Raw genomic sequence first — 115,343 nt, 5'->3', positions numbered from 1 at the left:
TAAAGAATGAGAAGCTTTTCTATTGGCAAAATAATAGTTTCCAACGTTTAAAAAAGCTTTTTCTTTTTTACTACTGTAAGGGTGTTTCCGAACAAAATTTAAAACTTGTTCGTCTGCATCTGTCTGATTTAACTTAATTGCACACATTGCATCGTAAAAATCAGAATCTGTTTTAACATTTACTTTAGTTGTATTTTTAGAAACTTCCCTGAAAATTCGCTGAGCACCAGAGTATGCTTTATTATTATATAAAGTAACGGCTCTGTGGTATTGCGCATCAATATTAGTTTGAAATTCAGTTTTTTGAGCCCAAGTATTTGAAATACTTATAAAGGAAAAAAATATGATGAATATATATCTCATACGTTAAATTTATCTTTGTTCGTTGTTCCCAAGAGAAATAACGCTATTTTTTTTATTTTGTTTGATATTTCCGCTTCAAAAATAAAAAAAGTGGTTAAACTGAATAATAAATAATAGATTTGTAAAAATGACATTTTTATGAAGCAACCTATACTGCACCTAGAAAATGCAGATATTTATCAGAGAGACATGTTAGTACTATCGAAAATTAACTTCACTTTACGTAAAGGAGAGTTTTATTATTTGATAGGAAAAACAGGTAGTGGTAAAAGTAGTTTGCTAAAAACCTTATACGGAGATTTAAGATTACAACGAGGTTTAGGAAGTATTGTTGGTTTTGATTTAAAGAAAATGAAAGAGAAGGATATTCCTTTTCTTAGAAGAAAAATTGGAATCGTTTTTCAGGATTTTAAATTACTAAATGATAGAAATGTTTTTGACAATTTAGACTTTGTATTAAAGGCGACGGGTTGGAAAGATAAAGATGAGCGAAAGGATAAAATTTATGAAGTTCTAAATAAAGTAGGAATGAAAGAAAAGTACTACAAAAAGACTTTTGAACTTTCAGGAGGAGAGCAGCAGAGAGTTGCTATTGCTAGAGCTTTATTAAATGATCCAGAATTAATTCTAGCAGATGAGCCAACAGGGAATCTTGACCCAAGAACTTCACTTGAGGTTATGGAGTTGTTAAATGAGATTCATAAAAGTGGAAAAACTATTTTCATGGCGACTCACGATTATCAATTGATTGTTAAATTCAGACAGAAAACTGTAAAGTGTGAAGGAGGTAAATTGTTTGAAGTAGTTCAGCAGCAGCCTAAATCAAAAGTGGTTGAGAAAAAAGTTGAGCCCGAAAAACAAGAAGAAACAACGAAACCTAATGAACCTTCATCATCTGCGGAATCAAATTAAAATTTATAAAACTTGCCAAAAAAGAAACGAGTTTTTGTTGCAGTAACTAATGATATTTCTACTGATCAAAGAGTACATAAAGTTTGTGTCTATTTGGTAAATAAAGGTTTCGAAGTTTTTGTTTACGGTCGAGTTTTGCCGAATACAATTCAAGTAAGTAGAACATATACAATCTACAGAAAAAAGCATTGGTTTAACCATAATTTTATTTTTTATGCTGAGTATAATATTAGGTTATTCTTTCGATTGCTTTTTTATAAAACGGATTATATTTTATCAAACGATTTGGATACGTTGCCAGCTTGTTTTTTTGCTAATAGATTAAAACGAAAATCTGAATTAATTTATGATAGCCATGAATTATTTTCAGAAGGTCCAGAGTTACAAGGTAGAAAATTCGTTAAGACATTTTGGAGGAAATTAGAAGATTATTTTCTTCCAAGAATTAAGAAATCATACACAGTGAGCCAATCTATTGTTGATTATTATAATAAACGGTACAACAATAATATGGGGCTTATAAGAAATATTCCTTTGTTATATAGAACTGTTAAAAAAGAGAAAGTATGTTTTCCAACTAAAAATAAAGTTGTTTTATATCAGGGAGTTTTAAACCCTGGAAGAGGAATAAAGCTGATGATACAAGCCCTACATTTTTTAAAAGATGTTGACTTGGTAATTATAGGTTACGGTAAAGTAGAAGAGGAGTTAAGTAAATTTGTTTCAGAAGAATGTATGGAAAAAAGAGTTCATTTTTTAGGAAGAGTGGCTCATGATATTTTACCAAATTATACTCAAATTGCGGATATTGGAATGGTTTTAGAAGAACCGTTAGGTAAGAGTTTTGAGTTTTCTTTACCGAATAAATTATTCGATTATATACATGCTGAATTACCAATAATTTCTGGTAATTTGATTGAAATTAACAGGATTGTTAATACTTATAAAGTTGGTGTTGCTGTTAACAATTATAGTCCAAAAGAAATAGCAAAAACAATTGAATCTATTCTTTCCGATAAAGAATTGTACAGAAAGATTAAAGAAAATCAACGAAATACTAAGACTGAATTATGTTGGGAGAATGAAGAGAAAAAATTAGACGATTATTTCATAAAATAAAGTAATATAAAACCGAAAGTTACCATAATAGTACCATCATATAATAATCTGAATGCTTTGAAAAATTGTATTCAAAGTATACTATTACAAAGTTATCAGAGTTATGAGGTTGTGATTATAGATGGTGATTCCACTGATGGAACCAAAGAATTTCTTCAAAGCTTAAAACGACCATTTAATTACATCTCAGAAAAAGATTCTGGAATTTATGATGCAATGAATAAAGGGATTAGAAAAGCTAGAGGAGAATGGTTATATTTTTTGGGAACTGATGATGTATTTAGTAATGAATATGTTTTAGAGAAAGTTTTTCAAAAAAGTATTCAGGATGAGCAATTACTTTTCGGAGAGATACAATACCAAAACGGGTTGAAATTTAAATCTAGTTTCTCAAGAAAGTTGTGGTACAAAAACACATTACATCATCAATCAGCTTTTTATAGAAGAAGTTTATTTTCGAAAACTAGATTCGATACTAATTTGAAAATATTAGGAGATTACCAGTTAAATTTAAAGTTATTTAAATCAAAGGTTTCTTTTGAACAACTTTGTGTGGTTGTAGCAATCTGTGGAGAAGAGGGAGTTTCAAAGAATTATAATTGGAATTTATATAAAGAGGAAATTCAATTAAAAGTTGGGTTAGCTCCAATATTAACAAAGCCTTTTTTTTGTGTTTTAGGAATCTTCAAGTTTGTTTTTAGAAAACTTTATAACAATAAACCCGCTTCAAGTTGAAGCGGGAAATTGCTATGAAAAACTATGAAAAAGAAACTTTAAATACGTCTCTTTCCTTAAAGACGAGTAATTTCCAAAAGACTTACACATGTTATGATATTTTTAACATTTTCACAATGATTTTATGAAAGTTTATAAAATTGTAATGTCAAATATCAGGAGTGTTTTATTTAAACAGTTATAAATAGTGTGATTTTTATTCAAGTTTTTTAAGCATCCATACATTACAACTTGAATGACCTGAATCTCCTAATTGTTTATCGATAGTTATAAATCCTGATTCTTCATACATTGAAATAGCTTTTGAAAAATGGGGTAAACTTTCAAGATAAATATGAGTATATCCTAGTTCTTTTGCAGAATCAATACTCCTGAGCATTAATTCTTTTCCGATACCTTTTCCTCTGGCTTTATCTGAAATATAGAATTTTACCAGTTCGCAATAACCCTTATCAAGACCTTCTGTTGGAAAAATCCCACAACATCCAATAGCTTCATTGTTTGCCTCGGCAACCCATAAGACTGAATTTGATTCTTGAAATAGTTCAAAAAGAGTATCTGTTGAGCTATCTGAATATACTGTTCCAGTTCTCGGGGCGTCAAATTCTTCAATAACACCTCGTATCATTTTTGCTAAATAATGATTGTCTTGTTGTTCAACTTTTCTATATAAAATATTCATTATAGGTAAAATTTTAAACTAAGATAAAACCAAAAAAGCAATCTCTAATTTGAGATTGCTTTTTTATATATGTGAAATGAACTTAGGATTAAAACTCTAAGTTCGAATTATTGTTTTTAACTGCTTCTGCAGATGCAGCTAAGTGTTCTTTTTCAGAAGTACTTAAGTTAATTTCAACGATTTTTTCAATACCGTTTCTTCCTAGAACAACAGGAACTCCAATACATAAATCAGATAATCCATATTCACCATCTAATAGAGCAGAACATGGGTAGATTTTCTTTTGATCACAAGCAATTGCTTGAACTAATCCAGAAACAGCAGCTCCAGGAGCATACCAAGCAGAAGTTCCTAATAATCCAGTTAATGTAGCTCCACCAACTTTGGTATCTTGCTTTACTTGCTCTAATCTTTCTTCTGATAAGAATTCAGAAACAGGAACAGAGTTACGAGTAGCTAAACGAGTTAAAGGAACCATTCCTTTATCAGAGTGCCCTCCGATAACCATACCATCAACATCAGAAATTGGAGCTTCTAAAGCTTCAGCTAATCTATATTTGAAACGAGCAGAATCTAAAGCGCCACCCATTCCAATGATTCTATTTTTAGGTAAGCCAGTTGTTTTGTGAACTAAATAAGTCATTGTATCCATTGGGTTTGATACAACTATGATAATTGTGTTTGGAGAGTGCTCAATTAAACTCGCAGAAACTGATTTTACAATTCCAGCATTAATCCCTAATAACTCATCACGAGACATTCCAGGTTTACGAGCAATTCCAGAAGTAATTACACAGATATCAGAACCAGCAGTTTTGCTATAATCTCCAGTTGTTCCAACAATTTTAGTATCGAAACCATTTAAAGATGCAGTTTGCATTAAATCCATTGCCTTACCTTCAGCAAATCCTTCTTTAATGTCAACTAAAACTACTTCTGAAGCGAAATCTTTAATAGCGATGTACTCAGCGCAACTTGCACCTACAGCACCTGCTCCTACAACTGTTACTTTCATTTTATATATATTTTATTGAAAATTATTAATAAGATGCACAAAAGTAGCTATTTGCCTATTCATATAAAAGTAAAAGCACTTGGAAATTTCCAAGTACTTTGGTTTATAACAAGAAATTAAATTTTTATCTAAAACTAAACGCTATTCCGGCATTAAAGGAGCTAAATTCTTGGGCAGAGTAACTTCCAAAAAGTTTAAAGAATCCTAGACTTAAACGAACTCCAATTGTTGCATTAAAGCTCCCCGCATCACTTGAAATTGATAAAGGATTTGAAACTGTTTCTTGAATTCCAGGGCCATATGATAACGTGTAATCTCCTAACATGTTTAAATCTGAGTTTCCACTATTATATCCAACACCTCCATATACATTTATTATTGGAAAGTTCAAAGACGCTAAGGCTTGAAAAGTATACGCATTTAGTTTAAACTCAGCAGAAGCGTTTTGAGTTATTACTCCTACTCCATCGGAAGATGTGTTCCCAATTTCATAATCAGCGTTCATACTGGTGTAAGCAGCAAGAAGAGAAACATGAAGAGGTGTTTTGTCTAGTGGTCCGAACCAATTTGTGATTTCTTTCTTTAAACCAATTCCGAATAATCCTGCTTTAAAGTCATCATTACCAATCTTTGGAACAAATCTTGCTATGGCTTCTAGTTTAAAGGGTAAACCTAAACCAACCTGAACCATTGCAGAGGGAACCATCCCAATAGGTAAATCATCTTTTATTCCAGAAGGCATCTCAAACGTTACAGAAACATTTTGATCGGAAACTGTTCCATTATAAGTTATTTCGGCAGGTGTAATGTTGTTGTCGGCACCAAGGGTTGGTGTAGTAGGTTGGTTAAACGTTGTTACATTTGATAAACCTATATCCGCAAGATTAAAAAATTGTTCTTTTTCAGGGATAATAGAACCACTTGCGCTTATTGTGATATCAAAACCAAATTTCTTATGAACTTTAGCTGTATGGTACCATCCGTTGTTTATGTTGAAAATAAGAGCTTTAGTTCCAGGGTTGACGTATGCGTTAGTAAGTTTACCTGCATCATCTCCCGCTAGTAAAATTGTTTCAAGTTCTTGACTTGAAACATTCAAACTTGAGATTGCAATTATTAGAAGTATCAGTTTTTTCATATTATGTTTTTATTGATGAGTTCAATAAATGTATGAAAATATTAACGAAAAATGAATTTTACAAAGGAGGATTTTAACTAAAAAGCCTCTGTATTTTTACAGAGGCTTTAAGAACTTTATTTAAAAAATTGATTATGCATCGATGTTTGCATATTTCGCATTCTTCTCAATAAACTCTCTACGCGGAGGTACTTCGTCTCCCATTAACATAGAGAAAATTCGGTCTGCTTCAGTCATGTTATCGATGGTAACTTGACGTAATGTTCTAAACTCAGGATTCATAGTTGTATCCCATAATTGTTCAGCATTCATCTCTCCGAGACCTTTATAGCGTTGAATAGTAGCTCCACCGCCCATTTTTTGGTTAATCAAATCACGTTGGTTATCGTCCCAAGCGTATTCTCTTTTTTGTCCTTTTTTAACTAAATAAAGTGGAGGAGTAGCAATATAAATATAACCTTGTTCAACCATCTCTTTCATGTAACGGAAGAAGAATGTTAAGATTAATGTTGCAATATGAGATCCATCTACATCGGCATCACACATAATTACTACTTTGTGATAACGTAATTTAGTTAGGTTTAAAGCTCTTGGATCTTCTTCTGTTCCAATTGTAATTCCCAATGCGGTGAACATGTTTTTGATTTCCTCGTTCTCAAAAACTTTATGTTGCATTGCTTTTTCAACATTTAAGATTTTTCCTCTTAATGGTAAAATAGCTTGAAAATTACGATCTCTTCCTTGTTTTGCAGTTCCACCTGCCGAATCTCCCTCGACTAAGAAAATCTCACATTGTGCAGGATCTGTTTCAGAACAATCAGATAATTTACCAGGTAAACCACCAATACTCATTACAGTTTTACGTTGAACCATTTCTCTTGCTTTACGAGCAGCGTGACGTGCTTGTGCAGCTAAGATTACTTTTTGTACAATAGTTTTTGCATCGTTTGGATTTTCTTCAAGGTAATCCGTTAACATTTCAGAAACTGCTTGTGATACAGCTGAAGTTACTTCTCTGTTTCCTAATTTTGTTTTTGTTTGTCCTTCGAATTGAGGTTCTGCAACTTTTACAGAGACAATAGCCGTTAATCCTTCCCGGAAATCATCTCCAGATATTTCGAACTTTACATTCTTCAATAATCCAGAATTATCCGCGTATTTTTTTAATGTACCTGTTAATCCTCTTCTAAAACCTGATAAATGTGTACCTCCTTCGTGAGTGTTGATATTGTTTACGTATGAATGAAGATTTTCGGCATAAGAATCATTATAAATCATGGCAACTTCAACTGGAATTCCATTTTTTTCTCCTTCCATTGAAATTACATGTTGAATAACAGGCGTACGAGTATTGTCAAGATATCTTACAAATTCAGATAATCCTTCATTACTATGGAAAGTCTCAGAAATGTTATTTCCTTCGTCGTCTTGATTACGCTTGTCAGTTAAAGTAACGGTAATCCCTTTATTCAAATAAGCAAGTTCTCTCATACGAGCAGCTAAGGTGTCGTAATTGTACTCTGTAGTTTGCTGGAAAATAGATTTGTCTGGAGAAAATGTAACTTCAGTTCCAGTGATATCAGTTTCACCAACAGTTTTTACTGGGTATAATGTTTTACCTCTTTCGTATTCTTGTTGCCATATTTTTCCGTCTCTATGAACCGTAGCTTTTAAATGATCCGAAAGTGCATTAACACAAGATACACCAACTCCGTGCAGTCCACCAGATACTTTATAAGAATCTTTATCGAATTTACCTCCAGCTCCAATTTTAGTCATAACAACTTCTAGGGCGGAAACTCCTTCTTTCTTGTGAAGTCCTACGGGAATACCACGGCCATTATCTCTAACAGTTATAGAGTTGTCTTCATTAATGTCTACCGTGATAGTATCACAGTGTCCTGCTAATGCCTCATCAATGGAGTTGTCAACAACTTCATATACTAAGTGATGTAAACCTCTTACACCTACATCTCCAATATACATGGAAGGACGCATTCTTACATGCTCCATTCCTTCTAGCGCCTGAATACTATCGGCAGAATAATTGTGCTTTTTTTCTTCGCTCATGATTTGAGTTTTATGTCTTTTATGTTTTATATCTTTTTAACGGTTATCATTTACACTAGGGAAATGTGTTTAAAATGATAACGGTTCCCCCACAAAAAAATCGCCACTGGAGCGAATTAATAACGGACAAACTTACGATTTTTTATCGATGAAATATAATTTTTAAGCGTTTTTATATGTTATTTATCAACAATTATTTAAAACTTAAAAATGGCTTAAAACGCTTAAAAAGGGTTTTAAATTAAATTCTTTATTAAATTTATAGTGTTGGCTGTTTGTAAAAGTAAGATTTTCCTTTAAATCGTTTTAAAATGGATTTTGGTTAAGCGATAATAATAAATTAATGATTGGTGTTAAAAAGATATTTAACATGTTAAAAATAGATTTTCATTGTTGTTTTATCATTGTTTTTAATATTATTCTAATCTAAGAGTAAGTTTCTCCCGGAATTTTTAGTAGGTATTTTTACATCATCTGTATTACCGAGTTGTAGTAATTCACAAGAATGAAATAATTAATAAGAAAACAGTTTCTTAATATCTAAAAACAAGTAGATAAAATGGAAATTGCTTTCTAATAAAATTGATTTATTGAAAAACCAAGATTTTCAATGTAAAATTACTACATCTTTTAGAACATTGGAAGTCTAGTATGGTCTTATCAAAAGTCCTTAAGCTAATTTCTGATTTGTAGGAACATTGACTTCTTATCAAAATTTATCTCAGATAAAAAGAATGACTATTCAATTATTCTGTTTTCTTTCGCTCCAGAAGAAGACATTAAAACGTAATCCCATATTTAGATTTTAACAAATTTACTGAGATTTTTCTCTAGGTACGAAGTTCCAGAATAGCCAGTTATTATTAAGTGTATAAATGATTTTGAAAGGTTGAAAAGGTAGGTAAAGTTGATGAATTCTTTTTTAATCAAGTCTGCTGATAATTTTCAAGAAATTTAAATTATACTAACGTGTCATTTAGATAATGATGTTTGTGATTATTAATCTCAAGTTGAAATTATTCAAATACCTGAAAAAAAGGTGATAAAATCTGTAAAGATTTAATTTTAGTAATTATTAACGGAGTTTTTTTAAATAGTTGGTATACAAGTTACGATGATTACGTTGATTCTTTTTACAAAATTGAAAAGAATAAGAATTACAAAAATCATAATGAATCAGGCGGTAATTAGAAAGTAAATTTATCTTCATTTTTACGTTATGTCTAACTAGTAGGAAAAGTTGTCTTAAATAAGAGTCTTACATTTTTGTAAACTTTTTCTTAATCATAAAATCCTGCACGAGGCAGGATTTTAACACAACTAAAATTTAAAAATTCTGCATATTAGTATGCATCTTCATGAACCATTTTTATGGCTCTTCCACTAGGTTCATTCTGATTTTTAAAGCTCTCATCCCAAGCAAGTGCTGTTGGTGTGCTACAAGCAATTGATGGCACAGATGGTACAGTTAAAGCTGCCGTTTCACTCGGGAAATGCTCCTCAAATATTGAACGGTAATAATATTCTTCTTTAGCCCTTGGAGTTTGAATTGGGAATCTATGATGAGCACTACGCATCATTTCATCCGTAACTTCAGTTTCCACTAATTCTTTTAACGTATCAATCCAGTTGTAACCAACGCCATCAGAGAATTGCTCTTTTTGTCTCCAAGCAACACTTTCTGGCAGATAACTTTCAAAAGCTTTTCTTAGAACCCATTTTTCCATTCGTTCACCGTTAATCATTTTATCTTCTGGGTTTATGCGCATCGCTACATCCATAAATTCTTTGTCTAAGAAAGGGACTCTTCCTTCGATTCCCCAAGCCATTAAACTTTTGTTGGCTCTTAAACAATCATATTGATATAGTTTGTCTAGTTTACGTACAGTTTCTTTATGGAATTCCTCTGGATCTGGAGCTTTGTGGAAGTATAAATATCCTCCAAAAATTTCATCAGCTCCTTCTCCTGATAAAACCATTTTTATTCCCATTGATTTGATTACTCTTGCCATTAAATACATCGGAGTTGAGGCTCTAATCGTTGTAATGTCGTATGTTTCAAGGTTGTAAATAACATCTCTAATTGCATCTAATCCTTCTTGAATTGTAAATGTGATTTCATGATGAATTGTTCCAATATGGTCTGAAACTTTCTTAGCAGCTGCTAAATCTGGTGAACCTTCTAATCCGATGGAGAACGAGTGTAATTGCGGATACCACGCTTCTTCTTCATCTCCGCTTTCAATTCTTTTTGAGGCATACTTCTTGGCAATTGCAGAAGTGATTGAAGAATCTAACCCTCCCGATAACAAAACACCATAAGGTACATCACTCATTAGTTGTCTGTGAACCGCGGCTTCAAGAGCATCGCGCAATTCATCGATGCTAGTTTGGTTATCTCTTACCGCTTCATGATCCATCCAATCTCTAGAATACCACCGTTGTAATCCGTGTTCTCTAGTGTAATAATGTCCCGGAGGAAAAACTTCAATTTTATTGCAAACCCCTTCTAAAGCTTTTAATTCAGAAGCAACATAGAATGTTCCTTTTTTGTCCCAACCCATGTATAAAGGAATAATTCCCATGTGATCACGAGCAACTAAGTATTCATCAGTTTTAGCGTCATAAACTGCGAAACCAAAAATTCCGTTTAAATCATCTAAAAACTCTTCACCTTTTTCTTGATATAAAGCTAGAATTACTTCGCAGTCAGATTTAGTCTGGAAATCATATTTTCCTTCAAACTGTTCTCTTAATTCTTGATGATTATATATTTCTCCATTTGCAGCTAGTACAAATCTTCTGTCTTTACTAAATAAAGGTTGTTGTCCAGATGTTGGGTCAACTATGGCAAGTCTTTCATGAGCCATAATTGTTTTATCATCACTATAAACTCCACTCCAATCTGGACCTCTATGACGAATTTTTTTCGCCATTTCTAGTAGTTGAGGTCTTAACGACTCAGACTTTTCTTTTAAATCAAACGCACATATAATTCCACACATAATATATAGTAATTTTTAATTTATTTTTGTTTTAATTATGGTTCAAATTACCTGAATATACCTTTATATAAAAACTAAAAAGTTTATTTTAATTTCATATTTAAACTTTTATTGTCATTTTAGTTTTTTATTATAATTTTATAAGTCGATTTGTATGATTTGAATTAATATTTGATATTTTTTGATAATATTTTAGTCGTATTTCATAAGAATATTCTAAATACATTAGACTTAAATGAAACCTCTAAATAGATATATGCTACTTATATCTGTTGTGTTTATATCGTGTGCATCGGGTACTTAAAAAATTGAACTTTCTATTCGATATAATCAAATAGGATATGTTGAAAATAGACCAAAATTGATTTCGGTCGTTTCTAATAATGAGCTTGATAAACTTTCATATGTAACTAAATATGTCTCAGGAAAGGAAATTATGTCTGGAGAAACAGGTAAAGGTTTGTTATGGAAAGATTCTGGAAAGTATGTTCCAATACTTGATTTTAGTTCAATAAATAATGAAGGGAATATGAAATACTTGTAGGAGAGAATAAAATGAGATTTTGAGTACAAAGTAACTCTTATTAGGATTTTGCTGATGCTCTATTTAAATATTATAATTTAAATCGTTGTCCAATTGAATTAGAAGAGAGCACGCTGATCAATCTAATAGACCTGTTAGTTTAAATGATAATGTGGTTAAAATTCATAGTTACTCCGTTAGAAAAGATATAGCAGAAGGAACTGTTACTTCTGCGTTAAAGGTTGGTTTGATGCAGGTGATTAGATTAAGTTGGTCTCAAATAGCAGAATCAATACTCATACTTTAATACATGTTTTTGAGAATTATAATTAGTTTTAGAGCTCTAAATAATATTATATTGCCTGAACCAGGCAACAATTTTCCAGATGTTCTAGATGAAGTTATTTGCAATTTAGACTATAGGATATTGTCTTTACAAAACCTATTTAATCGTGCGGTTTATTTTAAACTTACAGGATTAAAATTTTTAGGAGTGATTATGCCTCATGAAATTAATTTGGAAAGATTCGTGTTCTAAAAAAGCATTTTTGCTGCTTTAAATTTGTCGTTAGCAGATTTAATTGTGTCAATAGTTTTTCTAAGCTTGAAGAAAAAAAAGTAAAAAGTGAAACTGTTGGAAGCACCTTAAAAAGCTTGTAATATTACTAATGATGTTGACCATTTTGATAATGTGTTTGTTGGATTAGATTATTTATTAAGGAAAAAGGGAATGAGAGCCTTTTATTTAACTGAACAGCAAAATAAGTATGAAAAATTTTAGTATAATGCTAGCAAAATCATATTCTGATACTGCGTGGTCCTATACTTCTAGTGAAGGAGCAATCAACTGGAATGCACCATTGGTGAATGTTGTAAATGCACTTCAATATTATCAAACAAAAAATTTTAAATAAATATTTGTTTAGATAAAAATGACTTTATAACTTTGTTGCAAATGAAAACAATACAATTAAATAACTGGTGGTGGAAATCTCATAACTTACGTTAGTGAGACCATCTTGTTATATATAAATAATAACGAAAAAGGCTTATCTCATGATAAGCCTTTTTTTATTGACCAAATTAAAATGAAGCCATTACAATTTAAAACAATTTGTAAACAAAAAATAGCAGATACGGTTACTCCGGTTGGTTTGTATTTGCGTTTGAGAGACAAATATCCGAGTACATTACTGCTAGAGAGTTCAGATTATCACAGTAAAGAAGAAAGTTTCTCTTTCATATGTGTTGAACCTATAGTTTCTTTCAAAGCTGATAAAAATGATTTTACGATTTCTTTGAAAAATAAAGAGGTTGAAAAACAACCAATTGATAGAAATTTCAATGAATTATTTAAAAATTTTACGAGTCGAATCGATTTAGATTGCGATGAGAGACTAAAATCTTTTAATGGATTATATGGTTATACAACATACGATAGTGTTCAGTATTTCGAAACTATTAAATTAACTAATCCAGATGCTCCTTCTGCAATTCCAATGATGCAGTATAGCTTTTACAGATTTATTATTGCAATTAATCATTTTAATGACGAAATGCAGTTGATAGAAAACCTTGAAGTAGGAGAAGAGTCAAGATTAGAAGAGATTGAAACGATAATCGAAGCACAAGCATTCAATACGCAAAAATTTGAAATTCAAGGAGAGGAAACATCTAATGTTACGAGCGAAGATTTTATTGAAAATGTAAAACGAGCAAAGGCGCATTGCAAAAGAGGAGATGTTTTCCAATTGGTATTATCGCGTCAATTTCAACAAAAATATAAAGGAGATGAATTTAATGTATACAGAGCATTGCGTTCTATAAATCCATCACCATATTTATTTTACTTTGACTACGGAAGTTTCAAATTAATGGGGTCTTCTCCAGAAGCTCAAATTAAAATCAACAACGGAAAAGCTATTATCAATCCAATTGCAGGAACTTTCAGAAGAACTGGAGATATGGCCGAAGATATTAAGTTGGGAAAGAAATTATCAGAAGATAAAAAAGAAACAGCAGAGCATGTAATGTTAGTTGATTTGGCTAGAAACGACTTAAGTAAACATGCAGAAAATGTAACTGTTGAAGTATTTAAGGAAGTACAATATTTCAGTCATGTCATTCACTTAGTTTCTACAGTTCAAGGACAATTAATGGGAGATCCAATTAAGATTGTTGGAGATACTTTTCCGGCAGGAACGTTAAGCGGAGCTCCAAAATATAAGGCAATGCAGTTAATTGATAAATATGAAAATCAATCTCGCGGATTTTATGGAGGAGCTGTTGGAATTATGGGATTGAACGGAGATGTTAACTTGGCAATTGGTATTCGATCTTTTGTAAGTAAAAATAATGTCCTTTACTATCAAGCAGGAGCGGGAATTGTAATTCATTCAGATGAAGAAAAAGAGTTGCAAGAAGTTAATAACAAACTAGCAGCATTAAAGAAGGCGTTAACCTTAGCTGAAAAAATTTAAAACAGTCTAGAGAAGTTAGTATTCAGTAATTAGAAGAAATGATTCGAACTTAATATTAATAGCTCAGTACTCAATACTAGAAAAAAACATGAAAATATTAATCTTAGATAATTACGATTCGTTTACCTATAATTTGGTTCACATGGTGGAGAAAATTACGGACAAGTATCCAGATGTATATAGAAATGACGAAATCACAGTTGAAGAAGTTGGAGATTATGATTTAATTATGTTGTCTCCTGGACCAGGAATTCCTGATGAAGCTGGAATCTTAAAAGAGGTCATCAAAACCTATGCAGGAAAGAAGCCAATTTTTGGTGTGTGTTTAGGATTACAAGCAATCACAGAAGTATTCGGTGGAACTATAATAAATATGAACGAAGTTTTTCATGGTGTGGCTACAGATATGAAGGTTACCAAACCAGAAGCGGTAATTTTCAAGGATATTCCTGAAGTTTTTCCAGCGGCACGTTATCATTCTTGGATTGCTTCTAATGAAGATTTACCTGCAGATTTGGAGGTGACGGCAATTGATGAAGATGGAGGAATTATGGCAATCCGTCATACAAAACATCAAATTAGCGCTGTGCAATTTCATCCAGAAAGTATTCTAACAGAAGTGGGAGAGCAATTAGTTCGCAATTTTATTAATTCAGTTTCTAAAAATTAAAATGTCATTACGAACGAAGTGAAGTAATCTTTTGAAAGAGATTGCCTCGTTTAAACTCGCAATGACCAGCTTATAGTATGAAAGATATTTTAAACGATTTGTATCAGCACAAACGATTAACAAAAAGTGAAGCAAAACAGATTTTAATTGATATTGCTAAAGAACAATATAATGATGCGCATTTAGCTTCTTTCTTAACTGTATTTATGATGCGTCCGATAACTGCTGAAGAATTAGCAGGATTTAGAGAGGCATTATTAGAATTGGCAATTAAAGTTGATTTATCTGAGTTCAATACCATTGATATAGTTGGAACAGGAGGAGATGGAAAAGACACGTTTAATATTTCTACTTTAACTTCATTTGTAGTTGCAGGAACTGGACAAAAAGTGGCTAAACATGGAAATTATTCTGTTTCATCAAAGTCGGGTTCTTCTGATATGTTAGAGAGTTTTGGGTATGAGTTCACAAATGATGAATCGGTGCTAAAAGGACAGCTAGAAAAAGCAAATATTTGTTTTTTACATGCTCCGAAATTTCATCCAGCAATGAAGGCAGTAGGTCCAATTCGTAAGGCTTTAAAATTAAAGACATTTTTCAATATGTTGGGGCCTTTGGTAAATCCAAGTTTCGCTCAAAATCAATTGTTGGGTACATTTAATTTAGAAGTAGCTAGATTATACAATTATATCTTACAAGAAGAAGGAACAAATTACGGAATTGTTCATGCTTTAGATGGATATGATGAAATCTCATTAACTGGAGGATTTAAATTATTTACAAAGCAAGGTGAGCAATTAATAACTCCAGAAGATTTAGGAATTCAACGTGTTGAACAATCAGATATTTACGGAGGAAATTCTGTAGAAGAAGCAGCAAAAATTTTCAAAACAATTTTAAATGGTGAAGGTACAGAAGCGCAAAATAGTGTTGTGCTTACAAATGCTGCCTTTGCATTAACAATAATAGACTCAAATAAAGACTTTTCAGCTGCTTTTGAAGAAGCAAAATCTTCATTATTCGGAGGGAAAGCAAAAGAGTGTTTACAAAAATTAGTGAGTTAAATAAACTATTGTCATTACGAGGAAGAATGACGAAGTAATCTCAATAAAAAGATTGCTTCACTTTATTCGCAATGACGTAATTATTAGATGAAATGACAATTTTAGAAAAAATTATAAATTTTAAAAAGCAGGAAATAGCTAAAATAAAGTCTGAAGTTCCTGTTAAAAAATTAGTAGAAAGTCCAAAGTTTAAAAGAACTCCAATTTCTTTAAAAGCTTCGTTAACAGAAGAAGGTTCTACAGGAATTATTGCAGAATTTAAAAGGCAATCTCCTTCGAAAGGAATTATCAACGATCAGGTCTCTGTTAATGAAGTAACAAACGGATATTTAGATGCAAATGTTGCAGCGCAGTCAATCTTAACGGATACTTCTTTCTTCGGAGGAACAATGGCAGATTTAATGGAGGCAAGAACTGTTAATAATATCAAGCCAATTTTGCGCAAAGATTTCGTTGTTGATGGTTTTCAAATTGTAGAAGCGAAGGCTATTGGAGCAGATGTGATTTTGTTAATTGCAGCTTGTTTAACTGCAGAAGAAATTAAGAATTATGGACAATTAGCTAACGATCTTGGGTTAGAGGTTTTATATGAAGTTCATAACCAACAAGATTTAGATAAAATTTCTGATTTAGATAATAAGATTATAGGAATCAATAATCGTGATTTAAAAACTTTTAAAGTTGATTTAGAACATTCTATCAATTTGGCGAACCAAATACCAAGTTCGGCGATCAAAGTTTCTGAAAGCGGAATTAGCAATCCAAGAATTGTTACAGGATTAAAAGAGTACGGTTTTCAAGGGTTTTTAATCGGAGAAAACTTTATGAAAGAAGAAAATCCGGGAGAAGCTTGTTTAGACTTTATAAATCAAATCAGATAATAATACAATAGTTTGAGAATAGAGAATTATAAAATAGCTGATTGGGAGGTTCTAGAAACAGGTGTTTTCTTAGATGAAAATGAAGGTTGGATCTTAATAAAATCTATTCCTAGTGACTATCAACTGGATGGGTTTAAATTACTGAATAAGAATCATATTGTAGAAATATCAAAAGTTGAAAACTCTAGCGTAATCCAAAAGGTGATAGAATTAAAAGAAATTAAAGTTCAAAATCCAAATGACTTTAAATTTGATAATACTATTGAAATTTTAAAAAGGTTAGAAGCAAAATACGGTTGTTTTGAGTTTCAAGATGAAGTTGAGGAAGAATTATTTTATGGGACATTAGGGGAATATGATGATAAAAGTTTTTCAATAGATTTTATAAAATCAGATGGGACTATAGATTTAGATTTCGATGAAGTTTTCGAAATGAAAGATATACGTACTATTTCTTTTGAATCTAACTATTTTAATTCAATAAGTCTATTGTATAATCACTGTAAAAAGAACAGGAAATGAAGCTAAAAGTTTGTGGTATGAAATACGTAGATAATATTCGGCAAGTTGCTGAATTAAAACCTGATTATTTAGGTTTTATTTTCTACGAAAGGTCCAAAAGAAACTTTGAAGGTATTATACCTGAAATTCCTAAAGGAATAAAAAAAACAGGTGTATTTGTAAATGAATATTTGGAAATTTTAGTTTCACTTGCTGAAGAGTATGAGTTAGAAGCTTTACAATTGCATGGGGATGAATCCGTAGCCTATATTCAAGAAATAAAAAAGCATTTACCAAAAGTTGAAATCATTAAAGTTTTTGGAATTAAAGACACTTTTGATTTTTCAATTCTTGAAGCATACGAATCAGTAGCTGATTATTTCTTGTTTGATACTAAAGGAAAAGAAAGAGGAGGAAATGGAGTGGTATTTGATTGGACAGTGTTGAAAAATTATCCTTCAACCAAGCCATTTTTTCTAAGTGGAGGAATTGGTTTAGAAGAAGTAACTGCTGTAAAAGAAATAAGTAAAACTAATTTGCCAATTTATGCCATTGACGTAAACAGTAAATTTGAAACAGAACCAGGTTTAAAATCTATAAAAAAACTTAAAAAGTTTAAAAATGAAATATAATCCAGACAAAAACGGTTATTACGGAGAGTTTGGGGGAGCGTTTATTCCAGAATTATTATATCCAAACGTAAAAGAACTAGAAGACAATTATATTAAAATTATAGAGTCTGAATCTTTCCAAAAGGAATACAAAGCTTTATTGAAAGATTATGTTGGACGTCCAAGTCCGTTGTATTATGCAAATCGCTTATCTGAAAAATATGGAGCTCATATTTACTTAAAGCGTGAAGATTTAAATCATACAGGTGCACACAAGGTAAACAATACAATTGGTCAAATCTTAATTGCAAAGCGTTTAGGAAAGACTCAAATTATTGCAGAAACAGGAGCAGGTCAACATGGTGTTGCTACAGCCACAGTTTGTGCTTTAATGGATGTAGAATGTATCGTTTTCATGGGAGAAAAAGACATCGAACGTCAGGCTCCAAATGTTGCTCGTATGAAAATGTTAGGTGCAAAAATTGTTCCTGCTACAAGTGGAAGTAAAACCTTAAAAGATGCAACAAACGAAGCAATTCGTTATTGGATTCAAAACCCAGAAACTTTTTATTTAATTGGTTCTGTTGTTGGTCCGCATCCACATCCAGATATGGTAGCTCGTTTACAAGCAATTATTTCAGAGGAAATAAAATGGCAACTAAAGGAGAAAACTGGAAAAGAAAATCCTGATACCATTATTGCTTGTGTTGGTGGTGGAAGTAATGCAGCCGGAGCTTTTTATCATTATTTAGAAGATGAAGAAGTAGAGTTAATTGCTGTTGAAGCTGCCGGTTTAGGTGTTGATTCTGGAGAAAGTGCTGCAACATCTCAATTAGGAGAAGTAGGTGTAATTCATGGAAGTAAAACTATTTTAATGCAAGATGAATATGGACAAATTGTTGAGCCATATTCAATTTCTGCTGGATTAGATTATCCTGGAGTTGGACCTTTACATGCATTTTTGTTTGATTCTAAAAGAGCAACGTTCATGAATGCTACAGATAAAGAAGCATTACAGTCGGCTTTCGAATTAACTAGATTAGAAGGGATTATTCCAGCTTTAGAAACTGCTCATGCCTTTGCAGTACTTCCAAAGTTGAAATTACAGTCAGATCAAGTTATAGTGATTAACTTATCAGGTAGAGGAGACAAAGATTTACAAACTTATGTAAAGCATTTAGAAGAATAACTATTATTTTATGTTATCATTTTTTAAACCAATACCAATCTATATTCTTTTCTATATAGACAAAATAAAAGTATATAGACTAGATAATGGATTGTTTATTGAAAGAAATGCAGTTATTCCATTTTCAAATTCGAAAATATTATTTGCAAATTTTACAGAAGGGGAACGTTTTTTAAGCTCATTAATTAGTGAATTAGTTCCAAGATTAGGAAGTTTTTTTTCACGTTCTTTAATTGTTTTAGCACATCAAATAGAAATGATAAATGAAGGATTGTCGCAAGTAGAAGAAAGAGCTTTAATTGATGCAATTCGACACAGCTCAGCAGTAGATGTTTTTGTCATAGAAGGAGGGAATGAATTAACGAAAGATCAAGCTTTACAAAAACTTAAAATGTATCAAGAAACAAAACAATGAATTCAATTCAACAAATATTTCAAAAGAAAGATAAAAACCTTTTATCTATATTTTTTACAGCTGGGTTTCCAGATTTAAATGGAACGGAAAGAATTATTTCGCAATTAGGTAGTAACGGAGTTGATTTTATCGAAGTTGGTTTACCTTATTCAGATCCTTTGGCGGATGGACCAACAATTCAGCATAGTAGTTCTGTAGCATTAAAAAATGGAATGAATTTAGATGTTGTTTTCGAACAACTTCAAGCTTTAAAAGATATTAATACAACACCATTAGTTTTAATGGGATATGTAAACCAAATTATCAAATACGGAGAAGATGCTTTTTGTCAAAAAGTAATTGATTGTGGCGTTGATACTGTGATTATTCCTGATTTACCAATGGTTGAATATGAAACACATTATAAAGCTTTATTCGCGAAGTACGGAATTACGAATGTGTTCTTAATCACACCAAAAACTCCAGATGAGAGAATTCGTAAAATAGATGAGTTAACAGAAGGTTTCATTTACATGGTAGCTTCTTCATCAATTACAGGAGCAAAAGGTGAAATTTCTCAACAGCAAATTGATTATTTCGAAAGAATTAAATCAATGAACTTAAAAAGTAAGTTAATTATTGGATTTGGTATTTCTGATAATGCAACTTTTACAAAAGCTTGTGAATATGGAAATGGAGCGATTATCGGATCTGCTTTTATTAAGAGTTTAGACAAAGATGGAGTGGAGGGAACAGCAGGCTTTATTAAAAGTATAAAAGGAGAATAATTTTAGGAATTTTATAAATAAAAGCCTCACTAAATTAATTTAATGAGGCTTTTGTATAATTTTCTTATTTTCATTTGACTTCTTCTGAATTGGTAAATTCTTTAAATAAATAGATACTCCCGTGGTTTACGTGCCCGTAAGTTATTTTTTTAAAAAAAGTTCTTGCAAATTTTACAATAGAACTCTTTGAATGTTACTCATTACTTTGAATTTAACAACGAGGAAAATCAGCTTGTACTTTTCAGTATAAATAATAATAGAATTACTTTTTTTTTCCCTTTTTGATAGGAACATGTTTTATAATCGTGAATTTAAATATTCATTTTTGTTTGTACAACTAATTTACGGTAAACTGTCATTTTTACACTTGAAATTATACAAAGTTTTAACTAGACTTTATAACATTTTAATGTCAGTTTTCACGAACTTAAAAGACAAAGAAGTAAGCATAAGTTTTGGAAATTTAATTGGAATTTACATTGAAAAAATATATCACATTATCTAATATAATTTTTGTTCTAGCTATAGCATTATTATTATATAAGCCAAGCAAGGTTTGGTTAATAAGGCAAGTGGCATTTAGTCCTTCAATAGAGAAGGTCGAAAAAAGTGCTCGTGTATTTAATTATAATTGGCAATTAAAAGGATTAAATACAAATGATATTAACTTTACAGAATTCAAGGGAAAGGTAGTATTCTTAAATTTCTGGGCTACTTGGTGTCCGCCATGTATAGCAGAATTACCTTCAGTTCAAAAGTTTTATAATGATTACCAAGATAAAGTTGCATTTATTTTTATTACATCTGAGGATTCAGAAGCTATCATAAAGTTTTTTAAAGAAAACGAGTACGAATTTCCTGTATATCAATCAAACAGTATATTAAATGAATTACCTCCTGTAAATTCGATACCAAGAACATTTGTATTAGATAAAGAAGGTAATATAAGAATTGATAAATCTGGTGCAGCAAATTGGAGGAGTAAAAGTTTTTTAGATTTTATAGATGAAGTGTTAGTTGATTGATTTTTTTGTTAAAAAATCCCTAAAAAAAATATTTCTCCTCAGTAAAGTTTTAAATTCGTCTTAAAATCAACCAAATAATGAAATTTAAAGGTATACTTCTTTTAGTAGTAGGTCTTATTTTAAATAAGTCTATTGCCCAAAATTTAATTCGTAACCCACAAATAAGTCCCGATGCAAGTACAATAGCTTTTAGTTATTATGGAGACATTTGGGTTTATAATGTCAACTCAAAATTATCCAAAAGACTAACAATAAATAAAGGTTACGACAGTAATCCAATTTGGAATTTAAATGGTACTAAACTTGCTTTTGCTTCGAATAGAAAAGGAAATACAAATGTTTTTACAACGACACTTCAAGGTGGAATTCCAAAACAATTAACGTATTATCCAACATCAAATACACCAACAGATTGGACAAAGGCAGGAGACGTTGTTTTTACAACAAAAAGAGTCTATGCAGGGCCAGAATGGGATCAACAAATTTATGAAGTAAACGAAAATGGAGGAACTCCTGAACGTTTCTTAACTGCTTATGGATCTGATGCAGTCATTGCACCAAACGGTCTAGTCGCTTATGTAAAAGGCGCATGTAGAGTTGCTAGAGAAGATTACAGTGGTTCTGCGCAAAGAGATATTTGGATTTTCAATCCAAAAACAAAAAATTACATTCAAATTACAACGAGTAATAAAAATGATCATAATCCAGCTTGGGATTCTAACAATAATTTATACTATTTAGGAGCTGAAAGTGGACGATATAATATCTACAAGCAAAAAGTTTCTGCGGATGGAAACACAAGTGGAAATCCAGAACAATTAACCAGTTTAAAAGTGGATGGTGTTCGTTCGTTTTCTGTAAGTAAAAGTGGTGCAATTGTGTACACTAGCGGAATTGAAACATTTTTATTAAAAGATGGAAAAACAACTAAACTATCTATTGATGTAATCTCTGATAATCTTTTTGCAGAAGAGAGTGTTTCTACTATGAGAAATGGAGCAAATGACTTTGCAATTTCTCCAAATGGTAAGAAAATAGCCTTGAACATCGCAGGAGAGATGTTTGTGAAACATAACGATAAAGAAAAGAAACATGCTAACAATGTAACTAAAGACTATCATAGAGATAATGGTGCAGGTTGGTTAGATGATAAAACAGCAATATACTTATCTGATAAAGATGGAAGTTTCCAGATTTATAGCGTTCGTTCAGCAGATGATAAAGTTGGATTAGAAAGATCATTAAAATTAGAGCACAATAAGTTAACAAAAGAAAAAGAAGATGTAGCTTATTTTGTTGTATCTCCTGATAGAAAGAAGATTGCTTACGGTGTTGGTAGAGGTAAATTAATTGTAGCTGATATCAAAGATGGTAAAATAGAAAATAGAGAAGTTTTTATTGATAGTTGGACAGATGCAAGTGGTTTATCTTGGAGTCCAGATAGTGAATACATCGCATACTCATTAGAAGATTTGAATTTTGATAGCGAAATATTTATTCATTCCGTAAAAGATAAATCGAAGCAGATGAATGTTAGTATGCATCCAAGAAGTGATACAAGTCCTGTATGGAGTCAAGATGGTAAAAAATTAGCTTTCTTATCTAATAGGAGTGGTTTAAATTACGATGTTTGGATGGTTTGGTTACAAAAAGAAGATTGGGAAAAAACAAAAACAGATAGAGATCAGGGTGATTATTATATAGCTGAAGAACCTAAAAAAGACAAAAAAGAAGGAAAGGATGCTAAGAAGAAGGATAAGAAGCCAGCAAAGAAAAAGATAACTGTTACTATAGATGAGGACAGATTATATGAAAGATTAGTTCAAGTAACATCATTATCAGATAATGAATACAGTATGGCGTTTAGTGCTGATAGCAAAAATATTTATTTCTCTGCAACAGATCCTTCTACAAAAAGAAGAAATTTATATAAAGTAAAGTGGGATGGAACTGCCCCAAAAATAGTGAAAGGAGCTTCAGGTTTCTTTAATTTATCTTTTCAAAACGGGAAATTATACTTTACCTCTAGAGGGGTTTTAAAAGAACTGAATACAAAATCTGATAAAATAACTTCATTACCTCATACTGCAATTGTAAAGAAAAATGTTCTGAAAGAAAGAGAACAAATATTTGATGAAGGAATTCGTGCGTTAACTGCAGGGTTTTATGATCCAAATTTCCATGGATACGATTGGAAATCACTAGTAAAAAAATACAAGCCTTGGGTTTTAGCTGCCACTACGCATGAAGATTATACTTACATGTTTAATTTGTTATTAGGTCAGCTAAATGCAAGTCACATGGGGTATAGAGGTTTTGCTCCAAGAAATGAAAGTGAGAAAATTGGTTTACTCGGTTTAGAGGTTAAAAATGTAAGTAATGGAGTTAAAGTTGAATACGTACTTTCTAATTCAGTTGCTGATAAAATTAAAAGTAAATTAAACGTTGGAGATGTAATTACTTCTGTTAACGGAACAAAAATTGATTCGAAAACAAATTTCTATAGCTTACTAAAGAATACAATTAATAATGAGATTTTATTGACTTTAGCCTCTGGGAAAGAAGTCGTGTTACGTCCGCAAAGAACTTTAAACACTTTACAGTATGAAGAGTGGATTGAATCAAGAAAAAAGCTTGTAGAAAAATATTCAAACGGACAATTAGGTTATATCCATATTAGAGGAATGAGTATGCCGAGTTTTGAGCGTTTTGAAAGAGAATTAAAAGCAAGCGGTTACGGTAAAAAAGGTATTGTAATTGACGTAAGATATAATGGTGGAGGTTGGACAACGGACAGATTAATGGCTGTGTTAAATGTAAAACAGCACGCCTATACAATTCCAAGAGGAGCTGCAAAATCTTTAAAAGATCATAAAAAGTTTACAGGAAATTACCCATTCAATGAAAGAGCAATTTTATCGGTAAACACAAAACCTGTAGTTGCGTTATGTAATGAGAATAGTTATTCAAATGCAGAAATATTTTCACATGCATTTAAAAATTTAGGTCTCGGTAAGTTAGTAGGACAACCAACTTTTGGTGCTGTAATTTCTACAGGAGGACAAAGTTTACAAAACGGATATATTCGCATGCCGTTCAGAGCTTGGTTTGTAAAAGCTTCAGGGAAAAATATGGAGAATGAGGCGCCAGCTGTTCCAGATTATTTAATCAAAAATGCTCCAGGATGGAAAGAAAGAGGAGAAGATGCTCAATTGAAAAAAGCAGTAGAAGTATTATTACAAGATATAAACTAATTCTGTTTCAATATATTTCTAGAGATATAAAGCTTCGGATTTTCCGAGGCTTTTTTATTTCCCAACAAGTAAATGTTAAATTAATTGCTTATCTTTTTTTGTCCAAAATGTTAATAATAATTTATTTAAGAATTTACTCCTAAATATAATAGAAGTTTTAAGCTCCCAATTTATTTAAAAGTTATTGTCATAAACTTTGTAGTTTTTACATAAAATAAACTTAAAACAATAGTGTATGAATTCATGTTTTCACGTGTCACTTCCTTGTAAAAACATCGAAGAGACAATTAATTATTACAAAAATCAATTAGAGTCAGTAATCGGAAGAAAAACTAAGAATTGGGTAGATATTAATTTATTCGGGCATCAATTAACTTTTGTTCTTACTGAAAATTTTGATTTTCAGTTTCCCTTTTATTCATTAGATGATGAAGAGTTACCATCTTTTCACTTTGGAGTAATATTAGAAAGTGATGAATGGGAAAACACTTATGATAGAATTAACAGTCAATGGATGTTTGATACCGTGGTGAAAAAAACATTTTTTGAAGACAAAAATGGAGAGCAAAATACCTTTATAGTTCAAGATCCAAACGGGTATTACATAGAGTTTAAAACTTTTAGAAGAAAAGACGAGATGTTCATATAAATTTTAAACAATTAGTGTAGTCATACCATTTATGCAACATTTTTTTTATGGTACTTTTGCTAAATGAATTTAATTAGCGAGAAGGAATTGTTGCAGAAGTTAAAATCGAATTTTGGTTACGACAGTTTTCGATTACAGCAGCAAAAGATTGTTGAGAATATTTTAACCAAAAAGGACACCTTGGTAATTATGCCAACTGGTGGAGGAAAGTCGATTTGTTTTCAACTTCCAGCGCTATGTTTTGATGGAATTACATTGGTTATTTCTCCATTAATTGCCTTAATGAAAGATCAGGTTGATAGCCTAAAAGCTAATGGAATTTCTGCGACCTATTTTAATAGTAGCCAGTCTAGTGAAGAACAACAAAGTGTTTTTGATGCCGTAGTAAATAAGAAAGTAAAACTACTTTATGTTGCTCCTGAAAGTCTTCCTTTCTTGCAAAATATCTTAAATCAGAATTATATAAGTTGTATTGCAATTGATGAGGCGCACTGTATTTCTTCTTGGGGTCATGATTTTAGACCTTCGTATAAACAATTAGCTTTCTTGAAAAAATCTTTACCAGAAGTTCCAGTTGTTGCTTTAACCGCAACTGCCGATAAAGCTACTCAGGAAGATATTTTAGAGCAATTGGCAATTCCACATGCTACACGTTTTGTAAGTTCTTTTAATAGAGAGAACATCGCCTTAGAAGTTCGTCCGGCAAATGATAGAGTTACTCAAATTGTGAAGTTCATTCATGGTAGAACTAATGAATCAGGAATTATATATTGTTTAAGTAGAAAAGCTACTGAACAATTAGCAAGTAAACTGAATCAAAGCGGAATTAAAGCAAAAGCATATCATGCGGGATTATCTTTTGAGGAAAGATCATCTATTCAAGAGGATTTTATTAAAGATGATGTTCCAATAATTTGTGCAACAATTGCCTTCGGAATGGGAATTGATAAATCAAATGTTCGTTGGGTAATTCACTATAACATGCCGAAGAATATTGAAGGATATTATCAAGAAATCGGTAGAGCAGGAAGAGATGGGTTGGCTTCGCATGCATTGTTATTTCATAGTTATGCCGATGTAATTCAATTACGACAATTTATTGCAAATACAGGAAATAAAGAGGTACAAGAGGCGAAATTAGAACGAATGAAACAGTTTTCAGAAGCAACTGTTTGTCGCAGAAGAATTTTACTAAGTTACTTTGGAGAATTAATTGAAGAGGATTGTGGAAATTGTGATGTGTGTAAAAATCCACCTCAATTTTTTGATGGAACTTTAATCGCTCAAAAGGCATTGTCGGCAATTTTTCGATTAAAAGGAAAAGAAGCTATGGGAACTGTAATAGATGTTTTACGTGGAGCTCAAAATGCGACTGTATTAGATAAAAAATACAATACACTAAAGACATATGGTGTAGGAAAAGATATTTCTTGGAGAGATTGGCAGCATTATATGATTCAATTGGTAAATCAAGGTTTGTGTCAAATAGCTTTTCATTTAAATAACACGATTCAATTAACTGAGTTTTCAGAAAAAGTATTATTTAAAGGAGAAAAAGTTAGATTAACTGTACCTACGGTTCCTAAAAAAGAAACTCCTGCTCAAAAGAAAGAACAAAAGAAAAAATCAACTGTAAAAGATACATTGTTTGAACGTTTACGAAAACTTCGTTATCAAATAGCACAAGAAGAAGATATTGCAGCTTACTTGGTATTTAGTGATGCAACTTTACGTGAATTAGAAACCCAAAGACCACAAACAGATGAAGAATTTTTAGCAATAAGTGGAGTAGGGCAGCGTAAATTAGAAGTGTACGGAGCTGAATTTATGGAAGAAATTAAATCCTTCATTAAAGAGAAAAAGAAAGGGAAAAAAGACACGACGTTGGAAACGTATAAGTTGTATTTAGAGGACTTTTCAATTGAGGAAATTGCAATTCGACGTGGATTAAAAGAACAAACTATATTTTCACATTTAGCAAAATTGTATTTAGAAGGTAAAGATGTAAATCTTGATAAATTCATTGATGTGAATACTTTAAAGCTAATTCAAAATGCTAAAAAAGTGTTGAATAACGAAACAGCTTTGAAGCCGTACTTTGAGTTTTTACGTGAGGAAGTTTCTTACAAACAGATAAGAATAGGTTTAACTATTCTACAGAAAAAGTCAATTTAAAAAAGAAGCGTCATTACGAACATAGTAAGTGAATCTTTTCGATCACAAATAATCATCTTTTAGATTACTTCAAAATGAAAATTTTTCGTAATGACGTTCTTTATATTACTCTTTTAAATTCTCCATTTCAATAATTAAATCATCAAGCTTTGAGAAAAGTGTTCCGTATAACATTCTTGTTGAAATTGTATAAACCACTGTACAAGTAATTGAAGTACAAACTGCTATTAAAGCTCCGATTCCTAAAACTTGTAAAACAGAAGTGTCTTTAGAAATATAACTTGCTAAAAAACGATCTTCTTTTAAGAAAAAAGTTAGTGCGAAAATTGACATGATAGCTAATGGTAAACCAAAAATGAACAGCTTTTTCGTTGATCGAGTAATAGAACTGATAATTCTTCTATAACTTTTTAAATAGTTTAAGTTATCCGATTTTATATCAATAGTTTCAAACTTTTTTAATAATCGAGTATTGAAAAGATAAAGAGCAAGAATAAGGAATGTTCCATATAATCCAATAATAGTTTCAGATAATAGAATTCCTCCAATTGTTACAATTCCAGCCATAGGTAACAACCCTTTGTTATCAAATTGATAGGTTCTTTTAATTTTGTTAATAATCGACTTCGATTTTTGATTGTATAAGTCGTTTATTTTAGGAGCAATTAATGATTCTTCACTAATAAAGGCTTCGTTCCATATTTTTTCAATTGATTTTTCCATCTAGTAATTCTTTTAATAGTTTTTTAATTCTGTTAATTCTAACTGCAATATTGTTAGCGCTAGTTCCAATAACAGCAGCAATTTCTTTGTAAGGATTTTCTTCTAAATGTAATAGAATAATGGCTCTGTCAACTTCTGATAGCTTTTTAATAGCATCATAAAGTAGATTTAAATGTTCGTTTTCAAAGGCTTTGTTGTTTTCGGAAAGTTCATGCGAAAATGATACTTTTCTATGTTGTCTTTGATGTTTCTTACTAAGAGTTAAACAAACATTTAGAGTGATTCTATAAATCCAAGTAGACCATTTCGATTTTTGTTGAAATGCATCTTTTGTTTTCCAAATTTGCAAGCAAGCTTCTTGATAAAAATCTTCAAAGTCCTCTTGTGAATCTGTATATGCGCGACAAATCTTTAATATTATCCCGGCATGTGGAAGTATAGAGGTTGTATAAAAATCGTTACTCAAAATTTAATATTTACTTAATTAGTAAACTGAGAATTTGAAATATTACAGGAAATATAAATTTTTTAAATTATTTTATTTTCAATAATTTTTGAAAGTTTAGAATTAAGTTTTATATTTGTGTCATGAAATTAGAAGACGCAAAAATAAAATACATTCATACTTGGGGTAGTTTAGCTACAAACTGGGGGATTAATAAAACAATGGCGCAAGTGCATGCTTTATTATTGGCTTCATCTAAACCTTTGTCTGCAGATGAAATTATGGAAGCGTTAAAAATTTCAAGAGGTAACGTGAACATGAATGTGCGTGCATTAATTGATTGGGGAATTGTTCGCAAAGAATTGGTTGCTGGGGAGCGAAAAGAATTCTTCGTTGCTGATAAAGATATTTGGGAACTTTTTAAGCAAGTAACCAAAGAACGCAAAAAAAGAGAGATTGAGCCAGTTTTGAAAATTCTAGATGAATTGAAGAGTGAAGTAGAGGAAGACTCAGAAGAAGCTAAAACTTTCAAAAAGTTAATGAATGATTTATCAACTGTTACGAATACAGTAAATGGTATTTTGGATAAAGCAATCAAGGCTGATGAGCATTGGCTGTTATCGAATTTTACTAGAATGATAAAAAAGTAAAAAAATTTACAACTAAACTTTCAATAATTTCTGAAACTATGAAAATTATAAACAGAATAATAGTAACCCCATTTATTTTAGTATTACTTATTGGAATATTTGAACGTGACTGGCTTGTCTTAGCTGCATTAATAGCGATTCCATTAGGGATTTTGCAAGTTTTATTTTGTTTGAGGATCTTAATAGGTTGGAAAATGATAAATGAAAAAACTAAGATTTTTGAAATAAGCTACTTCATCTTAGTGGTAGGATATTTTTTGTTTTTGAATTATTCAACAGCAACAAGTTGGAATGGTAAAAGCATCAATCAAAATATAGTTTACAGTTTACCAATTCTTCTAGCCTTAAGTGTAACATATATTTTAGAAAAAAACCTTAGCCATGAAAACATTGAATAATCACACAATATTATACGACGAGGATTGTCCTTTATGTAATGCGTACACAAGCACTTTTATCAACACTAAAATGCTTGATAACGAAGGAAGAAAACCTTACTGTAAAATTTCTAATCATGAACGAGAGTTTGTTGATATTGAACGAGCTGCGAATGAAATTGCTTTAGTTGATAATGAAAAGAATAGGGTAATTTATGGAATTGATAGTCTGCTCAGAATTATTGGATTTTCATTTCCTGTGATTGATAAGATAGGAAATTTTGCTCCTGTAAATTATCTTCTAAGAAAGTTATATTCTTTCATCTCTTATAATAGGAAAGTTATTATGCCTTCTGAGAAAAAAGATGATAATAATCTGCAATGTTCTCCAAGTTTCAACATCAAATATCGCTTGCTATTCATTGTCTTTGGTCTGTTAATTACGGTCGTAACACTTTTTCAATTTTCTGAATTGATTGAATTTTTACCAAGTTCAAATTATAAAAGAGAGATTGTATTGGCTGCAGGGATGGTAGTTTCTCAGTTGTTATTTCTTGGAAATAAAGATTATCAAACTCAAATAAATTATGTAGGTAATATAATCACTGTTTCATTATTTGGTTGCATTGGTTTATTCCAGTTAATGCTTTTAAATGAAGTCTTTCCACTATCACAAACTCTTATCATGCTTGGTTTTACAGGAACCCTAGCTTTAATGTTTTTCGAACATAAAAGAAGAATTCAACTTTTACAATTACCAAGCTATTTGAGTTGGACTTGGATTGGTTATCGAGTAGTGGTTTTGCCAATAATTCTAATAGTATAAATTATGTATTTAGCTACGTATATAACTTATGTTTTATTATCTGGATTTGTAATTATCTATGTTGGTAATGCCTGTTATCAAAATGGAAAGATTTATATAATAAACTTCTTCTCAAATGATATGAATTTTGCAACAGGAATTAATAAAATTCTTCGAACAGCATATTAGTTAATGAATCTAGGGATTGTCATTTTTACCTTAAATTCAATGAATAACATTGAAACAATCCTTCAATTAATAGAAGAGATAGCAAGCAGACTTAGTTTTATTTTACTATTAATAGGATTATTACATGGAATCAATTTATTCACGATTTATATATCACACACATATTTTAAAAACAAGTAATTATGGAAACTACTTTAGTACTTATAGCTTATGCAATTTATTTACCAATAAGTATTGGATTAACAACTTTTGTATCTCAGCATTTATTTAAAAATAGTAAAATTTTTATGCTCGATATTTTCAATCAAAAACAAGAAATAGCTTTTGCTACTAACAAACTATTTAAAATTGGATTTTATCTCTTAAATATTGGTTTTGCACTAAGAATAATTAAGATTTATAATCTAGCTAATTATAAGAGTTTGGTTGAGGTTTTAAGTGCAAAGGTGGGTGGTTTTTCTATTTATTTAGGAATTGTAATGATTTTATTCATCATTTTCTTTTTAAAAGGAAGAAAAGCTAGTAAAGAAGCTAATGTAAGAGTACAAAATTAATTAAGAGAAAATGAAAATAGTCATCGCTGGAGGAACTGGATATTTGGGAAAGTTGCTTACCGAATTTTATACACAAGAAAAAGAAAATCAAGTTTACATTTTAACACGAACTCAAAAGTTGAATTATAAAAATGTAAACTATATATACTGGAATGGAAAATCAAAAGGAAGTTGGACTCAATTCCTTGAAAAAGCAGATGTTTTAATCAACCTTACAGGGAAATCTGTGAATTGCCGATATAACAACAAAAACAAAGCTGCTATTTATAATAGTAGATTAGAAAGTACGGCTGTTTTATGTGAAGTAGTTCAGAGTTTGAATGTACCACCAACAGTATTTATCCAGTCTTCTTCAGCTACTATTTATAAGCATTCAGAAGAAAAATACATGACAGAGAAAGATGGTGAAATTGGAATTGATTTTTCTATGGATGTATGTAAAAAGTGGGAACAGTTGTTTAATAGTTATGAATTTAAGAATACACGAAAGATTATTACAAGAACTTCTATAGTTTTAGGAAGGAATGGTGGAGCGTTTCCCTTGATGAAAAGAATGACCAAGCTTGGATTAGGAGGTAAACAAGGTAACGGTAAGCAGTTTATTAGCTGGATTTCAGAACAAGACTATATAAATGCAATTAATTATTTAATTGATAAACCATCTGGTGTTTATAATATATGTGCGCCAAATCCGATTAGAAATTGCAGTTTTCAGAAAGAATTAAGAAAAAAGTTGCGAATAAAAGTAGGGATAAATGCTCCAAAGCTGTTATTAAATATAGGTGCGAAGATTATCGGAACGGAAACAGAATTGTTATTGAAAAGTAGAAAAGTTTATCCCCAAAATCTTTTAGATTTAGGTTTCGAGTTTGGTACTACAAAGTTTAATGATTTAAAAATTTAGCTTATGCCAATAATTATTTTATTTACAAAAATTAAAGCAAGAAAAGAATTAGTATTTAACTTATCACGAAGCATTGATTTGCATAAAATTTCTGCAGAAAAAACAGACGAAAAAGCTATTGCTGGAAAAAAAACAGGATTAATAGAATTGGATGAAACGGTTACATGGAGAGCGAAACATTTAGGTGTTTATCAAAATTTCACATCTAAAGTTACAGGTTGTCGTCCAAGTGAATATTTTGCAGATAAAATGGTTTCTGGAGCTTTTAAAAGTTTCAAACATGAACATTATTTCTCTCAAGAGAATAATACAACAACACTAGTTGATGTTATGGAGTTTGTAAGTCCGCTTGGTTTTTTAGGAAAACTTGCTGATTTCTTATTTTTAAAAAGATATATGAAACAATTTTTGTTAGAAAGAAACAATACCATCAAATTATATGCCGAGTCGGATAGATGGAAAGAAATTATATAAGTTCATAGTTAGATGCTACATGAGATAATATATGTAGTTTCTAAATAGTTAGTTTAGTTAAAGTGAAAAGGCTGTTTATTTCTAAAACAGCCTTTTAATTTTTAAATAGTATCCTTTTATATCATTAATATTAGAATGTTTTTATTTCAATAACACCATTCGCACCACGAGAACCATATTTCGAAGCATCTGGCCCTTTCAATACAACAACAGATTTAATAGTTGTAGGAACAATGTTTCCAAGTTCAACCTCGTCAACCGGGGTGTTATTTAAAACAAACAATGGTGTTGTACTTCCGTTTACAGAATTGTAACCTCTAATATTAATAGCATTATCCATTGTCACGTTTACACCAGGCACTTGTCCTCTCAAGTAATCATAAAAATCTCTGAATTGAATAGCTCCAATATTTTTTGAAGTCGGACTTCTATTGATCCCTAAGTCATTATTATCTGCTATAACAATTTCAACTTTAGAATTTCCATTATAAGCTATTTTACTTAATCCAACTTTAGGAGAAAATGCGCTTATTTCTTTCGGGGTATTTTTAAATTTTGCTTTGAAAACACCTTTAGAGTTTGTCCATCTTTTTAATCTCACATTATCAAATAAAATTACAGCACCAGGAACTGGTTTATTTTTTGCATCTTTTACAATAATCGTAACCTTTTTTTCAGATTGTGCAGTAACTTTAACATTAAAAGGAAATAAAAATAGACCTAATAAGAATAACAAAATGTAACTCTTCTTCATACTTACGGGTTTAAAATTTCACATTAAATATAAGGCTTTTGCAAATAATTCATATGGAATGTGACTCTTGATGAATGAAAACTAATATATTTTAACATTTATAAATGCAATTTTAACATTTTAATAAAAGTTTGTAAGATCTTGATAAGATAAAAACCTACACTTTTAAGCATAGGTTTTTTTAATATGTTTGAGTCGTAAGGTTAGTTATGTTTAACTTAAAATGACGCGTTAAGTTTATATTTTTTAATATATGCTTTTAGAGCAAAACCTACCATAAAACCTAATACAATACCTGCAACTATACCTGATACAATACCTACTGGAAGATTTCCAGTTAATGTTCCAAAATTCACTCCTAATGAAGCTCCTAAGCCTGTGGCAAAGATTAAACTAAAGATAAAATAATTGTTACTCATTTTTTTATGTGCTTTTATAAGTAAGAAGATAAACTACCTATTTTGTTACAATTGTTTAGGTGTTTTTTGTGTGTTTTTACTTACGAAAAATTAATGAAAGTTCAGGATTGATAGGCCTTTCAATTATCTTGAAAACTTAAAGTTAAAAAATGTTAAATAGTGTCTTTGAACAAAAATGATGCTCAAGAATGTGTGATTTTTAGAAGCTACTTTAATCTCCGAAATAAAAAAAGCCTCTCAAAAATGAGAGGCTTAAATCTATAAAGTTTTTCAAAGAAAATTACATATTTCTTCTATATTGTCCTCCAACTTCAAATAAAGCGGAAGTAATTTGTCCTAACGAACATACTTTTGAAGCTTCCATTAATTTTTCGAAAATATTCTCATTTTGAACGGCAGCAGTCTGAATCTTTGATAATTCTTCAGAAACTTTAGTGCTATTAGCTTCATTTAAGTTTTCTTTTGTTTTGATTTGGAATAGCTTTTCTTCTTCTGTTGCACGAATTACTTCTTGCGGAGTAACCGTTGGAGACCCTTTAGAACTTAAGAAAGTGTTTACACCAATAATTGGGAATTCACCTGTGTGTTTTAAAGTTTCATAATACAAGCTTTCTTCTTGTATTTTAGAACGCTGATACATAGTTTCCATTGCTCCTAAAACACCACCACGTTCAGTTATTCTATCGAATTCAGTTAATACTGCTTCTTCAACTAAATCAGTTAATTCCTCGATAATAAAAGAACCTTGAATTGGATTCTCATTTTTAGCTAATCCTAATTCCTTATTAATAATTAATTGAATTGCCATGGCTCTACGAACACTTTCTTCTGTTGGCGTTGTAATCGCTTCATCGTAAGCATTTGTATGTAAAGAATTACAGTTGTCATAAATCGCATATAATGCTTGTAATGTTGTTCTAATATCATTGAAATCAATTTCCTGTGCGTGTAAAGAACGTCCAGAGGTTTGAATGTGATATTTCAACATTTGTGCACGTGAATTTGCTCCGTATTTAAATTTCAAAGCTTTAGACCATATTTTACGAGCAACACGTCCAATTACTGCATATTCTGGATCAATACCATTAGAGAAAAAGAACGATAAGTTTGGTCCAAACTTATTAATATCCATTCCTCGTGATAAATAGTATTCTACATAGGTAAATCCATTAGCTAAAGTCAATGCTAACTGAGTAATAGGATTTGCCCCAGCTTCTGCAATATGATAACCAGAAATCGATACTGAGTAGAAGTTACGTACGTTCTTCTCAATAAAATATTCTTGAACATCTCCCATTAAACGTAAAGCAAATTCTGTAGAGAAAATACAAGTATTTTGAGCTTGATCTTCTTTCAAAATATCAGCTTGAACTGTACCTCTTACCTGAGATAATGTATTGGCTTTAATTTCAGCATACACATCAGTTGGTAAAACTTGATCTCCAGTAATACCTAATAGTAACAACCCTAATCCATCATTTCCCTCTGGTAAATCTCCATTGTATTTAGGTCTGTCAATTCCTTTATTATCGTATAATTCCTTAAGTTTGGATTCAACTTTTGTCTCTAAACTATGTTCTTTAATATATTTCTCACAGTTTTGATCAATAGCAGCATTCATAAAGAATCCTAAAAGCATTGGCGCTGGTCCATTGATTGTCATCGATACAGAAGTCATAGCATGACTTAAATCGAATCCAGAATATAATTTCTTCGCATCATCTAAACAACAAATAGAAACTCCAGCATTGCCAATTTTTCCATAAATATCTGGTCTGTGTCCTGGATCATTTCCATAAAGTGTAACAGAATCAAATGCAGTAGATAAACGTTTTGCAGGCATTCCTAAACTAACGTAATGGAATCGTCTGTTTGTACGTTCTGGTCCACCTTCACCGGCAAACATTCTAGTTGGATCTTCTCCAGTTCTTTTGAAAGGATATAATCCTGAAGTATATGGGAATTCTCCAGGAACATTTTCCTGTAAATTCCAGCGTAATAAATCTCCCCAAGCTTGATATTTTGGTAAAGCTACCTTTGGAATATCAGAGTGAGAAAGTGATTTCGTATGTGTTTCAATTTTAATTTCCTTATCTCTAACTTTAAACGAGTAGATAGGATCTTTATATTTTTGAACTTTAGTTGCCCAGTTTAAAATGATTTCCCAGTTGTATGGGTCCAGGTTCATTTTTACACGATCGAACTCAGCAATTAATAATTTTAAAAAGTCGCTATTATCTTCTGTTTTTTGAAGAGAAGTTTCTTCAATTCCAGATTTGTCTAAACCTACAGTACCTTCAGAAACACTTTCAATGGTTTTGAAGATTCCGTATAATTTTTGAGCTACTTTTTCCTGCTCAGTAGCTTTCTTGTCGTAAGCTCTGTTGTTCTCAGCAATCTCAGATAAATAGCGAGTTCTTGCAGGAGGAATTACAAATATCTTTTCAGACATTTCTTTTGTAATTTCAAAAGTAGATTTTAAATCAGCTCCTGTTTTCTCAACAACTTTATCCATAATCGCTTTATATAACGAGTTCATTCCTGGATCGTTGAATTGAGAAGCTATAGTTCCAAAAACTGGCATTTCATCCATTGGAATATCCCAAAGATTGTTATTACGCATGTATTGTTTCTTCACATCACGTAACGCATCTAAAGCACCTCTTTTATCAAATTTGTTGATAGCAACTAAATCAGCAAAATCAAGCATGTCGATTTTCTCTAACTGAGTTGCAGCTCCAAATTCCGGAGTCATCACATATAAAGAAGCATCTGAATGTTCGATGATTTCGGTATCAGATTGACCAATACCTGAAGTTTCTAAAATAATTAAATCAAATTCTGCGGCTTTTAAAACTTCAACGGCCTCATTTACATATTTAGATAAAGCTAAATTCGATTGGCGTGTCGCTAAAGATCGCATATATACGCGTTCATTATTAATAGCGTTCATACGAATTCTATCTCCTAATAAAGCTCCACCTGTTTTTCTTTTAGATGGATCAACAGAAATCAATCCAATTGTTTTATCTGGAAAATCAATTAAAAAACGACGAACTAATTCGTCTACTAAACTAGATTTTCCTGCTCCACCTGTTCCTGTAATTCCTAAAACTGGTGTTTTTGAAGTTTCATTTTTCTTGTGGATAAGATCCATTGTTTCCTTAGAAACTTCTGGAAAGTTTTCAGCAGATGAAATCACACGAGCAATGCTACCTATTTCTTTATCTGCCAAATGGTTTACTTCTCCGTTTAAAACATCTCCAATCGCAAAATCAGATCGTTGAACAAGGTCGTTAATCATTCCTTGTAATCCCATTTCACGTCCATCATCAGGAGAGTAAATTCGAGTAATTCCGTAATCCATTAATTCTTTAATTTCTTCTGGAAGAATTACTCCACCGCCACCACCAAAAATCTTGATATGACCTGCACCTTTTTCTTGCAGTAAATCATACATATATTTAAAGTACTCGTTGTGTCCACCTTGATAAGAAGTCATTGCAATTGCATTTGCATCTTCTTGAATAGCACAATTCACTACTTCTTCTACACTTCTATCATGACCTAAATGTATAACTTCAACTCCTGTAGACTGTATAATTCTACGCATAATATTTATCGCAGCATCATGTCCATCAAATAAAGACGCAGCAGTTACAATTCGTACCTTATGTTTAGGTTTGTAGGGTGCTATTTGTTCCATTCGTAAATTTAGTTGTTTAAATGAGCTGCAATTTACGGATTTCTTAAAAAATAGAACAAATTCTTAGGGATTATAAGTAGTTAAAGAAACGATATAATTTTCTCGATTTTAAATAGTTCAAATTCGACTCATTTTGATAAGCTTCTCTTTCAAAACTGAGGTTCATATACGCTAAATGACCATTTCGAAATTTTATAAGTTTTATAATCCACTCAAGTAGATAGATAAGATAGAAGAAAACTACGAAAAGCTCTCTCTGCTGTCTTAAATGAATTTTCTCATGATTAACCAAAATCTCATTTTCTTTTAATTCTTTGTTTTTCAAAAAAATAAAAGGATATAACGTGATTCCTTCATAACCTTTCGGAACAATATATTTCGATATAAAAATCAAATTGAGTTTATTGAGTTGAAGTCAAATATACAAAGTCTATTTTCAGTTTTCTTTAGGATTCTAACGTAAAGAAATCATCAAGTAAAAGTTAGTATTTATTGGGGTAAGAATATAAAAATGTTAAAAAAATTATCATTGAGTTAATTGTTATGCATGCATAATAAAATGAAGTTTTAACAATTAGATTCGCGAAAAAATATACCAAAAATCAACCCCGAAATCATGAAAAAAAACAAACTCAAAGTATTATGTTTTGTTGTCTTGTTAACTGGAGTATTCGCGCTTCAAGCTCAAAAACAAACTGTAGTTACCAAAATTGGAAGAAAAAATACTGCTGGTATAGAAAATTATTTCAATGCTGCTTTAGCTCCATTTTACCACGGAGTGGCTTCAGGTGATCCTTTAAAAGATGCAGTTATTATTTGGACACGCGTTACTACGAATCAAACGGATGTTAATGTTACTTGGAAAGTGGCAACAAATACATCGATGACAAATGTTGTTCAACAAGGAATGGTAGGTACTGACGAAAGAAAGGACTATACAGTAAAAGTAGATGTAAGAAGTTTGCAACCAAATACTACCTATTATTTTCAGTTCGAAGCTTTAGGAAAGAAATCTGAAATAGGAAAAACAAGAACTTCTCCAACTGGAAATGTAAGTAATGTTCGTTTTGGAGTTGTATCATGTTCTAACTACCAAAACGGATATTTTAATGCGTATGAAGAATTAGCAGATAGAACAGATATAGATGCTGTCATTCATTTAGGAGATTATATTTATGAATATGAAACTGGCGGATATGGATATAGCGATGAGGTTGGAAGAAGACACTTACCTAATAATGAGATTGTAACTTTAAGCGACTATCGAGTTCGTTATTCTTATTACAGATTGGATCCGATGCTAAGAAAATTACACCAACAACATCCGTTTATTTTAATTTGGGATGATCACGAATTTTCAAATGACGCAAATAAATTCGGAGCAGAAAATCATGATCCATCAACCGAGGGAAGTTGGGAAGTTCGAAAAAATAATGCCTACAAAGCTTATTTTGAATGGATGCCGGTTCGTGCAAATTCAATTCAGGAATATAGATTATATAGAGACTTTTCTTATGGAGATTTAGCTGACTTATTAATGTTAGATACACGAATTGAAGGAAGAGATGAAACGGTTTCGACTAGTCAAAAGTTGACCAAAAACGTTAAGAAAGACCTGCAGTTAAAAGTTAAAAGCTTAGTTGAAAGTAAATCGTTACAATCAATTGAAGATTTTGAGAAAGTTATCGAGGAAATTGCTCCATATTTTATTCAAGAAGGAAAGTTAACAGGAGAAGAATTAAGATATGTAATTCAAAAGTTTGCCCAAGTTGCATATAATTATAAAAATGTTGGAAGTAGGAATTTATCTTCTAAAATAGATCAATCAAAATTAAAAGATCTTCTAGTAAAAGCTACAACTGTTGAGAAGAAATTAGCAGGAAAAGTAACTTACGAGTCAATATTGGGTCAAGCACAATTCAATTGGTTGTTAAGTAAACTATCGACTTCATCAGCGACTTGGAAAATTATTGGAAATCAGGTTATGATGATGAATTATAGTGGAGTTCCAACAAGTGATGCTTGGGATGGATATGAAGAAGAGCGTGAACGTTTGTATAAACATATTTCTAATAACAACATTAATAATGTAGTTGTTTTAACAGGTGATATTCATAGTACGTTCGCCGGCGATTTAAAATACGGACGTGAGTGTATTGGTTCTGAATTTGTTGTACCAAGTGTTACTTCTCAAAATTTAGATGCTTTTGGAGTAATTGCAACCGGACTAGCTGAGTTTTACACCAAACTTTTAAATCGTCATATGAAAGAAGTAGATTTAGATGCGCACGGATATTTTGTGTTAGATGTAAAGGAAGAAAGGGTACAGGCGGATTGGTTTTATATTCGTGATGTAAAAGTTCCAAACTCAGGAGAGTTTTATCATAAAGGATACTATGTGAATAAAAACGGATGTGGAATTAGAGCAACAAATACACCTGCAAATGCGACTTCAAGATACGGAGAACAAGCAGAAACAATTAATAATTCTAAAGATCTTATAGATGAAAGAGTAATTATAATGGGAGTTTATCCAAACCCAATGCAAACTTCAGGAAATGTTCACTATTTATTACAAAATCCAACAGAATTATCTATTGTTATTTTTAACAGTAACGGAAAAAAAGTGAAAGATGTGCTAATTAATAAAAAGCAAGACACAGGAATCTACAATGTAAATTTTGATGTGGAATCATTAGCAGCGGGAAATTACTTTTTAAAGGTAAAGTCTGGAAATAAAACTATAACAAAACAATTTATTGTGAAGTAATATCAAAAAGTTTAACTAAAAAGAAAAAGCATCCCTATTTGTGATGCTTTTTTATTTTCAAGAGAAATTTTATTTAAAAACGATACTATTCCAAACACTTATAGATTCCTTTGGAATTATGTAAAAAGATTCATTTTCGAAACAATAAAAGAAATTACCATATCTGCTGGCTCTAATTTTAAATCTCTTTTTATCACCATTTGTTAGTATGATTTCATTAAACCCTTTCCATAAAAACTTCTCTTTAGTGATTTTGGAAAGTTTAATTATCTCTATTATTCTCTCTTTAGAGGCTTCTGAAACCTTTTCTTTTACATTAAGTTGAATTATTTCAATGGAATTAACATCCTTCCAGTCTATTTTTTTAGAGCAGGAAAGAATAAAGAGAAGTAATAGTAATACTATTTTTTTCATTGTTAAATATGATAGTTCTATATTTGTAAAGTAAACAAATTTGGATTTTTAATATTTTCTAGTGTACAGTACTTTTTCTTTTAAATAGTCAGTTTTGTTTTCATCATCAATTTGAAATTTAGGTTTCAAACTATTTTGTCAGCCTAAGAATTGTTTGTATAATCTAACATGTAAATGAGGACCTGAACTCCATCCAGTATTTACAGTTAAATCTATTACTTGCCCTTTAGTAACTTTGTCCCCAACTTTAACTGAAGCACCTTTTTCTTTTAGATGTATTTCCTTTAGATGTAGGTATCCTGCAAGAGTATCATCATCATGATAAACTAGAACGATATTATTGTACTTAAGACACTCTTTTTGATTACAGTTTTTAGTGTTATAATCTATGACTTTTACAACAACTCCCTCGCTTAATGCTGTAACTTTAGTGCCTACAGGCATAGAAAAATCTATTGAGTTCTCATTTATGCCATAATGAGTACTTTTATTGTTATATCCTTGTGAAACTTTGAAAGATACTCCATTTTCAAAGTGTAAGTGGTATGGGTAGTCAAAGTCATAAGATTTATTGTTATTGTTACCATAGTTAGTTCCATACCTAAAATTAAATTGATAAGGTTTACTATGAATTTTAACTTTGAGTGTAGTCAATAATTGTCTTTTTTTACTGGGCTCCAAGACATATACTTTGTTTTCTTTATTTAAATTACGCATGTTTAATAAATCAAATTCAATAAACACACTCATAGAGCAAAATTCATAATTATAAGCGTATATGTTAAAACCGTTGTTAATTCTTTCGGTATACAATTTTAATTTATCATTCGCATAACAATTATAAGATGATACAATAAGTAAGTGGAAAATCATTTTTTTCATTTTTTGAAAATATTAAAACCAGCCTTAAGCTGGTTTTCTTGAATTAATTATCTAATTCTTGACTAAATTCAATAGATAAAATATTATTTGACGTTTTATTATAGTTTATTAAAAGTCCCATATTAATAGGGGAGTCGATTTTATAATTGATGAAATACTCATTTTCATAATAACTTTTGGAGGAATCCGCTAAAATATCTATTGATTTATCAACAGATACGTTTTTTCCTTTAAATTGTATGTCAATCTCGCTACTGATAACTTTAATATAGTTTAAATAAAATATTGAATCCGTATCATTACTTTTAGCAAATACAAACTTCAATCCATCTGTTTGATAAATTAATATAAAACCTTCTAATGAACTTTCGATAGTTCTAATTAATCCGTTACCAAATAAAGAAATCATTTTGCTGTTATCACCAGAGGTAGCTTCAATATCTTCTATGGTTTTTCCTTGAATTAATAATTGGTTAGTTAAAATATTTTCTTCCAAATAATTAGTTTTAATTTGCCCAAATCCAATTTGAGTTATTAGTAAAAGTGTAAAAATTATTTTATTTTTCATTGTTAATTTAATTTAATTACAGTCAGCAGTAATTACTCCTGTTGTGGTATTTATATTTCCTTTAATGTATTGATCTGGATTTACTGTAATTCCATTTTCTTTAATTTTAATATGAACATGGCAAGGTACAGTCCCTTTCTTTATTTCATTTTTCAAATTACCAGAGTCACCTTGATAACCGATAATATCACCAGCTTTCACATCTCCAGAAACTCTATTTTCGTTTTTCATATGAAAGTAATAGCTAAGTATAGTCTTCCCGTTAATATTAGATTCTAATTTTACGTAAAATCCAGCAGCTTCATTATTACTTCCTGCCTTTGTTGCTTTTCCATCAAACATAGCATAAATAGGATCTCCTTTTTGAGTAACAATATCTATGCCTCGATGCCATTTAGGAAATAGTTTCCTTTTTCCCTTAGCATCTTTTATATACTTACCGTCTTCTCCCTTTTTCCATTTTTTTCTGTAAGAATTCCCATATAATCCGCCTCCTATACCAGAAACTGCTTGTTTAGCGACTTGCATATTTCCTTTCACAGGGTTTCCTTTAAAACAATCACTACATGGTTTATTTTGGTCAAAGTTACCATTTGTAGAGTTATTTCCTTTAGGACAGTCAATATATTCAATTCTGTAATAATTTAATTTAGTCCCGTTTGATAAAGTTCGGACTACAGGAGTTGTACTTAACACATTCACGTTGCTTCCTTTAGGTATTTTACCATTCCCGCAATCAGTTTCTTTGATTATGTTCCATGTATCATCTCTGAAGTTGTCAGATTTTAAAGTCACGTTATTACCTAAGATAGGTTTGTTTTTAGTAAAATTCGCGTCATGAAGTAAACCTTGTCTTGTAATGCAATTAGTTTGATTGTTGCAGTTTGGAGCGCAGTCCATGATGCAAAACCCTTCCTGATCTTCTATCATACCATCGGGGCATTCACAGTCTTTAGTTATGGCGTTATAGATTTTTCCGCCTTTACAGATAGATTCACATTCGCCTGTTACGGGATTTTTAATGTAACCTTCGCCACATTTTCCATCTTTATCCGGAGTAATAGGGCTAGTTACTAATGTTTCTCCGTCGTTACTTCCTCCATTTGATGTAGATCCAGAATCGTTTGAGGAACTTCCTCCGCCTCCTGTTGTTGGTCCTGGATCGGCTGGGTCTGTTGAACCATTACTAGGCCCGCTTGGAGGATCGTAAGTTCCAGTTTCACAATGAGAAAAATCAATAATATATCCAATAAAATCACTACCACTACAGTATGAACCGTCATGCTGAAGAGCAGGTCCATGTCCATCTGCATTACCCCAGGCATCACATTGTTTATATTCAGGAATCCAAACTCCCTCACATGGGTTAGAAGTATCAATTCCACCTCCTCCATCATCAGGTGATGCCCAATCAAAGACATCTCCTCGAGAAGCTAATGATAATTCATCTAAATCAAGTTTTTCTTCTGGTATTTCAAATGAGTACGAACGACTATTTTCTTGTTCTGCTTTATTTTTAGTGTTAAAATATGCAATTAAGTGATAAGTATACGTGTTGTTATATTTCTTTACTAATAAATTTTCGTAGTCGGTGTCTTTAAATAAATTTCTTTCTAATTCAAAAGTCCAAGTAATTGTGTTGTTACTTTCAATTCTTATAACTTCATTTTGAACAATGGAAAGTTTAATTTTCTTATTTGAGTTAGTTTCTCCCTTTGAGAATTGTTTTTTTAAAATTAATTTATTCGAATGTTTTTCTAGGAAAGAGAGCTTTTCAGAAAACTCGTTGTCATTAACAAGTTCATTATATTTTATTTTTTCAAAAGGTTTTTTGTATTCTTCATGACTTGCATGTGGGTTTGTTGTTGTTACTTCATAATCTTCCTTTTCACAATTCTATAGCGAAATGGATACCCCTAAGGCTAAGACAATTTTGAGTAGGTTCGTGGAACCTTTTAATTTAAATTTCATGCGCAATTTATTTTTATTTACCCTTCTGTTAGGAAAATTGAAAAACGTTACCCAACTTTTTGAAATAAATTTCGAATAAATTGGAAAGAACTTAATTAGAGAGAAAATAGAATAGTGTTAATCAACGATCGTAAAACAGGATTTCTATTATGTTCGTCCCAAACAACTGACAATGTTGTATGTTGATTGATGTTATCTAATTCAATAAAATGAACATTCATATCATATCCTAATTGTAAAGATTTCGGAACAATAGATAATCCAAAACCGTTTTCTACTAATTTATATATAGAAGCTGCATGTATTGTATTGTGGGAGACAATAGGAGCAAATCCACTTTCGGTAAAAATTTGTATCACTTTTTCATAGTAAGAAGGACTGTAAGAAGGATCAAAGAGAATGAAAGATTCATTTTTTAATTCTTGTAAACCTTTAAAATTTTTAGAATTGATTTTATGTTTTTTGGGTAAAACCAAACAAAAGTTTTCTTTTAGAATAGGTTGAATAGTCAATCCTCTCGGCACAGTATCGAGTCTCACAAAACCAATGTCTATTTTTTGATGTAATAAATTATCAATTTGTTTTTGGTTGTCCATTTCCGTTAAACCAAACTGAACATTAGGGTGTTTTTCTTTGAATTTTACCAAGACATTTGGAATGATTTCTTGCATAGCAGATCCTACATATCCAAATTCTAATTTTCCTTGTTTTCCATTATGAATAAGCTTTGCATGACTAATGATATTATCTAAATTTTTCAAATTCCGTGTAATTTCAGACTTTAAATACCTTCCGGAAGGAGTTAAAACAACCTTTCTGTTATGCCGTTCAAATAATTGAATACCTAAATCACCTTCCATTTGTTTAATCTGTCTACTTAATCCAGGTTGAGATATAAATAATCGATCAGCTGCTTTTCTGAAGTGTAATTCTTCAGCTACAGCCAAAAAGTATTTAAGATGTCTTAACTCTAATTGATAACTCATAATTATTAAATATTGACAAAAATGATATTATTAAGCATCAAAAATAAAAGTAATTTTGTATAAAACGAAGTAGATACATGTTTAAATACGGAATAGATCACCTAACAGTAGATAAAGTTTTAGCTATTGCAAATGGTAATTTGAAAGCAGAAATTACTGATGAAGCTAAAAAGAAAGTGAATGAGTGCAGAAAAAAGGTTGAAACCATGGCAAATTCTAACGCTGCGGTTTATGGAATAAATACAGGATTCGGACCCTTATGTGATGTACAAATTACACCAGAAGAAACAAGTAAACTTCAAGAGAATTTATTGATAACACATGCTGTAGGTGTGGGTGAGCCTATTGATAAGTTATTATCCAAAATCATGATGATTTGTAAAGTACATGCTTTGTGTCAAGGGTTTTCAGGTGTACGTTTAGAAATGATCAATCGTATTATTTATTTCATAGAAAATAACATGTTACCCGTAGTTCCAGAACAAGGATCTGTTGGTGCTTCTGGAGATTTAGCTCCGTTATCACATTTGTTTTTACCATTGTTAGGAGAAGGAGAATTTTGGGTTGAGGATGAGATTTTACCTGCAAAACAAGTTTTAACGAATCATAATTTAGAACCTTTAACCTTAATGGCTAAAGAAGGGTTAGGATTAATTAATGGAACTCAGTTCATTTTATCTCATGCAATTATTGGGTTAAAGAAGATGGAGTATCTTTTAGATTTAGCTGATGTTGCAGGAACAATGAGTTTAGAAGGCTTCCAAGGAAGTGCTTCACCGTTTAGAGCAGAGCTTCATACTATTCGTCCTTTTGAAGGAAATATAAAAGTAGCTGAACGAATTCGCATGTTATTAAAAGATTCTCAAAATGTTGAAAACCATTTAGAATGTGATCGTGTGCAAGATCCGTATTCGATTCGTTGTATGCCTCAGGTTCATGGTGCATCAAGAAATGCATTCAATCATTTGAATGATTTAGCTGAAATAGAAATGAATTCGGTTACAGATAATCCAATTGTACTAAGTGAAACAGAAGCAATTTCTGGAGGAAACTTTCATGGGCAGCCTTTAGCAATGGTTTTAGATTATGCTTCTATTGCTGCTGCTGAATTGGGGAATATTTCCGATAGAAGAAGTTATTTGTTACTGGAAGGAAAATACGGTTTACCAAGATTGTTAACTGAAGCGGGCGGTTTAAACTCTGGATTTATGATTCCTCAATATACCACGGCAGCTTTAGTAACAGAGAACAAATCTCTTTGTTTTCCACCTTCAGCAGATAGTGTTCCAACTTCATTAGGACAAGAAGATCATGTTTCAATGGGAAGTATTTCAGGAAGGAAGTTTAACCAAATTTTAGGTAATCTGGAGAAAATATTAGCTATAGAATTAATGTATGCTGCACAAGCAATGGAATTTAGAAGACCAAATATATTTTCAGAAATAATAGAAAATAATTTCAAATTAATTAGGAGTAAAGTTGCTAAGTTAGAGGAGGATCGAGTGTTAAAAGATGATATTAGCGCAATGATCAGTTTAGTACGAAAAAAAGAATTTATTGTAGCATAAAAAGTAAGTATATCATGACATTTAAAGAACAGATTAAACAAGGAATACCAAGTGTTTTACCATCAAAAAAAGAGTATGATATAACAATTAATCATGCTCCAAAAAGAAAAGAAATACTTACAAAAGAAGAAAAGCAATTAGCATTAAGAAATGCCTTACGCTATTTCGATAAAAAACATCACGAAGAATTATTACCAGAGTTTTCTGAAGAGCTAGAAAAATATGGTAGAATATATATGTATCGATTCCGTCCTGATTATAAAATGAAAGCAAGAGGAATTGAAGAGTATCCAGGAAAATCTACGCAAGCAAAATCTATTATGCTGATGATTCAGAATAACTTAGATTACGCAGTTGCACAACATCCTCATGAGTTAATTACTTACGGTGGTAATGGTGGAGTTTTCCAAAATTGGGCTCAGTATCTATTAACAATGCAATACTTATCAGAAATGACAGATGAGCAAACATTAGTTATGTATTCTGGTCACCCAATGGGATTATTTCCGTCGAATAAAAATGCTCCAAGAGTTGTAGTTACCAATGGAATGATGATTCCTAATTATTCTCAACCAGATGATTGGGAAAAGTTTAATGCATTAGGTGTTACTCAATACGGACAAATGACAGCGGGAAGTTACATGTACATTGGTCCGCAAGGAATTGTTCATGGAACAACAATTACAGTTTTAAACGGATTTAGAAAAATTGGTAAATCACCAAAAGGAAATGTATTTGTTACAGCTGGTTTAGGAGGAATGAGTGGAGCACAACCTAAAGCGGGAAATATAGCTGGGTGTATTACGGTTTGTGCAGAAGTAAATGAAAAAGCTGTTCATACTCGTCATTCTCAAGGATGGGTTGATGAAGTGATTTCTGATGCAGATATTTTAGTTGAAAGAGTTCTAAAAGCTAAAGAAAATAAAGAAGTAGTTTCCATCGCTTATTTAGGAAATGTTGTAGAGGTTTGGGAAAAGTTTGATGAGGCGAATGTTTATGTTGATTTAGGTTCAGATCAAACTTCTTTACATAATCCGTGGGCAGGTGGTTATTATCCAGTTGGATTATCATTAGAGCAAGCTAATGATTTGATGGCAAATAATCCAGAAGAGTTCAGAGTTAAAGTTCAAGAATCTCTCCGTAGACAAGCAGAAGCAATTAATAAACATACAGCAAAGGGAACTTATTTCTTTGATTACGGAAATGCCTTTTTATTAGAATCTAGTAGAGCAGGAGCTAAGGTTATGAATGAAAATCCAACATTAGGTAGAGAGTTTAAATATCCGAGTTATGTCCAAGATATTATGGGACCAATGTGTTTCGATTATGGATTTGGTCCATTCCGTTGGGTTTGTGCTTCAGGAAAACCCGAAGATTTAGCAAAAACGGATCAAATTGCATGTGAAGTTCTAGAGGAAATCATGAAAGATTCTCCAAGAGAAATTCAGCAGCAAATGGCTGATAATATTCAATGGATTAAAGGTGCACAAGAAAATAAATTGGTTGTAGGTTCTCAAGCGAGAATTCTATACGCTGATGCAGAGGGAAGAATTAAAATAGCTAAAGCATTTAATAAAGCAATCAAAAGAGGAAAAATTGGTCCAGTTGTGTTAGGAAGAGATCACCATGATGTTTCGGGAACAGATTCACCATATAGAGAAACTTCTAACATTTATGACGGTTCTAGGTTTACCGCTGATATGGCTATCCATAACGTAATTGGAGATAGTTTTAGAGGTGCGACTTGGGTCTCAATTCACAACGGTGGTGGAGTAGGCTGGGGAGAAGTGGTTAATGGTGGATTTGGCATGCTTCTTGATGGTTCTAAAGAGGCGTCAAAACGTTTAAAATCGATGCTTTTTTGGGATGTAAATAACGGAATCGCAAGAAGAAGTTGGGCTCGAAACGAAGAAGCTGTTTTTGCAATTAAACGTGCTATGCAGGCAGAAAAAAAACTTAAAGTTACTTTGCCTAACTTAGTTGACGATTTTTTGTTTAACAACATTTAAAACTCAATGATCATGAAGTATCTAAGAATTTTACCTTTTTTTTTATTATTAATTACTTCTTGTAGCTCTGTTAAGGTAGCAACAGATTATGATACAAAAGCTGATTTTTCCAGTTATAAAACATTTGCCTTTTATAAACCTGGTATTGATAAAGCTCCTATTTCAGATTTAGATAAAAAGAGAATTATGAGAGCAATCGAGGCAGAATTATTAGCTAAAGGAATGCAAAAATCATCTACTCCAGATGTGTTAGTGAGTCTTTTTACTAAATCTAGAGAAAGAATTAATGTAACTGATAACAGTGCGAGTTGGGGCTGGGGCTTTGGCTGGGGATGGAATCCTTGGATGTGGGGAGGAGCAGGTAGTTTGAATGTAAATCAGTATACCGAAGGAACCCTGTTTATTGATATTATTGATGCAGGTAAAAAAGAATTAATCTGGCAAGGAATTGGTTCTGGAGCTTTAGCTTTTAAAAACATGGAAAAGCGAGATGCGAGAATTAAGGAGTTTGTTAAAGAAATACTAGAGAAATATCCTCCAGGTTCGGATGAAAAATAAATATATTTAATGGAATATTTAAAATAATAAACGCAAGATGTAAATCTTGCGTTTATTATGAGATTAAATGTAAACTTTACTTACGTTTAATGCTGATATATTTTGATGACACTAACCGTATTTCCAATATAATTTGAAACGAATGCGTATTTCCCATCTGGACTTATTGAAATAGATCCAGGAGCTTGCCCTACATTAATTGTAATTGGATGTAGTTTGTTCGATTGAAGATCAATTATATTTACAGTTCCTTGTCCAGCAGTTAAGCCAGTTAAATTTGGAGTATTACTGCTGTATAAAGTGTTATAGTTAGAAACGAGTCCAAACCTTCCGTCTTTAGATAGAGCAAGTCCTGAAGGCTGAATTCCTCCTGTAGGAATTTCTGTTACACTATTATCTTCAAGATTTAGAACACTTACTGTAGTGCCATATGGTTCAAAATTATTACTTCCAAAGTTTGTGACATATGCGTTTTTTCCTTCAGTATCAATTTGAATTGAAAAAGGTCCAAAGAATCCTTTGACTTCATTTATAATCGTATGTGTACTGGTTGATATTTTTGTAACTGTTCCTGTACCTGGATTTCCTGTAACGTAATTAGCAACATAAACATTCTCACCATCGGGTGTAATGGCTATTGCCGCGGGAGCTGCGGGAGATTCACCATGAGGGTGTAGTTGTATTTCTTTAAAAATATTTTCTTGTTCTAAATTTACTACAGTCACCGTATTTCCTTTACCAGAAGGTCTCTTAGGAATAGCTCCATAATTAATGACATAACCGATTTTTTTGTGAGGATGAATCACCATTGCTGAAGGTCCATTAAAACCATCAATTATACTATTTACTTCATTTGTTTCAGTATCTATCACACTAATTGTTGTGCCATTTGAGTTTGCTACATAAAGCTTGCTCTCATCCTTAGATAATGTAAGTCCAAAAGGTTGATTAAAAGAACTATCTGTTATGGTTTTTAAGGGCATAAATGTATTTCCGTCAATTAGTGTTACAGAGTCACTACCTTTAATTGAATAATTATTACTATTTGCAACATATAAATGTTTAGATTTTGATTTCATAACCATAGCGGCTGGACTAACACCAACATTTGTTGTTGCTATTACACTTCCATCTAATTTAAGTTCAGTCTGAGTTATTTTATTTGTATTCATTTTATTAAGTTTAGTTGTCCTACTTCTTATAACTTTTAATTATTGTTCAAATTAGAATAAATAAAGCACTGATTTATAAAAAATAGAATGAGTGATTATATTTTTAGCACAAGTATTAAATTTTAAGGAATGAAATAGCATATTAATTGATGAAATGTAGTTTTATTAGGATGGTATGCCATAAGTTTTTACTTTTAGCACATTTTTTGATATTTGTATTATGAAGAAATTATTGATGCCTACACCAGATGAATATTATGTAAATGAACAAGGCTACAGAGTGTTTAAAGAAGAGTATCATTTGAGAAGAGGTTATTGCTGTAAAAGCGGATGTAAACATTGTCCGTATAGTTATGATAAAAAAACAGATAGTTTTAAAAAGGTGTGATTTATTTTAAAATACTGTATCTTCGATAAAAATATTTATATATGGGTAAAAGAATTATACTACTGATTGTTGCACTTCAATTTATTGCTTGTTCTGAATTGCAAAAGATTGCAAGTCAGCTACCTCAAAGTAGTGCATTAACTGATAGTCAAATTGGAGCTGGTTTGCGTGAAGCATTAGATAACGGAATTTCACATCAGGTTACTAAGTTAACTGCAAAAGATGGCTTTTATAAAAATGAACTAGTTAAAATTTTACTTCCTAGTGAATTACAAGTAGTTGATAAAGGTCTACGAAAAATTGGCTTAGGTAGTCTAGCCGATGAAGGAATTAAAGCTTTAAATAGAGCTGCAGAAGATGCTGTTAAAACTGCAACACCGATATTCGTGAATGCCGTAAAGGAAATTACATTTGACGATGCCAAGAATATACTATTAGGAAGTGATAATGCAGCAACTGGTTATTTGAAAGGGAAAACAAATTCGGCTCTATATTCAAAATTCAATCCTGTAATCAAAAACTCATTTAGTAAAGTTGGTGCTGATGATATTTGGAGTAATTTAATCACAAAATATAACAACATTCCTTTTGTGAAAAGAGTAAATCCAGATTTAACAGATTATGTCACAAAAGAAGCACTAGAGGGTGTGTTTACTATGATTGCCGTTGAAGAAAAAGGAATTAGAAACAAAATAGGCTTACGTAATAGTGATTTATTAAAAAAGGTTTTCGCTTTACAGGATAACAGGTAGTGTTAAATATTTGAATTACAGATTATTATTGTTATATTTAATCTTAAATTCTAATTAACAAATGTTACGTGTAAATCAATTAAACAGATATAAGAAGCACTTGGAAGAGCGTTATTACATACTTGTAGAGAGATCTCAGAATTACAAGTATGTTGATGAAGCAAAAAGTGACATGGCTTCGTACAAAGCGATGAAAATTCTTGAAAAAATTAACCGAGTAAATTACTTAGATAATTCTTTGGTGTAATTTTTTAAAATAGTCAAATGATTTAAGTATTCTGCTGCCGTGCCATGAGAATAATTCCCCGTCAACAAAAATAGTTTTTGCGTGATGTGTGCTCCTTCCGATCTCGAAAGCATGTTCATCTTTAAAAGGATACGGCTCTGATGATAAGAATACCAAGTCAGGATCACCTTCAAGTCGAATCTTTTTAAGTTCCACTACTGGATATCTTTCCTTGCTTTTATAAATGTTGATAAACTTATTAAGTTCTAGTATATGATCAATAAAAGTATTATTGGCTGCTACCATCCATGGTTCTCTCCAAATAAAGTAAGCTACTTTTTTCGGTTTTAAATTCTTGGTAAATTGTTTGAAGTCTGCTAATCTGAAATTTAGTTTTTGAACGATGTTTTTAGCTTCAGTTCTGCATCCTAAGAGAGCACCATATTCTTCAATTAATTTGATGAAATCAGTAAGATTATATATTTCCGAAACATGCACCTCCGCAATCTCTTGGCACATTTCTACAATTTCTTTTGTGTTTTCTTCTTTGTTACATAAAATGATGTCTGGCTTCAGCTCTTTAATTTTTGCAATTTTTATATTTTTGGTTCCACCAACAATAGTTTTAGTTTGTTTAAAATGGAAAGGATGTACACAGAACTTTGTAATTCCCAGAATTTTATCTTCTAACCCCAAATCGTATAATAATTCTGTTTGACTTGGAACTAATGATACAATTCTTTTGAAAGTTTTTCCTTTTGAAGCTATATTAGTTTCGATAATCTTAATTTTTAAATTTTACTACTTAACTTTCGTTGATTTTATTGGGATAACCTCTCCAGAAAAATCCAGTTTTGTTATTTTACCAAACAATTTCTTTACTCGATGTTACTTCCCAATACCCAAAATCACCTTCAGTGATAATCGTGTTTCCATTTTCAGTTCTCTGTGCACCAGAAACTTTAGATGATAATAATTCTCCGTTTGTATATGACCATACTATTGTTGGTGCAGTGTTAAAGTCAAAAGGAGATGGGAATTCTAATTCATACATGGTCGATTTTTCGTCTTTACTTCCGATATTGAATATCAACAAGTTTTCGGTTTCTGATAAACTGTCGTTAATAATGCAGCAATTGTGATTATTAAAGAATAATTGATTCTGTGAAAAAGGTTGTATTCGTTTGATCTATAATTTACAATAAATTTAAAATTTGCTCCATTTGTTTCTGAAGCTCTCTAGCTTTTTTAGCTGATTTATTAGCGAAATTCTTATTGTTTCCAGCGTAGATGATTCCTCTGGAAGAGTTTATCAATAATCCGATATTTGCTGTCATTCCGTATTTACAAACATCTTGTAAATTTCCTCCCTGAGCACCAACTCCAGGAACAAGTAAAAAGCTATCTGGGATTATTTGTCTTATATCTTCAAGATATTCAGCTTTTGTTGCACCAACTACATACATTAAATTAGAAGCGTTTTTCCATGTTTTAGAAACTTCTAGTACTTTTTTATAAACCTCTTGGTCGTTGATTTTTTGTATTTGAAAATCAAAGGCTCCTTGGTTAGATGTGAGTGCTAGTAAAATTGTGTGTTTATTTTCAAAAGCTAAAAAAGGTTCTACTGAATCTTTTCCCATGTAAGGGGCAACAGTTACTGAATCAAAAGACAAATCTTCAAAGAAAGCTTTGGCATACATCGTTGAAGTATTTCCTATATCTCCACGTTTCGCATCCGCAATGGTAAAGATTTCAGGATGTTTTATATTAATGTAGTTTATTGTTTTTTCTAATGCTTTCCATCCTTTAATTCCATAAGCTTCGTAAAAAGCGGTATTAGGTTTATATGCTACACAAAGATGATGAGTAGCATCAATTATTTCTTTGTTAAACGCAAAAATAGGATCTTCTTCCTCTAATAAATGCGTTGGAATTTTAGTTAAATCCACATCTAATCCAATACATAAAAAAGACTTTTTTCTTTTAATTTCCGCTACTAGTTGTTGTGTTGTCATTGTATACTGATGATAAGTTAGGCAAAAGTAAATATTTTAAACTTTCTAGTATATTTGTTTTAGATGTTTCGATATATATTCAGTAAAGTTTTATACGGTTTTTTAACCCTTTTTGGGGTTATTACTGTTATTTTCTTTTTATTTAACGTTTTGCCTGGTGATCCAGCACGAATGTTAATGGGACAAAGAGAGGATAGCAAGCAATTAGAGATTATAAGAAAGAAGTATGGATTTGATCAGTCAATATCCACTCAATATTTTTATTACCTAAATGATATTTCTCCGATTTCTTTTCATAGTAAAAGCAGTGAAAATTACACTTCATTTGATTCTGGAAAGTATTCAGGACTTTCTTTGTTTACTATCGGGAATACAGAAATCGCCTTAAAATATCCTTATTTAAGAGATTCTTTTCAGAAAAATGGAAAGAGCGTAAGTGATGTAATTAAAGAAACCTTACCTAATACGGCAGTTCTCGCAATTGTTTCAATAACAATAGCACTTATCATCGGAATTATCCTAGGAGTTTTTTCGGCTTTATTTAAAGATTCTTGGTTTGATAAAATTATAGCAATTATTAGTACTTTAGGAATGAGTGTTCCTTCATTTTTCTCAGCTATTTTATTTGCCTGGTTTTTTGGTTTTTTATTACATGAATTTACTGGATTGGAAATGACGGGAAGTTTATATGAAGTGGATGACTTCGGTGAAGGATCCTACATTAAATGGAAAAATTTGATTTTACCTGCTTTGGTGTTAGGAATTCGTCCTTTAGCAGTAGTGGTTCAATTAATGAGAAATTCGTTATTAGAAACTTTAAGTCAAGATTATATTAGGACAGCTAAAGCTAAAGGTTTAAATAACTATCAAGTGATTAAGAACCATGCTTTGAAAAATTCATTAAATCCAGTGGTAACAGCAATATCAGGTTGGTTTGCTTCTATGTTAGCAGGTGCTGTTTTTGTAGAATATATTTTTAATTGGAATGGATTGGGGAAGGAAATTGTAAATGCATTAAACACATTAGACTTACCAGTTATTATGGGAAGTGTTCTTGTTGTAGCAATACTTTTTATAACGATTAATATCTTAGTAGACGTTATATATAGTTGGTTAGACCCAAGAGTAAAGTTGAATTAAAATGAAAGGAATAATATTTTTTGTGGTAATTGTTTTAATGATCACGAGCTGTGCATCTTTAAAGAAACAACAATTTACAAATGAAGCGTTAACAGAAAAACTAGTAACACTCGATCGAGATTCTGTTTCATTACAAGGTATTCTCGATAAGAATAGAGGAAAGCAACTCTTTGTGCAAATTTTTGCAAGCTATTGTCCGGTAAGTCAAGATAGTTTCGATGATGTTTTAAAATTTCAAAAAGAAAATCCAGAAAAAGAATATATTTTTCTTTCTGTAGATCATTCTTATTATGATTGGAAAAGAGGATTAGAATATGTGAAACCAAAAGGTCAGTTTTATTATATTCCGGAAAAAGGAGACGGAGCTCTAGGAAGGTTTTTAAAATTAAAAAGTATTCCGCGATTTTTAAAAATTAATGAAGATGGTAAAATAGAGGTTTATAAAACTTCTAAGGTATCAGAGATACTTAAATAATCTATCGCTTTTAGTTTTAGAATTTATTGTTTTCATATCCGGTTGCCTAACGAGAAAAGAAATCAAATTTTCAGAAAAAGTGTTAAATGATAAAGTGCTTAGTTTAAATGGAGATAGATTTACGTTTCAAAAAGTTGGAGAAAAGCATAACGGAAAGATAATTATGATTGATGTTTGGGTAACTTTGTATGGACATTATTTTTTTAAAACTATTCCTAACTATAAAGAAATTACAAACTCAACATCAAGAGATGTTGTTATTATTTACATCTATTGAGGATAATATTGATGATTTAAAAGCAGGTATTCAAAAATATAATATTGAAGGAAAGTATTATTTATTATCTGAAAAATGGGATACAGATTTCATTTAATTTCTTCGACTATCTTAGATACAAGGAGATTGAATAGTTAAAGAAAGTGGGGAATTAAAGTTTTTAATGAAACGTAACCTAATAGCGTTGATGTTCTTTAAGCTTTGAAATAAATTATTAAAGAATAATATTACGTTTTCGTAAAAAAATAAGAGCATTTGTTTTTGTGTTCCGTATTATAAATTAGTTTTGTTAGGTAATAAATACAACTAATTATAATTCATCATAACTATATCAAAATGAGAAAAAAGATTGTAGCAGGTAACTGGAAAATGAATAATAACATTAATGAAACTAAGGAATTAATTCAAGGTTTAAAAAATGAAATGGAAGCAGTAACTTTAAATAATGCAAGAGTTATAATCGCTCCTTCTTTTATCAATTTACAACAAGCAGTTAGTGAAACTAATGATTCAGTAATTGAGGTTTCTGCTCAAAATTTACATCAGGCTAAAAGTGGTGCCTACACGGGAGAGGTTTCGGCAGATATGTTGTCTTCAGTAGGTGTTAAAACTGTTATTATAGGTCATTCAGAAAGGAGAGCATATTTTAATGAGACTGACGATATTTTATCGGAAAAAGTAAATGCAGCAATCGAAAATGATTTTGAAATTATTTTTTGTTTTGGTGAGCAATTAGAAGATAGAGAAACAAATAATCATTTTAAAGTTGTCGAATCACAATTAAAAAATGTACTTTTTAGCTTACCTTCGAGCGCGTTTAGCAAGGTGGTTTTAGCATATGAGCCAGTTTGGGCAATTGGAACAGGAAAAACAGCATCTGCTGATCAAGCACAAGAGATGCATCAATTTATTAGAGGGTTATTTGTGGAAGCTTACAGTCAAGAGTTAGCAGATAGTATTTCTATTTTATATGGAGGTAGTGTGAAACCAGGAAATGCTGAAGAAATCTTTTCAAAGCCTGATGTTGATGGTGGACTAATTGGAGGAGCATCATTAAAAGCGAAAGATTTTTCGGATATAGTAAAATCAATTTAATTGGATAATATTTATATAGAATACACTTTTAAGGTTGCTCCAAAAGAGCCTGCAACAGAAATTTTAATTGCAGAACTTGGTATTGTCGGTTTTGAGAGTTTTGTGGAAAATGATAATGGTTTTGTAGCTTTTATTCAGCAGCAAGATTGGAGAGAAAATTTATTAGATGATATTTTTATTCTTAAATCTGATGAGTTTAAAATCTCATTTACTCATAAAGAAATCGCACAAGAAAATTGGAATGAAGAATGGGAGAAAAACTTTACACCAATTCAAGTAGATGGTAAAGTAAGTATTCGTGCTCCTTTTCACGAGAATCCTAATTTACCATACGACATAGTAATAGAACCAAAAATGAGTTTTGGTACTGGTCATCATGAAACAACACATATGATGGTTCAACATTTGTTGGAGTTAAATGTTGAAAACAAAAAAGTACTAGATATGGGTTGTGGAACTGGAATTTTAGCAATTTTTGCTGAAATGAAAGGTGCAAAACCTATTGATGCTATTGATATTGATAACTGGTGTTATTTAAACTCTTTAGAAAATGTTGAGCGAAATAACTGTAAAAGTATAAGTGTTTATGAAGGGGATGCTTCTTTGTTAGTAAATAAAAAATATGATATTGTAATTGCTAACATTAATAGAAATATTCTTTTAACAGATTTAAAGACTTATGTAAATTGTTTAAATGAAAAAGGAATAGTACTTTTAAGTGGATTTTATGAGGAGGATATTCCAATCATAGATGCGGAAGCTAGAAAATATGATTTAACTTTAGATACCGTAATTAAGAGAAATAATTGGGTTGCAGTTAAATATTTAAAATAAATAATGAAGATGAGTACAATTGAGAAAATTCAAGAAGAGTTAGATGTTCTTGTACAGGAAACAAGAGAACATGAGATAATTTTGTACAACGATGATGTAAATACATTTGATTTTGTAATTGATAGTTTAGTAAATGTTTGTGATCATACTTTAGAACAAGCAGAGCAATGTACTATCCTTGTTCATTATAAAGGTAAATGTGCTGTAAAAACAGGAGAATATAAAGAGTTAGAACCTAGGTGTACTAAATTACTTGAACTAGGTCTATCGGCAGAAATTGTATAATAAATGGAAAATGTACTTAGGTATTATGAGTTTTCAGATTTTTTTCAAGATAAATCTGGTGCTTTTAAAGGTTGTGAAATCTCTTATACAGAATTGAATTCGGAGCATTTTCTAATTTTTACAAAAAAAAATGAAACTTATGATTTGTATGTTTCAAAGTATTCTTCAGAAAAAGAAATAGGTCTAAAGCTACCGGAAATATTGGAGTTGTTAATGGAAGACTACGATAAATCAATTCCAGAACATCGAGTTATTTTAAGGAAATACTTGTACTAAATTGAAAAAGATCAGAAATATGATCTTTTTTTTGATCTATATGTTATCTTTTAGATAATGCTGTTTCTTAAAGCGTAAGAACAAATCCAAGGTAATTCAAAAATGTTTATAGAGCATAGAAATAGGATGGAGGAATTATGAACTCCTGCTTAATAATTTATGAATTAGAGATCTTTAGTAAAAATAGTAGCAATTAGTTATCTACGATAAGTGTCGTTGGATCAGGAGATATGTCTAATAAATTGAGCTTTTTTTTATAATATCAAATATTCATTCTACCAGTCAGTATTTAAAAAATCCTAAAAATTTACTGTTTTAGTCACTATAATTTAATTGAAATAGTTTTTGGATAAGTATTTGATTTTAATATTAGGTTCGATAAAAAGACTCCAGAAAAAACCTGAGTTCTTTTAAATAAAACTACTTGTTAATTTTTGGCTGTAAAGTTTAAAATTAAGCCGATCTGTTTAGTTTTATTTAAATGTCTAGTTTTTTAGTAGGTTATTTACTTTAATGATTTAATTTTTAGTTTATTAAGTGTTAAAAAAAACAATTTAATGTGTAAAAGTTAACTTTTAAGATGATTTTGTGAAATTATAACGAAGTGTTAAAATGATGAATAAAATGTTATATTTTCGTTAAAAATTTTTTATAAACCATTAAAACTAAATTTAAAAATGAAAAAAATGAAATTCTCCAGAATTGCATTATTACTAGTTGGGGCTAGTTTTTTCGCATGTCAAACAGAAAACAATGAACAACCAACTGAAACGGTAGAGAGCGAAGTATCTCCCGAGATTGTAGCTAAACTAGCCAACTTTGATGTTAACGTTAATAACGTTAAAAAAGTAGATTTTTTATTACCTGATGGAAATACGATTCCAATGATTCAAATGGAGGAAGATATCCATATGTCTGAAGATCAAGTAATGGGGTTACCAAATCTTCAAGGTGTAACAGGAAGAAACTATCATACAAATAGCTTAGTTGCGCAAAACACTGTAATCAATATCATTGGTTACACTGGTGGTGGTGGTTTCGGTCTTTCAAATAAAGCACAAACTGCTTTACAATGGGCTGTAAACAACTATAATAGATTAAACTTATCTATTAGATTTAATTTAACGTACGGAACAAATTACCAACCACAAGACATGGTGGTTTACAACAATCCTAACCAAAATAGTTCAGGAGGTTCTGCAGGTTTCCCTTCAGGTGGGGCACCATTTAAATTTGTACAAATTTACGGTTTGGAAGGTTTTAATACCAACGTTAATGAGCATGTTATTACTCACGAGATCGGACACTCTGTAGGATTCCGTCACACTGATTATTTCTCTAGACAAAGTTGTGGACAAAACGTAAATGAAGGTTCAGCAGGAGTTGGAGCCAATCCAATCCCAGGTACTCCTTCAGGATACGATCCAACGTCTATAATGTTAGCTTGTTTTAGTGCGAGTACTAATGGAGAGTTCAACAATAATGATGTAACAGCATTAAATTATCTATACTAATAGTTTTTATAGTATAATTGAACCCGGGGAATTTTCCTCGGGTTTTTTAGTAGAACACAGTTTGAGAGTAATCAAGTATTCTCAAATTAGCATCATATAGTTTTATGTTAATCTGTGGATAATTAATATCGTTATACTCGTTTTTCAAAGCGAGATCGATATTCTCAGGATATACAGGCTTTTCCTTATCCTTATATGACAAGAAATATTTTCCTTTTCTCAAAATCAGTTGAGCCATGTCAGAAGCTAATTCATTTTTATTTTCATCAACTAATTGAATTTCGATATATTCAATTTTACCAACTTCGAAGATATCAATATTAATTTTGTATGTACTTTCTGTTTTCTCAACCGTAGAGTAAAACAAAGAACCTTCTCTGTTTTGCGATATTCCCATTAAACTAATAAATAGAAAAATCAGAATTAATATATTTTTTTTCATTTTAGAAGATTTAAGTTCTTGTTAAACTAAATGCAAGTTAATAAATACTCATTATATGACTGAGTCTATTCGTGTTAATTGATCATTTCGAAGCTGATAGAAAAAAGATAAATTAAAACAAAAAAACTCTACATATGAAATGTAGAGTTTCAGATTTAATTGGTTGACTTTTAATTAGTCTTCTAAAAAGGGATTATATATTATTGAACAGCTTTAAGTGCATCGATATTACCATAACCAAAGCTTGAATTTCTATTAGGATAAAATTCACCAGCTCTTTTCATTTTGTCTAATACTTGAGATCTTGACCAGTTCGGGTTTTTAGACCATACTAAAGCAGCGATTCCTGCAGTTGTTGCAGTTGCAACAGAAGATCCTCCGACGTAATTTGCCGCACCGTCATTAGAACTTAAAACTGGTACATTCTTTCCAGATCCACTGCGCTCCATCTCGATAGTAAAATCTATTTTTGAACCAGAATGACAATTTTCACATCGTTTGTACTGACCTTCAATTATACCTGTAACAGCTACTGTTTCATCCATGCTTGCTGGAAAAATAACGCCATACCAGTTGGTTATTGAAGTAGAAGTTCCTCCAGCTGCGAATATTAATTTTCCTCTGTTGTAAGCATATCTAATAGCATCTCTAACCCTTGAGCTACTAAAAGGAGAACCAATAGACATTGATACTATTTTGATGTCGCTTCTATTTCCAATAGCAGTTAATGCTTCCGCAACACCTCTTTTTTCGTGATAATCATCAATTAGTACATTTTGAACAGAACGATATGAAACTAAATTTGCATTATATGCTACACCGACTGGTAAGTTGTCATTGTTTCTAGGCGCTGTTGCAGCAGAAGCCATACTTGTTCCATGTCCACATTTATCGTTAACACCGTCATAATTGTTTGACCACGCCCACCAAGAGTCCACGAACGTTCCATATTTCTGTAAAGTTCTTCCAGAAGAATATCCATCATTAAAGTATTGGTTCATCCATCTCTGATTTGGAGATAGTCCAGTATCAATAACAGCTACTGTAATTCCGTTTCCAGTACTGTAGTCCCAAGCTGCTGGGATGTTGTGGATATCAAAGTTCCATGGCACTCTGGCTCCAGGAGCAACTGTACGATAATCGGCAGAATTTAAAGATTGTGAACTAAAGCCACAGCCAAATCCTTCACCTGATCTCGTGTTTTCATTTTCCAACTTATAGGTTGCAGGTTCTAAATATCGAACTCTTTCATCGTTTAAAAGAGCTTCAATAGTTTCTTTATTTTCAACTTTAATATCAAAAATATTTAAAGTAGCATCAACATATAACTCATCCTTTCCTTTGGTTGTAGTTGTTTTTTCTATACTTTTTACTAAGGAAATTAAATTGTCTTTAATAGCATCCGATTTAGGTCCTTTTTGAAATTCATTTTTAGAATCACCATACCCAATCGTAAGCATATTATCACCATGTTTAACTGCACTCCAAATAGTGAGGGCATCTGTTTCCATCCAGAAAAAATCTCCTTTTAAATCAATAGATTCTTGAATTTTCGCATTAATTTCTTCTTTTGTTAGTAATTCTGATTGTTCGTAGGTGTTCTCTTGTGGATTTTCCTCGTTTTTAGAACAAGAAACCATAGCCATAGCAATGGCTAAACTAAATACTAGTTTTTTCATTTTGAAGGGTTTTTTAAGTTTTGCGGTAGCGAATATATTAAAAAATTAACTTAAATTTAAATAAATAGTTAATTTTATATCTATTTAATTGATTATATTATAAAATTATTCTTAAAATCCCTTAAAATTATGCCTTTTGTGTGCTGATCTAGTAGGACTTTTAACGAATCTTACATTTTTAACAATTATAAATGATTTTCTTGTCAATATGTAATTTTTTTGATCTTTGAAATAGGAATATATGAATACGCTATGTAATTTGTCTACTTTATCCGTGTTGGAGTATCTTTACCATTTACAATTGAAGATATGCCAATTGCAACAGCTTTTATAGCTTCTGTTAATGCATTTATATTGCATGTTTCGGGCTCATCTGTTACTTTATGATAATCAGGATCAAGATCAATTGATGTTGTAGAAAAAGTATGCGCAGGAATTCCTAAGCGAGCGAATAAAGCATTATCTGATCTGAAAAATAAACTATAATTTTTATAGGGGTCTGGGTAAAGTTTATATCCTGATCCTTCGAGGTTTTGTTGAATAAGTTGTCCAAAGTTGGATTTTTCAAATCCTGTAAGCCAAGCTGTTCTAGGACCAAATTTAGCTTCCTTACCAATCATTTCTAAATTTATTCCTGCAACAAAGTTAGAAGCGTCAATGTCTTTTACAAAATATTTAGATCCAATTAAACCAATTTCTTCCGCAGTAAAGCAAATAAAAATTATACTTCTTTCATTATTATTTCTGGTTTTAAAAAACTCTGCGAGCGCGATAACACCAGTTACGCCAGAGGCATCATCATTTGCTCCGTTGTAAATTCTATCCTTACCTTCTTTTTTCATTTTCAAATGATCGTAGTGTGCAGAAATAATTACATATTCGTTTTTTTTACTTCTTCCTTCCAAAACTCCGATTATATTGAACATTTTAACTTTATCATATTCAAAATTTTGTCGGTAAGAAGTTAAGTTGTTGTAAAAGTTTAATCCTATTTTTCCAAATTCATTTTCGATGTACTGAGCCGCTTTTTCAATGCCAGGAGTCCCTGTAGCTCTTCCTTCCATCTCATCTGAAGCAAGAGTATACAAATGTTTTTTAATTTTTGTATGATCAAATGAAGTAATTAAAGTTTGTTCCTTTTCTTTTACTGTTTCTATCGAATCAGGTTTGTTATCTTTTTTACAAGATAAGGCAATAACCAAGAAAGCCAGTAGAATGCATATTTTTTTCATGTCTGAACTACTTTTAGTTTAGATTGAGATAATATTATTTTGTAATTTTACTGAAATTTTACTCATGAATTTAGCTAATATTCCTAATATAAAACATACAAATTCAAATAACTTTTTCTTGTTGGCTGGACCTTGCGCAATTGAAGGAGAAGAAATGGCATTACGCATAGCTGAAAAGGTTATTGAAATTACTGACAAATTGGAAATTCCTTATGTATTTAAAGGAAGTTTCAAAAAAGCTAATAGAAGTAGAATTGATAGCTTTACAGGAATAGGAAATGAAAAAGCCTTAAAAATTTTAAGAAAAGTGTCCGAAACTTTTAATGTACCTACTATTACGGATATTCATGAAGTAAATGATGCTACTTTGGCTGCTGAATATGTTGATGTTCTTCAAATACCAGCATTTTTAGTTCGTCAAACGGATTTGGTTGTAGCTGCTGCAAATACGGGTAAAGTTGTTAATTTAAAAAAAGGACAATTTATGAGTCCTGAAGCAATGCAGCATGCCGTAAAAAAGGTTAAGGATTCTGGAAATGATAATGTTTGGATAACTGAGAGAGGTACTATGTTCGGATATCAAGATATGTTAGTCGATTTTCGAGGGATCCCTACAATGAGAAGTTATGCGCCTACTGTTTTAGATGTAACACATTCTTTACAACAACCCAACCAAAGTTCAGGAGTAACAGGAGGAAGACCAGATATGATCGAAACAATAGCTCGAGCAGGTGTTGTAAATAATATAGATGGATTATTTATGGAAACTCACTTTGATCCAGCAAATGCAAAATCTGATGGTGCAAATATGTTACACCTGGATCATCTAGAAAAAGTTTTAACTAATTTGGTAGCTATTAGAAAAGTAGTGAATACTTTATAATGGATTTTGATTTTTCAATTACTTCTTTAAAACCCTTGTCGAAGTTGGTTAAAAACCATGGCTTGTCCACATGGAAAGAAGTTGTGGATTACACGAAGCATCTATCTTACGGAAGAAATACAAATAGAACAGACTTTTCTCTTGTAATAAAAGAAGGAAAAGGAAGTTGTAGTTCAAAACATGCTTTTTTGAAAGCTTTAGCTAAAGAAAACTCTATTGATGAGGTTGAGTTAATTTTGGCTATTTATAAAATGAATTCTACTAATACAAAAGTTGGAACTATCATAAATGATAATGGTTTAGCCTATATTCCTGAAGCGCATTGCTATCTGAAAGTAAAAGTTGAGAGACTTGATATTACCGCTTCAGATTCGAACTTTACGAAGTTACAAAAGGCAATTATAGAAGAACAAACTATAACTTCTGAACAAGTTGCTGATTTTAAAATCCAATATCATAAACAATTTATAAAAAACTGGATTTTAGAAACTGAAATTGGATTTTCTTTCGAAACTATTTGGCAAATTCGAGAGGCGTGTATTGCTTTTCTTTCTGTGTAAAGTTTAAAAATTTAAATAGTAATAGGGTGGTTTTGATACTTTTTTATAGATTCTTTTACTTCATCAAAATTTAGAACAGAATTACTTTTAATATGAAACGTAACTATTGTATTTTTCTTCGGCATCTCTAAATTATAAATTATAAATAACTGATTTTAAGGTGTTAATTATCTAGTTTGCTACTAGTGTTAATAATAAATCCGAGTTGATTTAGTTTTTTTTAACTAACCATGAAGAAAAATATAAACTTTTATTCATCTACACTTTTGTGCTTGTCATCGATAAAAAATTGATTGTCATCAATTAGTTGATATTTTGATGAACGATTAGTTGCCAATTACAGCTATGTTTCGGAGAAGTACCGTATTGGGGATATTTACAGGTGCTTCTCCTTTTTGATTTAATTATTTAAATCGTATAAATATTGGTTCGTCGAAATAATAACTAGGCGTATATATAGCTCTGTTTTCTGAAAACTGATACCAAGGTGAGTTGTTTGTATCTTCGAAATTTTTTAATAAACAAACATTTTGAGCAGGTGTATTTCCTTGAGCGAGCAAAAACATTTTTTCGTTTTTTTCATTGATAACTTCATCAACTATAATTTCAATATGACCAGGAAATCCAGGTTGTACCAACATATCACCAATTTGTAGATTTGCTGCCTTAATTTTTGGTAATTCATTATAAAGAGAAGCTGTACCTGCATAAGTATAAATTAAATTCAAGTATTTATAAAAGTTACTTTTCGAGTTATTTGGGTTAGCCGTTTTGTGAAACGTTACTTTATTTCCATTTATTTTAGGTCGATAACCAGCAGCATATTCTTTCCAAGAGCAATAGTGACCTGAGGTGAAATTGAAACCAATTTTATCTTTTTGTTTATTCTCCCATAAGTATTCTGCTCTTATTCGCATTAATGCATCGGCACATTGTTGTAAACCATTCTTTGGAACAGGTACTTCTAAAATTGCATCATGCCAATGCTGCGCAAAATATTCAGAGCCATCATAATTTATGATAGGAGATCCATGTTTTTTGAGTTTATAATTCCTTAAATATTCCTGAAATGATCCCTTTTTATAATTTACACGTTTAAATCCTTTTGGTACTCGAACTCTTGTACAAATAGAATCGCGAGAGATATTTATATGATCAGTTTTGGAAATAGTGTTTTGAACAATTCCTTTCAAGTGGTTAGTAATTTGTTTTCCTTTTGAATTGGTCCTCACTAAAACTATTGCTAGTACTAGAGTAAAAATTAAAATTATGATTCTTTTCATAGCTGTAAATTTTTGTAACTCCTTTTAATATATCGTTAAAAGGAACCTTCAGTATAAGTAAACGTTGTAATATGATTTATTATTATATGTATTGAACAATACCGACTTAGTAAAAAAAACACCTATCATTATAAGAATGATAGATGTTTTGTTAGGTTTTTTTCTCTCTATTATTCTGAACGTAAAGATTTTACTGGGTTTGATTTTGCTGCTTGAATTGTTTTGATACAAATAACCAATAAAGCGAAGACAATCATGATTAATCCACTTATTAAAAATGTAATAAATCCTATATCAGTTCGGTACGAAAAATTTTGTAGCCAGCTATGAATTCCATACCACGCAATAGGAGATGCCAAAACAAATGCAATACTTACTAAAAGTAAAAACTCTTTACACAATAATGTGTTTATTTGAATTATTGAAGCTCCCAAAACCTTTCGTATACCAATTTCCTTAACTCGTCTGTTTGTTGTGTAAATAACAAGTCCCCATAAACCTAGACAACTAATTAAAATTGATAAACCAGTAGACCAGCTTAGTAATCTAGAAATTTTATTTTCCTTATCATAAAATTTTGTCACCGTTTCATCCATAAATTCAATACGAAAATCTTCAATCTCTGTGTACACTTCGTTGTAAACTTCTTTTATTTTATCTATAGTTTTTTTAAATTCTCTTGAAGAATTGGGATAAAAAGAAGCATGGATAGCCATATATCTGCTGTGTTGAGGACGATACCAATCACCTGTCAAAGCCAAAGGATTAATATCTGATCGAAGAGATTGTTGATGAAAATCCTCCATTACACCAACAATTGGGGTTTTAGTGCCACTAAAATCTAAAAACTTTCCTATTGCCTCATCGGGAGTTTTAAAGCCAAAAGTTTTTCGAGCAGTTTCATTTATAACTAATTCTCGAAGAGTATCATTTTTATAAACTTTACCAGCTAGTAATTTTAATTCAAAAAGTTCCGCATAATTTGTATCACCAAAAATGAATTGAATATCAGATTGTATTTTTTTCTCTCCATCAGTGTAAGTTGATGTAGAGGTATTAAGGCTATTAGATGCAGGAGGAAAACCACCTAAACTTAGATGATTTATTTGTGGTATAGCCTTTAGTTTTTGCAAAAACAACTGCTTTTTCTCCAATTCACTTTCACTGCGAGGACTGTAAATAGAAGCAACAGCATCAGTTTTAAACCCCATATCTTTATTCAGTAAAAAGTTAATTTGCTTACCTACGAGTAAGGTTGCTATGATAAAGATTTGAGCAATCGTGAATTGAAATATAGTTAAGAACTTTCGTAGTAATGCTTTTTTCTCTCCTGATCCTAAATTATTCTTTAATACAGAGATGACATTAAATTTTGATATTACTAAAGCAGGATAAAACCCTGATAGAAATGTAACTATTATGAGTAATAAAACTACACCAAAAATAATTTTTGGATTTCCTAATAGAGAGAACGTTAGACCTTCTTGGACGAAATCTGAAAAAATATTGATTAACCATTTTGACAATACAATTGAAAGTAAACCAGAAATTAATACTAATAATAAAGTTTCTCCCATGAATTGAGTAATAAGTTGTTTTCGAGAGCTTCCTAAGGCTTTACGTATTCCGATTTCTTTTGCTCGCTGCGTTGCTTGTGCCGTATTTAAATTGATGAAATTTATACATCCTAATAATAATAGAAAAATGGCAACTAGTCCTAAGTTTCTTAATAATGGTTTGCTAGGTTGACTTATTTCCCAATTATAAATTCCGTAGTTTGAATTAAAATGGATATCGCTTAATGGCTGTAGCACAAATTTTCTTGTTTGTTTATGTTTACGTGAATCCTCATCCAAGTGAGTGTCTGCTAAATTGTCAAATTCTTTCTGAATTTTATTTATATTTTGGTTTGAGATTACCTTTATTATTAATTGAGAGTTAGAGCTTGTAGCATTCCAGTTTTTATTTAAAAAATCATCTCTTAATCTTGTGCTTAAAATCGTTGGTCTTGATATAAATTCTTGAAAATAGAAGTCTGTTCTCCCTTTAAGATTTTCAACAATTCCAATTACTTTTACATTTATAGAGTCGTTGTAAATTAGTGTTTTCCCAATCATATCATTTGGAGTTAATTTTGGGAAGTACTGCTGTGCTCTTTTATGAGTTAATATTACTTCATTTGGATTTTTAAGAATGTTATTTTTATTTCCAGCGAGAAAGTTATAGTCAAATATTTCAAAGTATTCTCCTGTTGAAAAAATAACTTTACTAGGCCATTTCTTAACTATATTTTCTTCTTTATTTTCTACTATTGAAGGACGTTCTATGGTAAATCCATTTATAATTTCCAAGTTGGAGTTTTCTTTAATAGCTTCTTCTAGAGCCAGAGTAATACCTGAGTTATAAAACTTTCCATTTGGACTATTAAAGTTAGTAACCACTCGGTAAATACGATCACTATCTCTATGAAAATTATCAAAAGTATAATCATAATATATCATTAAGCCGATAATAAAAGAGGCGCTCAAACCTATGGTAAGTCCGATAATATTTATTAAAGAAAATACCTTATGTTTTATTATATTTCTACATGCTATTTTTAAATAATTTTTCAGCATAATTCAAGGCTTTTTTTAAAGGGTTAATAGTTAAGCTAATATGTTTTCAGTAACTTTTTGCCCGTCTAACATTCTAATTATTCTGTGACTGTATTTGGCATCGTGTTCACTGTGAGTCACCATAATTACCGTCGTTCCAGATTCATTTAAATCAATCAATAAATCCATTACTTCGTTTCCGTTACTACTATCTAGGTTTCCAGTTGGTTCATCTGCTAAGATTAATTTTGGATTATTCACAACTGCTCTGGCAACAGCTACGCGTTGTTGCTGTCCTCCAGATAATTGTTGAGGAAGATGATTTCTTCTATGCATTATTTGCATTTTCTTTAAAACTTCTTCAACTCGCTTTTTCCGTTCTTTAGATTTAACACCAGTGTAAATTAAAGGAAGCTCTACGTTTTCAAAAACGGTTAGTTCATCAATTAAGTTAAAACTCTGAAAAACAAAACCAATATTGTGCTTTCTTAAATTTGCGCGTTTACGTTCGTTATAATTAGAAACCTCTGTTCCATTAAATAAAAAGCTTCCTCCATCAGGATCATCTAATAGGCCGAGTATATTGAGTAATGTTGATTTTCCGCATCCAGAAGGTCCCATTATCGCAACAAATTCTCCTTCTTTTACTTCAAATGAAAGTTTATTTAAAGCAATCGTTTGTACTTCTTCGGTTCTGTAAAATTTTTGTAATTCTTTAATCTGTATCATAATCTTTTTATTGTAATATCAATTCTTCTATATCTTTAAAATTATTGTATGTCGAAGTTATAACTTGATCTCCAGCGGATAAACCGTCTAAAACTTCGTAAAATTGTTTATTTTGGCTTCCTACTATGGTATTTACTTTATATGCATGTTTTCCATCTTTACTTATTTTAAAAATCCAGTTCCCATTTGTTTGCTGATAAAAACTGCCTTTAGGGATAAGTAAAGCTTGCTTTTGGGCACTTAAAGCTATTGTAATCTGTAAGTTTTGTCCTCTTCGTATTCCTGTTGGAACTTCTTCTTCAAACTTCATGTCCACTTGAAACTTTCCATTATTAACTTGTGTATATACTTTCTTAATGATTAAAGTATATGTTTTGTTTTGAAGAGATAATGTCCCGGTTTGTCCTAGATAGATTCTTGAAATATAATGTTCATCCATAGAAATTCTAACTTTATAATCTGTAGTTACATCTACTTGACCTAATCTTGTTCCTTTGTTTATAGATTGACCGATTTCTGTGTCAAAAGAGGTCAATTGTCCATCAATAGGGGCTCGAACAACTAAATCTCCTACTTTTTTCCGCATTAATTCTAAAGCATTTTGTGTTCTTTGATAAGAACTTTTTGCTTTGTCTATTTCTAATTTTGAAGCAATTGAGTCTTCTGATAAAACTTGTTTGGCTAGCTTTAATCGCTCTTTCTGATAATTATAATTGTTTTGTGAAGATTCAAAATCTTGACGAGAAATGACACCTTTTTCGAACAGTTTTTTACTAAGCTTGTATTTTCGGGTAGCTTCAATTTGACTGCTTTCAACGTCTGTAAATCTATTTTTTCTGTTTATGGTGTTTTGACGTGCGGCATTTTGAGAAATTTGCATTTGAGTTAATAAATTGTATACCGAGGTTTCTTGGTTTATTAAGTTCAATTCTAGATCAGTATTTGACAGCTTTAAGATAGGTTGCCCTTTTTTGAGTTCTTCACCATCCTCGGCGTATTTTTCAATAACATTTCCTCCTTCCAACGCATCAAGGAAAATGGTAGTTATGGGTAAAACAATACCATTTACAGGAATGTTTTCTTGGAATACATCTTCAGTAATAGTACTTATTGAAATACGTTCCTTTTTAACATTTAATTTCTTTTTCCCAGATGGCAATGTTAAAACATATATAGTTAATACTAGAAATAGAAAAACTCCTATCATTGTAGCTAATTGCTGGTTTGAAAATCTTTTCTTTTGAATTTGAATATCCATTGTATTAATTTTTACGTTTCGTTATATCATATAGAATATAATGCCAAAATTTTAAAGCATTGGTTTTTAGTTTTTTAGATAATTTTTGAAAAACAAAACTGTGCGGTTTTGATACACTTTATGTTCATAAGTGTACACTTTTTATAAGGTTTAAATTTTTATTTTTTCAATCTTTAAAAGATTATCTTAAAGTTGTAATATTGTAGTAATGGTATTAAAAAAGGCTTCCGTTTTAGTAATCGATGATGATGCAGATGTACTCACAGCAATTCGACTTCTTTTAAAATCTTTGGTGAATTTAATTGTGGTTGAAAAGAGCCCAAGTAATATTATGTACCAAATTGAAAAGCATAAATATGATGTTGTTGTGCTCGATATGAATTTTAATGGTGTAGTAAATACTGGAAATGAAGGTATTTATTGGCTTCGAAAAATTAAAGAATTACAACCTGGAACTGCTGTTATTTTAATGACAGCTTATGCTGATATTGATCTGGCTATAAAAGGTTTAAAAGAAGGAGCTTCTGATTTTTTAATGAAACCATGGAAGAATGATAAATTACTGGAGGCAATAAATACCATTTTAGAAAAGAAGAAAAAAGAAAATAGCAAATCAAATAATTTTAAAGCAGGAAGCACAAAAATCATTGGGAATAGTGAGGTTATGCAAGATGTTTTTACGAAAATAAGGAAAGTTGCACCTACCGACGCGAATGTTTTAATTCTTGGTGAAAATGGAACAGGTAAGGATTTAATTGCTCGTTCTTTACATGAAAATTCTCACAGAAAAGATAAACCTTTTATCAAAGTTGATGTTGGATCATTGACATCAACATTATTTGAAAGTGAACTATTTGGATATAAAAAAGGGGCTTTTACGGGAGCAAATGAAGATCGTGAAGGGCGATTTGAAGTTGCTGATGGAGGAACATTGTTTTTGGATGAAATAGGGAATATTTCTTTGGAACAACAAGTAAAATTACTCACTGTTTTACAAAACAGATTAATAACTCCATTAGGCTCAAATAAAGAAGTTCCAATCGATATTAGATTAATTTGTGCCACAAATTTAACACCTACCGATCTTGCAGATGAGAGTAATTTTCGAAAAGATCTAATTTACAGAATAAATACTATTGATATTATCGTACCTCCTTTACGAAATAGAGGTGCCGATATAACAGCACTGTCAAAATACTTTGTAGCTCATTATGCCGAGAAATATAATAAAAGTACGTTTGTTTTTGATCCTGGATTTATTAAAAAGCTTAAAAGTCATCATTTCTCTGGAAATGTAAGAGAATTACAGTATGTTTTAGAGAGAGCTGTAATAATGACTGATGGATCTGTATTAAATAAAGAGGATTTAGTATTTTCTTCAATTGAATTACCGGTTCCTTCCTCGAATAGTAATTATGACAATTTGAACTTAGAAGAAGTAGAGAAGAAGACCATACTTACTGTATTAGAAAAACACAAAGGAAATATTTCCAAATCAGCAAAAGAATTAGGTATTACAAGAGCTGCATTATACAGAAGGTTAGCGAAATATGATTTATAAAGGTTTCATTTTTCAATTAATAATGCGAGTTATGCTTATGGTTAGCGTAATCCTCGGGATAATTTATTGGTTTTATCGAGGAGAAGTTTCATTTAGTTTATTCACTTTTCTTGCATTTTTAGTAATTTTTTACAATACTTATTTTTTCATACAAAGAAGATTTTTAATCATTGAAGATTTCTTTACTTCTATAAAGTATCGTGATTTTTCGAGAGGATTTTCAGAGACGGTTAAAGCAAAAGATATTCGATTTTTATACCAAGGATTTAATCAGGTCCATCAAACTATTAAAGAAATTAATTCACAAAATCATACCCAGTATTTATATCTACAGAAAATATTGGAAATGGTTGATATTGGAATTATTGCATATGATTTAGAAACAGGAAAGGTATTATGGAGCAATGATTCCTTTCAAAAAATTCTTGATGTGCCTTCCTTTAAAAATGTAAGTTTCATAGAAAGGAGAAAACCTGAATTATTTAATTTAATATTTGAAACCTTCCATAGAGCCGGAGAATCTGTTTCTATAACTTTAAATAATGAAAAGATAAAAGCGTTAGTTTCAGATACTATTTTTGAAGTAGATAATGATACGTTTAAGTTGTTAGTGATTCAAAATATCGACAATACTTTGAGTAAAAATGAATCAGAGTCATGGAAGAGATTACTCAGCGTAATGACCCATGAAATAATGAATTCAATAACACCAATTGCATCGTTAGCCAATACGCTCGAGAGAAACTTAAAAGAACTTATTTCTGAAAATATTAATACTACTGAACTATCGGACTTGAATGCAGGTATAAAAACAATTAAGAATAGAAGTGAAGGTTTATTAAAGTTTGCAAAAACATATAGAAGTTTGAATAAAGTAACTAGTTTGAACTTACAAAGAATCAAAGTTTCTGAACTTTTTACGAATATTCAATTATTAATGAAGCCTTCAATAAAGGCTAAAGGAATCCAAATCGATTTTGTTAATACAAATCATAGATTAGCTTTTGAAATTGATGTTCATTTGATAGAACAAGTCTTAATCAATTTATTATTAAATGCAGTTGATGCTTGTAAAGAGAAAGAGAATCCAAAAATTAAAGTGGAAGCAATAGAAAGTATAACTCGAAATATCCTAATTAAAGTAGCGGATAACGGTATCGGAATTCCTGAAGATATACAAGAAAATATTTTTGTACCGTTTTTTACAAGTAAAGAATCAGGAAGTGGAATTGGTTTGAGTTTATGTAAACAAATAATGCTATTGCATAAAGGAAAAATTCAGGTGAAAAGTATGTTAGAAGAAGGAACTGTTTTTACTTTATCATTTTAAATGTTGGTTAAATAATTCTTTCGAAAGGTATAGTTATTGATAAGTTAAGCATATGAGATTATTTACTATTATTTTTTTTTCAATTTTAGTTGCTAATGCCCAAGATTTTTCTAGTATAAATTCTAAAATTAAAACATATCCAGGTTTAATTACCGCTGATAAATTAGCACAAAATATAAAACAAGATTTTAAGGATAAGGAAGAGCAAGTAAAAGCAATTTACAGTTGGTTAACCGCAAATATTCGTTACGATTTAGAGGAGTTTTATAATCCGAATAGAGAAACTAAAGTTAGTTTTAGCTATCAAACTTTAGAGGAAAGAGATAGAAAATTAAAAGCTATCAAAGATGAAATGGTCAATGAAACATTATCTACAAGAAAAGCGGTTTGTGAAGGGTATGCACAAACATTTTCTAAAGTTTGCACACTATTAGATATTGAAAATGAAGTGATAGAAGGTTACATTAGAAGTTCATCAAATAGAATCGGGAGACCGTTGCGAAGTCCAAATCATTCTTGGAATGCTGTTAAATTAAATGGTAAATGGATTTATATTGATGCGACTTGGGGAGCTGGTTCTGAGTATAACGGAAGATGGATTCGTAAATTCAATTCTTACTATTATAATATTCCAAAAGAGAAATACTTTAAAACACACTTACCAGAAAAGTCAATTTGGAAATTAAGAGTTGGAAGAATTGATAAAGAAGAATTTTACAACCAGCCCGTTTACAGTCATACGTTTTTAAAATCTAATGTAGAACTATCATCGCCAAGTTCTGGTATTTTGAATCGGAAACGTAATGGAAGTGTTACTGTGGAATTGCAAAATGCCACAGATAAGGAAATTTTGGTTGGGTTTTTAGGTTCAACAAGAGCAGTGAAACCAAACACAACCAATAAAGGAGGAAATACAATTGTATCAATAATGCCTCCTCCAGGAGCAAAAGCTCTATTTCTGTTGATTGACAGGGAAGTAGCTATTGAATTTTTAATACAATAACAAAAAAACCTCTTGAAAAATCAAGAGGTTTTTTTTGGTTATTATTTTGATAAAAACTCTTCTTTACTTAATACTTTAGTAGGTTTTTTATCTTCTTTTTTTCTACGATTTTCAAATTTTGAAATTACTTTTTTATTGATTTTTTCAAAATCTTCTTGTGCTTTTGTCAAACGAGCTTTTAATACTCCTTGATTTTCTATTTGAGATAAAGATGGTTTTTCAAATTGATTTGCAACTTCAGAATATAAATCAGAAAGCTTTTCTCGAAGTTCTGGTTCAGCTTCGCCAACATAGTTATCTCCTGTAGTTACTACTAATGTTTCTTTTAACGGTTGTAATGCCTCAATTACTTTTGTTGCTACTTTTTTAAATTTTTTATCATCTTTCAAACGGTTGGCAGACTTTATATATGAATCAACTTTATGCACTAAATAAGCCAAGCTTTCCATGTCGTCGTATAATTCCATGGTAGTTCTTCTTTGTGCTTTTCTATCGCTGTCACTTATAAGAGATTTAGAATCATTTTGAACTTCAATGGTATTTATATATTCTTTTTTACCTTTCTTAAGTACAACTTTATATGTACCAGCTGTAACTCTTGGAGCAGTAAATCCTCCACGAGTGAAGTTTTTACCTGCCGCAACCTTTGGATTTTTCTGTCTGAAACCCCAACTGACTACATTAATTCCTTTCGCTTTTCCTGGAGTTAACGTAATTAATTCATTATTATCCTCATCTTTAATAGTTAGTGTCATTTTACCAAACGTATGACGTTTTTTCAAATAATAAATAATTTTAGCAGCAGAATTTGGATTGTTTCCAACAAATTGTAATTCTGTACTTCCTCCACCAAAACCACCTTGTTCTTTTATAATTCCAGGTTTAGATTTAAAGAAATGAACATTCTTTGATAACATTTCTTGATTTACTTCGCGCAACGGAGAAATATCATCAATAATAATCACACCACGTCCATGTGTTCCTAAAACTAAATCGTTTGTTTGTTTTTGTAAATCGATAAAGTGAACTGCAGTTGCCGGCATTTTATTAGTAAATCTCGACCAGTTTTTTCCACCATCAATAGTAATGAATAAACCAAATTCTGTTCCCAAGAAAAGTAAATCTTCATTCACATAATCTTCTTGAATGTTTCTTGCAAAACCAATAATATCATCGGTAACTATTGATTTCCAAGTTTTACCAAAGTCAGTAGTTTTGTATACATACGTATTCATATCTCCTGAAGTATGTCCGTCGAAAACAGCGTATGCCGTTCCTTTATTATGAGAGCTTGCTTCAATATGATATACCCATGTGTTTTTAGGTAAACCAGAAATATTAGCAACCGTATTTTCCCAAGTTTTTCCTCCGTTTTGAGTTACTTGAACATTTCCATCATCTGTTCCTACCCAAATCACCTTTTCATCTAAAGGAGATTCAGCTATTGTAAATATAGTAGTATGTGTTTCAGCACCAGATTTGTCAACAGAAATACCTCCAGATTCTTTATCTTGTTTAGTAGGGTCGTTAGTTGTTAGATCAGGAGAAATTTTCTTCCAGTTATCTCCCATATCTTCACTTACATGCAAAAATTGACTTCCCATGTAAAAACGATCAGGTTGATGTGTACTTACAGCCATAGGAGCGTTCCAGTTAAATCGTAAATCTGCTTCTCCTTTAATAGGTAATGGCTGAATAGTTTTATTGTAATTTTTATCTACATCATATCTCCAAACTTGTTGCGCACCTTGCATCTCAGAATAGATAATGTTTTTAGTTGGATGTTTTAACACTCTAAAGCCATCACCAACTCCAACACGTTTCCAATCTCTTGCTTCAATTCCTCCTGGAGAAGAAGAAGGTCCGTACCATGAACCGTTATCTTGTAGTCCACCGTAAATATTATATGGTTCTTGATTATCTACACTTATATGATAAAATTGAGAAAGCGGAAGATTATCAACCATATCCATTGTAGCACCTCCATCCCAGCTTCTGTAAACACCACCATCTGTTCCTACAAACATGGCATCCGGATTTTTAATATCAAATGCGATATCATGGATGTCGGCATGCATTTCTCCTAAATTCTTAAAAGTTTTTCCTCCATCTCTCGAGATAGAGCCGAACAATCCACCTTTCGCTAAAATATCTGGATTTGTTGGATGAACAACTAATCTGGAAAAGTAGAAAGGACGAACTACCAAACCAAAATCACTGTTTAAAAGTTTCCAGTTTTTTCCCGCGTCATCAGAGCGATATAATCCTTTATTTTCTTTACTCTCAACAACCGCAAAAATTAACTCTGGTTTGGAAGGAGCAATGGCAATGGCAAAACGACCTAAATCTCCTTGCGGAAAACCATTATGTATTTTGTTCCAAGTTTTTCCCGCATCAGTTGATTTATATAAAGCACTTCCTGGACCACCAGAATTGAATCCCCAACCTGTTCTTCGGAACTCCCACATTGAAGCATAAAGAATATTTGGATTGGTAGGATCCATGATTAAATCACTAGCCCCAGTTTTCTCGTTTGTATATAAAATCTTATCCCAAGTTTTACCACCATCAGTGGTTTTGTAAACACCTCTTTCTTCACTATCGTTCCATAGTGCTCCTAAAACCGCAACATAAACTTCATTAGAATTATTCGGATTAATCTTAATACTACTGATACGTTCCGATTTTTCAAAACCGATCTTTTTCCAGTTTGCACCTCCATCTTTAGATTTATATAAACCATCACCTAAAGAAACGCTATTCCTTGTCCAAATTTCACCAGTTCCAACCCAAATTGTATTATCTGGGTCACTAGGATCAACTGCGATACTACCAATAGACTGTGCATAATCATCAAAGATTGGTACAAATGAAGCACCAGCGTTTTCAGATTTCCATACACCACCACCAGCAGATCCAGCATAAATAATTTTTGAATTTGTAGGATGATTTTCTAGGTCGATAATACGACCACTCATTAAAGCAGGACCTATTTCTCTTGCTTCTAAATTTCCGAAAAGTTCTTTTCCTTTAAGAACAATATCTTGTGCATTTACACTTGCAGTTACTGTAATGAAACCACAGGCTAAAACTTGAATTAGCTTATTCATAATGAAAGTAGGTACAGTGTTATTCGTGGAATAACACTGTACGAAAATTAAGTTAAGTTAGTATAAGTATTGTTTGATTTATTTTTTAGTTGGTAAGGCAAAAGAGGCAGCGTCCACTTCCGGATTCAATTTAATTTCTTTGAATTCCATTGTTTGAAATTGGCTTCCAATACTAAACGGAAAATAAAGACCATCTACTTCTTGGTAATCACTTAAAGTTGACTTTACAGTTTGTCCTTTCATCGGGCCTTGATTTACCTGTGATTCAGTTACGATTGGAACAAAGTTTTCAGTGTCAAAATAGTAGTTTGTAATATTTGGAGTTAATTCACCATTAATTAAAACAGGTTTTTTAGTCAATTTGATTTTAAAAGTTTCAGTTCCGTCAATTGTTTCTTTTCCGATTAATTCTACAGTATATCCTTTTTCTTTGTAGTTTAAAAATGGATCAGGGAATTGTTCTAATTCATTTTTTAAGTTTTGTGTAGCTTCATTATCGCTTTTTTCAGCGTCCATTGTCATTTGGTTTCTTTGCCATGAGGTTTTTCCATCAAAAGCAGACCAAACCATTTTATTTCCTTGTAATTCAATTGAAACTAATTGTTTTCCATCTTTAGTAGATAACATTTCAAAAGGAATTTCCATCCCTTGCATTTTCATGTTACCAATCATTTGAACACCTTTTAATTGTTCTAATTTTTCTTTCCCACCTATATTTTCAATATAATTATTGATAATTTCTTCTGCAGTTTGCGCATAGGCAGATAAGGAAAATAGTAAAGTAAAGACAATAAGTAAAGATTTAAGATTTTTCATTTTTTTGATTATTTTAATGATAGTATATTTTAGTTAGAAGACTTAAAATACAAAATGTTACAGATTAAGCTAATTTTTTTATTTAAAAATTTTGTGTGTAAAGTTATAAAATCGTTTATTGATAGTTATGAAATCGGCTACTAATTGTGATGAAGAAAATTATGTTTTTAGTATTGTTTACAGGTTGTATTTCTGCGTATTCTCAAGATGAATTGTGGATAAAGGAGAAAGTTAGAACCTACAAAACGATAAGCAGTTCTCAGGACCTTTTTGAAAAAATAAAACGGAATTTTAAAACGGACCTCACTAGAGTTAAAGCTATTTACTGTTGGATAACGTTGCATATGAAATATCGTATCACTACTAGTTCTTTTGTATTTGAACCAGAACAGATTGTATATTTTGATCAGGAAGATTTAGACAGGAAAATAGTTGCTAAAAATGATAGATTGGTAGAAAAGGCAATTAAAGATAGAGGAGGTGTCTGTGAGCATATGGCTTTGACATTAAAAAAGCTTTGTGATTATTTTGAAATTGAAAATGAACTTATAAAGGGATACGTTCGAAATAAGCCCGAAGAAATTGGTATTAGACCAAAGTTTAAAAACCATATTTGGAATGCTGTTAAATTTAACGGTAAATGGATGTTGATAGATGCAACCTATGGTATTGATTATGATGGTTATTTAGACAGAGCAGAATGTGATTTTAGTTATTTTAATATTCAGCCAGCTCAAATGAGATTAACACATTATCCGAGCGAACCAAAATGGATTGATTTTTTAGAACAATCTAATATTAATAAATTTAGTGCATTACCTATGTTTTGGGATGGTTTTATAAAGGCAAAAGCAGAGTTGATAACTCCAAGTGACGGGAAGTTAAGTAGCGTTAAACGAAAGAAATTTATCACATTTAAAAACTTAAATGAAAATTTAAAAATTACTTACAAGTTCGATGATGAAAGTTTTACTAAAGAACCTAGAGTGAAAAGATCGGGAACTTATACAAATGTGATTATCAACACTTCGAAAGAAGGAATTTTGACTTTGTATTTTAATAATAAATCAGCTTTAGCTTTTAAGGTAGAGGATTAAAAGCCTTATTTTTTCCAAAATCCTTTAACTTTATTTTTATTTGCCTCGGTCAAAATATAAACTAGAATTTCCGCATTAATATCTTCTAAGCAAAAGAATCGTAACGATTTTACAACTTTTCTTCCTTCAGAAATTAAGAGATTATTGTATTTTTCAAATTGATGATCTCCATAAAAACCAACATCCACATATCCTTTTTTCTTTGACGGATTTAAATAACAAAAAGGATTTCCTTCTAAAACATAAAAAGGGATTTTCCATTTAAATTGTAATGTCACCTCAGGAAAACTTTGTTCAATTATTAACTGTAGGTGCAGCAATATTGATTTGAAAGGTTCTTCCTGATTTAAAATATATTCTTCAGCTGGTTTCATCTTTTAAAAATAGGAGTTTATTCAAAATAAAATGTGCGTTGAGAAACTCTAAATTAAAATTAACAGTTTTTTATTAGGTAGAATCCTAATAAATTTTTTACTTTGCTTTTCAAAGTACTTTACTATGAGTTCAGAAGACTATTTAAAAGACATCACGGAAATTAAGAATTTAATGAATAAATCTACACGATTTATTTCATTAAGCGGATTATCAGGAATTTTAGCTGGAACATTTGCTTTAATTGGAGCTGCATACGCTTATTGGTTAGTTACCAGTAGTGAGAGGGGATATTTAATTTTAGATGGTAAAATTTTTAATCTTGTGATGTTGGACATGGTACTAGTTTTCATATTAAGTGTTGGAACGGCCATTTTTTTAACAACTGTAAAGGCAAAAAAGAATAATGAGAAAATTTGGGATGCTACGACAAAACGATTGCTCATTAGCTTTTTAGTTCCTTTAATTGCTGGTGGAATTTATACATTTATTATTTTACAGCAACAACGCTATGGGCAAACAGGAGCTTTAATGTTACTTTTTTATGGATTAGCGTTAGTGAATGCTTCTAAATATACATTGGGCTACGTAAAGTATTTAGGATATACAGAAATTGTATTAGGTTTGCTCTGTGCATATTCTCCTGGATTAGGATTTTGGTTTTGGGTAATTGGCTTTGGAGTTATGCATATTGTTTACGGAATTTTAATGTATTTTAAATACGAAAGAAAGTAGAGGTTAGGACCATTGTGAAGAATATTCTTAATAACATAAATAAAGCGTTTGATCATCGAATCCGATTAGGTATCATGTCTATTTTGGTCGTGAACGAGTACGCAGATTTTAAAACATTAAAAGAACTATTGGGAGTTACAGATGGAAATTTAGCAAGTCATTCGAAAGCTTTAGAAAAAGTTGGTTTTATAATCGTAGAGAAACAATTCATTGGAAGAAAACCAAATACTAAGTATGTAGCAACGAAATTAGGAAAAGAGGAATTTAAAAAGCATGTTGAAGCTTTGGAAAAATTGATAAAAGGAAAGTAAAATTTTTTTAAAAACAAACTTTGAAAAACAAAGTTCTTTTAAAATTGGGAAGATTGCTTAAACCGCCCAATCAGCAATGGTTGGGTGGAATCTAAAAAATTGAATAATAGATAAATACCAATAAGATGGAAAAAGTTCATGAACAAACTGGAAAATTCGGGAGATGGATAAGAAATTCAATTTCTGCGAGAATGCTAATGATAGGTTTTTTAATTCTGATATTATTAATACCGCTTTCGTACGTTAAGGACATTATTCACGAACGACAATACAATCAAAAGGCAATGATTAGCGAAATAAATAAAAAGTGGGGAGGGGAAGTTATGCTATACGGCCCCATGTTAAAGGTTCCTTATAAAACATATTCTGTAAAAAGAATTTACAATCAGAATACAAAAACATATCAAGAGGAAACCATTGAGAATATTCATAACGCGTATTTTTTTCCGAATAAATTATCGGTAAATGCAACAGTGAATCCACAACCAAAGAAAAGAGGAATTTATGAAACCGCAGTATACGGTAGTGAAATTCATATTGATGGTAATTTTACTCGTCCTGATTTCAGCGAAAAAGATATTGAGGATAAAGATATTATCTGGGAGAAATCAAAATTGATTATTGAAACGTCAAACTTAAAAGGAGTTAGTAGTTTGGTAGAGATACATCTTAATAAAAATAATTATGCTTTTGAATCAAAATATGATCATTCAAGTTCAAATTCAAATGATAATTATCACGAATTAGATAAACATTCATATGAATATTTAACATTACACAAATTAGAAAGTAAATCAATTAAGAAAACAGATTTACCAATTGAAAATTCTGTAAGTTTTTCTTTAAAAATGAATGTGAATGGAAGCAAACAAATTCGCTTTATTCCTGTAGGAAAAGAAACAGATGTAAATATTAAATCGAATTGGAAAACTGCAAATTTTTTAGGTGAATACTTACCTTATAATCCAGATAAAATTAAAGAAGATGGTTTCGATGCTAAATGGAAGGTTTTAGATATAAACAGGCCATTTCCTCAACAATCGTTTAATGGAATTCCTAATTTAAAAAAATATGCCTTTGGTGTTAATTTTATGATTCCTGTAGATCAATATCAAAAAAGTGAACGATCAGCGAAATATGGGTTTTTAGTTATTTCCCTTACATTTTTAGTTTTCTTTTTAATACAAACGATGAGTAAAATTTCAATTCATCCATTTCAATATTTAATGATTGGAATAGCATTAACCATGTTTTATACCTTATTAATTTCAATATCAGAGCATAGTAATTTTTTAAATGCGTACCTTATTGCAGGAATATCTGTTGTCGCTTTAATAACATTATATTCTAAATCAATATTAAAGAACCTTAAATTCCCTATGTTTATTGGAATTAGTTTAACAGCTTTGTATACCTTTATTTTTATTATAATTCAGTTAGAAAGTTATGCTTTATTAGTAGGAAGTGTTGGGTTATATTTAATCTTGGCTTCTGTAATGTATGCTTCTAGAAAAATTGATTGGCAAAACGGATAAAACTTAATTGTTATGCTTATAAAACCAATTACAAATTTGCAGAGAACTGTTTTATTACTAGTTGTATTCTCAGCTTTTCTTCCACTACTAAGAGTACAGTTAACACAGTCATTGAATTATACGTTTTTACTATGGAATATGTTTTTAGCCGTTATTCCACTTATGTTTGCCGAATATGCAAAACGACTTGATATTACAAAGACAAAAAAGTCTCACTTGATTATTTTAATATTTGCATGGTTGTTTTTTTTACCAAATGCTCCATATATAATTACAGATTTTATTCATTTTAAACCTGAAAGCAAAATGGCTTGGTTTGATTTATTTATGTTGTTTGTAAACGCATCAACAGGAACTTTATTAGGTTTATTTTCAATCGTTAGTTTTTATAATATTATCTGTGTTAAGTGGAATAAAAAAGTTGCGAAAAACTTTTCCATAATGGTTTTCTTCTTATGTGGCTATGGAATTTATTTAGGTCGATTTCTTCGATTTAATAGCTGGGATGTTCTGTTTTCTCCGCTAGATTTAGTGAAAAAAAGTATTCTTAGTTTTCAAGAGTCAACCACCTGGTATGTCACTTTTGGGTTTGCATTCTTACTTTGGATTTTATTTTCAGTTATAAAAAGAAGTGAAATAAATATATAGATTTAAAAAAACATCTCGAATTTCGAGATGTTTTTTATTTTGACTTAATTTTTCTAAGAATACTTTCTAAACCATTGAGCTGTAGTTCGTACACTAAAGCCATCATTTTTCCTAATTTTCCAGCCGGAAAGCCTTTGTTCTTATACCAAACTAAATAATACTCTGGAATATCAACTAAATAGGTCCCTTTATATTTTCCGAAAGGCATTTTCATATGAGCTGTTTCAATCAAGAATTTTTTATCAGTATCCATTATTTGTATTTATTCAAAAGTCCAAAATCAAACAGCGTCCAAAAGCTAGCTTTCAATCCACTTCGCTTAAATCCTGTATTTACCCATGTATTACAAGTTTTAAATGGAGAATAAGAGCCATTTGCTTCAAACAATTGCGAATTAGGATACATTTTTTGTTTAATTCTTATTTTAGAACTGTGTTTAATTTTGAAGGTATCAAAGATATAATTATTCAATTTTTCAAGTTGATTACTATTTACAGGAACTTCCGTCCATTTAGGGTTATAAGATTTTTTCGGATTTACCTCAATTAAGGTGGGATTATCACAAAATAATGCACCCAATGCATACTTCATTTTGAAATCTTTCCAAGTCGGTGTATTTAAATAGAAATTTACATCTCCCCATCCAAATCTAACGAATTTTGTATCTATTTTAAGTTGTAAATCTTTCTTTATTTTATCGGATAAATATTCTTTAGGAATGATTACGCTTAAATGAATTCCATTTGAATCAATGTAAATGTGTTGACTTGACTTTTCCTGTATTTTATTTACGGTAATGTAACTAAGCAGAATAGAAACGCCGATATATGCAATGATACTTAATAAAAAGTAATAAGTATATTGTATTGTTTTTTTAATGAAGCGCATACGAATCGTTGCCTTCTATATAATCTTGTAAATATTGATATCTTTCTGTTAACTCTCCGTTATTAGTAGTCATCTTGGCGCGTGCTAAAATCCCGTCCTTGTCATTGTTGTAAAAAGCAGGAATTACATGCTCAAGGAACATGTCGCCAAACCCTTCACTAGCATCTTTAGGTAACTCACAAGGTAAATTATCAACAGCCATTACTACAATTGCGTTGTCATCTTTATAATCAACTTCAGATTCAGATTGTGCATCGTAACCATAAATAGGATCAGCAATAGTTGAAGCTCTTAAGGTAGTGGCAACCGGTCCATCAACATCACAAGAAATATCGGCAACATATTTAATATTGAAATCTTTTGACTTTACATCTTCTCTAGTATATAAATACGGAGCACCATCACCGTAAAAATGGCCTGCAATAAAGAAATCAGTTTCTTTAGCATAGGGCATAAAGTTACTTTCATATCCTGTAGGATCTTTGTAGAATTCATGCTTGTCTCCAACTTTACCATCTTTCCGCTTTGCATATTCCATTACATCAACTAAACAATAAACAGGTTCAGTAAATTTCGAAGTAAGATATAAAGCATCACTTACTTGTTTTATTTTTAAGTGATCAAGTATTTCTTGAGCTCCTTTAGCTACTTTTCCAGTTCCAGAAAGTAATATCTTTATGTTTGGAAGTTTAATTTTATCAAGCTCTATTTTTACAGCATCTAAGTCTGCTAAAGTCTCCACTTTAGGTAAAGAAAAAGTTCCTTCTTTTAAACCGATAGCTCTAATTCCATTATATGCACCGACTAATCCAGCATATCGACCAAAGCCAATTAAACGAGCACCATTCGTTTTTATGATTGTTTCATGATCATACATTTCAATGTTATGAGCTAACATTTCTTGTAGTAACTTTCGATTATAAGGTTGCTTTTTAATAGTGTGGCTAAAAAAGAAATATTTTTTATTTGGAATTAATTTATCAACAGGAACTTCTTTTACACCTATCAAAACATCACAATCAGAAACATCATTTGTTATTTCGAAACCAGCAGATGTATACTCTTCATCTTTAAATACTCGTATGTTTGAACTTTCTACTACAATTTCTGCATTAGGAAATTTAGCTTTGAATTCTTTTAATTTTTCAGGAGAAAATACGACTCTTTTATCTGGTGGATTTTTACGTTCCTTTATAATTCCAAACTTCATGGTTGATTGTATAAAATTTAACAAAAAAGGTGTTATTTGTTGTAAATTACAACTTTTTATTTACAAAAGTACACGATTTTAACCTACTTTACAAGTAGTATTTTGGTGTTTAACAAACCAAGAAAATTATAAAGAATAGTGTTTGAAGAATCAAGTTTTAAAGTAAAATAAAAACAACTCTAAATTAATTTAGAGTTGTTTCATCATCCTTTATTGAAAAATTTATAACTGTTACATAACAGCAACTTTTCCTTTACATACGCAATAACCAAGTGAGTAGTCATAAACTCTTTCTTGCCCTCTTCTACAAGCAGTTGGGTATGGTCCCCAGTTAGCGCTATTTTTGCACCAGTAAGGAGAGCCAGGTCCGCCACCATTTATTTGTTTCAAAGTTTGTTTTTCTAAAATTGTCCCGATTTTTGAAATTGGCTTCATCATGATATTTAATATTTATATAAATTGATTTTTTATAGGCTTGAGCAAGAGTGAATCGATGAATTATTAATGAAATTCTTCTCTGAACTTTTCACCAAATATTTAATGAATCCTTGAGAAATCGAAGTAAATAGGGTTTTCATTTGTAAAATATGGAGGTATTTTTTCAAAAAAATGACTATGTTTTTAGGTTGTAAATCGTTGTTTTACAGTTTGTTTTATTGTTTTTTTTGTGTGTTTGTATTACTTTGTAAAATCTCACTAAAAAAAATCTAATTTTAGTTAATCAAAAACAAATAATCATGCGAAGATCAATTATGGAGGATTTAAAAAGGTTTGAATTATCAAAAAAATCACAGCATAAAATTTATGCAATGGGAGGTAAACTTGACGGTGGAGTAAACACTGATGGAGACGAAGATTGTTTCCCGACACAAAATAAACCGCCTAAGAAAAGAAATACGGCAGCATGCCTATAAGCATCGCTAATTAATTAAGTTTTTCCAACTCCGTTTCTATTTTATCGATAAATTGAAACGGAGTTATCCCTGTGTACTTTTTAAAAATTCTGGTGAAGGATTTGGCATTTTTATATCCGCCAATTTCACCAATCGCTTGTGTTGTATAAGCTCTAACCGTTTTATCGGTTTTTAGTTTCTCAACTATGTATTTTATTTTTAAATCGTTAGAATATTCACTGAAGGTCATTTTTTTATGTTCCCGTATAATTTTTGAGAGGTAGGTGGTGTTTGTTCCGATTTTCTTGGCAGTTGTATACAAGTTGAATTCTTCTTTCAAAAAGAATAATTTTTTTTCAATTTTTATTAATCCTTCAATAACCTCAGCATGATGCTCATCTTTAATCACTAATTTTTGGTTATTGGTTTCTTTTTCAATTTCTTTCGGAATATCTAATAATTGTCTTAATCTACTTTTTGCATTTCTTTTTTCTTTAACATTTTTGTAAATAATAATTGTACTTGTTACAATTATTGCGATTAAAAGAATCAATGATACAATAATCATATTTTTATTTTCCGAATTTACTTTTTCAAGACTATCAATTTTCTTTTTCAATTGGTAGGTTTCATCTGCACTAAAGATTTTTTCATACTCTAATTGCTGTTCTTTTGTTGCTTGCTCCAAAATTTTTTGATGTTTAGTGAAGTAATACGAAGCAGAATCTTTATTGTTTTGTTGAACATAAATTTCACTTAAATACTTGTGTGCATTTACATAATTCGGGTCGAGTAAAGTATCTTGTTTAATTCGTAAAACTTCTTGGAAGGCATCTTTAGATTTATGTAAATTATTCATTTCTAAATAATTTACTCCTGTGTTGTAGAAAGCATTATATAAATCTGCTTGCGCATTGATTTCCGAAAAATATTCAATACTCTTTTGAAAGAAAGGTTCTGCTTGAGCATATTCTTTTTTTAAGGAATATGCAGTTGCGAGATTTCGATAAACTTGACCATATTTAAATTTTGAGAGTTTAAGATCTTTATCTGAGAGAATTTTATTCAGACAATGAATGGAAGAGTCTCCATATTGCAAATTCTTGTTATTATCTTGTAATAAAGAGTTGTAAATAGCGCTTGTGTTAAGAAGTGTCTGAAACTTTCGGGAATTGTATTTTTTTCCTAGTCTTACTTTATTGTTTTCTACTATTTTGTATGTTGTGATTATTTGGTTTAAAGCGTTATCTAGTTGTCTTATGCCTTGATAAACCAATGCAACATTACCTTTAATTTTTACAATTCGTTCGACATCATTAATTATAAGAGCATAGTTTTCTGCTTTCAAATAATTATCTAAAGCAGCTTTCATTTGTCCTCGTCGTTTGTATGTATTTCCTAAAAGAATATGAATATCAAATAACATTGAGTAATTCTTGTTGTTCTCTTGAATTTTAGGAAGATATTTATGAATACTATCATTATTCGCTTCAAAATTAAAAGAGTATTTATCGCGTGTTTTTAAATACAAAGAAGCTGCGTAAGCGAATGTTTTAAATGAATGGTTATCTACACTTTGTAATTGCCTCATTAAGGATAAGGTGCTATCCGTTCCAATATTTTTGTTTTGGTAGAATTTTAATTTTAACTCTTGGAGTTTATTAATATCTTTTGAGTGATTCCGTTGAGCGAAAGACTGAATTGCGAAAAGAGTGGCTAAAGTAAGGAAGTAACGGCAGGCGCGCATAAATTAAAAATAGTTAGCGATGGGTTTAAATATATAAAAAAACCAACGGTTTTAATAAATCAGTATTAAAATCAATCAAATCTTAGTATAAAATCTAAAACTAGTTTTTATATTTGTGGTCCGACTTTTAAGATGAGTAAAGTCAAATTGACGCTTAGTTTTATTTGGTATACATTTTGAAATTCATACAAATATCTTTGACATATTGGGGACGACTGGTTTTGACAGCAAGGCTAGTGAAATTGTAAGCATACCGAGGACTGAAATGATGCTCGTTAAACTTATTTCAACAATTTAAATGGCGAAAATAATTACGCTTTAGCTGCTTAATAATCTGAATTATAGTAAGATTCAAGCCTAGGCGCACGAGGTGCGCAAGCTAAATGTCCAAGGAAAGCCCTGGTTTACGGCGTTTCATTTCTGGGCATCATAAAAGTAAACATAGAAAATCTAGTACTTCGATAGGTTTTCGAAACTAAAGAAGATAAGCTAAAAGTGGATCGTTTTTAGTCAGCTTTTGGTCGAAAATTAAATAAAAACTAAGTATGTAGAAAGCTTTTGAGCTACTTGTTTGGACCCGAGTTCGATTCTCGGCGTCTCCACAATTTAAAACCCTGTAAAACAATTTTTTACAGGGTTTTTTAAAAAAAGTGTGTCAAATACGTGTCAACTAATTGTTTAAGTTTTTACAACAGTTTAAAACTGGTGTAAAAAAAATGGACAAAAGTCAAAAACAAAAAATCAAGTATTTGTAGATTATATTCCTGCAGAATTGAGGGAAAATAAAACATGGGAAGTCATTTACTACATTAAAAATCCCATAACAAATAAATTTATCCGTAAAAGAAATAGGGTTAAACCTTTAAAATCGATTATCCAACGCAGAAAGCTAGGTAAGAGAATGGTTTCTGAAATTAATAAGAGGCTAGAAACAAATTCCTTATCCTTTTTTTAGAGAAGTGGTGTTAAAGAATTTACTTCATTATATGATGTCACTAACTTGTTTTTAAATCAAATTGATATAGAATTTTATGATAAAAATTTAAGTGAAGCTACTAAAGAAACCTATCATTCAAAAATCAAAAAAATAAAGGAATATTTAGAGTATAAACAGATGAAAAATATTACCTGTTCTCAAATAACTAATGAATTTGTAATAAAATTTTTAGATTATTTGAGATACACAAAAAAGTTAGGCAGCAGAACAAGAGACAATTATTATACCTTTATAGTTACTCTTACCAAATGGATGATTGATAAAAAATATTTGTTAGAAAATCCGTGTGAAGGGATTAAAAAAATACATCGTAAAAAAAATGACAAACAAACTATTCCTAAAGAAATTAAGGAAGAATTTTTCACTTATTACCAAGAAACAAATCCAAATTATTTTGTTTAATGTAAGTGTTGTTACTATTGTTTGGTGAGAAGAACAGAGTTATCTAAGATCAAAGTTAAAGATGTTTATTTGAATACTAACACATTATGGATATCTGCTGAATACTCAAAAAACAATAAATCCGATTTTGTAACCATACCACCAAAACTAAGAGTATTGTTAGAAGATCACATAAAAAATGCAAACAAAGATTATTATTTATTTTCTAATTCAAATTACGCTCCAGGTAGAGAAAGATTTAAACCTAAAAAGGCAAGCAGTAATTGGGCTAGAATGAGGAAAAAACTCAATATCGACTCATCAATAAAATGGTACTACCTTAAAGATACTGGAATAGTTGACTTAATTAAAGCAGGAGTTCCTTTAAATTCAGTTAGAGATCAAGCTAGGCATCATTCTATTTCACAAACTAATGACTATATACCGAGAAACATGAAAAAAGCTGACAGTAATATAACTTTAGCAAATCTAAATTTTTAGATATAGATTTTCTTAAATACAATTATCAACCAGTTTATAAAAATATTTGTACTTTCTATACTCTTTTATAGTTTTAATATATTAAAACCCTGATTTACAGTGTTTAGTATTGAGTGTTTTTCCTGAGTACTGTAGTTTTTTATCCAATAAATTTATACTCTGGGGGAAGGGGATTTTGTACTTAAAGCAATAAAACTCACTTTTGCTACAATTTTGAGCTATCATTGCTACAAATTATAACGAACTTTGCAATATGTATTCAAAGTATTTCTCCAACGTAGTTAAAAGTCAAGGTGTGCCGCACTTAAATGCTGATCAATTTGTTCGCTATCAGAACATAATAGCATTAGAGTATTTTATAAATTTTACTAAGAAGATAGGAGTGTCGCACTCTTTATTTGGTCACGTTACTAAAGCTGAAAAGAACTTGGAAAGGCTTACTAAAAAATTATAAGCTTGCAGAACGGTTATCGTTGTAGTGTTTTGTCATACTATTTATCAACTTTCTTAAAATAATATTCTGTAATTAATCATAATAGAATAATACTGATTAGAAGGACTACTCTGTATTCCTAAACGAAAAGTATCAAAAGTGAAATCAATACTTAATCGTGATTTCTTTCCAGCCTTTAATATTCCACTGTTAAATTCAGTACCATAAGAAAATATGAAGGTTGGAGAAGTCTGAAGAACATCATTTTCTGAAATATTCTTTCCCTCAATTTTAATAACCTCACTACTGTTTTCATAATTCAATCTTTTTCTAACATTTAGAAGATAGGATGCTTGTATTCCAACACTAAAGAAAGTATTAAGATCCTTTATGGTTTTCACGTATCTAGAATATCTATATTCCAAAGACAAGTAATTAAATCTGTCAAAAGAAGTTTTGGTTGAATATCCAGACGGAGTATTTATATCTACTATTCCTTTTATACCATTACTATATGAACGATAGTTTAACATAATATCGGAAAAAGCCTTTTTACTTTTTGATATAATACTTACCCCCCCACCATAACTGTAGGCATAGCCCATGGTACTATCAAATGTTTTATTATTGGTATTGGAAAATGCTTCTTTGTGATTAAAAGATATTCCTTGGGATGTCCCTATAATTAGAGAGAGCCGTTTATCATTTGCATTATTATCCTGTGAAAAAATATAAAGATTACTTAAAACAAATATTATTAATATGTTGTATTTCATTTTATTGCTTTTGAAAATTATCTTACCAATTGAATATCTCCAAATAAATCCAAGATCAGTTGGTAACCTGCTGGATCTTGAGTTTGCATTTCGGCGCGGGTTGAGGGTTTATATTCCTCCTCGTTGGAGCCAAGTCCTAAAAAACAATTCATGATTTCAGCAAAGTATTCATCATCAAAATCGGCCTCTGGGAAGTCATCTCCATTTGGGTTGTATAAACCTTTACTGATAGCATCATCATTTGCTTTTTGTAATTTATTTTGATAATTAAATAAGGTTGGTGCTATACCATAATTATGAACCAAATGTAAAATTTCTTCGTAAGATCCATCTCCCTCAATAGAGCCTAAACTTTCAGTTGCATACAAATCTTGTACATTATACCCTGCTTTTTGTACTTTATCTATATTATCATTATATTGTTCTTCTGTGTCAAAAAACACCAATGCCGAGCGTTTGTTGGTCATTGAATTGGCTATAATTTCTTTATGCTGAATTTTGTAGACTGCGCCTTCCTTAGTGAGATATTGAACTAGTATCTCACGAGCATAATTCATTTGGTCATCAGTAACTCCTGATGTGCCAAAAATTTCTATTCTTCCACCGTTTGGTGCTGTGGTGTAAATATATTTCGTAAACACTTCTCCAATTACGCCACTAACGTTGTGGGTCCCAATTTCAATGACTCCTGACCCTGAAAGCTCTCCTAAATCAGAATACAAATCTTCTTTGTCACAAGCAGTTAAAGCCAATACTAAAAATAAAACAATAATCCTTTTCATCTTTTAAGGTAATTTTGAATGAGCAAAAAACGCATCATATTTGTATAATTAATGTTACGGAAACAAAGTTACATTGTTTTTGTATTATACAAGTTATAATAATTACGAAATGGATTCGGCTGTAGACGAATCTGCCGTAATTGCGGTTATACAGTGATATAATTAGTTTTTACTTATCAAAGTATTTGTAACGTCTTACAATTTGTTTTGTATTTGAAGCGATACCATTTAAATCAGGAAATATAGTTCCTTCATGTATATTATGAACGTACAGCCACTTCATTACAAATTTTGCTAAACTGCGTTCAAAATCGTCTCTCTTTAATGACAAGGAGTGCTGATTATCTGATTCAAAACCCTGAACGTGAACCAATCTCATAGCCTCATTATTTACTCTGTCCGAATTATTCAAGTACTCCATTTTCATCAACTAATTTTTCCTTTTTAGTTATCAACTGATCTACAAAATCATAAAAGGATAAACCTTTGTCATTTGAACTATTATTTCCAGTTAAAACTTCTTTTACATAAGCTAATGTAATATTTCTATCATCCAAAGATTTGGTAATAAGATCAGCTAATACACATTTTTTTTTAATTAACTGTTTTCTCTTATAATTTTGAGGAAGCTCTTTTCCAAAATCCTATTCTTCCTTCATGAAATTCATCTTCAAAGAAAATCGAAGTCTTTTTCTATTTTGCAAATGACAAATAACAGGATAACCATTATTTTTTTTGGTGTTCTCGGGTATCTACTACATAAATTCTTCCTTCCGTTTATCAATTTTTTTTACACATAAAATTTTCCCATATTTTGCCCGCTTTTTTTGGAACAACACAGCGAAACACACCTAAATATATGCAAGTTAATTCCTTGTAACATCTCATTTAAAGTCATAAAAACAAAATCAAAGGAGAAGTAAAACCCATGTAAATAAATGTGTTATCAACAAAAAAGCCTTACTAAAACTAGTAAGGCTTATTGTGATCGCGACAGAATTCGAACCTGTGACCGTCTGCTTAGAAGGCAAGAGTGTTTTTGTTTTAAAACATTATTTATCAAATAGTTAGTAAGTCAATTCTAAAAAATTTCACGGAAATTTCACACATAAAAAAAAAATTAAATAATTATGAACTATTGAAATAATTGAGTTTCCTTATCGATTATTAAAACAACGATTGTTGTTCCGGGTAAAAAAAAGGTTGAATTCCTTCAGTATTATTTATAGGATGACCACTACTCTTTCTTACTGGGTAATCAACGAACTTTTTACTAGTAAAGCTATTTAGTAATTCCGTTATATCACTTGTATTTAAATCATTCGATAACCAATTTGATTCATCCTCCTGATTTAATATTAGAGGCATTCTAAAAGTACCTTGCTTTTTCTTATTGTGTATCTCTGTAAAATAAGGATTAGCTTCTCTAGTTATAATTGTAGTAGTGTATAAACCATCATCCAGTTCTGTATATACTCCTGCCAATGCAAACAAACCATGATCATGATGTTTTATATAATGAGGATAACTTATATCTGATTTGTAATGTGGTTCAAATATTCCATCTGCTAGAATTATGCAGGGTTGACTCTTTATAAAATTTATAGCTCTATTTTGATTGTTAAGAATTTTATCTACTCTGGCATTATAGGTTCGATATTGACTTAAATATTCTTGCCTCTTATCAATAGTTATATTTTCCGGAAGTAATCCCCAATATGCTGGGTTAATAATTTCATTTTCGTTTTGCTTTATAATATACAAATAATCAGTAGAATAACCAGATCTTGCGTAGTATGACTGATAAATTTCTGGTGCAATAAAACTCGCCTTAAATCTTTTTTCGTTTTCTTCTGCTGATTTTGTATTTGACTTAGTAAAACACATAGTAATGATAATAGCTGTAAAGTTACTATTTAGTTTGAATTTGGAAAGACTTATTAACATGCTACAAAACCAAGCTATAATTGCTACAAATTATAAAGAACTTTGTAAAATGTATTCAAAGTATTTCTCCAACGTAGTTAAAAGTCAAGGTGTGCCGCACTTAAATGCTGATCAATTTGTTCGCTATCAGAACATAATAGCATTAGAGTATTTTATAAATTTTACTAAGAAGATAGGAGTGTCGCACTCCTTATTTGGTCATGTTTCTAAAGCTGAAAAGAACTTGGAAAGACTTACTAAAAAACTATCTCCTGAAGAATTATTACAGGAGATGATTGAATTGTCTTATTAACATAGTTTCTATTCAGACGTAATTAATTATACGCTTTGTTAGCTACTGTTTTTATTGTTTTAATCGTTCCAAATAAAACTCCAGAGTCCCAATCTAATTTATAGTAATAAGCTTGATTCAAATTTTCAATATCTTTAGAGGAAAAAATCACGAAATAGTCGAAATATTCTTTTATTTCTATGTTATTCCACTCAACTAAATTGTTTTTGATGTAAACTCCTTTTGAAGTGATCTTAGTTTTTAGGATTCTAAACTCCATGTGAGATTTATATTTTTCTAAATTATCTAGACATTTTTTTTCAGAATAGTTTTTCCACAAAACGTCGAGAATCTCATTTTGTTTTTTAGCGAATTCAATTTTTTTAAATCCATAATAACAGGAAGAATTTAATTTAATTATGCGATTGTCAAGAGTCTTTAATTCAATTATATATTCTCTACCAAAAGTAAAGTATAATCCAGTAATCCATTTCAATCCGAAACGATAAGATTTAATCTGACTGTATTCAATAAAAACTATATTCTCTACAAAGAATGTTGAGTTGTCAAATTCTATTCCTTTTTCAGTGAATCGAAGTATCCTTTCTCTTCTGTCAGATAATCCTCTTTTTATAAAAGTTTCTAATATTATTTTATTCAAGGGATTTAATTGATTTCAAATTGTAGCTAACGTAATTGTGTATGAAAAGTTGCGATGATTTTAGCGGCAATTTTTCATTCATTTTCATGATTTAAAAGTAAATATAATTTTTGATTTATAGAGAAAGAAGCAATTTTTTATACACGCTGTTAACTAATGTTGGAGAACACTAGCCAAAATTCAAAGCCTTTAGAAAATTTTAAACTGAAAGCAAACGATACAGAATGCAACTCCAAACGGTTTCAAACAAGAACAATTGTCAGCCAATAAAAGATAAATAGTTACAAGCCTTACTTGCATTTAGTTTGCGTATTTTAAGATTTGTATAAAGCCTTTTTTTAGAAAAAGAACGGATCAGAACGTTCAGCGAGAATTGGCTAAAAATACGATGAGGTTCTACTCAAAAGTAAAAAGTAATCTAAGTTATCGGAACGAGCCAGAGACGTTGCAAACACAAAATAAGAACCGACAATCAAGAAACAATGAGATTGGCAAATGAGCCAAACCATAAAACGTTTAGTTCTCTAAAAAAAGGACAAAGCTGGAATTACTATTGAAAAATAAAATTTTAAAACTGACTTTGATTTATCAAAAAGAGAACTTCACATAATTCTCGACAATGTCTAGTCCTGAAATATGGCTACAGGTTAAAAATTGATTTAAGCTGTTAATTTGTATACCATATTTGGTGTTTTATAGTCTAAAGATACGTGTAATCTTATTTGGTTGTATAGATTGATTGCACTTTTTGTAGCTCTTTTTGCATGTATCACATTATCAAATGTTTGATCTAAGTAAAACTCATCTTTTAATATACCATTTACCCTTTCAGCGACAGCATTTTCATAACAATGGTTATCTTCTGTCATGCTAATTTTAATGTTCTTCCTTTTTAAAATTTGTGTATATAGGTTACTGCAATATTGTATTCCTCTATCGGAGTGATGTATGAGTTCATCCGTATTTTTAGCTTTATATAATGCTTTTTTTAATGCTCTTACACATCCGCTAAGCTCTAAGCTATCACTAAGATCATACCCTATTATTTTTCTAGAATACAAGTCGGTTATAAGGGCTAAATAACAAAATCCTTTTACAGTTCTAATGTAGGTGATGTCACTTACCCATACCTGGTTAGGTCTATCAACAAGTACATCTTTTATGATGTTTTTGTATTTATAGAATCTATGAAAAGAATTGGTAGTTCTATAACTTGGTTTCTTTCTGGTTGTAAGCATATTGTGTTTTCTAAGGACATTGAATAGCATGTCTCTTCCTACCTTAAGATTTGCATTATCAAAATCGTTTTTTAAGGATATTTTGAGTTTACGAACACCTTCTCTTGGTAAGGATTTGCGTTTTTGCTTAACAATTTGAATAATCTGTTGTTCTAGCTTTAAACGTTTATCAGCTCTATGTTTATATTTGTAATATGCATCACGTTTAAGTCCGAAACAGTTAGTTATAGTTGTCAAAGACGCAAATCCTTTAGCTTTGGTTTTAGATGTAATTAACGCTCTATATTTAGCTTTTTTTTTAGTTCTGCTACAGATTTATAACCAAGGTCTTCAGCAGCAACTTCTAGGTATGAATCTTGAATCATAGCATCCAAGTCTTTTTTTAACAAGAGTTTTTTTTGTTGTTCAATCTCTTTTTGAAGCTGTTTAATTCTGGTTATTTCATCCTTAGTTTTCACGGTTATTCTGGTATTCATAAGGTCTTTACGGTTATACTTTTTAATCCATTCATTAATGGTAGTTGGAGCGATACCATATGCCTTACCTAATTGATACTTGTTTAATTTTCCGGTTGTAAGTTCGTCTAAAATTTTCAATTTAAAAGGTTCTGAATAACGTCTGATGACTTTGTCGTTTTTATACATAATGTTTAAAATTATGTAGCCTTTATTTAGGACGGGTCAGTATGTATGGTAACGTAATTGTGTATGAAAAGTTGCGATGATTTTGGTAGCAATTTTTCATTCATTTTTCATGATTTAAAAGTAAATATAATTTTTGATTTATAGAGAATGCAGCAATTTTTTATACACGCTGTTAACTAATGTTGGAGAACACTAGCCAAAATTCAAAGCGTTTAGAAAATTTTACACTGAAAGCAAACGAGACAGAATGCAAAACTAAAGGTTTACAAACAAGCACAATTGTCAGCCAATAAAAGATAAATAGTTATAAGCCCTACTTGCATTTAGTTTGCGTATTTTAAGATTTGTATGAAGCCTTTTTTTAGAAAAAGAACGGATCAGAACGTTCAGCGAGAATTGGCTAAAAAGACGATGAGGTTCTACTTAAAAGTAAAAAGTAAGCTTAGTTATCTGAACGAGCCAAAGACTTTTCAAACACAAAACAAGAACCGACAATCAAGAAATTAGAAGATTGGCAAATGAGCCAAATCATAAAACGTTTAGTTCTCTAAAAAAAGGGTAAAGCTGGAATTATTGTTGAAAAGTACAATTTTGCAACTGACTTTGATTTATCAAAAAGAGAACTTCACATAATTCTCGACAATGATAGTTAACGTCTCGGCTAAGCTGCGTTTTAATGCAGCTTAGGTTTTGTTGTAGCCAGTTTTTTATTCAATTGTTCAATCATCATCATTATATTCCAAAGCGAAAATAAATCACTTCCCGCTTTTGTAATGAAAATAGTTTCCTTTCCATTAAATTCAGTAATTAACAATTCAGATTCATTTCGTTTATTTATTTTTTTGAGTTTTTTCTCCCCTGCCTCTGCTTTCTCGAAATATTCTTTCCGATTTTTAGAATCAACATCTTTTATGGAAGATAGTTCGACAGAGTTATAATTTGTTCCGTCAAAACCAATAATTTGTTTGGTTCCAATTGCTGTCCAGTTTTTTTTTGAATCGGTAAATAACAAGATTAATTTTCCACAATCATTATCATTGAAATGAGTCACATATTCTGTTTTTTTATCATCCGTTAAGTTCTCAAATAAATGAACACTTTTATTGGGCAAATCGTGTTTCGTGGCGCGCCATTTAATTCTATTTTCTATAAATTCTTCTGTTTTTTGCATCGGGTTAAATTGGCTACAACGGTCTCGGCTATGATTTCGTTGTGGAATCATACTTAGGATTATTCCGCTGAAATCCAACTGTTTGATTTATACTTTTATTTTGGTGTGGCACAAAACCACAATGAATTATAGCCATTGTTGTGCAACGTTTTTTTTACATTATTTCTACTAACTTATCGGAAAGTTCATTCACAATTTCTTCATTTGAAATAGCGTCATTTAAAATGTTTTCATATGTTGTTTGAGCCTCCGAATTTTCAAATATCAAGGTTTCAGTTTCATTATCATAACTCCAATTACCTTGTTCATTTTCTAAAAGTTCAATTATTTTTTTTATTCCTTGACCGTATCCAATGTGAGCATTGATGTAAGGCATAAAAATTGGTTTTTGTACTGAGTCTTTTTTTGTCAATCCTTTTATAAAGCCTTTATAAGCTTTATTGCTTTTGTCAATTCTTTTAGTTTGTTCTTTTAAATAGTCAATTCTGTTTTCTACAAAAGCTTTAAAATGGTCTGATTGGTTAATGTATTCTTGGACAGTTTGTTTTTGGAATTCAAACTCCTCTTTATTATTTAATCTATTAAAATCCAAAATCCGAGGTTCAGCAAACGCATTGTAAGCTTTATTCCATTCAATGTTAGTGCTATCAGATTTTCTGAAAAAGTCTCTCAATGCTAACCACACTTTTCTTTCTTCGCCAACACTACTTTTTATTAAGTCATCAATTGAGTTTTTGACATTAGCTGATAATACATTGTAGTTTGAATCTGTCGAATCAGGATTAGCTATAGTACTTTCTTTATATTCAGACACTGCTTTTTGTAAATCATTTATTAGCTTTTGTCTGTCTTTTGCAATTTGTCCAAATTCGCTAATTGAACCTAAAAGCATTAATGTCAATACTACATTAAATGTTGTTGTTCCACCGTTTTCTTTTCGCCCAAGTATAAACCAAAACAATAATGCTAATAATGTCGGAATTAAGATTATTCCAATTATAGAGCCAATACTCATTCCAAAAGTATAGGCATCAAAACCGTAAATTCGGATGTTAAAGAAAACTATAATTGCAGCAACAATTGAAGCATAAATTATATTAGATTTTGAAGGCTTAAAAGGGTGTTTCATTAATTCACTTTAGTTTTTTAAATGTTGCACAACGTGTTTGTGTATGATTTCGTTGCGTGTTTGAGCAACTAAATTAGTAAACTAAAACGAACCAGAGGAAATTCCGAAGGAATTTCCAAGCAGGCTAGAACTAGCAATGAATTATACACGGTGTTGCCACACGTATTTTTTCTACGAAATCCAAGTTTTAACAACTTTATCGATAATTCATTTACCATTTTCATTTTTCCTAATAAAAATTCTAAATCCACTTCCATTTAAAATTCCCATTCCAAAACCACCATTCAAGACACCATAGGTTTTAGTGTTGTCAAATAATATTCGATTAAACCCAATTTTTGCAGCAATGTAAAAATCATATTCAGTTCTCCAAAATTCACGTCCTTTTGGGAATTCCGATTGATATTTAAATTTAATTTTTTCGTTGTTAGAATTTAATTTGCTTAAATCTATTTTGAATCCGTTGTTTAATTCAATGTTTTTTGAGTCTAAAATTATGTTTTGGTTGTTAAAATGTTGAACTAACTCATACATATCTTCTCTTTCGTAACGAGTTATTGAGTCAGAAATAGCTAAATAGATTGGAGAAGTATCTTGGTTTAGTGAATCTTTTTTCTTTTCCCATTTCTTTTTTCCTTGTTTATAGGTTTCGGTCTGTTTATAATCTGAAATAGCTTTATCTAATTCATTTTGGCTGTAGTTTTCAAAAAATTCAGGTGGAGGTGGTGGAGGAGGTGGAAGCATTCTCTTATCATAGTAAATTGAATCCAAAATCGCAGGAAATATTTCATAGAAAACAGCTTGTTCAAATTCCGATTGAGACAGTTTTTTTTCTTCTTTACAATTTCATAAAAAAGAGGCTAAAATCAAAGTTAAAATTAATGTCGGAATCGTTTTTCTCATATGTGTGGCAACGTAATTGTGTATGAAAAGTTGCGATGATTTTAGTAGCAATTTTTCATTCGTTTTTCATGATTTAAAAGTAAATATAATTTTTGATTTATAGAGAAAGAAGCAATTTTTTATACACGCTGTTAACTAATGTTGGAGAACACTAGCCAAAATTCAAAGCGTTTAGAAAATTTTGTACTGAAAGCAAACGAGACAGAATGCAAATCTAGATGTTTATAAACAAGAACAATTGTCAGTCAATAAAAGATAAATAGTCACAAGCCTTACTTGCATTTAGTTTGTGTATCTTAAGATTTGTAAAAAGCCTTTTTTTAGAAAAAGAACGGATCAGAACGTTCAGCGAGAATTGGCTAAAAATACGATGAGGTTCTACTCAAAAATAAAAAGTAAGCTAAGTTATCGGAACGAGCCAGAGACTTTTCAAACACAAAACAAGAACCGACAATCAAGAAATTAGGAGATTGGCAAATGATCCAAACCATCAAACGTTTAGTTCTCTAAAAAAAGGACGAAGCTGGAATTACTCTTGAAAAGTACAATTTTGCAACTGACTTTGATTTTTCAAAAAGAGAACTTCATATAATTCTCGACAATGATAGTTAACGTCTCGGCTATGGTTAGTGCGGGAATTAAAAGCGATTAATTACCGATTAAGCACATAGCCAAAACTTTTTATTTTGTTTTAATCTTTTCATTTTTAAAGCCAAATCAAAAAGATTTGGCGGACATTGTAAAAATACACTAAACTTGGGATTAAACACCAAACCCCGTATTAATTATAGCCATTGTTAGCCATAGTATTTTTAATTTCCGAATGGACTTTTGTCGTTCATAAACGGACTTTCAAAAGTTGTCCAGTCAGTAGTTTTTAATGATTTTCCGTCAGTATTCATTGGCGTGAACCTAACTTTATATTTTCCTTTATCTTTAAACGTAAATCCTCCTGCACACATTCCGTGTCCAACATTCAGTTTACCATTTCATTCTTTAATATAAAATACGTTCTTGTTGTCAGTGCTTAAGTCAACGACCTCTGTCTTATACCAGATTTCAGACTCCGATTTATTTTTAACATTGAAAATTGCATTCGCAGATGGGCCACAACCATAGTGTATAACTTCGGTTTTTTCAAATTCAATATTCAGATTAGAATTCAGAGTTTCAAGTTCCTTTTTGTCTGTTGTTTTCCAATAAACTTTTTCTCTCACTTTTTTTTCTCTGTTATATTGCTTCATTTCTCTTCCTTCATTTTCGGTTTGGTCAGAGTATTTAAGAAAGTACTTTGTGTTAGGTTTTAATTCTGATGTTGGATAAAAGATAGCCTGAGTTAATTGCATCTGACCTGTATAGAATTCTTTAAGATTCAGCTCAATTAATTCTCCGCTTTCACTTTCCAGATAAACTTTTCTGTTTTTGAAACTATTTATAGTCTTTTGACTGTAAGCATAACCCTGGACGATGAATTTTGAATTCAATCCAATTTCTTTAGTTTCTGGAAAGAAAGACATTCCACTCATTGAGCATTCCGCAAATGCTGTTTTAATTCCGAAAGCCAATAATAAAAGAAGTGTGATTTTTTTCATAAATGTAAGTTTCTTAAATGACTTCAAATATCATTCCGTTCATATTATGGCTAACGTAATTGTGTATGAAAAGTTGCGATGATTTTAGTAGCAATTTTTCATTCATTTTCATGATTTAAAAGTAAATATAATTTTTGATTTATATAGAAAGAAGGAATTTTTTATACACGCTGTTAACTAATGTTGGAGAACACTAGCCAAAATTCAAAGCATTTAGAAGATTTTATACTGAAAGCAAACGAGACAGAATGCAAATCTAAAGGTTTATAAGCAAGAACAATTGTCAGCCAATAAAAGATAAATAGTTACAAGCCTTACTTGCATTTAGTTTGCGTATTTTAAGTTTTGTAAAAAGCCTTTTTTTAGAAAAAGAACGGATCAGAACGTTCAGCGAGAATTGGCTAAAATTACGATGAGGTTCTACTCAAAAGTAAAAAGTGAGCCAAGTTATCGGAACAAGCCAGAGACTTTTCAAACACAAAACAAGAACCGACAATCACGAAATTAGGAGATTGGCAAATGATCTAAACCATCAAACGTTTAGTTCTCTAAAAAAAGGACGAAGCTGGAATTACTGTTGAAAAGTACAATTTTACAACTGACTTTGATTTATCTAAAAGAGAACTTCACATAATTCTCGACAATGATAGTTAACGGTCTCGGCTATGAGTAGTTGCGTGGGTTAGCGTTAAACTTTGCAAGTACACACCAAACTGAAAATTCGCGAGGACTTTCGTAAGTAGGTAATAACAAGCAATTACTTATAGCCATTGTTGTGGGCAGTTTTTTTAATAATTATACATATCTAATTCATCAAAGTCTTTTATTTCAGACAGTTTGATAAGATTTTCTATTTTAATTTTATTCCAAGTTTCCTTAAATGTTTCATCTCCGCCTTCCGCATTTTCATTGCTGTTCTCTTTGATTAATCTCTTTTTTGTCAAGAAGTTAATACTTGTTTCCGTATTTGTTACTGGACCACGATTACTACTTGAATCATATCCAATTAATTCAAAATTTGAGTTTTGATATCGGAAGGTATATTCCCAATATCCATATCTGCCGTGGCCGTAATGGATATAAAGTTTTTCGTTTTCAATTTTAATCCATAATTCTGGTGGAAAATAAACTCCACCATCTTCATTTTCTGACGAAAAGCAACTGTAGTTTTTATCGGCAAGTTCATAACCTTTCTCTTTTTTGAATAGAACAACAATTCCACGTCTATTTCTGTCAACTTTTTTATCAAAACGATTAGTGACAATGTTAGTTGTATCTGTCTTTTTGATAATCAAAACACAGTCATCCAATCCATCTTTATTTAGATCTCCAAAATATTTTTCAAATAAAGCATATCCTTTTGGAATGAAATCTGAAGGTTCTTTATCCTGTGCTTTACAGCCTAGAACAGTCAGTAGAAAAAAGGGTAGTATTATCAAAGTATTCTTCATTCAGTATTTAGCTTCTGATAGTTGGTTTAAATGTCTAGTCCTGAAATATGGCTACAGGTTAAAAATTGATTTAGGCTGTTAATTTGTATACCATATTTGGTGTTTTATAGTCTAAAGATACGTGTAATCTTATTTGGTTGTATAGATTGATTGCACTTTTTGCAGCTCTTTTTGCATGTATCACATTATCAAATGTTTGATCTAAGTAAAACTCATCTTTTAATATACCATTTCCCCTTTCAGCGACAGCATTTTCATAACAATGATTATCTTCTGTCATGCTAATTTTAATGTTCTTCCTTTTTAAAATTTGTGTATATAGGTTACTGCAATATTGTATTCCTCTATCGGAGTGATGTATGAGTTCATCCGTATTTTTAGCTTGATATAATGCTTTTTTTAATGCTCTTACACATCCGCTAAGCTCTAAGCTATCACTAAGATCATACCCTATTATTTTTCTAGAATACAAGTCGGTTATAAGGGCTAAATAACAAAATCCTTTTACAGTTCTAATGTAGGTGATGTCACTTACCCATACCTGGTTAGGTCTATCAACACGTAGATCTTTTATGATGTTTTTGTATTTATAGAATCTATGAAAAGAATTGGTAGTTCTATAACTTGGTTTCTTTCTGGTTGTAAGCATATTGTGTTTTCTAAGGACATTGAATAGCATGTCTCTTCCTACCTTAAGATTTGCATTATCAAAATCGTTTTTTAAGGATGTTTTGAGTTTACGAACACCTTCTCTTGGTAAGGATTTGCGTTTTTGCTTAACAATTTGAATAATCTGTTGTTCTAGCTTTAACCGTTTATCAGCTCTGTGTTTATATTTGTAATATGCATCACGTTTAAGTCCGAAACAGTTAGTTATAGTTGTCAAAGACGCAAATCCTTTAGCTTTGATTTTAGATGTAATTAACGCTCTATATTTAGCTTTTTTTTTAGTTCTGCTACAGATTTATAACCAAGGTCTTCAGCAGCAACTTCTAGGTATGAATCTTGAATCATAGCATCCAAGTCTTTTTTTAACAAGAGTTTTTTTAGTTGTTCAATCTCTTTTTGAAGCTGTTTAATTCTGGTTATTTCATCCTTAGTTTTCACGGTTATTCTGGTATTCATAAGGTCTTTACGGTTATACTTTTTAATCCATTCATTAATGGTAGTTGGAGCAATACCATATGCCTTACCTAATTGATATTTGTTTAATTTTCCGGTTGTAAGTTCGTCTAAAATTTTCAATTTAAAAGGTTCTGAATAGCGTCTGATGACTTTGTCGTTTTTATACATAATGTTTAAAATTATGTAGCCTTTATTCAGGACGGGTCAAGCTTACGCACAACGTAATTGTGTATGAAAAGTTGCGATGATTTTTAGTAGCAATTTTTCATTCATTTTCATGATATAAAAGTAAATATAATTTTTGATTTATAGAGAATGCAGCAATTTTTTATACACGCTGTTAACTAATGTTGGAGAACACTAGCCAAAATTCAAAGTGTTTAGAAAATTTTACACTGAAAGCAAACGGGACAGAATGCAAATCTAAAGGTTTACAAACAAGAACAATTTTCAGCCAATAAAGGATAAGTAGTTACACGCCTTACTTGCATTTAGTTTGCGTATTTTAAGATTTGTGTAAAGCCTTTTTTTAGAAAAAGAACGGATCAGAACGTTCAGCGAGAATTGGCTAAGAATGCGACGAGGTTCTACTCAAAAGTAAAAAGTAAGCTAAGTTATCGGAACGAGCCAAAGACTTTTCAAACACAAAATAAGAACCGACAATCAAGAAACAATGAGATTGGCAAATGAGCCAAACCATAAAACGTTTAGTTCTCTAAAAAAAGGACGAAGCTGGAATTACTCTTGAAAAGCAAAATTTTGCAACTTACTTGATTTATCAAAAAGAGAACTTCACATAATTCTCGACAATGATAGTTAACGGTTTCGTATAACCGTCAGTTGCGGGTTAAATTAGTTGTTATTTTCTTTAATTCACTAGCGTTAGCAATTCCGAGTGGATTCAGACGTAGTTGAATCCGCCGTAATTGCGGTTATGCATTGTTGTGTGTAGTTTTTATTCCGTTTTATATTCCGTTTTGTGGAATTCCAATAGTTTATCCGTTAATATATTCATTTCTTTTTTCTCTTTTAGTTTAAAATCCGCAAACATAATCAGTCCGAAAGTAACAAACACAATCGGCAAAATCCAATTACCCTTAATCAGCGAAATTATTGAAATCAGAATTCCGAGTCCGAGTAAAATTTTCGCTAAAATATTCATTGGTGACTTAAAGTCAAATTTCAAATTGTAATTACCTGTGTCATTTACAATTCCGATTAGTCTGTGATTGTTCGGAAAACGATTCCGCATTAATTCAAACTTTTCAGTTCCGATATATCCATTATAGAATCCGTTCACAATTAACTTGTTCAGAATCCTTAGATTTTTATCACTTTTGGTTATCGTTTGTCTCATTTCTAAAATTACACACAACGACTCGGCTATGAGTAGTTGCGTGGTTTAGCACTTAACTTTGCAAGTACACACCTCTTCTGAAAATCCGCGAGGATTTTCAGAAGAGGTGAGAAAAAGCAATTACTTATAGCCATTGTTACCCAACGTTTTATTCTTTTATTAATTCCTTAAGGATTTTTTGAGCTGTTTTACTTAACAGGTTTGGTGTTTTAGGTCCACTTTGATTGGTTATAATTGATATTCCTAAATTATATTTTGGATAAATGAACAACCAATTTTGAGTACCACTTGTTCCTCCGTGATGATTATATGATGTTCCATATTTATCTTTCCAGACACGCCAAAAATAGGCAATATTCAAAGGGCTACGTACCTCATAAAGCGCTTTGTGGGATTCAGATATTATTGGGTTTTTATTGTTTAATTGTAGTTCAACGTATTGCATCATATCAATAATTGTCATTTTTATGCCTCCTGCTGTTCCCCAAAGAGGGTTCAAATTATTGGGTGCAGGTGTTTCACTGTTCATCCAATATCCACGAACGAGTTTTTTATTTTGTATCGAGTCCAATTTAATTTTCGTAGTTGACGTATTGTATTTAGCTGAGATATTTTCTTTAAGTAACTCGTCGATACTTTTGTGATAGACTGTTTCTAGTATTTTGCCGATTAATTCCGCACCAGCATTGGAATACGAATAATTTGTACCTGGTTTTGCTGTTATTGATACACTTGCTAAATCATCTAAAAATTTCTCTTTACTGTATGATTTTTCTAATGCCAAATACTCATTAGGGACTTCTTTGGTAAGTTTTTCATATAATCCGTTCATTTTGAAAGGAAGGAACATTGGTAATCCGCTAGTGTGCGTAATTAAGTTCCGTATTGAGATTGGTGTGCTGTTATATTCTAAGTTTGAATAATCTCCTTCTAAATAAATTCTAATATCATCTTCTAGTTTAATTTTTTGCTCTAGAACGGCTTTAGCAACGAGATAACCAGTAATGGTTTTTGAAACAGAACCCACTTCATAAACAGTTTTGTCATTAGGTGGGTTGTTCTTTCCCTTTACTATTTCCCCAAAGTGCTCGGTGTAAACTTGACCGTCTTTATAAATCCCTATTGAAACAGAATTTATGTTCTTACTTTTCACAAACTTTTGTCCATTTTTTTGGATAATTCTTGAAATAATATCGTCTGAAGTATTCTCCTGAGAAAATGATTGGCCAAAAGAAACAATTAAAAAAAGATATGTAAAGAGCAAAGAGTATTTCATGTTTTTTTTGGTTTTCAGTTCAAGAATTAAGCCATATTTTGCTTAATGCTCAACTCTTTCGTCAAATGTTGGGTAACGGTTTGGCTATGGTTTCGTTACGGAATGGTACGCAGAATTATTCCGACGTAAACCAAGCCTTTGCTGCAAGATAGGAATTTTCTGCAGAAAGTCCCCCGTAATGAACTATAGCCGTTGTTAGCAGCTGTTTTTTAATCGTTTATATTCAGTTCCGCAATTTTCCTCAAAATCTTTCAAGTTTTCAAAGATATTCAGTCCTGCCATTCCAGTTCCGTTAGGTGCGGTCAATGTTTCGGTTATTATATTTCCGTTTTCTAATTCTAAAAATCCAACAGAATCATAGTCCTCAAAAATTATAAAATCTACGATTTTAAGATTCGCAAACTTTTTCATTTCGTTGTCAACAATCTCTGTTGATTTAGAAGTATATCTTTTTGGGATTCCGTTTTTAAATCCGAGTTTATATTTCAGTCGTCCGAAAAAAGTTGAGTTTTGGTTCCTACTAACTTCTTCTCTCACTTGATTCCAAGTTTTACCTTCTGGAAAATTAAATTCCGTTGATTCAATCCTGATTTTATCGCTTGATTTCAGAACCAAACTTTTAGATTTAGCTTTGGGTTTGGTTTCAATATTTTCAGATTCAAAATCCCAAGGAATCGAAATGGTTTTTCCACTATTTAATTCAATGAAAACTTGTCCCTGGTCAAGTCCGCCAACTTCCATTTTTACCCAAACGAGAATATCTTTAATTCTTTCTCCAAGTAATTCTTTAATATTCATTGTTCAAATTGCTGCTAACTGTCTCGGCTATGAGTAGTTGCGTGAATTTAGTAATAAATTCCCCAAGTACAAACTAACGGCGGAAATTCCTGCGGAATTTCCAAAGTAGCTTAGAGTAAGCAATTACTTATAGCCATTGTTGGCAACTGGTTTTATTTTTCAATTCCTCTTATTTGTATTTCATTTGCCTTTTTTATATTTTCAGGCGTTTTGGTTATAAGTCTAATCAGATTGATTTCTGTATTCTTTTCAGATGTTTTTACTTTCTCAACAACAATTTTTAAAATAAAATTCTCGTCAACTAAAATTTCGGTTTTTATACTCTCAATGACTTTTTCGTCAATTTGATAGATTATAGGGTTTTCATTCAAGTCCAAATATTTTGTAGAAAGCTCTTCCAATTTGAGAAACTTCGGATTGTAATCAGATTTCATTCTTATAAAAATCTTTCCATAATACTCAGTTCCGTTCATTTCAAATTTTTCTTTTTCGATTTTTGAGCTCTCAATTTTACCAGAGTTTATAAAATTCAATACTTCCCAACTCCCAATAAATTTTTTATTAACAAATATGCTTACTGGTTTTTGGTTAGAATGAAATTTATTTGATTTGTCAGAATAAAAAACTTTGATTTTAGAATTCTCTGAATAATTTAGATTGTCTGTTGTTTTTTTTCCAGAAATCTCTTGGCAAAATGAATTAAATGTCAAGAATAGCATTATAAGGGTAAAAATGGTTTTCATATTCTATTATTTTAATTCAAATTAAAGTTTCTGTTATTAATTCTAAAATCGAAAATGAGTGAACGTTGTTTTTCAGTTAGTCAATCAGTTTCCAGATTCGGTTAACTTGTTGCCAACGGTTCGGCTATGAAGCGTAGGAACGGTTTGGTTGGTTAGGCCTATGCTTTATAGCCATTGTTGGCGAGTCGTTTTTTTTAATCGATAAATTCTTTAGAGTTCTCTCTAATGTATTCTACTTGAAGTTTCATTAAGTCCTCTTTGTCATAAAGCTCATAAAATTCATCATCAAATGAATTTAACGGATTGTTTTCATAGGATTCACTAAATCCCTCTAATGTGCCGTCTTGTTTCTCCGTTATTTTTTCATTTTCAGATTCATAAACTTTGTTTGCCCTTTCTGTCAAGTCAGCAAACAGTTCTGCGTTTATTTTTAATAGGGCTTCTGGAATATACTTGTAAAATTGGCCACTCGAATTAAAGTAGAACTGATTAAATCCACCGTTATTCACTTCAGCCTCTAATAACCAAATCAAATAAATTGTTTTTCGAGCTTGATTCCAGCCATTGACTGTCTCATATTCTTTAGTGTAGTCTTCTGGAAGCTTACTTATTAAGTTGTCAAAAATTACTTGTACTAAATCTTCGTCCTTTGTAGAATCAATTATCTCTTGGGTGAGATTTTCATGGATTGGTCTATTTTTAAATGCTTCTATACTTTCTGAAATTTGTGCATCAAACTCCGAATCACTTTTGCTTTTTTCGGACTGTTTTTCTTTACAACCGAAGAAGCTCAAAATGCTCGCAAACATTCCCATTAATAATATTCTTTTCATTTTTTGATTTTATGCTCGCCAACGTTCTGTGTATGGACAGCAGGGCAGATGCGAAGCACTTCACTTCCGGTTTACCACTGAGCCAAAACAAACGTTTTTACTTTTAAATTTCTTTTTGTTTAACGTCAAAACTTTGTTTTGGCGTTGCCTGCTCAAAGAACAGGACTTGCAATTTATCTCTAAATGCCCTATTGGCTATACACCTTGTTAGGGGCTGGCTTTTTATCATTATTTGTATGGAAACCCTGCGTCATCTAAGTATTTGTATTTCCAGTTGTTTTTATCATTATTCCACCTTTTACTCTGACTTCTAAGTTGAGCAACATTATCTCGCTTTTTTTTCAAAATTTGTGGATTCTTATCTCTAAATTCTTTTAGGTTTCCTGTCACTTTGAGATTTTCTACATAACGCCAATCTTCCAATTTACTCAGAATACCTTCTCTTTCCATTTGTTTGCGATATTCCCATTCTACGCCATTTTGTTTTAAAAGCTGACCTAGCATTAATTCATGCTCTTCACTTATTAAATCATTTCTATTTTCACGATCCTGTTTGGTTTTGAAAGACATTTGGTCACTTAACCAATGTCCTATGTATGTTTTTTGAGATGGAACAGTTTTATAGTTATTGGAATTACTATAATAATCTTCGACTTCTGCTAAATTGTCCATCCATCTGTCTTTGTCAATACGCTTACCCATTTTGGAAAGGTCCCAAACAAAATTTACAGAGTTCATTTTCTCCTCTTCATATGGCAACCAATCCATACCATAGTTTTTATTTCCCTTTCTACGCTGTTTTTGGTGCGCGCACCATTGACCTACTTTAAAATACTTGTTTGATGGGTTTTTGAATTGAGGTACATGTATGTAGTCTTTATCTGGGTCGAATTTAGCTTTGTATTCTAACATTTTTTGAAATTCTAAATTCCAGTCTATTAAATGTTTTCTAATACGTCCAATTCCATCAAAAGGAAATTCTGCATTTAAGAGAGTTTCAAATATTTCAAACGGAAAAGCGTCCGTTCCTTGATTGTATAATGCATGCATTTTTTGATACCATCTAAACAATTCTTTGTCCTCAGTATGTTTGCTAACAATGCCGTCTTTCCTTTCAGTTTTTATGTATTCTAAATATCGATTAAAAGTGTGTTAAATTGCTGGTGGTCAGTTTCAGTAAACTTTACTTCATAATTTCTACTTGAGTTTGTAGAAGTAGTAGACTCACCTTTTTCCTTCCTCTTCTATAATTTCTATTTTTTTTGATAAAAGATTCTTTTCGATAAGTTCTTCAAGGTATTCTTCTGTCAAAAGCCTAATGTTCGTTGAAGAGAGATCTAGTAAACTTGAGTAATACTCTTTTATTTCTTTCAAAAGAGAATTACCTTCTTTATTTTCAGAATCAAATTCCAATTGGATTGATGCTTCTAGATTACTGTTCAAAGCTTGATAAGTTAAGTTTGAAGAACCAATAATTACTCGGTGATTGTTTTGACCTTCGAAGATGTATAGTTTTGGGTGGTAAATAGAGTTTTTCTTTATAGAATCATAGTAAATAAAAGTTTCCACATTTTTCTTTAATAAAAGTCTTAATGCTTCTTCAGAGGTTACCATATTATCAATGCCGATAAAGAATCTGCATTGTTCGAAAATATGATTCGAATTTTCAATTGATTTTATTATTGTCTTTACACCTGAACCTGTAGCAAAAGCAACAAAGCCATTGAAAGAAATAAACTGGTCACATGAAAAAGAATCAGCTAATTGATTTCCAACATTTGGTTTCTCTTTTGTTCCGATTCCGTGTCCTAAAAAAGTGGTTTTCATTCTTCGGTTTTTTGCTTGCCCCTAACGTAATTGTGTATGAAAAGTTGCGATGATTTTAGTAGCAATTTTTCATTCATTTTCATGATTTAAAAGTAAATATAATTTTTGATTTATAGAGAATTAAGCAATTTTTTATACACGCTGTTAACTAATGTTGGAGAACACTAGCCAAGATTGAAAGCGTTTAGAAAATTTTACACTGAAAGCAAACGAGACAGAATGCAAATCTAAAGGTTTATAAACAAGAACAATTTTCAGCCAAAAAAAGATAAATAGTTACAAGCCTTACTTGCATTTAGTTTGCGTATTTTAAGATTTGTATAAAGCCTTTTTTTAGAAAAAGAACGGATCAGAACGTTCAGCGAGAATTGGCTAAAAATACGATGAGGTTCTACTCAAAAGTAAAAAGTAAGCTAAGTTATCGGAACGATTCAGAGACTTTGCAAACACAAAATAAGAACCGACAATCAAGAAATTAGGAGATTGGCAAATGAGCCAAACCATAAAACGTTTAGTTCTCTAAAAAAAGGACAAGGCTAGAATTACCTTTGAAAAGTAAAATTTTGCAACTTACTTTGATTTATCAAAAAGAGAACTTCACATAATTCTCGACAATGATAGTTAACGGTTTGTATAAGAATAGTGCGTTTTAGAGTTCTAGAATTTTCCGGAGGAAAATCGGATTGACCAAATACGCACTAACCTCTTGATTTAGTATTAAACTTAAGCATTATTTTTATACGTTGTTGGCAACAGTTTTTTATTTTGTTCTTATTACTTTTATTTCATTTCCTATGATTTCAATATATCCACTAGTGCTGTGATTATTGAAAAATACGATTAAATTTCCCTTTTCATCTTTAAAAGTTTCTGGAGCATAATCCCAAATTCGTTCTTTAGAAATTTGATTTATAATTTTTAGCTCACTTTCTACTATAGTGGCTAAAAATGTTTTTGCGTCTTTTGAAATTATATGATACAATTGTTCCTTAAATTCAAAACTTATTAAAGTTAAAATTCCGAATCCGTTCCAAATTTCTTTTACTCCTTTTCTTGATTTACTTTCTGTATCTCCAGTATAGTAATGCTTAATCCCATTTTTTATTTCTCTAGGTTCAGGCATTTTAAAAACTGACATTAATTCAGGATTTTTAATTTCAATTATATCTGATGAACCGCTTAAATGAGCAAGCGAATTTGTAACTATATATTTTCCATCTATAAGATTTACGGATACTGGACAAGTAGCACTGCAAGAATATTCAATTCCACTTTTTTTGTTTTTAAAAAAAATTGAGCCTCCCCATTCACCACTGCAACTTTTCGACACAATATAATCTTTATCTTCATAAAAATTTCCGCCTTTTTTTATAAAATCAGATTTCCGCTTTTTAAAATCTTTTTTTTGGAGAAAAACTTCTTTAATATCAAAAGTAATTTTGTCTTGTCCTTTACAAATAGTTAAAGAAAACAGAGTAATTATTAAAATATAAATAGATTTCATTTAAATGAGTTCAAATTGTTGCCAACGGTCTTGTATAAGAATAGTGGCGGTTTTAAGACCACAAACTTTTCAATTTAGACCAAAGTTTATTGTTATTACTGTTCTTTATTTTAGCAGAACTTCCGCCATTATTTTTATACGTTGTTGTAAGCAGTTTTTCTCTAATCCGCTTATGAATAGAATCAAATTTCTCCGCTATTTGTAAATATTCATCACTCCAACCATTTGACATTGCCAATTCTTGATAAGTGCTGGTCGGTAAAAATTCCACCATAGTTTTCTCAAGAGTATCAAAGTTCAAAAGTTCTATTTGTTTTTGGTCAGAATCAAGTTCTTTTATCAAAACTTCCGTATTATCAAATCCTGCCCAAACTGTATCAGTTTCATCATTAATTCTTGATTTGATATTAGCTATTATTTCTGAAACTTCTTTAAAGTCCGAATAAAATGGAATTTTGGATTTGAAATAGTCTTTGGTTTCCAAATCGCAATTTTCATTCAACTTGATTAAAGATTTTTCTCTATATTCTTTTGATACAAGTCTATCGGAAATCAATTTTATATCCTGTTCAAATTCGTCAATTAAGGACCAATCATTGTCACTAATCAAGTTTTTTTCAGTCGATTTTCCGACTCGGGTTAATCCGTCAATGTCTCCGCCAAACTTGTTATAAATTTTTATTTTTTCAATGGTCAGCATTGGTTCTGTTTAATTGCTTACAACGGTTAGTGTAAAATGCGTTTTAATGCATTTTTACACAGTGTTGTAGAGAGTTTATTTTTCTTTAATTATTTCCAGGTGTGTATAGTCGTAATAATTTCCAAATTCCTTCTTCCATTCAAAACCAAGTTTTTTAAGCCATACTTGGAAATCATCATAATAACTCAATAACTCATCATAATCGATTTCTTCGTTAATTGGAGTTGCGTATTTATATATTTCGAAATCAAATTTTTCTCCAATATTTTCAGTAAGTCTAATCTTACTTTCAGGAATAAAATATGTTTGAATTATTGACCTTATTAATCTTCCGTTTTCAAAATAGGCAAATCGACAGGCTGCACTGGAGGTTTGCTCATAAGCAATTATTGCTTTTGTTTTAAATCGTTTAGTAAACTCAAGAATCCAATCATCAAATTCTTTTAATGATTCAGTAGATTCACCCAATTCATATTCTACTTGAGTCCATTCATTATTTTTATCTTGATGTATAACAAATGTTCTGGTATCTCGATTTTTATCGAAATATTTCAATAACTGAATATCATCATCAATTTCTTCTCGATTAATTACATAATGACTTTTGAGAAAATCAATTAACTCCTTCTTTTCTGAATGTTTTATTAAAATATCTGATAAGTTTGACATTTATTCTTTTGCTTATTCTCTACAACTTAATTGTGTATGATTTTTTGCGGGAAAAGGATGCGAGTCATTTTCCTTTGTTTCGGAAAGATAATGAATAAGATTGAATTTCAGTTGAGTAAATTCAGCCGCAATTAATTATACGCGTTGTTGTAAATAGGTTTTATTTCGTTTTGATATATAAAATTTTAGTAAACTCTCCATCGTATAAATTCAAATTCCCAGCTTTTCCATATTTATAAACTCCTATTAATTCCACACTTTTGTTGTTTATTTTTTTGTGAAAATTATCTCCGAAAATGAAGTCAATATTTACTGCAGGTTTAAGATTATTTATCCAAATAGAAATTCCCTCAGAGTTTATACAAGTATTACCCATTCCAAGAGTAAGGTTACCTTTAATTCTCAGAGTGTCTTTGTTGTATTTAGAAAAATCTTTTTTGAGAGTGCTAATTTCAATTCTTTTGATTTTTTCAGTAAGATTGATATCTCCATATTCTATTTTCTCTTTACAAGCAGAAAACATAATAAACATAATAATTATGAAGAATCTATTCATTCTTGACTTATTTACAACGTTGTTGTATATGGTTTGTTGCGTGTTTTAAGCACCTAATTTAGCAAATACAAACCAAATAGAAAATCCGTAAGGATTTTCGTAAGTAGGCTAGAGCTAGCAATAAATTATATACGGTGTTACCTACAGTTATTTATTCCGTTTTATAGCAAAAATCAAAGTCGAATTCGGCAATACTTTAATTGATTTTCGGACTTTGCTTTTATAACTATTCTTTAATTCAATTTCTTTAGTCACTCGGATAATAAGATATTCAGCACTTTTTTCCGATTCATAAGAGTATTCAAGTCCGTTTATGATTAGGTCACAAGCTCCGTCAATTAATGATAATTCGTAAAACTCTCCCTTAAATTCAATTCCGAACGAGTTAGCAGAACCGTAGGTCTGATATTTTATTTGCGTTTTACCGCTTGTTGTTTTTCCTACATATTTTTTATAGCTCAAGTCATAAACTTCGTCTTTATCTTTTTCAATTTCCAATTTTGCATAACTGCCTTGAAAATCCAATAGTGACTCCTTGTTGTCAGAATTTTTTACGATTAGAATTCCGTTTATTGTTCCGTTAAAATTCCCTGATTCCAAGTCTTGAAAAACAGAATCAAATCCGTTTCCGTCAATTGCATATTCCGAATATTGTTGTCCGAAACATTGCAAAGAAGCAAAAATCAGAAATAATATGATTAGTATTATCGGTTTTTTCATAATTGTAGGTAACGTAATTGTGTATGAAAAGTTGCGATGATTTTAGTAGCAATTTTTCATTCGTTTTTCATGATTTAAAAGTAAATATAATTTTTGATTTATAGAGAAAGAAGCAATTTTTTATACACGCTGTTAACTAATGTTGGAGAACACTAGCCAAAATTCAAAGCGTTTAGAAAATTTTACACTGAAAGCAAACGAGACAGAATGCAAAACTAAACGTTTTCAAACAAGAACAATTGTCAGCCAATAAAGGATAAATAGTCAAAAGCCTTACTTGCATTTAGTTTGCGTATTTTAAGATTTATATAAAGCCTTTTTTTAGAAAAAGAACGGATCAGAACGTTCAGCGAGAATTGGCTAAAAATACGATGAGGTTCTACTCAAAAGTAAAAAGTAAGCTTAGTTATCTGAACGAGCCAAAGACTTTTCAAACACAAAACAAGAACCGACAATCAAGAAATAATGAGAATGGCAAATGAGCCAAATCATCAAACGTTTAGTTCTCTAAAAAAAGGACAAAGCTGGAATTATTGTTGAAAAGTACAATTTTGCAACTGACTTTGATTTATCAAAAAGAGAACTTCACATAATTCTCGACAATGATAGTTAACGTATTTGTGTATGATTTTTTGCGGGAAAAGGACGCGAGTCGTTTTCCGTTGTTGCGGAAAGATAATTAATAATATTGAATTTCCGATGTGGAAATTCAGCCGCAATTAATTATACGCGTTGTTGGCGTGTCGTTTTTATTTTCTACCAACTCAAACAAAATTTGTTATCACCATTGTCTCTGTCAATTCTCATAGATCCACGTTCAACTCCGTAGGTCCAATGGCCAGTAAATGTAAGTTTAATTGGGTCAGTTTTGTTTTCTACTGAAATATTACTTATTTCCCATATTCTAGTCGATTCGTATCCATTCGTATTTCGTGTATCTGTATCCAATGTCCATTTAACTTTTCCATTTTCAATCAGAGTGAGAATAGGAGAAAGGGTGTCATTCCGATTTTCTAATATT

At 30.9% G+C, this 115,343-nt stretch carries 121 protein-coding genes and 1 other RNA gene (2 of these 122 cut by a window edge); 57 read left to right on the top strand and 65 right to left on the bottom strand.

All coding sequences use genetic code 11. From position 1 onward, the window contains the following. A protein-coding gene (locus BTO06_RS12990) for a tetratricopeptide repeat protein (protein WP_100925719.1) crosses the window boundary here: on the bottom strand, positions 1 to 363 show its 5' end (the start). 2,637 nt of this gene lie to the left of the window's left edge; the window shows 363 of its 3,000 coding nt (coding positions 1-363); it begins with the start codon at positions 361 to 363; the stop codon falls past the left edge of the window. A 138-nt stretch (positions 364 to 501) separates the two neighbouring features. On the opposite strand from BTO06_RS12990, the gene BTO06_RS12985 reads away from it, so the two are divergent. Genes BTO06_RS12985 through BTO06_RS12975 form a run of 3 tightly spaced genes read left to right on the top strand, consistent with a single transcriptional unit; the run spans position 502 to position 3,129 of the window. Then, complete coding sequence (locus tag BTO06_RS12985) at positions 502 to 1,275, top strand: cell division ATP-binding protein FtsE (protein ID WP_100925718.1); 774 nt, start codon at positions 502 to 504, stop codon at positions 1,273 to 1,275. Positions 1,276 to 1,287: 12 nt separating this feature from the next. Beyond that, positions 1,288 to 2,394, top strand: a complete 1,107-nt coding sequence (locus BTO06_RS12980) for a glycosyltransferase (protein WP_100925717.1) — start codon at positions 1,288 to 1,290, stop codon at positions 2,392 to 2,394. 57 nt (positions 2,395 to 2,451) lie between these two features. Continuing rightward, entirely contained in the window at positions 2,452 to 3,129 is a 678-nt protein-coding gene (locus BTO06_RS12975) for a glycosyltransferase family 2 protein (RefSeq protein WP_157811862.1), read from the top strand. A 196-nt stretch (positions 3,130 to 3,325) separates the two neighbouring features. Here the strand turns inward: BTO06_RS12975 and BTO06_RS12970 are convergent, their stop codons facing one another. The 4 genes from BTO06_RS12970 to gyrB all read right to left on the bottom strand — a co-directional run bounded on the left by BTO06_RS12970 (position 3,326) and on the right by gyrB (position 8,034). Then, positions 3,326 to 3,811, bottom strand: a complete 486-nt coding sequence (locus tag BTO06_RS12970) for a GNAT family N-acetyltransferase (RefSeq protein WP_100925715.1) — start codon at positions 3,809 to 3,811, stop codon at positions 3,326 to 3,328. A gap of 88 nt (positions 3,812 to 3,899) precedes the next feature. After that, a complete protein-coding gene (gene mdh, locus BTO06_RS12965; RefSeq protein ID WP_100925714.1) occupies positions 3,900 to 4,826 on the bottom strand; it encodes a malate dehydrogenase in 927 nt (308 codons plus the stop codon). A 124-nt stretch (positions 4,827 to 4,950) separates the two neighbouring features. Beyond that, the gene (locus BTO06_RS12960) at positions 4,951 to 5,964 is read right to left on the bottom strand and encodes a DUF6588 family protein (protein WP_100925713.1); all 1,014 of its coding nucleotides are present in this window, start codon (positions 5,962 to 5,964) and stop codon (positions 4,951 to 4,953) included. A gap of 132 nt (positions 5,965 to 6,096) precedes the next feature. Next, positions 6,097 to 8,034 carry a DNA topoisomerase (ATP-hydrolyzing) subunit B gene (gyrB, locus tag BTO06_RS12955; protein ID WP_100925712.1) on the bottom strand — a complete coding sequence of 646 codons (1,938 nt, stop codon included), beginning with the start codon at positions 8,032 to 8,034 and terminating at the stop codon, positions 6,097 to 6,099. A gap of 1,047 nt (positions 8,035 to 9,081) precedes the next feature. On the opposite strand from gyrB, the gene BTO06_RS19010 reads away from it, so the two are divergent. Then, complete coding sequence (locus BTO06_RS19010; protein WP_157811931.1) at positions 9,082 to 9,225, top strand: DUF3103 family protein; 144 nt, start codon at positions 9,082 to 9,084, stop codon at positions 9,223 to 9,225. Positions 9,226 to 9,377: 152 nt separating this feature from the next. Here the strand turns inward: BTO06_RS19010 and asnB are convergent, their stop codons facing one another. Beyond that, the gene (asnB, locus tag BTO06_RS12950; RefSeq protein WP_100925711.1) at positions 9,378 to 11,039 is read right to left on the bottom strand and encodes an asparagine synthase B; all 1,662 of its coding nucleotides are present in this window, start codon (positions 11,037 to 11,039) and stop codon (positions 9,378 to 9,380) included. A 361-nt stretch (positions 11,040 to 11,400) separates the two neighbouring features. On the opposite strand from asnB, the gene BTO06_RS12945 reads away from it, so the two are divergent. From BTO06_RS12945 to recQ, 15 genes are all read left to right on the top strand, one after another. After that, positions 11,401 to 11,583, top strand: coding sequence for a cellulase N-terminal Ig-like domain-containing protein (locus BTO06_RS12945; RefSeq protein ID WP_232731458.1), 183 nt, complete (start codon positions 11,401 to 11,403; stop codon positions 11,581 to 11,583). Between the two features lie 764 nt (positions 11,584 to 12,347). Next, the gene (locus BTO06_RS18560; RefSeq protein WP_198517083.1) at positions 12,348 to 12,476 is read left to right on the top strand and encodes a glycoside hydrolase family 9 protein; all 129 of its coding nucleotides are present in this window, start codon (positions 12,348 to 12,350) and stop codon (positions 12,474 to 12,476) included. Between the two features lie 174 nt (positions 12,477 to 12,650). Beyond that, positions 12,651 to 14,042 carry an anthranilate synthase component I family protein gene (locus BTO06_RS12935; protein ID WP_100925708.1) on the top strand — a complete coding sequence of 464 codons (1,392 nt, stop codon included), beginning with the start codon at positions 12,651 to 12,653 and terminating at the stop codon, positions 14,040 to 14,042. 88 nt (positions 14,043 to 14,130) lie between these two features. Continuing rightward, entirely contained in the window at positions 14,131 to 14,712 is a 582-nt protein-coding gene (locus tag BTO06_RS12930) for an anthranilate synthase component II (protein WP_100925707.1), read from the top strand. 77 nt (positions 14,713 to 14,789) lie between these two features. Continuing rightward, the gene (gene trpD, locus BTO06_RS12925) at positions 14,790 to 15,776 is read left to right on the top strand and encodes an anthranilate phosphoribosyltransferase (RefSeq protein ID WP_100925706.1); all 987 of its coding nucleotides are present in this window, start codon (positions 14,790 to 14,792) and stop codon (positions 15,774 to 15,776) included. 92 nt (positions 15,777 to 15,868) lie between these two features. Next, positions 15,869 to 16,657 carry an indole-3-glycerol phosphate synthase TrpC gene (trpC, locus tag BTO06_RS12920; RefSeq protein WP_100925705.1) on the top strand — a complete coding sequence of 263 codons (789 nt, stop codon included), beginning with the start codon at positions 15,869 to 15,871 and terminating at the stop codon, positions 16,655 to 16,657. Between the two features lie 12 nt (positions 16,658 to 16,669). Next, positions 16,670 to 17,179, top strand: a complete 510-nt coding sequence (locus BTO06_RS12915) for a hypothetical protein (RefSeq protein ID WP_100925704.1) — start codon at positions 16,670 to 16,672, stop codon at positions 17,177 to 17,179. Between the two features lie 17 nt (positions 17,180 to 17,196). Then, complete coding sequence (locus tag BTO06_RS12910) at positions 17,197 to 17,790, top strand: phosphoribosylanthranilate isomerase (RefSeq protein WP_100926787.1); 594 nt, start codon at positions 17,197 to 17,199, stop codon at positions 17,788 to 17,790. Then, the gene (gene trpB / locus BTO06_RS12905) at positions 17,780 to 18,958 is read left to right on the top strand and encodes a tryptophan synthase subunit beta (protein WP_100925703.1); all 1,179 of its coding nucleotides are present in this window, start codon (positions 17,780 to 17,782) and stop codon (positions 18,956 to 18,958) included. Before BTO06_RS12910 ends, trpB begins: the two co-directional genes overlap by 11 nt. Positions 18,959 to 18,968: 10 nt before the next feature. Then, positions 18,969 to 19,373, top strand: a complete 405-nt coding sequence (locus BTO06_RS12900) for a hypothetical protein (RefSeq protein ID WP_100925702.1) — start codon at positions 18,969 to 18,971, stop codon at positions 19,371 to 19,373. After that, positions 19,370 to 20,140, top strand: a complete 771-nt coding sequence (trpA, locus tag BTO06_RS12895) for a tryptophan synthase subunit alpha (RefSeq protein WP_100925701.1) — start codon at positions 19,370 to 19,372, stop codon at positions 20,138 to 20,140. Before BTO06_RS12900 ends, trpA begins: the two co-directional genes overlap by 4 nt. A gap of 479 nt (positions 20,141 to 20,619) precedes the next feature. Next, on the top strand, positions 20,620 to 21,165 hold the full coding sequence (locus BTO06_RS12885; RefSeq protein ID WP_157811860.1) for a TlpA family protein disulfide reductase: 546 nt from the start codon (positions 20,620 to 20,622) through the stop codon (positions 21,163 to 21,165). 77 nt (positions 21,166 to 21,242) lie between these two features. Beyond that, on the top strand, positions 21,243 to 24,419 hold the full coding sequence (locus BTO06_RS12880; protein WP_100925698.1) for a S41 family peptidase: 3,177 nt from the start codon (positions 21,243 to 21,245) through the stop codon (positions 24,417 to 24,419). 235 nt (positions 24,420 to 24,654) lie between these two features. Next, complete coding sequence (locus BTO06_RS12875) at positions 24,655 to 25,068, top strand: VOC family protein (RefSeq protein ID WP_100925697.1); 414 nt, start codon at positions 24,655 to 24,657, stop codon at positions 25,066 to 25,068. A gap of 63 nt (positions 25,069 to 25,131) precedes the next feature. After that, positions 25,132 to 27,243 (top strand): DNA helicase RecQ, encoded by a 2,112-nt coding sequence (recQ, locus tag BTO06_RS12870; RefSeq protein WP_100925696.1) that lies wholly within the window; start codon positions 25,132 to 25,134, stop codon positions 27,241 to 27,243. Positions 27,244 to 27,348: 105 nt separating this feature from the next. Here recQ and BTO06_RS12865 read toward each other — a convergent pair whose 3' ends face one another. Both BTO06_RS12865 and BTO06_RS12860 read right to left on the bottom strand, forming a co-directional pair. After that, positions 27,349 to 27,966, bottom strand: coding sequence for a hypothetical protein (locus BTO06_RS12865; protein WP_100925695.1), 618 nt, complete (start codon positions 27,964 to 27,966; stop codon positions 27,349 to 27,351). Continuing rightward, complete coding sequence (locus BTO06_RS12860; protein WP_100925694.1) at positions 27,950 to 28,432, bottom strand: RNA polymerase sigma factor; 483 nt, start codon at positions 28,430 to 28,432, stop codon at positions 27,950 to 27,952. The genes BTO06_RS12865 and BTO06_RS12860 overlap by 17 nt, the downstream gene beginning before the upstream one ends. Positions 28,433 to 28,554: 122 nt before the next feature. Between BTO06_RS12860 and BTO06_RS12855 the strand changes: the two genes are divergently transcribed. From BTO06_RS12855 to BTO06_RS12830, 7 genes are all read left to right on the top strand, one after another. Beyond that, positions 28,555 to 29,061, top strand: a complete 507-nt coding sequence (locus BTO06_RS12855; protein WP_100925693.1) for a GbsR/MarR family transcriptional regulator — start codon at positions 28,555 to 28,557, stop codon at positions 29,059 to 29,061. Positions 29,062 to 29,099: 38 nt separating this feature from the next. Further along, positions 29,100 to 29,459, top strand: a complete 360-nt coding sequence (locus BTO06_RS12850) for a hypothetical protein (protein WP_100925692.1) — start codon at positions 29,100 to 29,102, stop codon at positions 29,457 to 29,459. Beyond that, positions 29,443 to 30,264 carry a DCC1-like thiol-disulfide oxidoreductase family protein gene (locus BTO06_RS12845; protein WP_100925691.1) on the top strand — a complete coding sequence of 274 codons (822 nt, stop codon included), beginning with the start codon at positions 29,443 to 29,445 and terminating at the stop codon, positions 30,262 to 30,264. The genes BTO06_RS12850 and BTO06_RS12845 overlap by 17 nt, the downstream gene beginning before the upstream one ends. Positions 30,265 to 30,267: 3 nt before the next feature. Next, a complete protein-coding gene (locus tag BTO06_RS18555; RefSeq protein WP_157811859.1) occupies positions 30,268 to 30,432 on the top strand; it encodes a hypothetical protein in 165 nt (54 codons plus the stop codon). A 182-nt stretch (positions 30,433 to 30,614) separates the two neighbouring features. Continuing rightward, complete coding sequence (locus BTO06_RS12840; protein ID WP_100925690.1) at positions 30,615 to 30,986, top strand: hypothetical protein; 372 nt, start codon at positions 30,615 to 30,617, stop codon at positions 30,984 to 30,986. A 10-nt stretch (positions 30,987 to 30,996) separates the two neighbouring features. Next, a complete protein-coding gene (locus tag BTO06_RS12835) occupies positions 30,997 to 31,890 on the top strand; it encodes a TIGR01777 family oxidoreductase (RefSeq protein ID WP_100925689.1) in 894 nt (297 codons plus the stop codon). Between the two features lie 3 nt (positions 31,891 to 31,893). After that, a complete protein-coding gene (locus BTO06_RS12830; protein ID WP_100925688.1) occupies positions 31,894 to 32,364 on the top strand; it encodes an SRPBCC family protein in 471 nt (156 codons plus the stop codon). A 130-nt stretch (positions 32,365 to 32,494) separates the two neighbouring features. Here the strand turns inward: BTO06_RS12830 and BTO06_RS12825 are convergent, their stop codons facing one another. The 3 genes from BTO06_RS12825 to BTO06_RS12815 all read right to left on the bottom strand — a co-directional run bounded on the left by BTO06_RS12825 (position 32,495) and on the right by BTO06_RS12815 (position 37,243). Continuing rightward, the gene (locus BTO06_RS12825) at positions 32,495 to 33,118 is read right to left on the bottom strand and encodes a TonB-dependent receptor plug domain-containing protein (RefSeq protein WP_100925687.1); all 624 of its coding nucleotides are present in this window, start codon (positions 33,116 to 33,118) and stop codon (positions 32,495 to 32,497) included. 218 nt (positions 33,119 to 33,336) lie between these two features. Further along, positions 33,337 to 33,537, bottom strand: coding sequence for a hypothetical protein (locus BTO06_RS12820; RefSeq protein WP_100925686.1), 201 nt, complete (start codon positions 33,535 to 33,537; stop codon positions 33,337 to 33,339). A 280-nt stretch (positions 33,538 to 33,817) separates the two neighbouring features. Further along, positions 33,818 to 37,243, bottom strand: coding sequence for a methylmalonyl-CoA mutase family protein (locus BTO06_RS12815; RefSeq protein ID WP_100925685.1), 3,426 nt, complete (start codon positions 37,241 to 37,243; stop codon positions 33,818 to 33,820). Between the two features lie 616 nt (positions 37,244 to 37,859). Here BTO06_RS12815 and BTO06_RS12805 point away from each other — a divergent pair. Next, a complete protein-coding gene (locus tag BTO06_RS12805) occupies positions 37,860 to 40,013 on the top strand; it encodes an alkaline phosphatase D family protein (protein ID WP_100925683.1) in 2,154 nt (717 codons plus the stop codon). A gap of 69 nt (positions 40,014 to 40,082) precedes the next feature. Here BTO06_RS12805 and BTO06_RS12800 read toward each other — a convergent pair whose 3' ends face one another. The 6 genes from BTO06_RS12800 to BTO06_RS12775 form a co-directional block, all read right to left on the bottom strand. Continuing rightward, positions 40,083 to 40,427 carry a hypothetical protein gene (locus tag BTO06_RS12800; RefSeq protein WP_100925682.1) on the bottom strand — a complete coding sequence of 115 codons (345 nt, stop codon included), beginning with the start codon at positions 40,425 to 40,427 and terminating at the stop codon, positions 40,083 to 40,085. A 138-nt stretch (positions 40,428 to 40,565) separates the two neighbouring features. Next, entirely contained in the window at positions 40,566 to 41,309 is a 744-nt protein-coding gene (locus BTO06_RS12795; protein WP_100925681.1) for a M23 family metallopeptidase, read from the bottom strand. Positions 41,310 to 41,352: 43 nt separating this feature from the next. Then, entirely contained in the window at positions 41,353 to 41,877 is a 525-nt protein-coding gene (locus BTO06_RS12790; protein ID WP_100925680.1) for a hypothetical protein, read from the bottom strand. Between the two features lie 12 nt (positions 41,878 to 41,889). Beyond that, a complete protein-coding gene (locus BTO06_RS12785; protein ID WP_100925679.1) occupies positions 41,890 to 42,807 on the bottom strand; it encodes a M23 family metallopeptidase in 918 nt (305 codons plus the stop codon). 143 nt (positions 42,808 to 42,950) lie between these two features. After that, on the bottom strand, positions 42,951 to 43,298 hold the full coding sequence (locus tag BTO06_RS12780) for a hypothetical protein (protein ID WP_157811857.1): 348 nt from the start codon (positions 43,296 to 43,298) through the stop codon (positions 42,951 to 42,953). Positions 43,299 to 43,943: 645 nt separating this feature from the next. Beyond that, entirely contained in the window at positions 43,944 to 44,834 is an 891-nt protein-coding gene (locus tag BTO06_RS12775; protein WP_100925677.1) for a LysR family transcriptional regulator, read from the bottom strand. Between the two features lie 77 nt (positions 44,835 to 44,911). Between BTO06_RS12775 and hutH the strand changes: the two genes are divergently transcribed. From hutH to BTO06_RS12760, 3 genes are read left to right on the top strand one after another with little or no spacing between them, the layout of a single operon-like run. Beyond that, positions 44,912 to 46,402, top strand: coding sequence for a histidine ammonia-lyase (gene hutH, locus BTO06_RS12770; RefSeq protein ID WP_100925676.1), 1,491 nt, complete (start codon positions 44,912 to 44,914; stop codon positions 46,400 to 46,402). Positions 46,403 to 46,416: 14 nt separating this feature from the next. After that, positions 46,417 to 48,411: a urocanate hydratase gene (locus BTO06_RS12765; RefSeq protein WP_100925675.1), complete on the top strand. Its 1,995-nt coding sequence runs from the start codon at positions 46,417 to 46,419 to the stop codon at positions 48,409 to 48,411. Positions 48,412 to 48,423: 12 nt separating this feature from the next. Next, complete coding sequence (locus BTO06_RS12760; RefSeq protein WP_100925674.1) at positions 48,424 to 48,969, top strand: DUF4136 domain-containing protein; 546 nt, start codon at positions 48,424 to 48,426, stop codon at positions 48,967 to 48,969. Between the two features lie 86 nt (positions 48,970 to 49,055). On the opposite strand, the gene BTO06_RS12755 is transcribed toward BTO06_RS12760, so the two are convergent. Further along, the gene (locus BTO06_RS12755) at positions 49,056 to 50,141 is read right to left on the bottom strand and encodes a hypothetical protein (RefSeq protein WP_100925673.1); all 1,086 of its coding nucleotides are present in this window, start codon (positions 50,139 to 50,141) and stop codon (positions 49,056 to 49,058) included. A gap of 220 nt (positions 50,142 to 50,361) precedes the next feature. Between BTO06_RS12755 and BTO06_RS18715 the strand changes: the two genes are divergently transcribed. From BTO06_RS18715 to BTO06_RS12745, 3 genes are all read left to right on the top strand, one after another. Further along, the gene (locus BTO06_RS18715; protein ID WP_198517082.1) at positions 50,362 to 50,529 is read left to right on the top strand and encodes a DUF5522 domain-containing protein; all 168 of its coding nucleotides are present in this window, start codon (positions 50,362 to 50,364) and stop codon (positions 50,527 to 50,529) included. A 41-nt stretch (positions 50,530 to 50,570) separates the two neighbouring features. Then, the gene (locus BTO06_RS12750) at positions 50,571 to 51,281 is read left to right on the top strand and encodes a DUF4197 domain-containing protein (RefSeq protein WP_100925672.1); all 711 of its coding nucleotides are present in this window, start codon (positions 50,571 to 50,573) and stop codon (positions 51,279 to 51,281) included. A 61-nt stretch (positions 51,282 to 51,342) separates the two neighbouring features. Next, a complete protein-coding gene (locus tag BTO06_RS12745) occupies positions 51,343 to 51,528 on the top strand; it encodes a hypothetical protein (protein ID WP_100925671.1) in 186 nt (61 codons plus the stop codon). Here BTO06_RS12745 and BTO06_RS12740 read toward each other — a convergent pair. The 3 genes from BTO06_RS12740 to pyrF form a co-directional block, all read right to left on the bottom strand. Next, the gene (locus BTO06_RS12740; RefSeq protein ID WP_100925670.1) at positions 51,508 to 52,296 is read right to left on the bottom strand and encodes an ABC transporter substrate-binding protein; all 789 of its coding nucleotides are present in this window, start codon (positions 52,294 to 52,296) and stop codon (positions 51,508 to 51,510) included. The two genes, BTO06_RS12745 and BTO06_RS12740, sit on opposite strands and share 21 nt — an antisense overlap. Before the next feature lie 73 nt (positions 52,297 to 52,369). Further along, positions 52,370 to 52,600, bottom strand: coding sequence for a hypothetical protein (locus BTO06_RS12735; RefSeq protein ID WP_100925669.1), 231 nt, complete (start codon positions 52,598 to 52,600; stop codon positions 52,370 to 52,372). Between the two features lie 103 nt (positions 52,601 to 52,703). Then, entirely contained in the window at positions 52,704 to 53,522 is an 819-nt protein-coding gene (gene pyrF, locus BTO06_RS12730) for an orotidine-5'-phosphate decarboxylase (protein WP_100925668.1), read from the bottom strand. 63 nt (positions 53,523 to 53,585) lie between these two features. On the opposite strand from pyrF, the gene BTO06_RS12725 reads away from it, so the two are divergent. The 8 genes from BTO06_RS12725 (at position 53,586) to BTO06_RS12690 (ending at position 59,418) form a co-directional block, all read left to right on the top strand. Further along, complete coding sequence (locus BTO06_RS12725; RefSeq protein ID WP_100925667.1) at positions 53,586 to 54,662, top strand: ABC transporter permease; 1,077 nt, start codon at positions 53,586 to 53,588, stop codon at positions 54,660 to 54,662. Position 54,663: 1 nt separating this feature from the next. After that, positions 54,664 to 55,137, top strand: a complete 474-nt coding sequence (locus tag BTO06_RS12720) for a TlpA family protein disulfide reductase (RefSeq protein ID WP_100925666.1) — start codon at positions 54,664 to 54,666, stop codon at positions 55,135 to 55,137. Positions 55,138 to 55,325: 188 nt separating this feature from the next. Beyond that, a complete protein-coding gene (locus tag BTO06_RS18550) occupies positions 55,326 to 55,511 on the top strand; it encodes a hypothetical protein (protein ID WP_157811856.1) in 186 nt (61 codons plus the stop codon). Positions 55,512 to 55,750: 239 nt separating this feature from the next. After that, complete coding sequence (gene tpiA / locus BTO06_RS12710) at positions 55,751 to 56,509, top strand: triose-phosphate isomerase (RefSeq protein WP_100925664.1); 759 nt, start codon at positions 55,751 to 55,753, stop codon at positions 56,507 to 56,509. Next, on the top strand, positions 56,510 to 57,343 hold the full coding sequence (gene prmA, locus BTO06_RS12705; protein WP_100925663.1) for a 50S ribosomal protein L11 methyltransferase: 834 nt from the start codon (positions 56,510 to 56,512) through the stop codon (positions 57,341 to 57,343). Between the two features lie 9 nt (positions 57,344 to 57,352). Beyond that, positions 57,353 to 57,628 carry an ATP-dependent Clp protease adaptor ClpS gene (locus tag BTO06_RS12700; protein WP_100925662.1) on the top strand — a complete coding sequence of 92 codons (276 nt, stop codon included), beginning with the start codon at positions 57,353 to 57,355 and terminating at the stop codon, positions 57,626 to 57,628. A gap of 3 nt (positions 57,629 to 57,631) precedes the next feature. Beyond that, positions 57,632 to 57,904 (top strand): hypothetical protein, encoded by a 273-nt coding sequence (locus tag BTO06_RS12695; RefSeq protein WP_100925661.1) that lies wholly within the window; start codon positions 57,632 to 57,634, stop codon positions 57,902 to 57,904. A 677-nt stretch (positions 57,905 to 58,581) separates the two neighbouring features. After that, positions 58,582 to 59,418 carry a M57 family metalloprotease gene (locus BTO06_RS12690; RefSeq protein ID WP_100925660.1) on the top strand — a complete coding sequence of 279 codons (837 nt, stop codon included), beginning with the start codon at positions 58,582 to 58,584 and terminating at the stop codon, positions 59,416 to 59,418. A 46-nt stretch (positions 59,419 to 59,464) separates the two neighbouring features. Here the strand turns inward: BTO06_RS12690 and BTO06_RS12685 are convergent, their stop codons facing one another. From BTO06_RS12685 to BTO06_RS12675, 3 genes are all read right to left on the bottom strand, one after another. Beyond that, a complete protein-coding gene (locus tag BTO06_RS12685; protein ID WP_157811855.1) occupies positions 59,465 to 59,860 on the bottom strand; it encodes a hypothetical protein in 396 nt (131 codons plus the stop codon). A 200-nt stretch (positions 59,861 to 60,060) separates the two neighbouring features. Further along, positions 60,061 to 61,539 (bottom strand): S8 family peptidase, encoded by a 1,479-nt coding sequence (locus BTO06_RS18940; RefSeq protein ID WP_100925658.1) that lies wholly within the window; start codon positions 61,537 to 61,539, stop codon positions 60,061 to 60,063. Between the two features lie 263 nt (positions 61,540 to 61,802). Then, the gene (locus tag BTO06_RS12675) at positions 61,803 to 62,771 is read right to left on the bottom strand and encodes a M28 family metallopeptidase (RefSeq protein ID WP_100925657.1); all 969 of its coding nucleotides are present in this window, start codon (positions 62,769 to 62,771) and stop codon (positions 61,803 to 61,805) included. A 64-nt stretch (positions 62,772 to 62,835) separates the two neighbouring features. Here BTO06_RS12675 and kdsA point away from each other — a divergent pair, with 64 nt between their 5' ends. Next, entirely contained in the window at positions 62,836 to 63,654 is an 819-nt protein-coding gene (gene kdsA / locus BTO06_RS12670) for a 3-deoxy-8-phosphooctulonate synthase (protein ID WP_100925656.1), read from the top strand. Further along, positions 63,654 to 64,214: a hypothetical protein gene (locus tag BTO06_RS12665; RefSeq protein ID WP_232731456.1), complete on the top strand. Its 561-nt coding sequence runs from the start codon at positions 63,654 to 63,656 to the stop codon at positions 64,212 to 64,214. The genes kdsA and BTO06_RS12665 overlap by 1 nt, the downstream gene beginning before the upstream one ends. Positions 64,215 to 64,618: 404 nt before the next feature. On the opposite strand, the gene BTO06_RS12660 is transcribed toward BTO06_RS12665, so the two are convergent. From BTO06_RS12660 to BTO06_RS12645, 4 genes are all read right to left on the bottom strand, one after another. Next, positions 64,619 to 65,497 (bottom strand): DUF4846 domain-containing protein, encoded by an 879-nt coding sequence (locus BTO06_RS12660; protein ID WP_100925655.1) that lies wholly within the window; start codon positions 65,495 to 65,497, stop codon positions 64,619 to 64,621. Between the two features lie 170 nt (positions 65,498 to 65,667). After that, on the bottom strand, positions 65,668 to 68,115 hold the full coding sequence (locus BTO06_RS12655) for an ABC transporter permease (protein ID WP_100925654.1): 2,448 nt from the start codon (positions 68,113 to 68,115) through the stop codon (positions 65,668 to 65,670). 30 nt (positions 68,116 to 68,145) lie between these two features. Continuing rightward, a complete protein-coding gene (locus BTO06_RS12650) occupies positions 68,146 to 68,823 on the bottom strand; it encodes an ABC transporter ATP-binding protein (protein WP_100925653.1) in 678 nt (225 codons plus the stop codon). A gap of 7 nt (positions 68,824 to 68,830) precedes the next feature. Next, on the bottom strand, positions 68,831 to 70,081 hold the full coding sequence (locus BTO06_RS12645; RefSeq protein WP_100925652.1) for an efflux RND transporter periplasmic adaptor subunit: 1,251 nt from the start codon (positions 70,079 to 70,081) through the stop codon (positions 68,831 to 68,833). Between the two features lie 208 nt (positions 70,082 to 70,289). On the opposite strand from BTO06_RS12645, the gene BTO06_RS12640 reads away from it, so the two are divergent. The 3 genes from BTO06_RS12640 to BTO06_RS12630 are packed head-to-tail and all read left to right on the top strand — an operon-like array spanning position 70,290 to position 73,975. Further along, positions 70,290 to 71,642: a sigma-54-dependent transcriptional regulator gene (locus BTO06_RS12640; protein WP_100925651.1), complete on the top strand. Its 1,353-nt coding sequence runs from the start codon at positions 70,290 to 70,292 to the stop codon at positions 71,640 to 71,642. Further along, positions 71,632 to 72,972 carry a sensor histidine kinase gene (locus BTO06_RS12635; protein ID WP_100925650.1) on the top strand — a complete coding sequence of 447 codons (1,341 nt, stop codon included), beginning with the start codon at positions 71,632 to 71,634 and terminating at the stop codon, positions 72,970 to 72,972. Before BTO06_RS12640 ends, BTO06_RS12635 begins: the two co-directional genes overlap by 11 nt. 52 nt (positions 72,973 to 73,024) lie before the next feature. Further along, positions 73,025 to 73,975, top strand: a complete 951-nt coding sequence (locus tag BTO06_RS12630; protein WP_100925649.1) for a transglutaminase domain-containing protein — start codon at positions 73,025 to 73,027, stop codon at positions 73,973 to 73,975. 41 nt (positions 73,976 to 74,016) lie between these two features. Here the strand turns inward: BTO06_RS12630 and BTO06_RS12625 are convergent, their stop codons facing one another. Continuing rightward, positions 74,017 to 77,085, bottom strand: a complete 3,069-nt coding sequence (locus tag BTO06_RS12625; RefSeq protein WP_100925648.1) for a WD40/YVTN/BNR-like repeat-containing protein — start codon at positions 77,083 to 77,085, stop codon at positions 74,017 to 74,019. Positions 77,086 to 77,163: 78 nt separating this feature from the next. Then, a complete protein-coding gene (locus tag BTO06_RS12620) occupies positions 77,164 to 77,901 on the bottom strand; it encodes an outer membrane lipoprotein-sorting protein (protein ID WP_100925647.1) in 738 nt (245 codons plus the stop codon). 149 nt (positions 77,902 to 78,050) lie between these two features. Here BTO06_RS12620 and BTO06_RS12615 point away from each other — a divergent pair, with 149 nt between their 5' ends. Next, the gene (locus tag BTO06_RS12615) at positions 78,051 to 78,998 is read left to right on the top strand and encodes a transglutaminase domain-containing protein (protein WP_100925646.1); all 948 of its coding nucleotides are present in this window, start codon (positions 78,051 to 78,053) and stop codon (positions 78,996 to 78,998) included. Positions 78,999 to 79,003: 5 nt separating this feature from the next. Here BTO06_RS12615 and BTO06_RS12610 read toward each other — a convergent pair whose 3' ends face one another. Further along, positions 79,004 to 79,372: a DUF1801 domain-containing protein gene (locus BTO06_RS12610; protein ID WP_100925645.1), complete on the bottom strand. Its 369-nt coding sequence runs from the start codon at positions 79,370 to 79,372 to the stop codon at positions 79,004 to 79,006. A 124-nt stretch (positions 79,373 to 79,496) separates the two neighbouring features. Between BTO06_RS12610 and BTO06_RS12605 the strand changes: the two genes are divergently transcribed. From BTO06_RS12605 to BTO06_RS12590, 4 genes are all read left to right on the top strand, one after another. Beyond that, complete coding sequence (locus tag BTO06_RS12605) at positions 79,497 to 80,105, top strand: hypothetical protein (protein ID WP_100925644.1); 609 nt, start codon at positions 79,497 to 79,499, stop codon at positions 80,103 to 80,105. 14 nt (positions 80,106 to 80,119) lie between these two features. Then, entirely contained in the window at positions 80,120 to 80,416 is a 297-nt protein-coding gene (locus BTO06_RS12600; RefSeq protein ID WP_100925643.1) for a winged helix-turn-helix domain-containing protein, read from the top strand. A gap of 125 nt (positions 80,417 to 80,541) precedes the next feature. Further along, complete coding sequence (gene creD, locus BTO06_RS12595; RefSeq protein ID WP_100925642.1) at positions 80,542 to 81,951, top strand: cell envelope integrity protein CreD; 1,410 nt, start codon at positions 80,542 to 80,544, stop codon at positions 81,949 to 81,951. A gap of 12 nt (positions 81,952 to 81,963) precedes the next feature. Next, positions 81,964 to 82,599, top strand: a complete 636-nt coding sequence (locus BTO06_RS12590) for a DUF1361 domain-containing protein (protein ID WP_100925641.1) — start codon at positions 81,964 to 81,966, stop codon at positions 82,597 to 82,599. 34 nt (positions 82,600 to 82,633) lie between these two features. Here the strand turns inward: BTO06_RS12590 and BTO06_RS12585 are convergent, their stop codons facing one another. The 4 genes from BTO06_RS12585 to BTO06_RS12570 form a co-directional block, all read right to left on the bottom strand. Beyond that, entirely contained in the window at positions 82,634 to 82,852 is a 219-nt protein-coding gene (locus BTO06_RS12585; RefSeq protein WP_100925640.1) for a DUF3820 family protein, read from the bottom strand. Beyond that, positions 82,852 to 83,487, bottom strand: coding sequence for a DUF2459 domain-containing protein (locus BTO06_RS12580; RefSeq protein ID WP_100925639.1), 636 nt, complete (start codon positions 83,485 to 83,487; stop codon positions 82,852 to 82,854). Before BTO06_RS12580 ends, BTO06_RS12585 begins: the two co-directional genes overlap by 1 nt. Then, a complete protein-coding gene (locus tag BTO06_RS12575; RefSeq protein ID WP_100925638.1) occupies positions 83,474 to 84,697 on the bottom strand; it encodes an NAD(P)-dependent oxidoreductase in 1,224 nt (407 codons plus the stop codon). The genes BTO06_RS12580 and BTO06_RS12575 overlap by 14 nt, the downstream gene beginning before the upstream one ends. A gap of 231 nt (positions 84,698 to 84,928) precedes the next feature. Next, positions 84,929 to 85,135, bottom strand: a complete 207-nt coding sequence (locus BTO06_RS12570) for a hypothetical protein (RefSeq protein ID WP_157811853.1) — start codon at positions 85,133 to 85,135, stop codon at positions 84,929 to 84,931. Positions 85,136 to 85,434: 299 nt separating this feature from the next. Here BTO06_RS12570 and BTO06_RS18545 point away from each other — a divergent pair, with 299 nt between their 5' ends. Continuing rightward, a complete protein-coding gene (locus BTO06_RS18545; RefSeq protein WP_157811852.1) occupies positions 85,435 to 85,611 on the top strand; it encodes a hypothetical protein in 177 nt (58 codons plus the stop codon). A 10-nt stretch (positions 85,612 to 85,621) separates the two neighbouring features. Here the strand turns inward: BTO06_RS18545 and BTO06_RS12565 are convergent, their stop codons facing one another. Next, positions 85,622 to 87,181, bottom strand: a complete 1,560-nt coding sequence (locus BTO06_RS12565) for a tetratricopeptide repeat protein (protein ID WP_198517081.1) — start codon at positions 87,179 to 87,181, stop codon at positions 85,622 to 85,624. A gap of 363 nt (positions 87,182 to 87,544) precedes the next feature. Here BTO06_RS12565 and ssrA point away from each other — a divergent pair. The 4 genes from ssrA (at position 87,545) to BTO06_RS18710 (ending at position 89,670) form a co-directional block, all read left to right on the top strand. Continuing rightward, positions 87,545 to 87,942: a transfer-messenger RNA gene (gene ssrA / locus BTO06_RS12560) on the top strand. Between the two features lie 395 nt (positions 87,943 to 88,337). Continuing rightward, positions 88,338 to 88,736, top strand: a complete 399-nt coding sequence (locus BTO06_RS12555) for a phage integrase SAM-like domain-containing protein (protein WP_100925635.1) — start codon at positions 88,338 to 88,340, stop codon at positions 88,734 to 88,736. 24 nt (positions 88,737 to 88,760) lie between these two features. Beyond that, a complete protein-coding gene (locus BTO06_RS12550) occupies positions 88,761 to 89,216 on the top strand; it encodes a site-specific integrase (protein ID WP_157811851.1) in 456 nt (151 codons plus the stop codon). A 253-nt stretch (positions 89,217 to 89,469) separates the two neighbouring features. Continuing rightward, positions 89,470 to 89,670: a hypothetical protein gene (locus BTO06_RS18710; protein ID WP_100925633.1), complete on the top strand. Its 201-nt coding sequence runs from the start codon at positions 89,470 to 89,472 to the stop codon at positions 89,668 to 89,670. Positions 89,671 to 89,723: 53 nt separating this feature from the next. On the opposite strand, the gene BTO06_RS12540 is transcribed toward BTO06_RS18710, so the two are convergent. From BTO06_RS12540 to BTO06_RS12525, 5 genes are all read right to left on the bottom strand, one after another. After that, entirely contained in the window at positions 89,724 to 90,425 is a 702-nt protein-coding gene (locus tag BTO06_RS12540; protein ID WP_157811850.1) for a hypothetical protein, read from the bottom strand. A 17-nt stretch (positions 90,426 to 90,442) separates the two neighbouring features. Continuing rightward, a complete protein-coding gene (locus tag BTO06_RS12535) occupies positions 90,443 to 91,207 on the bottom strand; it encodes a hypothetical protein (protein WP_100925631.1) in 765 nt (254 codons plus the stop codon). A 169-nt stretch (positions 91,208 to 91,376) separates the two neighbouring features. After that, entirely contained in the window at positions 91,377 to 91,619 is a 243-nt protein-coding gene (locus BTO06_RS12530; protein WP_157811849.1) for a hypothetical protein, read from the bottom strand. Beyond that, positions 91,612 to 91,764 (bottom strand): hypothetical protein, encoded by a 153-nt coding sequence (locus BTO06_RS18540; protein WP_157811848.1) that lies wholly within the window; start codon positions 91,762 to 91,764, stop codon positions 91,612 to 91,614. Before BTO06_RS18540 ends, BTO06_RS12530 begins: the two co-directional genes overlap by 8 nt. A 610-nt stretch (positions 91,765 to 92,374) precedes the next feature. Further along, positions 92,375 to 93,094, bottom strand: coding sequence for an SOS response-associated peptidase (locus tag BTO06_RS12525; RefSeq protein WP_157811847.1), 720 nt, complete (start codon positions 93,092 to 93,094; stop codon positions 92,375 to 92,377). Positions 93,095 to 93,098: 4 nt separating this feature from the next. Between BTO06_RS12525 and BTO06_RS12520 the strand changes: the two genes are divergently transcribed. After that, the gene (locus BTO06_RS12520) at positions 93,099 to 93,446 is read left to right on the top strand and encodes a hypothetical protein (protein WP_157811846.1); all 348 of its coding nucleotides are present in this window, start codon (positions 93,099 to 93,101) and stop codon (positions 93,444 to 93,446) included. 22 nt (positions 93,447 to 93,468) lie between these two features. Here the strand turns inward: BTO06_RS12520 and BTO06_RS12515 are convergent, their stop codons facing one another. From BTO06_RS12515 to BTO06_RS12405, 24 genes are all read right to left on the bottom strand, one after another. Beyond that, positions 93,469 to 94,086 (bottom strand): hypothetical protein, encoded by a 618-nt coding sequence (locus tag BTO06_RS12515; protein ID WP_100925627.1) that lies wholly within the window; start codon positions 94,084 to 94,086, stop codon positions 93,469 to 93,471. 659 nt (positions 94,087 to 94,745) lie between these two features. Further along, positions 94,746 to 95,561, bottom strand: coding sequence for an IS3 family transposase (locus BTO06_RS12510; RefSeq protein ID WP_100925626.1), 816 nt, complete (start codon positions 95,559 to 95,561; stop codon positions 94,746 to 94,748). A gap of 35 nt (positions 95,562 to 95,596) precedes the next feature. After that, a complete protein-coding gene (locus BTO06_RS12505) occupies positions 95,597 to 95,968 on the bottom strand; it encodes a transposase (RefSeq protein WP_100925625.1) in 372 nt (123 codons plus the stop codon). A gap of 673 nt (positions 95,969 to 96,641) precedes the next feature. Beyond that, complete coding sequence (locus BTO06_RS12500; protein WP_157811845.1) at positions 96,642 to 97,190, bottom strand: hypothetical protein; 549 nt, start codon at positions 97,188 to 97,190, stop codon at positions 96,642 to 96,644. A 103-nt stretch (positions 97,191 to 97,293) separates the two neighbouring features. Then, entirely contained in the window at positions 97,294 to 98,268 is a 975-nt protein-coding gene (locus tag BTO06_RS12495) for a hypothetical protein (protein WP_100925623.1), read from the bottom strand. A 207-nt stretch (positions 98,269 to 98,475) separates the two neighbouring features. Beyond that, entirely contained in the window at positions 98,476 to 99,039 is a 564-nt protein-coding gene (locus tag BTO06_RS12490) for a hypothetical protein (RefSeq protein ID WP_232731455.1), read from the bottom strand. A gap of 944 nt (positions 99,040 to 99,983) precedes the next feature. Further along, positions 99,984 to 100,133 carry a hypothetical protein gene (locus BTO06_RS18535; RefSeq protein ID WP_157811844.1) on the bottom strand — a complete coding sequence of 50 codons (150 nt, stop codon included), beginning with the start codon at positions 100,131 to 100,133 and terminating at the stop codon, positions 99,984 to 99,986. 27 nt (positions 100,134 to 100,160) lie between these two features. After that, positions 100,161 to 100,763, bottom strand: a complete 603-nt coding sequence (locus tag BTO06_RS12485; RefSeq protein ID WP_100925622.1) for a hypothetical protein — start codon at positions 100,761 to 100,763, stop codon at positions 100,161 to 100,163. Positions 100,764 to 101,551: 788 nt separating this feature from the next. Beyond that, a complete protein-coding gene (locus tag BTO06_RS12480) occupies positions 101,552 to 102,214 on the bottom strand; it encodes a hypothetical protein (RefSeq protein ID WP_100925621.1) in 663 nt (220 codons plus the stop codon). A gap of 70 nt (positions 102,215 to 102,284) precedes the next feature. Next, a complete protein-coding gene (locus tag BTO06_RS12475; protein ID WP_100925620.1) occupies positions 102,285 to 103,100 on the bottom strand; it encodes an IS3 family transposase in 816 nt (271 codons plus the stop codon). Between the two features lie 35 nt (positions 103,101 to 103,135). Then, positions 103,136 to 103,507: a transposase gene (locus BTO06_RS12470; protein WP_100925513.1), complete on the bottom strand. Its 372-nt coding sequence runs from the start codon at positions 103,505 to 103,507 to the stop codon at positions 103,136 to 103,138. Positions 103,508 to 104,294: 787 nt separating this feature from the next. Further along, a complete protein-coding gene (locus BTO06_RS12465; RefSeq protein ID WP_100925619.1) occupies positions 104,295 to 104,696 on the bottom strand; it encodes a hypothetical protein in 402 nt (133 codons plus the stop codon). A 148-nt stretch (positions 104,697 to 104,844) separates the two neighbouring features. After that, positions 104,845 to 105,972: a serine hydrolase domain-containing protein gene (locus BTO06_RS12460; protein WP_100925618.1), complete on the bottom strand. Its 1,128-nt coding sequence runs from the start codon at positions 105,970 to 105,972 to the stop codon at positions 104,845 to 104,847. Between the two features lie 195 nt (positions 105,973 to 106,167). Beyond that, complete coding sequence (locus BTO06_RS12455; RefSeq protein WP_100925617.1) at positions 106,168 to 106,770, bottom strand: hypothetical protein; 603 nt, start codon at positions 106,768 to 106,770, stop codon at positions 106,168 to 106,170. 152 nt (positions 106,771 to 106,922) lie between these two features. Next, positions 106,923 to 107,513 (bottom strand): hypothetical protein, encoded by a 591-nt coding sequence (locus tag BTO06_RS12450; RefSeq protein WP_157811843.1) that lies wholly within the window; start codon positions 107,511 to 107,513, stop codon positions 106,923 to 106,925. A gap of 194 nt (positions 107,514 to 107,707) precedes the next feature. Continuing rightward, complete coding sequence (locus BTO06_RS12445; protein WP_198517080.1) at positions 107,708 to 108,346, bottom strand: DMP19 family protein; 639 nt, start codon at positions 108,344 to 108,346, stop codon at positions 107,708 to 107,710. 228 nt (positions 108,347 to 108,574) lie between these two features. After that, a complete protein-coding gene (locus tag BTO06_RS12440; protein ID WP_100925615.1) occupies positions 108,575 to 109,396 on the bottom strand; it encodes a hypothetical protein in 822 nt (273 codons plus the stop codon). Positions 109,397 to 109,570: 174 nt separating this feature from the next. Continuing rightward, positions 109,571 to 110,173, bottom strand: coding sequence for a phospholipase D-like domain-containing protein (locus BTO06_RS12435; protein WP_100925614.1), 603 nt, complete (start codon positions 110,171 to 110,173; stop codon positions 109,571 to 109,573). Between the two features lie 760 nt (positions 110,174 to 110,933). Beyond that, positions 110,934 to 111,677, bottom strand: a complete 744-nt coding sequence (locus BTO06_RS12430) for a hypothetical protein (RefSeq protein WP_100925613.1) — start codon at positions 111,675 to 111,677, stop codon at positions 110,934 to 110,936. 52 nt (positions 111,678 to 111,729) lie between these two features. After that, positions 111,730 to 112,377 carry a hypothetical protein gene (locus tag BTO06_RS12425; RefSeq protein WP_100925612.1) on the bottom strand — a complete coding sequence of 216 codons (648 nt, stop codon included), beginning with the start codon at positions 112,375 to 112,377 and terminating at the stop codon, positions 111,730 to 111,732. Positions 112,378 to 112,452: 75 nt separating this feature from the next. Further along, entirely contained in the window at positions 112,453 to 113,046 is a 594-nt protein-coding gene (locus BTO06_RS12420; RefSeq protein ID WP_100925611.1) for a hypothetical protein, read from the bottom strand. Between the two features lie 160 nt (positions 113,047 to 113,206). Then, positions 113,207 to 113,602: a hypothetical protein gene (locus BTO06_RS12415; protein ID WP_100925610.1), complete on the bottom strand. Its 396-nt coding sequence runs from the start codon at positions 113,600 to 113,602 to the stop codon at positions 113,207 to 113,209. Between the two features lie 147 nt (positions 113,603 to 113,749). Next, positions 113,750 to 114,322 (bottom strand): hypothetical protein, encoded by a 573-nt coding sequence (locus BTO06_RS12410; RefSeq protein WP_100925609.1) that lies wholly within the window; start codon positions 114,320 to 114,322, stop codon positions 113,750 to 113,752. Positions 114,323 to 115,078: 756 nt separating this feature from the next. Beyond that, positions 115,079 to 115,343, bottom strand: partial view of a hypothetical protein gene (locus tag BTO06_RS12405; RefSeq protein ID WP_100925608.1) — the 3' portion only. 209 nt of this gene lie beyond the right edge of the window; the window shows 265 of its 474 coding nt (coding positions 210-474); the start codon falls outside the window, past its right edge; the stop codon is at positions 115,079 to 115,081.

This window comes from Tenacibaculum sp. SZ-18, from assembly GCF_002813915.1.
Classification (GTDB): Bacteria; Bacteroidota; Bacteroidia; order Flavobacteriales; family Flavobacteriaceae; genus Polaribacter.
The sequence above is the reverse complement of the archived record's forward strand: the minus strand, read 5'-3'. Positions and strand labels throughout refer to the sequence as shown.

Coding starts and splice junctions, on each gene's coding strand:
- BTO06_RS12985 (WP_100925718.1), top strand. CDS start 502: ATGAAGCAACCTATACTGCACCTAGAAAATGCAGATATTTATCAGAGA.
- BTO06_RS12970 (WP_100925715.1), bottom strand. CDS start 3,811: ATGAATATTTTATATAGAAAAGTTGAACAACAAGACAATCATTATTTA.
- mdh (WP_100925714.1), bottom strand. CDS start 4,826: ATGAAAGTAACAGTTGTAGGAGCAGGTGCTGTAGGTGCAAGTTGCGCT.
- BTO06_RS12960 (WP_100925713.1), bottom strand. CDS start 5,964: ATGAAAAAACTGATACTTCTAATAATTGCAATCTCAAGTTTGAATGTT.
- gyrB (WP_100925712.1), bottom strand. CDS start 8,034: ATGAGCGAAGAAAAAAAGCACAATTATTCTGCCGATAGTATTCAGGCG.
- asnB (WP_100925711.1), bottom strand. CDS start 11,039: ATGTGTGGAATTATATGTGCGTTTGATTTAAAAGAAAAGTCTGAGTCG.
- BTO06_RS18560 (WP_198517083.1), top strand. CDS start 12,348: ATGCTAGCAAAATCATATTCTGATACTGCGTGGTCCTATACTTCTAGT.
- BTO06_RS12935 (WP_100925708.1), top strand. CDS start 12,651: ATGAAGCCATTACAATTTAAAACAATTTGTAAACAAAAAATAGCAGAT.
- BTO06_RS12930 (WP_100925707.1), top strand. CDS start 14,131: ATGAAAATATTAATCTTAGATAATTACGATTCGTTTACCTATAATTTG.
- trpD (WP_100925706.1), top strand. CDS start 14,790: ATGAAAGATATTTTAAACGATTTGTATCAGCACAAACGATTAACAAAA.
- trpC (WP_100925705.1), top strand. CDS start 15,869: ATGACAATTTTAGAAAAAATTATAAATTTTAAAAAGCAGGAAATAGCT.
- BTO06_RS12910 (WP_100926787.1), top strand. CDS start 17,197: ATGAAATACGTAGATAATATTCGGCAAGTTGCTGAATTAAAACCTGAT.
- trpB (WP_100925703.1), top strand. CDS start 17,780: ATGAAATATAATCCAGACAAAAACGGTTATTACGGAGAGTTTGGGGGA.
- BTO06_RS12900 (WP_100925702.1), top strand. CDS start 18,969: ATGTTATCATTTTTTAAACCAATACCAATCTATATTCTTTTCTATATA.
- trpA (WP_100925701.1), top strand. CDS start 19,370: ATGAATTCAATTCAACAAATATTTCAAAAGAAAGATAAAAACCTTTTA.
- BTO06_RS12880 (WP_100925698.1), top strand. CDS start 21,243: ATGAAATTTAAAGGTATACTTCTTTTAGTAGTAGGTCTTATTTTAAAT.
- BTO06_RS12875 (WP_100925697.1), top strand. CDS start 24,655: ATGAATTCATGTTTTCACGTGTCACTTCCTTGTAAAAACATCGAAGAG.
- recQ (WP_100925696.1), top strand. CDS start 25,132: ATGAATTTAATTAGCGAGAAGGAATTGTTGCAGAAGTTAAAATCGAAT.
- BTO06_RS12865 (WP_100925695.1), bottom strand. CDS start 27,966: ATGGAAAAATCAATTGAAAAAATATGGAACGAAGCCTTTATTAGTGAA.
- BTO06_RS12855 (WP_100925693.1), top strand. CDS start 28,555: ATGAAATTAGAAGACGCAAAAATAAAATACATTCATACTTGGGGTAGT.
- BTO06_RS12850 (WP_100925692.1), top strand. CDS start 29,100: ATGAAAATTATAAACAGAATAATAGTAACCCCATTTATTTTAGTATTA.
- BTO06_RS12845 (WP_100925691.1), top strand. CDS start 29,443: ATGAAAACATTGAATAATCACACAATATTATACGACGAGGATTGTCCT.
- BTO06_RS18555 (WP_157811859.1), top strand. CDS start 30,268: ATGTATTTAGCTACGTATATAACTTATGTTTTATTATCTGGATTTGTA.
- BTO06_RS12840 (WP_100925690.1), top strand. CDS start 30,615: ATGGAAACTACTTTAGTACTTATAGCTTATGCAATTTATTTACCAATA.
- BTO06_RS12835 (WP_100925689.1), top strand. CDS start 30,997: ATGAAAATAGTCATCGCTGGAGGAACTGGATATTTGGGAAAGTTGCTT.
- BTO06_RS12830 (WP_100925688.1), top strand. CDS start 31,894: ATGCCAATAATTATTTTATTTACAAAAATTAAAGCAAGAAAAGAATTA.
- BTO06_RS12825 (WP_100925687.1), bottom strand. CDS start 33,118: ATGAAGAAGAGTTACATTTTGTTATTCTTATTAGGTCTATTTTTATTT.
- BTO06_RS12820 (WP_100925686.1), bottom strand. CDS start 33,537: ATGAGTAACAATTATTTTATCTTTAGTTTAATCTTTGCCACAGGCTTA.
- BTO06_RS12815 (WP_100925685.1), bottom strand. CDS start 37,243: ATGGAACAAATAGCACCCTACAAACCTAAACATAAGGTACGAATTGTA.
- BTO06_RS12805 (WP_100925683.1), top strand. CDS start 37,860: ATGAAAAAAAACAAACTCAAAGTATTATGTTTTGTTGTCTTGTTAACT.
- BTO06_RS12800 (WP_100925682.1), bottom strand. CDS start 40,427: ATGAAAAAAATAGTATTACTATTACTTCTCTTTATTCTTTCCTGCTCT.
- BTO06_RS12795 (WP_100925681.1), bottom strand. CDS start 41,309: ATGAAAAAAATGATTTTCCACTTACTTATTGTATCATCTTATAATTGT.
- BTO06_RS12790 (WP_100925680.1), bottom strand. CDS start 41,877: ATGAAAAATAAAATAATTTTTACACTTTTACTAATAACTCAAATTGGA.
- BTO06_RS12785 (WP_100925679.1), bottom strand. CDS start 42,807: ATGATAGAAGATCAGGAAGGGTTTTGCATCATGGACTGCGCTCCAAAC.
- BTO06_RS12780 (WP_157811857.1), bottom strand. CDS start 43,298: ATGTCTTTGATTGGGCATCACCTGATGATGGAGGAGGTGGAATTGATA.
- BTO06_RS12775 (WP_100925677.1), bottom strand. CDS start 44,834: ATGAGTTATCAATTAGAGTTAAGACATCTTAAATACTTTTTGGCTGTA.
- hutH (WP_100925676.1), top strand. CDS start 44,912: ATGTTTAAATACGGAATAGATCACCTAACAGTAGATAAAGTTTTAGCT.
- BTO06_RS12765 (WP_100925675.1), top strand. CDS start 46,417: ATGACATTTAAAGAACAGATTAAACAAGGAATACCAAGTGTTTTACCA.
- BTO06_RS12760 (WP_100925674.1), top strand. CDS start 48,424: ATGAAGTATCTAAGAATTTTACCTTTTTTTTTATTATTAATTACTTCT.
- BTO06_RS12755 (WP_100925673.1), bottom strand. CDS start 50,141: ATGAATACAAATAAAATAACTCAGACTGAACTTAAATTAGATGGAAGT.
- BTO06_RS18715 (WP_198517082.1), top strand. CDS start 50,362: ATGAAGAAATTATTGATGCCTACACCAGATGAATATTATGTAAATGAA.
- BTO06_RS12750 (WP_100925672.1), top strand. CDS start 50,571: ATGGGTAAAAGAATTATACTACTGATTGTTGCACTTCAATTTATTGCT.
- BTO06_RS12745 (WP_100925671.1), top strand. CDS start 51,343: ATGTTACGTGTAAATCAATTAAACAGATATAAGAAGCACTTGGAAGAG.
- pyrF (WP_100925668.1), bottom strand. CDS start 53,522: ATGACAACACAACAACTAGTAGCGGAAATTAAAAGAAAAAAGTCTTTT.
- BTO06_RS12725 (WP_100925667.1), top strand. CDS start 53,586: ATGTTTCGATATATATTCAGTAAAGTTTTATACGGTTTTTTAACCCTT.
- BTO06_RS12720 (WP_100925666.1), top strand. CDS start 54,664: ATGAAAGGAATAATATTTTTTGTGGTAATTGTTTTAATGATCACGAGC.
- BTO06_RS18550 (WP_157811856.1), top strand. CDS start 55,326: ATGGACATTATTTTTTTAAAACTATTCCTAACTATAAAGAAATTACAA.
- tpiA (WP_100925664.1), top strand. CDS start 55,751: ATGAGAAAAAAGATTGTAGCAGGTAACTGGAAAATGAATAATAACATT.
- BTO06_RS12700 (WP_100925662.1), top strand. CDS start 57,353: ATGAGTACAATTGAGAAAATTCAAGAAGAGTTAGATGTTCTTGTACAG.
- BTO06_RS12695 (WP_100925661.1), top strand. CDS start 57,632: ATGGAAAATGTACTTAGGTATTATGAGTTTTCAGATTTTTTTCAAGAT.
- BTO06_RS12690 (WP_100925660.1), top strand. CDS start 58,582: ATGAAAAAAATGAAATTCTCCAGAATTGCATTATTACTAGTTGGGGCT.
- BTO06_RS12685 (WP_157811855.1), bottom strand. CDS start 59,860: ATGAAAAAAAATATATTAATTCTGATTTTTCTATTTATTAGTTTAATG.
- BTO06_RS18940 (WP_100925658.1), bottom strand. CDS start 61,539: ATGAAAAAACTAGTATTTAGTTTAGCCATTGCTATGGCTATGGTTTCT.
- BTO06_RS12675 (WP_100925657.1), bottom strand. CDS start 62,771: ATGAAAAAAATATGCATTCTACTGGCTTTCTTGGTTATTGCCTTATCT.
- kdsA (WP_100925656.1), top strand. CDS start 62,836: ATGAATTTAGCTAATATTCCTAATATAAAACATACAAATTCAAATAAC.
- BTO06_RS12665 (WP_232731456.1), top strand. CDS start 63,654: ATGGATTTTGATTTTTCAATTACTTCTTTAAAACCCTTGTCGAAGTTG.
- BTO06_RS12660 (WP_100925655.1), bottom strand. CDS start 65,497: ATGAAAAGAATCATAATTTTAATTTTTACTCTAGTACTAGCAATAGTT.
- BTO06_RS12655 (WP_100925654.1), bottom strand. CDS start 68,115: ATGCTGAAAAATTATTTAAAAATAGCATGTAGAAATATAATAAAACAT.
- BTO06_RS12650 (WP_100925653.1), bottom strand. CDS start 68,823: ATGATACAGATTAAAGAATTACAAAAATTTTACAGAACCGAAGAAGTA.
- BTO06_RS12645 (WP_100925652.1), bottom strand. CDS start 70,081: ATGGATATTCAAATTCAAAAGAAAAGATTTTCAAACCAGCAATTAGCT.
- BTO06_RS12640 (WP_100925651.1), top strand. CDS start 70,290: ATGGTATTAAAAAAGGCTTCCGTTTTAGTAATCGATGATGATGCAGAT.
- BTO06_RS12635 (WP_100925650.1), top strand. CDS start 71,632: ATGATTTATAAAGGTTTCATTTTTCAATTAATAATGCGAGTTATGCTT.
- BTO06_RS12630 (WP_100925649.1), top strand. CDS start 73,025: ATGAGATTATTTACTATTATTTTTTTTTCAATTTTAGTTGCTAATGCC.
- BTO06_RS12625 (WP_100925648.1), bottom strand. CDS start 77,085: ATGAATAAGCTAATTCAAGTTTTAGCCTGTGGTTTCATTACAGTAACT.
- BTO06_RS12620 (WP_100925647.1), bottom strand. CDS start 77,901: ATGAAAAATCTTAAATCTTTACTTATTGTCTTTACTTTACTATTTTCC.
- BTO06_RS12615 (WP_100925646.1), top strand. CDS start 78,051: ATGAAGAAAATTATGTTTTTAGTATTGTTTACAGGTTGTATTTCTGCG.
- BTO06_RS12610 (WP_100925645.1), bottom strand. CDS start 79,372: ATGAAACCAGCTGAAGAATATATTTTAAATCAGGAAGAACCTTTCAAA.
- BTO06_RS12605 (WP_100925644.1), top strand. CDS start 79,497: ATGAGTTCAGAAGACTATTTAAAAGACATCACGGAAATTAAGAATTTA.
- creD (WP_100925642.1), top strand. CDS start 80,542: ATGGAAAAAGTTCATGAACAAACTGGAAAATTCGGGAGATGGATAAGA.
- BTO06_RS12590 (WP_100925641.1), top strand. CDS start 81,964: ATGCTTATAAAACCAATTACAAATTTGCAGAGAACTGTTTTATTACTA.
- BTO06_RS12585 (WP_100925640.1), bottom strand. CDS start 82,852: ATGGATACTGATAAAAAATTCTTGATTGAAACAGCTCATATGAAAATG.
- BTO06_RS12580 (WP_100925639.1), bottom strand. CDS start 83,487: ATGCGCTTCATTAAAAAAACAATACAATATACTTATTACTTTTTATTA.
- BTO06_RS12575 (WP_100925638.1), bottom strand. CDS start 84,697: ATGAAGTTTGGAATTATAAAGGAACGTAAAAATCCACCAGATAAAAGA.
- BTO06_RS12570 (WP_157811853.1), bottom strand. CDS start 85,135: ATGATGAAGCCAATTTCAAAAATCGGGACAATTTTAGAAAAACAAACT.
- BTO06_RS18545 (WP_157811852.1), top strand. CDS start 85,435: ATGCGAAGATCAATTATGGAGGATTTAAAAAGGTTTGAATTATCAAAA.
- BTO06_RS12565 (WP_198517081.1), bottom strand. CDS start 87,181: ATGAGGCAATTACAAAGTGTAGATAACCATTCATTTAAAACATTCGCT.
- BTO06_RS18710 (WP_100925633.1), top strand. CDS start 89,470: ATGTATTCAAAGTATTTCTCCAACGTAGTTAAAAGTCAAGGTGTGCCG.
- BTO06_RS12540 (WP_157811850.1), bottom strand. CDS start 90,425: ATGAAATACAACATATTAATAATATTTGTTTTAAGTAATCTTTATATT.
- BTO06_RS12535 (WP_100925631.1), bottom strand. CDS start 91,207: ATGAAAAGGATTATTGTTTTATTTTTAGTATTGGCTTTAACTGCTTGT.
- BTO06_RS12525 (WP_157811847.1), bottom strand. CDS start 93,094: ATGTGTTTTACTAAGTCAAATACAAAATCAGCAGAAGAAAACGAAAAA.
- BTO06_RS12520 (WP_157811846.1), top strand. CDS start 93,099: ATGATAATAGCTGTAAAGTTACTATTTAGTTTGAATTTGGAAAGACTT.
- BTO06_RS12505 (WP_100925625.1), bottom strand. CDS start 95,968: ATGTATAAAAACGACAAAGTCATCAGACGTTATTCAGAACCTTTTAAA.
- BTO06_RS12500 (WP_157811845.1), bottom strand. CDS start 97,190: ATGATTCCACAACGAAATCATAGCCGAGACCGTTGTAGCCAATTTAAC.
- BTO06_RS12495 (WP_100925623.1), bottom strand. CDS start 98,268: ATGAAACACCCTTTTAAGCCTTCAAAATCTAATATAATTTATGCTTCA.
- BTO06_RS18535 (WP_157811844.1), bottom strand. CDS start 100,133: ATGTGTGCAGGAGGATTTACGTTTAAAGATAAAGGAAAATATAAAGTT.
- BTO06_RS12485 (WP_100925622.1), bottom strand. CDS start 100,763: ATGAAAAAAATCACACTTCTTTTATTATTGGCTTTCGGAATTAAAACA.
- BTO06_RS12480 (WP_100925621.1), bottom strand. CDS start 102,214: ATGAAGAATACTTTGATAATACTACCCTTTTTTCTACTGACTGTTCTA.
- BTO06_RS12470 (WP_100925513.1), bottom strand. CDS start 103,507: ATGTATAAAAACGACAAAGTCATCAGACGCTATTCAGAACCTTTTAAA.
- BTO06_RS12465 (WP_100925619.1), bottom strand. CDS start 104,696: ATGAGACAAACGATAACCAAAAGTGATAAAAATCTAAGGATTCTGAAC.
- BTO06_RS12460 (WP_100925618.1), bottom strand. CDS start 105,972: ATGAAATACTCTTTGCTCTTTACATATCTTTTTTTAATTGTTTCTTTT.
- BTO06_RS12455 (WP_100925617.1), bottom strand. CDS start 106,770: ATGAATATTAAAGAATTACTTGGAGAAAGAATTAAAGATATTCTCGTT.
- BTO06_RS12450 (WP_157811843.1), bottom strand. CDS start 107,513: ATGAAAACCATTTTTACCCTTATAATGCTATTCTTGACATTTAATTCA.
- BTO06_RS12445 (WP_198517080.1), bottom strand. CDS start 108,346: ATGAAAAGAATATTATTAATGGGAATGTTTGCGAGCATTTTGAGCTTC.
- BTO06_RS12440 (WP_100925615.1), bottom strand. CDS start 109,396: ATGCATGCATTATACAATCAAGGAACGGACGCTTTTCCGTTTGAAATA.
- BTO06_RS12435 (WP_100925614.1), bottom strand. CDS start 110,173: ATGAAAACCACTTTTTTAGGACACGGAATCGGAACAAAAGAGAAACCA.
- BTO06_RS12430 (WP_100925613.1), bottom strand. CDS start 111,677: ATGAAATCTATTTATATTTTAATAATTACTCTGTTTTCTTTAACTATT.
- BTO06_RS12425 (WP_100925612.1), bottom strand. CDS start 112,377: ATGCTGACCATTGAAAAAATAAAAATTTATAACAAGTTTGGCGGAGAC.
- BTO06_RS12420 (WP_100925611.1), bottom strand. CDS start 113,046: ATGTCAAACTTATCAGATATTTTAATAAAACATTCAGAAAAGAAGGAG.
- BTO06_RS12415 (WP_100925610.1), bottom strand. CDS start 113,602: ATGAATAGATTCTTCATAATTATTATGTTTATTATGTTTTCTGCTTGT.
- BTO06_RS12410 (WP_100925609.1), bottom strand. CDS start 114,322: ATGAAAAAACCGATAATACTAATCATATTATTTCTGATTTTTGCTTCT.